A 115,343-nucleotide genomic window follows, 5' to 3' on the forward strand; every position below is an offset into this window, starting at 1 on the left:
ATTCTTACAAACCTTCAAATCTTATATTGAGAATCCTATCGTGATGTACGTCTAGGAGTAAACTATAAAGAAAATTCAAAACGCCGATCTACAGATCGGCGTTTTTGATACTTGATGTTTCATTCCATCAATTTCGAACTGGCTATTGAATTCGCTATTTTTACCTTTATAAAACTTCCCAATGAAAAAATTACTTTTACTTTCAATTACCGCTGTTTTCATTTCTTGTGGTACCGCAAAGCGTATTGACGCGCTGGGCACTTCGACTAGCACCACTCAGAAAAAAAGGGTGGCACTTCCTTCCAGCAACCCAACACAAATAGCTATTGACGTTCAATACCTAGCCAGCGACGAGCTTAAGGGTAGAGAAACAGGTTCAGAAGGGATTGAACTTGCTGCGACTTACCTAGCAGAGCGCTTTGAACAAATGGGAATTCAACCTTACGGGCAAAATTACAGACAACCTTTTACTGTAAATGACTTATCAGGAAATAATATAGTTGCCATAATTCCGGGTAGCGACAAAGACCTTATGAAAGAAGTTGTTGTTATAGGGGCACATTATGATCATATAGGTATGATACAAGCAGTGGCTGGCGATAGTATCGCTAACGGTGCAAATGATAATGCGACAGGAACTGCAAGTGTGATGGCAGTTGCAGACCTCTTCAAACGTCTAGACTTTAACCGTAGGACCATCGTGTTCGCTTTATTTTCTGCTGAAGAGAAAGGCTTAGTTGGTTCAAGGCAATTAGCCGCTCAAATGAAGGCAGCTGGAGAAAATGTAGTAGCAATGATCAATTTCGAAATGACAGGAACGCCTATGGTAAATCGCGAGTACCTCGCTTACCTTACGGGTTACGATACTTCTAACATGGGAGAAATCCTTAACAGAGAAAATGAAAATCGCATCGTCACTGGAAAGTTGGAAGCAGCAGCTCAAATGAACCTATTCATGAGGTCTGATAATTATGCATTTTATCAGGAATTCAAAGTGCCATCACAAACGATCAGCACTTTTGATTTTACCAACTTTGAGCATTACCATCAAGTAGGTGACGAAATTTCTGGAGTGGACGCGCAGCACATGGCTAAAGTCGTGGATGCTACGTTACCTGGAATTCTCTTCATAGTTAATGAAAATGGACTAAAGATGAACGCCTTGCCTAATGAGTAAAAATATTGTTATAACAGGTACCAGTCGCGGGATAGGCTTTGAACTAGCACAGCTTTTTGCTAGCAATGGTGATGAGGTAATGGCGCTTTCGCGAAAGCGAGCTCCCATCCAAGATCTCAACAATTCAAAGATCACTGCAGTTTCATGTGATTTAGCTAGCGAGGCCAGTATTGCAGAAGCAATAGAGGAAATCCATGCGAAATTTGATCGCGTAGATTTGTTGATTCACAATGCGGGCTGGCTCGTCAACAAACCTTTTGAAGAGTTGACTAAAGCCGATTTTGTCAATTGCTATGAAGTGAATGTTTTTGGGGTGGCCTTGCTTACTCAATCATTACTACCGCTGATGAATAAAGATTCTCACGTGGTGGCGATTAGCTCCATGGGAGGTATTCAAGGAAGTGCAAAATTTCCAGGACTAGCGGCCTATAGCAGCGCCAAAGGTGCTGTAATCACTCTTTTCGAGTTATTGGCAGAGGAATACAAGGAAAGCGGACCATCTTTCAACACGTTAGCCTTAGGAGCAGTACAAACAGAGATGCTGGCAGAGGCTTTTCCAGGCTACGAAGCACCCTTGCAGCCTAAAGAAATGGCGCAATACATTATGGAGTTCGCCCTGACTGGAAATAAATTTTATAATGGGAAGACGCTGGAGGTGAGTTCGAGTACGCCTTAAAAAGCTAATCGAACTATACTTAAAATGGATACGTATAGGCCTTCCATTTTTTTTAATTAAAGCTCAATCTCCTCAAATATTGTCATCCATAATATTCAAGGCTTGAATTGGAACTTTGTCATGCTGAACTCGTTTCAGCATCTCCTGTAACTAAGCTAATTTTTTGATTGTAACTCAACTAACAAAAAGTCGTGAATTATATTTTAGACGAAAGATTTGAACGGCCATGCAAATTCAAAATACCAGAACTGTTCTCGACTGCGCTCGAAATGACATTTTCTACTAACTACTAACTACTAACTACTTTTATTTTTGCTTTCACCTCTTCAGCAAGCTTTCTAGCAGTTTCAATCTCCTTAGCAACAACTGTCACATGTCCCATTTTTCGAAACGGCCTGGTTTGTTTCTTTCCGTAAATATGGGGTGTCACACCATCCATCGCTAGAATGTCTTCAATACCATCATATATTACGTTACCTATATAACCTTCTGCACCTACTAGGTTGACCATAACGGCAGGAAGAACGGTGTCAGTAGACCCTAGTGGTAAGTTTAGTACGCAGCGCACGTGTTGCTCAAACTGATCAGTCACAGCACCTTCGATAGAATAATGTCCGCTGTTGTGAGGTCTTGGCGCTACTTCATTTACGAGTATTTCACCATTTTTTGTCAGGAATAGTTCTACAGCAAGCAATCCTACATGTTCAAATGCTTCAGAAACTTTTAAAGCTAGGTCACGAGCTTTTCTAGAAACTGCATCTGTAACTCGGGCAGGACAAATCACATATTCCACTTGGTTGGCTTCTGGGTGAAACTCCATCTCGACTACCGGATAGGTTTTTATATCGCCGTCTGCATTGCGCGCCACGATCACGGCAAGTTCCATTTCAAAATCCACCATGTCTTCATAGATGCATTCTTGAGCAGGAAGATCATTTAAATCAGCAGTTGACCGAATCACCTTTACTCCTTTACCATCATAACCACCTTCCGCACTTTTCCATATGAACGGATAACTGCGGTTATGATTTATTTCAGGTTGTGGGAATAATTGAAAGTCTGCTGTTGGAATGCCTTGTTCTTTATAGAAAGTCTTTTGCCTTGCTTTGTTGCGTATGCGGTTAAGGACACTAGCACTAGGCGATACCGCAATGCCTTCTGCTTCTAGATCTTCTAGTGCTTGCACATTGACATTTTCAATCTCGATAGTCAGCACATCTACCTGACGGCCAAATTCCATCACGGCCTCATAATCCATAATATCGCCTTCAAAAAAGACGGTGCAACCTTCAAATGCAGGTGCGGTATCGTCCTCATCCATGACATAGGTTTGCACATCCCATTTACGGGTCGTGTACAACATCATTTTTCCTAGCTGTCCACCACCTAGAATACCTAATCTAAAATCTGAAGAAAAAAGAGTCTGTTTCATGCCTCAAAAATACAAGTTCTAATTTGGATTTAAATGATGTTAATGTTGCGTTAGTGATTGAAGTGGAAATCCTTTTTTAGAACGAATGCATGAGATGCATTGTGCTAAAAAAGATTGCAACGTAAAGCGCGGCCGCAGGCGCCGCGCAGAGCGGAGTCGAAGTGCAACGCCCTAATAAATCATACTATTTAGGTGGCATAACTCATAAAATGAGTGGGATTAAATAGTCCTATCATTGAAACATCTCCTTTTTGCAAATCACTATCTTTGCACAAAAATTTTCAAAGTGCAAAAAATTCACGATCTCTACTTCAAACCTTACCTGAGTGCCAAGGAGATTGAAAGCGCTGTTGACAATCTGGCTTACCAGCTCAACCGTGATTTGAAGGGTAAATGTCCTATATTTTTAGGCATATTAAATGGAAGCTACATCGTACTTGCTGACCTAACTCGTAAATTCCAAGGCGATTGTGAAATCGCTTTTTTGCGTACCAGCAGTTATGAGGGTACAGAGTCGACGGGTAAAATACAACTGGATATGGAGTTGGACATTGACCTCACTGATCGAGTGGTGGTCATTGTAGAAGATATAGTAGACACTGGACTGACGGTAGACGCGCTTTCGCGAAAGCTAAAAAACCACCAGCCTGCGGCACTCCATATTGCCACCTTATTTTTAAAACCAGACGTTTACAATCGAGAGTTGAAAATCGATTATGTAGGCCAAAATATACCTAACAAATTTGTCGTGGGTTACGGCATGGATTATAATAACTTAGGGCGCAATTTGCCAGAACTTTACGTACAGACCAATTCTATGAAAAATATCGTGCTATTCGGCCCTCCAGGAGCGGGAAAAGGAACACAAGCAGAACGTTTAAAAGAAAAATATGGATTGATTCATATTTCCACTGGAGACGTTTTTAGAAAAAATATAAAGAATTCAACTGACTTAGGAAAACTGGCTAAATCCTATATGGATAAAGGAAACCTAGTCCCTGATGAAATAACCATCAAAATGTTGAAAGCGGAGGTAGAGAAAACTCCAGACGCTGCCGGATTCATTTTTGACGGCTTCCCAAGAACAGATGCTCAAGCTAAAGCTTTAGATGAACTGCTGGAAAGTATGAATACAGAAGTCAGCGGAATGGTGGCACTTGAAGTGGATGATGAGGTTCTCGTACAACGTCTGTTGGAACGTGGGAAAAGCAGTGGACGTCCCGATGATGCTAATGAAGAAGTTATCCGTGATCGCATCAAAGTGTATTACGAGCAAACAGCGCCGCTGAAAAACTATTACCAGGCTCAAGATAAATACCATGGCGTAGATGGTGAAGGGTCGATTGACGAGATCACAGAACGCTTGAGTGCAGAGTTCGATAAGCTTTAGAAGGATCTAAGAGGCTTAATTAAATTAATAGAGAACTAATAAGTAAAACCATGACTGAAGGAAATTTTGTAGACTATACTAAGGTTCATATTGAATCCGGTCGTGGCGGTAAGGGGAGTACACACCTACACCGCGAAAAATATATTGACAAAGGTGGTCCTGATGGGGGTGACGGTGGTCGTGGTGGTCATATCATCATAAAGGGGAATAAAAACCTCTGGACCTTGTATCACTTCAAATACCAGCGCCACTTTAAAGCTGCACAAGGTGGTAACGGCGCAAAACAGCGCCGTACCGGTGAAGATGGTGATGATATATATCTAGAACTGCCCTTAGGAACGGTCATCAGAAATACGGAGACGGGTCAAATCATTCACGAAGTTTTAGAAGATGGTGATGAGTTCATCATTGCAGAAGGAGGAATGGGCGGTAAAGGAAACTGGCATTTCAAAAGTTCGACTAGGCAAACGCCTAGATACGCACAACCTGGAACCGAAGGCGAGGCGCTAGAAGTTACTTTTGAGCTTAAAATACTAGCAGACGTAGGTCTGGTTGGTTTTCCTAATGCGGGAAAATCCACATTATTGTCAGTGTTGACTGCTGCGAAACCTAAGATCGCTAACTACGAATTCACAACCCTAAAACCTAACCTAGGAATCGTAGAGTACCGCGATTTCCAAACTTTTGTTATAGCAGATATTCCTGGAATCATTGAAGGAGCTGCTGAAGGAAAGGGGATTGGTCACCGATTCCTACGTCACATAGAGCGTAATTCAACACTGCTTTTCATGATACCAGCAGATGCTGACGATATCAATGAGCAGTATCAAATATTACTTCACGAGTTGCGTAAATACAATCCTGAAATGTTAGATAAAGAGCGCTTTGTAGCGATATCTAAATCAGACATGCTGGATGAGGAACTCATGGGTGAGATCAAGGAACATTTGGACAATGAAGGAGCTTTCGATGGCGCTCCTTATATGTTTATCAGTGCGATCACGCAACACAACATGCAACAGCTGAAAGATCGACTGTGGCAGATGTTGAATGAGTAATACTCTTTGCTACGTATCAAACCCCAAACTGCCTAAAATGGTGGTCCAAGTGTTTCCACTGTAAGATTCCCCATTGGTCTTTGGTAAAGTGACCAAAAACTGGATGTGGACGACGCTTCTCATTGTCCCGGTCGTACCACAATTCTTGCATCCATTGGTCTAACTTTTCTTTTTCACTAGAGAAATCATAATCATCTACCATTCTAAACGCCTTTGCAGTAGGGGCATTTTTTTGAAATGGCTTCGGGCTGTACATCATCTTTTTAAAAAAAACTTTGATTAGCCAATTGGGCTTAATGCTAAACTTTTCTTTTTCTAAAGCAACTTGAAGTGGGTATTGACAATGCTTAAACATTTGTGCGGCATTCATCTTGCCCCATAGTGGTTCGTTCTCTGGCTGGATAGTTCGCAACCGACCTCTTAATTCATTATAGGTAGTTTCGTTAAAAAAGGATTCCATAACACCGCTATTAATTATTCATATAATAGATAAGCCTGTCTCATCTGGTCATAGGCTTTCAAGTCTGATTCCCAAGTCGCAGCAATTGCTTCAGCACTCATTGCTTTTTCGATTTGAGCTTGCAGCTTTTCTGTTCCTGCCAGGTTAGTAAAAAAGGAGTTGAAGAAGCTTTCTTTGTAGGGCGCTTTCGCGAAAGCGTCTACAACAAATTCCAACTGCAACTTATTTAATCGTGGGTATTCCCTCAAGTCCACACCAAAACATTTCTTGCCGTTAAAAGGCGGTCGTTTAGCTCCTGCGTTTGGAGTAGGTGTAAAGGAGAAGTTTCTGTACTTAGCTAGGGAAGGAGAGCCATACACTTGAAATTGCATGTCAGTACCTCGACCTACACTCACGTCAGTTCCTTCAAAAAAGCAAAGGCTGGGATATAAATTGATGGACTGTGCATTGGGTAGATTAGGTGATGGGGGAATAGGCAAATGATAAGGAGTCGCATGGGTGTAATGTTGATTTTTGAATACCTTGATACTCGCTTGTTTGCCATAAGGTAACCACTTCTCGCCATTGATCATTTGAGCATATTCACCTATGGTCATCCCGTGTACCACCGGTACAGGATGCATGCCTACAAAACTTTTGTGTTGTGAATCCAGGATAGGCCCGTCGATATAGTGTCCATTAGGATTTGGGCGATCTAGGATGTAAACTGTTTTATTGCTATCAGCCGCGGCTTCCATCACATAATGAAGCGTCGATATGTAGGTGTAAAATCGGGCGCCTACATCTTGAATATCAAATAAGATGATGTCTACATCAGCTAATTGAGCTTTGGTTGGTTTTTTATTGCTGCCGTATAAAGAGATGATAGGCAAACCGCTACGTTTGTCTATGCCATCTTCTACCACTGCACCAGCATCTGCCTCGCCTCTAAATCCATGCTCAGGAGCAAATACTTTTTTGACATCAACCCCTAGGGAGATCAAGGTGTCTACTAGGTGTACGTATTTAATTTTTTCTGCTTGATCCCAGGTGCGTCGCTCTGCTTTAGTCAGCGTGTTCACAACACTGGTTTGATTGCCTACAACTGCCACTCGCTTTCCTTTTAACTGGCCTACCCAACTACCTATCTGATCTGCAGCGGTGACGGGCTCATTGTCTAAGGGCAGTATGTTTCTCGTACTGTCCAGATCTACCGCGCTAGGAAGTTCTACACCATTTTTGGTAGTAGTTTTGCTCTTTTGACCGATGCTCCCATTGCAGGAAGTCATTACTAAAGCCATAAGGATTATGGTATATTTGAACATAGAAGAATAAGGATTGAATCTAGAGTATTTCATAGCGCAGCGCGTACAAAATAGTACGGCCTATAAAAATAGCGTAAGCGCACCGATTATAAAAATTGCTACTGCTGCAATTGCAATAGGCATGATCGTCATGATCATTGCGGTTGCAACAGGTGTTGGCCTTCAAAAAAAGATTAGAGAAAAGGTCAGTGCTTTCAATGGTGATGTGACTATTTCGCTGTTTGATCGCAATAACTCCATCACGACTGTGCGACCTATTTCCAAACAACAAGAGTTCTATCCTGATTTCAAATCAGTTCCAGAAGTGACTCATGTGCAAGCCGTAGCGACAAAAGGCGCCATGATACGTACCGAAACTGATTTTGAAGGGGTTATTCTTAAAGGTGTAGGAACCGATTACCGCTGGGAAAGTTTTGAGGACTTTTTGATCGATGGCAAGTTGCCTGATGTTTCACAAGAGACTACTTCTAAAGACATCTTAATCTCAGACGATATTTCTCGCAGGTTGGGATTGAAAGTAGGTGATAAGGCGCCTACTTATTTCATGAAAGAAAATGAAGAGCCCTTAGGACGCTCTTTTACAGTAGTCGGCATTTATGACAGCGGTCTAGAAGAATATGATACTAAATTCATCCTAGGTGACATACGCAACATTCAAAAAATCAATAAGTGGGAAGATGACGAGGTTGGTAAGTTTGAAGTTTTTATTACTGACTTTAATCAAATTGATGAAATAGGAAAAGATATATTTCTGAATGTTCCACAGACGCTGGATGCGCAAAGTATCAAGGATCAATATCCCACGATATTTCAATGGTTGGCATTGCTGGACGGGAATATCTATGGAATTATTGGCGTCATTTTGATCGTTGGGATCATCAACATGATAACGGCATTGCTGGTTTTGATTTTAGATAGAACAAATATGATAGGCGTACTCAAATCTTTAGGCGCTACAGACTGGACGGTTCGCAAAGTATTTCTATACAATGCGATGAGTCTGATTTTGAAAGGTTTGATTTGGGGTAATTTGATAGGTCTAGGATTGGTCGCGCTTCAATACTTCTTTGCTCCGCTCACCTTGGATCCTGCTACCTATTATGTGAGCATGGCACCAGTATATATATCATGGTGGCACATACTTGCACTTAATCTAGGAACATTCACCATCTGTTTATTTGTGTTGATCATTCCCACATACATTGTTAGCCGTATTTCTCCAGTGAAGGCGATGCGTTTTGAATAATTTGTAGCAAGTACGCTGAAGTTTACATTGAGCCTGTCGAAATGCGAAAGCGTAATCACCCACAATTCCTATTAAAGAAAATAGCTATAGCAATACCTTAAAAAGCTCTCTGCAAAATCCTAAATTTGCAGCGCAAAATAAGATCATGGATTACGCAGAAAATATATTAGGGACCATTGGAAATACACCAATGGTGAAGATGAACAAGCTGGTAGAAGATTTACCTTGCTTGGTACTGGCTAAATACGAGACGTTCAATCCAGGCAATAGCGTTAAAGACCGCATGGGACTGATGATGATCGAGGATGCAGAGGCAGATGGTCGATTAAAACCTGGTGGAACCATTATAGAAGGAACCAGTGGAAACACGGGAATGGGACTTGCTCTAGCTGCGATTATTAAAGGCTATAAATTGATCTGTGTTTTAAGTGACAAACAGTCTAAGGAAAAAATGGACATTCTACGTGCTGTAGGTGCTGAAGTTCACGTATGCCCAACAGATGTAGCTCCAGACGATCCACAATCCTATTATTCAACCAGTAAACGATTGAGCGAGGAAATACCTAACTCTTGGTATGTCAATCAATATGATAATCCTTCCAATTGTAAAGCGCATTACATGAGTACTGGTCCAGAAATCTGGGAACAGACAGACGGTAAAGTGACTCATTTTGTGGTAGGTGTTGGCACTGGTGGTACCATATCTGGTGTTGGGACCTATCTAAAAGGTAAAAACCCTAATATCAAAATTTGGGGAATTGATACGTATGGATCTGTCTTCAAAAAATATCACGAGACTGGCGAGTTTGATGAGAAAGAGATATATGCATACGTGACTGAAGGAATCGGTGAAGATATTCTACCTCTTAATGTACGTTTTGAAGTGATCGACGGCTTTACTAAAGTAACCGATAAAGATGCTGCAATTTACACTCGCAGGTTAGCTAAAGAAGAGGGGATGTTCCTAGGTAATAGTGCTGGAGCAGCTATTAAAGGTCTGTTGCAAATCCATGAGGAAGTTGGGTTTACTAAAGATGACGTTGTAGTAATACTCTACCACGATCACGGCAGTCGTTACGTTGGGAAATTTTTCAACGATGAATGGATGGCTCAAAAAGGTTGGTTGGAAGAGTAGATTTTTTACGATTTAGGGTAGAAATTACAATCAATGGACCTTTATATCTATTGAGCGTTTAGTTAATGCCTTTAAGTAATTATGCTGGGCTTTATTTGCCAGAAGTGGTTCATTTTATAAAGCGGCACAGATTTAAAAGCTAAGTTGGGCTTCTTAAGTTTTCGTCTAGTGAACCTTTTGAACAGGCGTTAAGCTAGTGTTTTATATCTTAATAATTTTGTGATTTTTTCCAATTGTAGCTCCTTAATTTGAAATACTTTTCTTCCATGAATTGCGGATCACTTCACTCGCAAAACACTCACTAATGACGGAAGATTTTCTCCATTACCTCTGGAAATTTAAAAAACTGAGTGGGCAAGAGTTGCGCTCTACAAATGGAGAGTCGATTATCATAAAGTCTCTAGGTCAACACAACTACCATTCAGGACCAGATTTTTTTAATTGTCGTCTGGAAATTGCCGGTCAATTGTGGGCAGGAAATGTTGAAATGCATTTGCGAGCCAGTGATTGGTACCGTCATGGTCATGATGATGATCCAGCTTATGACAATGTGATTTTACATGTGGTGTGGAAACACGATGCAGAAATCACGAGACGTAGTGAGGTCGACATCCCAGTATTAGAAGTTGCGGGATACGTTCCAGACAGCTTGGTTCTTGCTTACACGCGTTTGTTTGCCTATAAAAACAACCAATTTATTAATTGCGAAAAAATGATAGATCAAGTAGATTCTTTCATCGTAAATAGTTGGTTGGAAAAAATGTACTTGCAGCGTCTGGAACAGCGATATGAAAGAATCCAGCTAAGTTTGGGAAAAAATAATAACGACTGGGAAGCTACTTTTTTTCAAATGCTGGCCCGTAGTTTTGGGACTAAGATAAATGCCGATGCGTTTGAACAGTTGGCGACAAGTATAGATCAGTCCGTTGTTCGCAAACTAGCAAGTGATGCATTTCAGTTGGAGGCCGTGTTATTTGGTCAGTCAGGCCTGTTGGACAAGGAATTTGAAGACCGTTATTTTCATTTGCTTGTTAATGAGTTCGCTTTCGCGAAAGCGAAGTACCAATTAACACCTATTCACACCAGTTTGAAATTGTTCAGGTTGCGACCGGCCAATTATCCCACCGTACGATTATCACAACTAGCTATGCTTTACCACCAAAATCCATTGCTTTTTGCTGAAATTTTGCTTGCCCAAACTAAAACGGAAATAAAAACATTGTTTCAGGTAAAGGCAGCCACCTACTGGAATGATCACCACCTGTTTGATAAAGCGACAGAGAGCAAGGAGAAAGTAATCACAAACGATTTTATAGATTTAGTGATAATTAATTGTGTTGTCCCTATGAAATTTGCGTACGCAAAATACCATGGAAAGGAAAATCTGGAAGAACTACTATCCTTAATGAGAGAACTCAAAGCAGAAAAAAACACCATTACTGCAGGTTTCAACAAATTGATTGCTATTGAAAACGCCTTAGAGACTCAGGCAGTTCTACAACTGAAACCTAATTACTGCGATCAAAATGTTTGCTTAAATTGTGATATAGGCATCCAGTTGATGCGCGCAGATTCTTAACCGTCCATCGCCTAAACTTGCTTAAATTTGAAACATGGGTTTAGTAACTGAACTGAGACACTACTTAGAGAAATACGGTTTTTATGTATCAACACGTATGGCAGACCGTCTGGGAATGCGAGCCCGTAACGTGCGTATTACGTTTATCTATTTTACGTTTGCCACTTTAGGTGCTGGATTTGCCATATATCTGATAATGGCGTTTTGGTTGCGCATCAAGGATCTTGTCTATGTCAAACGAAGTTCTGTTTTTGATTTATAACTAATACGTATGCGTAACAAGATACCCATTGCTGTCGGAATGCTGACATCAGTTCTAATTATAGGTTGTATAGGCTATAAATACCTATTAGACGTGTCTTGGATTGATGCGCTGTATATGACAGTAATTACTATTACCACAGTTGGATATCGAGAGATGGGAGATCCTAGTCCAGAGGCAAAGATGTTTACTATATTCATCATTTTGACCAGCGTTGTGATTGTGGGGTATTCGGTATCGGTCATCTCTGAATTCTTATTAGCTAGAAACTCTAGAATGGCGCGTCGAGAGCGTGAAAAGAAAAAATACTTGAAATCTATGGAAAATCACATTATCGTCTGCGGCTATGGTCGTAATGGAAAGCAAGCCGTTGCAAAACTGCAAGATTACAAGCGCGACTTTGTAATAGTAGAAAAAAACCAACAAGTCATTGACGATTGCCATATTGAAAACAAGCATTTTATAAGAGGGAATGCAAATGAAGATGAGGTGCTTCATATGGCTGAAATTGAAAAAGCGAGTGTGCTTATTGCTGCCTTGCCAGATGATGCTGATAATTTGTTTATCGTGCTCAGCGCAAGACAGCTTAACAAAAACCTGAAGATAATTTCACGAGCAAGTGAAGAAACCAGTTATAAAAAATTGAAGCTTGCGGGAGCGAATAATGTCATTTTACCAGATCAGATAGGAGGGCAGCACATGGCCTCCTTGATCGTTAGTCCAGATCTTATTGAGTTTTGGGATAATTTAAGTTATGGCGGTGATGATGGGGTAAATCTAGAGCAAGTTTCTTTTGAGCAAATGTTTGATCATAACAATACCTGTACGATCCTGGACTTGAACTTAAGGCAGAAAACAGGTTGTAACATCATAGGTTACAAATCTCCTGATGGAGAATATATAGTTAACCCAAGTCCTGACACGGCTATCAGTCCAGGCTCTAAGATTATTGTGGTAGGGAACGCAAAGCAGATTGCACAACTACAAAAATCTTACAGAATCCTAGAATAGTCGCTTTACAATTTCTTAACAAAACTTTTAAAAGGCAAGATTTTTGTGCATCTTGCTGGCTTAATCAAAAATCACTTTTTAATTGATGAAAAATCTTAACAGAATTGTCCTGTCCCTGATGGCTTTAATGCTTACAACGACAGTTTTTGCACAAGAGCAAAAAGAAGAGAAAGGAATTGACGAAAAGATAGACGATGCTTTCGGTTGGGCTACGGGAGATTACGTAGCAGGTGTTTTTTACCAAATCCCTTTTGGATCAGTTGAAGATGAAATGACAATTGAACTGGATGTTCTAGATGAACTGTCTCCAGATCCTTTGAATCCTAGAGCTCCACGAGAATATAATGCCCCTGACGGTGTAAGATATTCCTTAGTTCAAGATACGTTACAGGTAAATAGGATCTCCCTTTCTGGTGATCAAACTGCTGAAGAACTAGTTTTAAAAACTGATAATCCTAACATCATAATTGATGGTGGGACTTTAAAAATTGCTGCGGCAGATATAGCTCCAGGTGACAGCGTTGACCTTGTAGCTTCTGCACCATTCACGAAGGTCTATTGGGTTCTTTTCCCGCTGATATTAGGAGCGCTATTTTTTACTATCTATTTCAAGTTCATCAATTTCTCCGGAATTTGGAGAGCGATTCAAGTAGTACGAGGTAAATATGAAGATATTGAGAAGCATGGAGCGGAAATGCTTTATGGTGAAGATGGTATTGCTAATGGAGTTGATATTAATAAAGTCGACAGCTTAGAGGATCATATTGATGAAGTAAGCAATGAAATTAAAATTGATGGAGATATCAAGGATACGATACGTGATGAAAGTACAGATGGTGAAGTGAGCCACTTTCAAGCGTTAACGGCTGCTCTTTCTGCGACTGTAGGTTTAGGGAATATAGCAGGTGTTGCAATTGCAGTATCTGTAGGTGGTGCAGGTGCTACCTTCTGGATGATCGTTGCAGGATTCTTAGGAATGGCTTCCAAATTCGTTGAATGTACGCTGGGTGTAAAGTATCGCGACGTGGGTCCTGATGGTACCATTTATGGTGGCCCGATGTATTATTTAACTAAGGGATTAAGGTCTATGGGACTTGCTGGATTAGGAAAAGTCTTAGCTGTACTTTTTGCGATCATGTGTATTGGTGGGTCTTTTGGTGGTGGAAATATGTTTCAAGCCAATCAAGCCGCTCAGATGGTAGAAAACATTACCGGTGGGGCAGATTCATTTATGTTTGGTTACCGTTGGGTATTCGGATTGTTAATGGCGATTTTTGTAGGTATCGTTATTATTGGAGGTATCAAATCTATTGCCAAGGTGACTGACAAGATTGTACCGTTTATGGTAGTAATTTATGTAGGAGCATCCATCTGGGTAATCTTTGCTAATTACGATTTAATTGGATTTGCATTTAATGAGATCATTGATGGCGCTTTTAGTCCAGAAGGTGTTGCTGGTGGTGCGATAGGAGTATTAGTGCAAGGGTTTAGACGAGCAGCATTCTCAAATGAAGCTGGTGTAGGGTCTGCATCCATAGCACACTCTGCAGTACGTACTAAATATCCAGCAAGTGAAGGTCTGGTAGCATTACTAGAACCTTTCATCGACACGGTGGTGGTTTGTACTATGACAGCGATAGTTTTGATAATTACTGGAAATGTCGATCCAGCAAATGCAGGTCTTGCAGATGCTGATGCAATCCTATTAACTTCTGATGCGTTTGGATCAGTGATTAGTTGGTTCCCTTATGTATTGACGCTAGCAGTGGTAATGTTTGCTTTCTCAACTATGATTTCATGGTCTTATTATGGGTACCAAGCCTGGGCTTATCTTTTTGGAAGAACAAATAGAACGGAGTACACTTACAAGATCTTGTTCTGTATTTTTGTGGTAGTAGGTTCTGCAGCAAGTCTAGGGAACGTTATAGGTTTCTCTGATGCGATGATTTTCTCCATGATGGTTCCTAATATGATCGGTATCGTATTATTAGCACCTAAGGTGAAGAAAGAAATGACACGTTACATGAAGGCGATCCGATTGAAGCGCGAGGCCGTTAGTTAAGCAGCTTTATGAAAAATATTAAATCCCTCTTTTTGTTTGATAAACGTCAGCAAAGGGGGATTTTGCTTTTGATTATCTTAATAATGATCCTTTTAGGAGTTCGTTTTTATTTAACGACGCTTCCAACGGCTTCTTTGGAGCTGGCTGATGTTTCAGAGTATGAAAAGAAGGTCGATTCCCTCAAGAGAATAGCGGCTCGCAAAAAAGATACGATCTATCCGTTTAACCCTAATTACATCAACGATTTCCGTGCTTATCAGATAGGATTAGATGAAGCACAGTTGTTGAGGTTATCTCGCTTTCGCGAAAGCGGAAAATTCATCAATTCCCCTGCACAATTCCAGCAAGTGACTGAAGTGAGTGACCAGTGGCTGGATAGTATTGCTCCGTATTTCAAATTTCCAGATTGGGTGAATAATCCTAGACCCAGCTATTCCAAAAATTTAAGTTTTGCGGATAAGAAAATTACAGCAAGTAATTTGAACACAGCGTCTCAAGAGCAGCTCAAGGCAGTTTTCGGGATAGGCCCAGCGCTCTCTACCCGAATCATCGAACAACGACAAAAACTGAATGGTTTTGTCGATATGCAACAAGTACGGGAAATCTATGGACTTTCAGATTCAACAATGATCCAGCTGCGCAAGCATTTCTTTATAACGCCACCTGCAGGCTTCAAGAAAATAGTCTTAAACAAAGCGACCCGGGACGAACTGTCAAGCATTCCCTATTTCAACGACTACCTTGTGGACAAGCTGATAGAGCAGCGTACTTTGAGAGATGGATTCAAGAGTTGGGACAACGTGATGCTCACTTCAAGGTTTCCACAAGAAAAATTGCCTTTAATTCAGCTATATTTGACACTGGACTAAAAACAGACCTAAAAACACTTATGTATTCAAAATATTTTACCGAAGAACACAATGTATTTCGCGAGAGTTTTAGAGACTTTCTTAAAAAAGAAGTGGTGCCCCACGTCGATAAATGGGAAGAAACCGGTCATATAGATCGGGAGATTTTCAAGAAAATGGGCGATATGGGATATTTCGGATTGTATTACCCAGAGGAGTATGGAGGTTTAGACCTTGATTTCTTTTACACCGTAATCTTCCTGGAGGAAATGCAACGCATCAACTCTGGTGGATTTGCTGCAGCCATGTGGGTTCAAGCTTTTCTAGGTGCACAGCATTTGTTAAAGGAAGGTTATGAGAGGATCAAGCAAGACTATCTAGTACCAACTTTATCTGGTGATAAAATAGGGTGTTTGTGTATTACAGAGCCTTTCGGAGGTAGCGATGTTGCTGGAATGCGCACGACTGCGGTTAAAGAAGGAGATCATTACATCATCAACGGTTCTAAAACCTTTATTACAAACGGTGTTTATTCTGATTATTTAGTCGTTGCGGCTAAAACAGATCCAGAAGCTAAAGGCCGCGGGATCTCGATCTTCCTTATGGATAGAGAGACTCCAGGAATAAGTGCTACAAAATTGAACAAGTTAGGATGGAGAGCGAGTGATACAGGAGAGATAGGGTTTGACAACGTAAAGATCCCTGCAGAAAACCTGATGGGAGAAGAGGGAAAAGGATTCCCTTACATTATGCAACATTTTGCATTAGAGCGATTGATCATGGCGATCAATGCACATGCAAGAGCAGAATATGCTCTAGAGTACACCATTGGTTACATGAAAGACCGTACCGCATTTGGTAAGTCTCTAGACAAATTCCAAGCGTTACGTCACAAGCTGGCAGATATGATGAGTGAAACAGAAATGGCAAAGAATTTCAATTACTCCATCGCTGAGGAGCTTGACAAAGGATTGTACCCTGTGAAGGAAGCGAGTATGGCGAAATTGCTATCCACCAAAATATCTGATGAAGTCATCTATGGCTGTTTGCAGTTTCTAGGTGGTTATGGGTATATAGAGGAATACCCGCTAGCTAGAATGTCACGTGACAGTAGACTAGGCCCTATAGGTGGTGGAACTAGTGAAATCATGCGCGAGATCATTGCAAAAATGATGTTGGACGGTAAGGATTATAAGCCGGCAGCTAAATAAATAGGTGATTTCGCTTTCGCGAAAGCGAAATATCAAAAATTAGTAGGTGGTTACAAATAATAATGTAATTTTGCCATCCCAAAGAAAGGAGGTGATGACACTATGTTAATTATACCAGTTAAAGACGGAGAAAATATCGACAGAGCCCTGAAGCGCTTCAAACGCAAGTTTGACCGTACAGGAAAGATGCGTGAGCTACGTAGAAGACAACAGTTCACAAAGCCATCTGTTGCTAAACGCGCACAAAGGATCAAAGCGGAATACATCCAGCATTTGAGAGATGAAGAGAACCTATAGTTCTTAACAGTAATCTAAATATGACGATCCGATAAATGATTAAATTTATCGGATCGTTTTTTTTATGCATTTATCTGATTTCAAAAAATACCTGAGCCTAGAAAAGCATTATAGTGCTCACACTAGTGATTCTTATCTGCGAGATCTGGAACAGTTTCAAGAACTTTTGAAAACACATGAAGTGTCCCTAGATGAGGCCAATTATTCCATGGTGCGGCAATGGATGTCAGAACTTATGGATTCTGGGATTTCAAGTAGGTCGATCAATCGTAAAATGTCCTCGCTAAAAGCTTATTATAAATTTCTCAGAGCACAAGGTCACACAGAGAAAAATATAATGACCCTTCATAAAAGCTTGAAAACCTCGACCAAGGTTCAAGTACCGTTTTCTCAAAAAGAAGTAGGAGAGTTGTTGAACCAGCCGTACGATAAGACTTCATTCGTCGCTGTAAGAGATCGAGCGATTATAGAGTTGTTATATGTGACAGGCATGCGCCGTGCAGAATTAATAAGTCTAGACATCAATGCAGTAGAGGTAAGTCAAGGAAGAATTAAAGTGTTAGGAAAAAGAAATAAAGAGCGCATCATTCCATTGTTGGAACATACCCAGACTATTCTTTTAGATTACTTAAGTTTAAGAGATGAGCTATCTGGAGAGAGCAATCGTTTCTTTATCACTGAATCGGGTAATTCTATTTACCCTTCACTAGTATACCGGACTGTTACCAGTTACTTAAAACAAGTCAGCTTAAAAGTAAAAGTAAGCCCGCATGTTTTGCGCCACACCTTCGCCACCCATCTATTAGATAAGGGGGCAGATTTAAATGCAGTTAAAGAGTTGCTAGGCCACTCCAGTCTTGCCAGTACTCAAGTATATACTCATACCAGTATGCAGGCATTGAAAAACATTCATAGCAAGGCTCATCCACGCAATAAATAAGTGTTAACAACGGCTCTGGATTGTTCCTTACGTCTAGGTGGAAAAAATTGTTGACTGACATGAATTATTTTCCTAAAATATTTTTTGCTAATTAAAAAATAGCCTTACATTTGCAGTCCGTTAGAAATAACGAGAGCGTGATGCGCTTAAAATCTATCATAAGCCGATGTAGCTCAGCTGGCTAGAGCAGCTGATTTGTAATCAGCAGGTCGTGGGTTCGAGTCCCTCCATCGGCTCTTAGTTTTTTGAAAAATTGAAGTAATTAAATAGGGGAGATACTCAAGCGGCCAACGAGGACGGACTGTAACTCCGTTGGGAAACCTTCGCAGGTTCGAATCCTGCTCTCCCCACTATTTGATTACACCCATCATTTTGATGGTAATTGCGAGAGTAGCTCAGTTGGTAGAGCGTCAGCCTTCCAAGCTGAATGTCGCCGGTTCGAACCCGGTCTCTCGCTCAAAATTTTCCGCTAGGGCGGGAATCTCACTTGAAAGCCGTAAGGTGATTGTGTGAAAAAAGCCCTTGGCTATTTCGCTTTCGCGAAAGCGTTAACAACATAAGCCGGTGTAGCTCAGGGGTAGAGCGTTTCCTTGGTAAGGAAGAGGTCATGAGTTCAAATCTCATCATTGGCTCTGGAATAAAGAAAATAAGGTCTCTCCGTGAGACCCTAAATAGTATAAGCTGATTTGGTTTTGTATCCGTGTCAGTTTTTAAATTGAAACACTAATATAAACTAAGATTATAATTATGGCTAAAGAAACGTACGATCGTTCGAAACCGCACCTTAACGTAGGAACTATTGGTCACGTTGACCACGGTAAGACTACTCTTACTGCTGCAATCACTAAAGTACTTGCAGATGCTGGTTACTCTAAGGCAACAAGTTTTGATCAAATTGACAATGCTCCTGAAGAAAAAGAACGTGGTATCACGATTAACTCTTCACACGTTGAGTATCAAACGCTTAACAGACACTACGCTCACGTAGACTGTCCTGGTCACGCGGATTATGTAAAGAACATGGTAACTGGTGCTGCCCAGATGGACGGTGCTATCCTTGTAGTTGCTGCAACTGATGGTCCAATGCCACAGACTCGCGAGCACATCCTATTAGGACGTCAGGTAGGTATTCCACGTATCGTTGTTTTCCTTAATAAGGTTGACATGGTAGATGATGAGGAGCTTCTTGAATTAGTAGACATGGAAGTTCGTGATCTATTGAATTTCTATGAATATGACGGTGACAATGGTCCTGTAATTTCTGGATCTGCTCTAGGTGCATTGAATGGTGAAGAAAAATGGGTAAATACAGTTCTTGAATTGATGGAAGCTGTTGATACTTGGATTGAAGAGCCTACACGTGAAGTAGACAAGCCTTTCTTGATGCCTATCGAGGATGTGTTCTCTATTACAGGTCGTGGTACTGTAGCAACTGGTCGTATTGAGACTGGTGTTGCAAACACTGGTGATCCAGTAGAAATCATCGGTATGGGTGCTCAAAAATTGACATCTACTATTACTGGTATTGAAATGTTCCGTCAGATCCTTGATAGAGGTGAGGCTGGAGATAATGCAGGTATCCTTTTGAGAGGTATTGAGAAGTCTCAAATCTCTCGTGGTATGGTAATCACTAAGCCAGGATCTGTAACTCCACACGCTAAATTCAAAGCTGAGGTTTATATCCTTAAGAAAGAAGAAGGTGGACGTCACACTCCATTCCATAACAACTACCGTCCGCAGTTTTACGTTCGTACAACTGACGTGACTGGAAACATCATGCTTCCAGAAGGTGTTGAAATGGTAATGCCAGGAGATAACTTGACAATTACTGTTGATCTTATCCAGCCTATCGCATTGAACTTGGGTCTTCGTTTTGCAATCCGTGAGGGTGGTAGAACTGTAGGTGCAGGTCAGGTAACTGAGATTTTAGATTAATAATTCTAAATAAATTAAGTATCCTATCTAATGAATATTAGGTAGGGTACTTTCCCTTTATTAGATGGTGTAGTTTTTGCTTTCGCGAAAGCGAACTATCCAGCAGTTTAAAACTGTTTAAAAGGTTTGCGGACTTAGTTCAGTTGGTAGAGCACTGGTTTCCAAAACCAGGGGTCGGGAGTTCGAGCCTCTCAGTCCGCGCAAAAGGATTGTTTGTTTTCAAATGATCTTGAAATAAGATGTTGAGAAATCCGTAATAGATTGCTCAGAAATAATTAAGTGAAGCGATTCACAAAAGATCGTTCAAATTATGGGATTAGTATCATATGTAAAGGAGTCGTATAACGAGTTGACTAACCACGTAACATGGCCTACATGGGCTGAGGCTCAAAAAATGACCGTTACTGTCGCTGTCTTTTCTGTAGTTTTTGCATTGATTATTTATGGAATAGATACTGTTTTCAGTACGGCTATTACTAATTACTTTGAATGGGTTAAACAAGCATAATACTACAACATGAGTGAGGAAAAAGATGTAATGAAGTGGTATGTAGTGCGATCTGTCAGCGGTCAAGAAAACAAGATCAAAGAGTATATTGAGTCTGAGATCAACCACCATAATCTAGGTGATTATTTACAGCAGATATTAGTGCCTACTGAAAAGGTGGTACAAATACGCAATGGTAAGAAGATCAATAAGGAAAAAGTTTATTTTCCTGGATATATCATGGTTCAAGCTCGTCTTGAAGGTGAGGTTCCTCACATTATCAAATCTGTCAATGGTGTCATCGGTTTCCTAGGGGAAACTAAAGGTGGTGATCCTGTACCCTTGAGAAGATCTGAGGTGAACAGAATGTTAGGTAAGGTGGATGAGCTTGCTGAGCAGACGGATAATATCGCCATTCCATTTAAGAGTGGTGAAACGATCAAAGTGGTTGATGGTCCATTTAATGGTTTCAACGGTGTGATCGAAAAAGTTAATGAAGAGAAGCGTAAGCTCGAGGTTATGGTTAAGATTTTTGGCCGTAAGACTCCATTGGAGTTGAGTTATATGCAAGTAGAAAAAGTATAAATGTTACAATTTATAGGCAGTGTATAAGGCTTCCACTTTATATCTGTCAAACATTGAAATAAATTAGAAATGGCTAAAGAAGTATCTAAGGTTGTAAAATTACAAGTTAGAGGTGGCGCAGCAAACCCATCTCCACCTGTAGGACCTGCATTAGGTGCAGCTGGTGTAAATATCATGGAGTTCTGTAAGCAGTTTAATGCTAGAACCCAGGATAAAGCTGGTAAAGTGTTACCAGTTGCAATTACAGTTTTTAAAGACAAGTCTTTTGACTTTGTGATTAAAACTCCTCCAGCAGCAGTACAAATCCTAGAAGCAGTGAAATTAAAAGGTGGTAGTGGTGAGCCTAACCGTAAGAAAGTTGGAACCATAAGCTGGGATCAAGTAAAATTGATCGCAGAAGACAAAATGCCTGACCTAAATGCTTTTACAGTAGAGAGCGCCATGAGAATGGTAGCTGGTACTGCAAGATCAATGGGTATTAATGTAAAGGGCGGTAACGCACCTGCTTAAAACTTGTAACAATGGCAAAATTGACAAAAAAACAGAAGGATACCAATGCAAAGATCGATAAGTCGAACACTTATACGGTTGCAGAGGCTTCTCAGTTAGTAAAAGAAGTATCGACGGTAAATTTCGATGCCTCAGTAGACCTAGCGGTTCGTCTTAACGTGGATCCACGTAAAGCAAACCAGATGGTTAGAGGTGTTGTGACACTTCCACACGGTACGGGTAAAGATGTGAAAGTTCTTGCATTAGTTACTCCAGACAAAGCAGCGGAAGCTGAAGCAGCTGGAGCTGATTATGTAGGACTTGATGAATATCTTGAAAAGATCAAGAATGGTTGGACTGACGTTGATGTAATCATCACGATGCCAAGTGTGATGGGTAAGTTAGGGCCTTTAGGACGCGTTTTGGGTCCTCGTGGTTTGATGCCTAACCCTAAGACTGGTACAGTGACTATGGATGTTGCTAAGGCAGTATCTGACGTGAAAGCCGGTAAAATCGACTTTAAAGTTGACAAGACTGGTATCATTCACGCATCAGTTGGAAAAGCATCTTTCGATGCAGAGAAGATTGCAGGAAATGCAAGAGAATTAATCAACACGTTAGTTAAGTTAAAACCTACAACGTCGAAAGGTGTATACATCAAGAGTATATATATGTCTAGTACTATGAGTCCTAGCATCCAGATCGATACGAAGCGTTTTGCATCAGACGACTAAAAAATCTAGATCATGACAAGAGAAGAAAAAGCAACTGTTATAAAGGATTTGACTGCTACGTTGGGTGATAACACAACTATCTATCTAGCAGATATCTCTGGACTTAACGCAACAGATACATCAAACTTACGTAGAGCTTGTTTCAAAGCAAACGTTAGTCTTTCAGTAGTAAAGAACACATTGCTTGCAAAGGCAATGGAAGCTTCTGACAAAGATTTTGGAGAACTTCCAGAATTGTTGAAAGGCAATACTTCAATTATGTTATCTGAGGTGGCAAATGCGCCAGCTAAGGTAATTCAGAACTTCCGTAAGAAATCGCAAAAGCCGGTTTTGAAAGGAGCTTATATTGAAGAAGCAATTTATGTAGGGGATGATAAGATCGACGCATTAAGCGACATCAAATCTAAAGAAGAAATGGTCGGTGAAATCATCGGTCTTCTTCAAAGCCCAGCTAAAAATGTTATTTCTGCACTTAAATCAAGTGGAGGCAAATTGGCTGGAATTCTTAAGACCCTTTCTGAAAAGTAGGGCAACAAACAAGTACGCAATTAATTATTTATAAATTTTATTAAAACGATAGAAATGGCAGATTTAAAAGATTTCGCAGAACAGTTAGTAAACCTTACTGTGAAAGAAGTAAACGAATTAGCGACTATACTTAAAGACGAGTATGGAATCGAACCAGCAGCAGCGGCAGTTGCTATGGCTGGACCAGCTGCAGGTGGCGGAGAAGCTGCTGAAGAGCAGTCTGAATTTGATGTAATCCTTAAGGCTCCAGGTGGTGCTAAACTAGCGGTAGTTAAGTTAGTTAAAGAACTTACTGGTGCAGGATTGAAAGAAGCTAAAGAACTTGTAGATAGCGCTCCATCCCCAATCAAGGAAGGTGTGTCTAAAGATGAGGCAGAAGCTCTTAAAGCTCAGCTAGAAGAAGCTGGTGCTGAGGTTGAGTTGAAGTAATTCTTCACAGCTAATACATTAAGGTTTAGACCTGTGGGCATCGCCCACAGGACTAGACCATTTTGCGTATAAAGATGAGACGTCGTCGATAACGCTTTTTTTAACTTAATACCGTGCATTGATGCTAGCAACAAACACAGAAAGAATTAATTTTTCAACGGTAACTTCTAAGGCAGAGTATCCTGATCTGCTGGATATACAAATCAAATCGTTTCAGGATTTCTTTCAATTAGAAACTAAATCAGATAGGAGAGAAGTAGAGGGTCTATACAACACCTTCATGGAAAACTTCCCTATTACCGATACACGCAACCAGTTTGTATTGGAGTTTCTTGACTATTTCGTAGACCCACCACGATACTCTATTCAAGAATGTATTGAACGTGGCCTTACCTATAGCGTGCCACTTAAGTCACGCCTTAAACTTTATTGTACTGACCCAGAACATGAGGACTTTGAGACTATCGTTCAAGATGTTTACTTAGGTACAATACCATACATGACCTCTTCAGGTACTTTTGTAATCAATGGTGCTGAACGAGTTGTAGTTTCACAACTACATAGATCTCCAGGTGTATTCTTCGGACAATCTTTTCATGCTAATGGAACCAAATTATACTCCGCAAGAGTAATTCCTTTTAAAGGATCTTGGATTGAATTTGCAACGGATATCAATAGCGTTATGTACGCTTACATTGACCGTAAGAAAAAATTACCTGTAACTACCCTTTTCCGTGCTATCGGTTTTGAAAGAGATAAGGATATCCTTGGAATTTTTGACCTTGCAGAAGAAGTGAAGGCAAGTAAGACAGGACTTAAAAAATACTTGGGACGTAAACTTGCTGCTCGTGTTTTGAAAACATGGCATGAGGATTTCGTTGATGAAGATACTGGCGAAGTTGTTTCTATCGAGCGTAACGAGATCGTATTGGATCGCGATACCATTTTAGAAAAACAACACATTGATGAGATTATGGAATCTCAGACTAAAACCATCCTTTTGCACAAGGAGGATAATCAGTCTGCAGATTACGCAATTATTCATAACACACTTCAAAAGGACCCTACTAACTCTGAAAAAGAAGCAGTAGAACATATTTATAGACAATTACGTAACGCTGAGCCGCCAGATGAAGAAACTGCGCGTGGTATCATCGATAAGTTGTTCTTCTCTGATCAGAGATACAACCTTGGTGAGGTAGGTCGTTACCGTATGAATAAAAAATTGAACCTTGATATTGCCATGGATAAGCAAGTGCTTACTAAGGAAGATATCATAACCATCATCAAGCACTTGATCATGTTGATCAACTCTAAAGCAGAGATTGATGATATTGATCACTTATCTAACCGTCGTGTACGTACAGTGGGTGAGCAATTAAGTTCTCAATTTGGTGTTGGTCTTGCTCGTATGGCAAGAACCATACGTGAGAGAATGAACGTGAGAGATAACGAGGTATTTACACCTATTGACTTGATTAATGCAAAGACATTGTCTTCTGTAATTAATTCATTCTTTGGTACCAACCAGTTGTCTCAGTTTATGGATCAAACAAATCCACTAGCAGAGATCACTCACAAGCGCCGTCTATCGGCACTTGGACCTGGAGGTCTTTCTCGTGAAAGAGCAGGTTTTGAGGTTCGTGACGTTCACTACACACACTACGGACGTTTATGTCCAATTGAAACTCCTGAAGGACCGAATATTGGTTTGATTTCTTCGCTAGCAGTTTTCGCGAAAGTGAACAGCATGGGATTCATTGAAACTCCTTACCGTAAGGTGAAAGACGGAGTTGTGAATTTGAAAGAAGAGCCGATTTACTTGAGTGCTGAGGAAGAAGAAGGAATGCACATTGCACAAGCTAACTTGCCATTAGAGAATGGTAAAATTATGTCTGACAATGTAATTGCACGTATGGAAGGTGACTTCCCAGTAGTAGACCCAAGTGAGGTTGTTTATGCTGACGTTGCACCTAACCAGATCGCATCCATCTCTGCATCTTTGATTCCATTCTTGGAGCATGATGATGCGAACAGAGCCCTGATGGGATCTAACATGATGCGCCAGGCAGTTCCATTGTTGCGTGTTGATGCTCCTATTGTAGGTACTGGTCTTGAAAGACAAGTAGCACAAGATTCAAGAGTATTGATCAATGCAGAAGGTGACGGTACTGTTGCTTATGTTGATGCACAGAAAGTGGTGATCGAGTACGATCGCACGGACCGTGAGAAACTGATCAGTTTTGAGCCGGATGAGACCAGTTACAACTTGATCAAATTCCGTAAGACGAATCAAGGTACTTCCATCACATTGAAGCCTATCGTGCAAAAAGGTGACCGCGTGAAGAAAGGACAAGTTCTTTGTCAAGGTTATGCAACTGAGGCTGGAGAACTAGCATTAGGTCGTAACATGAAAGTGGCATTTATGCCATGGAAAGGTTACAACTTTGAGGATGCGATCGTAATTTCTGAAAAAGTTGTTCGTGAGGACATCTTTACATCTATCCATGTTGATGAGTACTCTCTTGAAGTAAGAGATACCAAACTTGGTAATGAAGAATTGACGCCAGACATACCTAACGTATCAGAGGAAGCTACGGCTGATCTTGATGAGAATGGTATGATACGCATCGGTGCTGAAGTAGAGCCAGGAGATATCCTTATAGGTAAGATTACACCTAAAGGAGAGTCTGACCCAACTCCAGAAGAAAAACTTCTTAGAGCCATTTTCGGTGATAAAGCAGGTGATGTGAAAGATGCTTCTTTGAAAGCTTCTCCATCGTTACGTGGTGTAGTTATCGATAAGAAATTGTTCTCTCGTGCTGTTAAGGACAAGAAGAAAAGAGCACAAGACAAAGAAGATATCGCAAGATTGGAACAAGAATATCAAGCTAAGTTTGATGATCTTAAAACCAGACTTGTCGACAAGCTTTTTGAAATAGTGAGCGGTAAAACATCTCAAGGTGTATTCAATGACTTAGGAGAAGAAGTTCTTCCTAAAGGAAAGAAATACACATTGAAAATGTTGAACTCTGTTGACGACTTTACCCACTTAGTTTCTGGAACGTGGACTACCACTAAAGAAACTAATGATACGGTTGCTGACTTGCTTCACAATTATAAGATTAAGGAAAATGACCTTCAAGGTTCCTTGAGACGTGAGAAGTTTACCATCTCAGTAGGTGATGAGCTTCCAGCTGGAATTATCAAACTTGCTAAAGTTTATGTTGCTAAAAAACGTAAACTGAAAGTAGGAGATAAGATGGCGGGACGTCACGGTAACAAAGGTATCGTTGCGCGTATCGTACGTGCTGAAGATATGCCGTTCCTTGAGGATGGAACACCAGTAGATATCGTATTGAATCCACTGGGGGTACCTTCTCGTATGAACATCGGGCAGATTTATGAAACCGTTCTAGGATGGGCAGGTGAGAAACTAGGTAAGAACTTTGCAACGCCAATTTTTGATGGTGCAACTCTTGACCAGATCAACGCCTATACTGATGAAGCAGGAATCCCAAGATTCGGTCATACCTATTTGTATGATGGTGGAACAGGAGAGCGCTTTGACCAGCCAGCAACTGTAGGTATCATCTACATGTTGAAACTAGGTCACATGGTAGACGACAAGATGCACGCACGTTCAATCGGGCCATACTCATTGATTACCCAGCAGCCACTAGGTGGTAAAGCACAATTTGGTGGTCAGCGATTTGGTGAGATGGAGGTTTGGGCACTTGAGGCCTACGGTGCATCCAGCACACTTAGAGAGATCTTGACAGTTAAGTCTGATGACGTTGTAGGACGTGCTAAGACTTACGAGTCGATCGTGAAAGGTGAGCCAATGCCAGAGCCAGGATTACCTGAGTCATTCAATGTATTAATGCACGAATTGAAAGGTCTAGGATTAGACTTGAGACTCGAGGATTAATTTTTCCAGTGAGGACTGTGGAGAGTCCGCTTTCGCGAAAGCGTAACAACCTACAATCCTCACTACTTCTAACTTAAAATAGTACCATAAATATGGCTAGATATAACGACAACCCAGCACAGAAGAAGTTTTCAAAAATTTCCATCGGTTTGGCTTCTCCAGAATCTATTTTGGCAGAATCCAGAGGTGAGGTTTTGAAACCTGAAACAATCAATTACCGTACGCACAAGCCAGAGAGAGATGGTCTCTTTTGTGAGCGCATCTTTGGTCCGGTAAAAGATTATGAGTGTGCCTGTGGTAAATACAAACGCATCCGTTACAAAGGGATTGTTTGTGATCGATGTGGTGTAGAGGTAACTGAAAAGAAGGTAAGACGTGACCGTATAGGGCACATCAACCTTGTAGTTCCTGTTGCACACATCTGGTATTTCCGTAGCTTACCTAACAAGATTGGGTACCTACTAGGATTGCCATCAAAGAAACTGGACATGATCATTTACTACGAGAGATACGTAGTGATCCAACCAGGTATTGCTAAAAATGAAGATGGTGAGGAGTTAAATAGACTTGACTTCCTTACTGAAGAGGAGTACTTAAACATTCTTGATACTATTCCACAAGAGAATATGTATCTAGAAGATTCTGACCCTAATAAGTTTATCGCTAAGATGGGTGCAGAGTGTCTGATCGACCTTTTACAGCGTATAGATCTTGAAACTTTGTCTTATGACTTACGTCACAAAGCAAATAACGAGACTTCTAAGCAACGTAAAATGGAGGCGTTGAAACGACTTCAAGTAGTTCAAGCACTTAAGGAATCTAACGAGAATCGTGAGAACAACCCAGAGTGGATGATCATGAAAGTCGTACCAGTTATTCCACCAGAATTGCGTCCATTAGTACCACTTGATGGTGGTCGTTTTGCAACATCTGACTTAAATGACTTGTACCGTCGCGTTATCATACGTAACAACCGTTTGAAGCGATTGATGGAAATCAAAGCTCCAGAGGTAATCTTGCGTAATGAGAAGCGAATGCTTCAAGAGGCTGTGGATTCTTTACTTGACAACACGAGAAAATCAAGTGCTGTCAAAACAGATTCTAACAGACCGTTGAAATCACTTTCTGACTCCTTAAAAGGTAAGCAGGGACGTTTCCGTCAAAACTTACTTGGTAAGCGTGTAGATTATTCGGCTCGTTCGGTAATCGTCGTTGGACCAGAATTGAAATTGTACGAGTGTGGATTGCCTAAAGACATGGCTGCGGAATTGTATAAGCCTTTCGTTATTAGAAAGCTTATCGAGCGCGGTATTGTGAAGACGGTTAAATCTGCAAAGAAAATTATAGATAAGAAGGAACCTGTAGTATGGGACATTCTGGAGAACGTTCTTAAAGGACACCCAGTAATGTTGAACCGCGCTCCTACGTTGCACAGACTAGGTATTCAGGCGTTCCAACCTAAATTGATTGAAGGTAAAGCAATCCAGTTGCACCCATTAGTATGTACTGCATTTAATGCGGATTTTGATGGGGATCAAATGGCAGTTCACCTTCCATTAGGACCAGAAGCAATTCTAGAATGTCAGCTGTTGATGTTGGCTTCTCACAATATTTTGAATCCTGCAAACGGTAGCCCAATCGCTGTACCATCACAGGATATGGTATTGGGTCTGTACTACATGACCAAATTGAGAAGATCAGAAGGTGACCACATCGTTAAAGGTGAAGATTTAACTTTCTACGGTCCTGAAGAGTTGGTAATCGCGTTTAATGAAAAGCGTGTTGATATTAATGCTCCAGTAAAATGTAGAATCAACCTTCTTCAAGAAGATGGGTCTTACAAAACAGAGATCATTGAGACTACCGCTGGACGTGTCATCTTTAATGAGAAGGTGCCGGATGAAGCAGGTTATATCAATGAAGTATTGACTAAGAAAGCACTTCGTGATATTATCGGTGATATTCTTAAGGTAACTGATGTTCCTAGAACAGCGGCTTTCCTTGATGAGATTAAAGATCTAGGTTATGGATTTGCATTCCGTGGTGGATTATCATTCTCTCTTGGAGATATTATGATTCCACAAGAGAAGCAATCAATGATTGACGCTGCTAACAAGAAAGTAGATACCATCCGTGGTAACTATGGTATGGGTCTTATTACTCAGAATGAGCGATACAATCAGGTAATTGATGTATGGACTGCTACGAATGCACAGCTTACGGAGCTTTCCATGAAAAACATTAGAGAGGATCAGCAAGGATTCAACTCGGTGTACATGATGCTTGACTCTGGAGCTCGTGGATCTAAAGAACAGATTCGTCAGCTTACAGGAATGCGTGGATTGATGGCTAAGCCTAAAAAATCCAACTCCGGTGGTGGTGAGATTATTGAAAACCCGATTCTTTCCAACTTTAAGGAAGGTCTATCGATTTTGGAATACTTTATCTCTACTCACGGTGCACGTAAAGGACTTGCAGATACGGCCTTGAAAACGGCAGATGCTGGTTACCTGACAAGACGTCTTCATGATGTTGCACAAGATGTTATCGTTAACACGGTAGATTGTGAAACTCTAAGAGGTATCGATGTAAGTGCATTGAAGAAGAATGAAGAAGTAATGGAAAAATTAGGTGCACGTGTCGTAGGACGTACGGCACTTAATGATGTGATTGACCCTGCATCACAAGATGTTCTTGTTGCAGCAGGTGATCTTATCACAAACAAAATTGCTGATGCTATTGATGAGTCTGGATTAGAATCAGTAGAAGTTCGATCTCCATTAACTTGTGAGGCAGAGAAAGGTGTGTGTGCAAAATGTTACGGTCGTAACCTAGCTACCAATAGAATGGTAATGAGAGGTGAGGCTGTAGGTGTTATTGCTGCACAATCTATTGGTGAACCAGGAACACAGTTGACGCTTCGTACATTCCACGTGGGTGGTGTTGCAGGTAACGTTTCTGAAGAAAATACGATTATAGCTAAAAATGATGGTATCCTGGAAATTGAGGACATCAAAACGGTTAAAGGAGAATCCAGTGATGGTAATGCTGTAGAGGTAGTCATATCTCGAACTGCAGAATCTAAATTGATGCATCATAAAACTGGAATTCTACTAAACTCTAACAATATTCCTTACGGTGCTGAGCTTTACGCTAAAGTAGGTTCTGCAGTGAAGAAAGGTGATTTGATTGCGAAGTGGGATGCATTTAACGGTGTTATTATCTCTGAATTTGCTGGTAAGATCAAGTTTGAAAACATCATTCAAGGAACAACTTTCCAAGTAGAAACAGATGAGCAAACTGGATACGAAGAGAAAGTAATTTCTGATTCAAGAGATAAGAAATTGATCCCTACGCTACACATTGTAGATAGTAAAGGAGAAACTCAAATCAGTTACAACTTACCAGTAGGTGCACACCTTATGGTGAATGATGACGAGAAGATCAAGGTAGGTAAGGTACTAGTTAAGATCCCACGTAAATCTGCTAAGGCAGGTGATATCACAGGAGGTCTTCCACGTGTTACTGAACTGTTTGAAGCTCGTAATCCTTCCAACCCAGCGGTTGTTAGTGAGATTGATGGTGTTGTATCCTTCGGTAAAATCAAACGTGGTAATCGTGAGATCGTAGTGACTTCTAAAACTGATGAAGTGAAGAAGTACCTAGTGAAATTGTCCAATCAAATATTGGTACAAGAGAACGATTACGTTCGTGCAGGTATGCCGTTGTCTGATGGTTCTATTACTCCTAAAGATATTCTTGCAATCAAAGGACCAAGTGCTGTACAGCAGTATCTTGTGAATGAGGTGCAAGAAGTATACAGACTTCAAGGGGTGAAGATCAATGATAAGCACTTTGAAGTAGTTGTTCGTCAGATGTTGCGTAAAGTGAAAATTGTAGATCCAGGTGATGGTATCTTCCTAGAGAACCAATTGGTTCATAAAGAAGACTTCATCCTTGAAAACGATAAGCTTTACGGAATGAAGGTCGTGGAGACTGCAGGAGATTCTGCAACCTTGAAAGAAGGACAAATCATATCTCCACGCCAGTTGAGAGATGAGAACTCCTTATTGAAACGTGAGGATAAAGTTTTAGTTGAAGCTAGAGATGTAGAGCCTGCAACAGCAGAGCCTGTACTTCAAGGTATCACTAGAGCTTCCCTACAGACTAAATCATTTATTAGTGCTGCTTCCTTCCAGGAAACTACTAAAGTATTGAACGAGGCTGCGGTAAGCGGTAAGGTAGATACTCTAGAAGGATTGAAAGAGAATGTAATTGTTGGACATAGAATTCCAGCAGGTACAGGAATGCGAAACTATGATGACATCATCGTAGGATCTAAGGAGGAGTTTGAAAAACTACTTCAACGCAAGGAAGAGCCACAAGTGAACTATAACTAATGTCAAATAATCAAGATCACAAAATCAACATAGAAGTTGATCCAGAAGTTGCAGAAGGTCAGTACAGTAATCTGGCAATCATCAACCATTCGGTTTCAGAATTTGTTGTTGATTTTGTGAATATTATGCCGGGAAACCCTAAGTCAAAGGTAAAGTCACGGATTATTTTAACTCCTCAACATGCCAAAAGATTGGCACAAGCACTTGCAGATAATGTGAGAAAGTTTGAAGCCTCTCATGGTGAGATTAAGGATTATGATAAACCTCCTATACCCTTAAATTTTGGTCCTACTGGACAAGCCTAAGTAAAAGCCCGATAGAAATATCGGGCTTTTTTATGTTAATTATTTTAGGTTTTTAGCTGAGAACTGAATCGATAGGTTCAATTTCTGTAGATAAATCGGCCTTTAACGTCATTGGTCGATAATTATTATTCTAATTGTCTATTTTTTCTTAAAATAGTTCGAGTAAACTCTACCTTAGCCTACTGATCCAATGCATCATTGGCTAAATCTAGGTTTTATGAATAAAATTACTCTGCCTAACGCTGCTATTAATTTACTAAGCAGTAAAGCAATAGTGCCCTTATCTATTTTTCTGTTTTGTTTCGCTTTCGCGAAAGCGAACAGATTTGAAGGACCCCACTCAACTATCAACTATAATGCTTTCAGTGTTGTTTTCATGGATCGCGATGGTGACGGTGTTCTTGATGTAGACGATATTGATGATGATAATGATGGAATCATAGATACCGTAGAAGGGACTTCTGATTTGGACAACGATGGAATCATTGATTCTCTAGATCAAGATGCGGATGATGATGGCGTTCCAGACAATGTAGAAGGACAATCCACCGCCGGGTACATTTCACCATCAGGAACGGATAGTGATGGAAACGGATTAGATGATGCATATGAGTCTACTCCTGGAGCAGGGGAGGGCATCATACCTGTAGACACTGATGGAGATCTTACACCAGATTATAAAGATTTAGACAGCGATGGCGATGGAGTAGTAGACGCTACGGAAGCATTTGACTTTGATGCTGATGGTCTTCCAGAGGTTATACCGTCTGGAGGTGACATGGATCAAGATGGAATAGATGACTCTTATGATGGTTCCAACGGCGGCTATGCAGATCCCAATGGGGCTCAAGTGGTATTCGGTCCTTTGTTTGATCTTGTTAATACAGATCGAGCAGATGATCTAGACTTTAGAGATACGGACGATGATAACGATGGATTATTATCTAGCGATGAATTTAACGACCCGAACGGCGACGGTCTAGCAAACGATGCTAATGATGCTGATGGAGATCGCATACCAGATTATTTAGATTTAGATAATGCTGATAACGATGGAGACACGGTTCCAAACAATTTAGATATTGACGACGATAATGATGGTATCCTAGATACTCTCGAAGGAATCGCAGATTTTGATGGTGATGGGGTCAGGAATTCCTACGACCAGGATACAGACAATGACGGTATACCAGATAACGTGGAGGGCCAATCCACAACGGGCTACATACCGCCATCAGGTGTAGATTCAGATCGTAATGGACTGGATGACGCTTATGAAAGCAGCCCTGGAGCAGGGGAAGGGATTACGCCTCAAAATACGGATGGCGATGGTAATCCAGATTATGTGGACATAGATTCAGATAATGATAATGTGGACGACTTTATTGAAGGATTTGATTTTGATAATGATGGTTTCCCTGATATCGTTTTATCAAACTCAGATGCTGACAATGATGGTTTGGATGATGCATTCGATTCCAATACATCAGGATATGGTGATCCTAATGGTTCTGTAGTTACGGTAAGGCCATCTGCCGATCTTAATAATACAGACGGCCTTGATGATCTAGATTATAGAGACACTGATGATGATAATGATGGGATACTTACCGTAAATGAAAATCCAGATGTTGATGGTGATCCACTAACCATTGACCCTAGAGACCAAGACAACAACAACGTGCCAGATTATCTGCAGTTTGACGACAATGACGAGGATGGTGTAGGTGACGGTACAGATATTGACGACGATAACGACGGGATCCTAGATACCGTTGAAGGCAATGGAGATTTTGATGGAGATGGAATCATCGATCAATACGACCAAGATACCGATAATGACGGCATTCCAGATAATGTAGAAGCCCAAAGCACAACAGGCTACATTGCACCTACAGGAGTGGATAGTGATGGCAACGGGTTAGATGATGCTTACGAATCTGCGCCGGGTAATGGAGAAGGGATAACCCCTAATAATGAAGATGGCGAAGGCGACCCTGATTACATAGACATCGACTCAGACAATGATGGTGTTTTTGATGCCACTGAAGGCTTTGATTTTGATAATGACGGGATAGCTGATATCGCTTTCGCGAATGTTGACTCAGACCAAGACGGTTTGGACGATTCATTTGACGGTGATACGACCGGTTATGGGGACCCTAATGGCTTGCAAGTAACTAGCAATCCGATTAACGATCTAAATGACACCGATGGTGACGCTGCTACAGGTGGAACCTTAAACAATTTAGATTTTAGAGACATCGATGATGACAATGATGGCTTATTAACCATTGATGAAGACACAGATAATGATGGAAATTATATCAATGATGATGCTGATGGGGATGGGATACCTAATTACCTAGACCTTCCAGATAATGATAGGGATGGAGTTCCAGACGTTGATGATGTTGATGACGATAATGATGGAATACTTGACACAGTAGAAGGAACTGTAGATTCAGATGCTGATGGACTTATCGATGCATTCGATCTAGATAGCGATGCTGATGGTATTCCAGATAATGTAGAGGCACAGGAAACGGATAATTATATAGCGCCATCGGGAATTGATAGTGACGGTAATGGATTAGATGATGCTTATGAAGTAACTCCGGGAAGTGGAGAAGGTTTAACACCACAAAATTCAGATGCACTAGATACTCCTGATTATATAGATACGGACTCAGATAATGATGGTGTATCTGACAATACAGAGGCTTTTGATGCAGTAACCTCAGTAGGAGACTCTAATACTAATGGAATCGATGATTTCTACGAGACTCCAATTGCAAATGACCCTTATGGAGATCCTAATGGCAATTTAGACAACGGTGCACTAGATACCAATAACAATGAATTCCCTGCTACCGTAGAGGTAGATTTTAGAGAAGCAATAGGAACTCTTGCCGGCTTTGTATATGAAGATGTTGATGGAAATCAAGTCTATGACATGGCCATCGATAATTTATTTCCAGTTGGAATTGAAGTTGATTTGACAGACAGCGACGGAGTAACAACTGTAGCTCTTGTAGATGCTGATGGCAACTGGACTGCAGATGTGCCAGTAGGAAACTATACAGTCAATGTGGATGAAACAACGCTTCCTAATGCAGGTGTTGGATATGTATTGAGCACTGTTGGTTCAGACCCTGAAACAGCAACATCCGTTTTCGGTGTCATCACAAATACTCAAGCTGATGGATATCAGGCTATAGGAACAGTTACTGGCTTTTTATTCGAAGACCTTGACGGTGATGGGAACTATGACCCAGCAATCGATTCGCTTTTCCCAGCAGGGACTATTGTTGAATTAACTGATGATTTTGGTAACCTGACTACGGCTACTGTAGATGCCACAGGAAATTGGACTGTAGATGTTCCGGCAGGAAACTATATTGTAGATGTTGATGAGGACACATTGCCAAACGGCGGGAATGGTTACCTACTTACAACTGGAGTTTCTGACCCAGAGTCAGTAACTGTAGTGGTCGCAGAAACAGTTGATACTGCGCCAGATGGTTACAGGGCAACTGGAACTATCGAGGGGTTTGTATTTGAAGATATAGATGGAGATGGGATCTACAATGCTACAAACGATAACTTATTTCCAGCAGGCACTCTGGTAAACATTACAAATAGCAACGGTGCTACTGTACAAGCTACATTGGATGCTACAGGAAACTGGGTTGCTATTGTACCAACTGGAACTTATGTGGTGGATGTTGATGAGAATTCGTTACCTAATAATGGTACAGGTTACCTGCTGACCACAATAGGCTCAGATCCTGAAAACATTACGGTAACAGTAGGAACGACTTCAACGACTATTGCAGATGGATATCAACCAACGGGAACGATCACAGGCTTTGTTTTCCAAGATATTGATGGGGATGGAGCTTATGATGCAACCGTGGATAATTTATTTGTAGCAGGTATCCTAGTTGAATTAACAAACTCCACTGGGGTAATTACTACTGCGACCGTTGGTGCAGATGGAAATTGGTTAGCAACTGTAGCAGCAGGAACTTACACGGTAGATGTGGATGAGACTACATTACCTAATTCAGGAGTTGGCTATAACTTGACTACTCTAGGTTCAGACCCTGAGACTGCAGTGGTTACTCTAGCTACACAAACAGAAACTACAACAGATGGATACCAGGCTATAGGTACAATTACAGGATTCGTATTTGAAGATTTAGATGGCAATGGAGTTTATGATCCAGCGTTAGACAATTTGTTCCCAGCAGGAACATTAGTAGACATGACAAATGATTTGGGAGCTGTGTTCACGGCTACTACAGATGCAACTGGAAACTGGACGATAGATGTTCCAGCTGGAGATTACACAGTAGACGTTGATGAAACTAGTTTACCTAATGGAGGAGTTGGTTACTTATTGACTACGGCTGTTTCTGACCCAGAAAATGTTACGGTGGGGGCTAATGAAGTTGTTGCAACGGCGGCGGACGGATACCAAGCAACCGGCACCATAGAAGGTTTTGTTTTCGAGGATATTAATGGAGACGGCGTATACGATGCTGCGATTGATAATTTATTCCCTGCAGGTACAGTTGTTGAAATAACCGACAATGGTGGATTTACCATTCAAGCAAATGTAAACGCTTCAGGAAACTGGACTGCAATAGTAGCGGTAGGTGATTATACAGTAGATGTGGACGAGAATACTCTTCCTAATAATGGTGTAGGATATACATTGACAACAGCAGGTTCTGATCCAGAATCAGTTACGGTTAGTTTAGGGACTACTACCACAAGTACACCTGATGGTTATCAAGCAAACGGAACAATAACAGGCTTTGTTTATGAAGACGTCAATAATGATGGAAACTACAACGCTGCAATTGACGCTTTATTTCCAGTAGGTGTTATCGTAAACCTGACTGATGAATTTGGAACTACTACTCCAGTCAATGTTGGAGCAGATGGGAATTGGAGTGCAACAGTGCCGGTGAGCGACTATACGGTGGATGTAGATGAGACTACCTTACCCAATAATGGTGCTAATTACATATTAAGCACTACTGGTTCTGATCCAGAAACCATAACTGTTGTTGTTGATTCTACAGTGGGCACCACAGCAGATGGTTATGCCGCAACTGGAAGTATCTCAGGTTTCATTTTTGAAGATGTGGATGAGAACCAATTGTATGATGCAGCAGTAGACCGATTGTTTGCAGCGGGCACCATTGTAAACCTTATAGATAGCAATAATGTTGTGACGCCTGTGACCGTAGACGCTACTGGGAACTGGGTGGCAACGGTCGCTACTGGTTCTTACTTAGTTGATGTGGACGAGACCAGTTTGCCATTTAACGGTGCAGGAATTGTTTTAACAACTACAGGTTCTGATCCAGAATCAGGTGTTGTAGTCAGTCAAGGAAACAATACGACGACTTTGGCAGATGGTTATCTGCTGCCAGAGGACAGCGATGGTGACGGTGTTCCAGACCTTGTAGATATAGACGATGATAACGATGGGATCATAGACGCACTGGAAGGTGCTGTAGATACAGATGCGGATGGAATCATCGATGCGCTGGACTTGGACAGTGATAATGATGGGATACCAGATAATGTAGAAGGTCAATCTACCACTGGTTATATAGCACCTTCTGGAGTGGATTCAGACAGCAATGGACTGGATGATGCTTATGAAAATACACCTGGCGACGGCAGAGGTATCGATCCGCTGGATTTTGATAATGATGGGTTACCAGATTATTTAGATCTAGATACTGACGATGATGGAGTGCCAGATGCGATTGAAGGCTTTGACTACGACAACAATGGGATTGCGGATATTACCCCATCTGGGAATGATGTGGATAATGATGGGTTAGACGATGCGTTTGATGCAGATCTTAGTGGTTACGTTGACCCTAGTGGTCGAATAGTTACGAACAGCCCAGCAGACGAACTGAATAATACGGATGGTGATGATGAGCCAGATTATCGAGATGAAGATGATGACAATGATGGCATCAGTACAAGTGTTGAAGATGCTAATGGGAATGGTGTTTTCACAGATGATGATGACGATCTAGATGGTGTTCCAGACTACTTAGACGCTGATGAGCGCGTTATTGAGATTTTTAATGTGGTGACGCCTAATGACGATGGTGATAACGACTTCTTATTTATAAGAGGAATCGAGAATTTCGAAAATTCGGTTAAAATATTTAATCGTTGGGGCGTAGAGGTATTCAATATGGACAACTATGACAATCAAAACAACGTCTTCCGCGGCGTGTCTGATGGTCGAGTTACCATGGCATCCGGTGAGGAGCTGCCTGTCGGAACCTATTATTACGCCATTAGCTACATCAATGACGCTGGCAGAGCTATTCAATTGGCCGGATACTTTTACATCAATAGATAAAAAAATTGAGCTCGCTTTCGACCGGGCTTGATTCCTAATAATATACAGAATATGAAGAAATTAGTAATAGCTCTGATAGTGTTCGCTTTCGCGAAAGCGGCAACAGCACAGCAAGATCCACAATACAGCCAGTACATGTACAATCCAGTGGTGATCAATCCCGCCTATGCAGGAAATCGTGGAGTGGCAAGTATTGTAGGTTTACATCGAAGCCAATGGGTAGGCCTAGAAGGTGCCCCACGTACACAAACTTTGTCCTTCCATACACCTATATTGAATAGCAGAGTAGGACTAGGAGTAAGTATTGTCAACGACGCATTAGGACCTACTGATGAGACCTATGCAACGGCAGATTTTAGTTACACATTACCCATGAGCTACAACAGCAATCTTAGTTTTGGAATCAAGGGTGGTGTTAGAACTTTAAATATTGATTTTGATCAATTAAATGCAAGAGATCAAAATGATGACTTATTGAGAAATCTTGATAATGACATAGCTCCTCAAGTAGGAGTAGGAGCTTATTATCATACTGATAAATTCTATGTAGGTTTAAGCACACCTAATTTGCTTCAAACAGATCATTATGATCCTGAGAACCGGAATGGTACTACAACCTTTATAGCTAGAGAGCGTATTCATTATTTTGCCGCTGCTGGGTACGTTTTTGATCTAAATGATAATGTAAAATTCAAACCTTCTACTTTAATAAAGGCTGTTGCAGGAACACCATTGCAGGTAGATGTAACAGCAAATTTTTTGTTCTCTGAGAGACTGACTTTAGGTGCAGCTTATAGAGTTAGTGCAGCGGTCACAGGCTTAGTAGGGTTTCAAGTAAATGATCAAATGCTTATAGGATTTGCCTACGATCGAGAAACAACTGAATTAGGTAATTCAGTTTATAACGATGGGAGTTATGAACTTTTCTTAAGGTTCGAGCTGTTTAAAAGTTACGATAAGGTGGTTACTCCACGATTCTTCTAATCTTACTATTCTATCCAGTCATGATAAAAAAAATACTATTAATAGGTTGCATCATTATCTCTTCTATCGCTCATGCGCAGCAAGGGAAGATAGATAGGGCTAGTAAAGATTTCAAGAACCTGGCGTTCATAGATGCACAGGAATTATATCTGAAAATCGCTAGCAATGGATTTACAAATCAGGAGCTTCTAGCAAAATTGGGAGACACTTATTATTTCAATGATGATTTACAAGAGTCTTACAATTGGTATAAGAAAATGTTTGACCAGTATACTGGTACTATACAACCAGAGTATTACTTCAGATATGCTCAAGCGCTTAAATCTGTAGGGAAATATGAAGAGTCAGATGAGTATCTGGAAAAATTTAACTCTATAAAAGGATACGCTAGTATTACGGAAGATTCTACAGATGAGCCTACCTATTTACAGCTTATCGAATTTCAATCCGGTCGTTTTACAGTTGAGAACGCAAGAGAAATCAATTCGAACGCTGCAGACTTTGGACCAGCATTTTTAGATACTAAAAATCAGATTGTATTTACCACATCACGAGATACTGGTTTTATCACTAAGCGATTACATCAATGGAATGAACAAGCATTTTTAGACTTGTATACCTCAGACGTTGAAATGGATGGCAGACTCAGCGACGCCAGAAGATTTAGTAACGTGCTGAATACGCGATGGCATGAGAGCACGCCTAATTTTACTCCTGATGGGAAAACGGTGTATTTTACAAGAAATAATTCTACAGAAGGAAAACTTGTTGAAGATGCCAATGGGTTGACAAAGCTAAAGATTTATAAGTCTGAATTAGTTGGCAACGAGTGGTCTGAACCTGTAGAGTTAAGTATTAATAGTATAGGCTTCAACACGGCACACCCGGCACTGACACCAGATGGTAAGAGTATGTTTTTTGTAAGTGACAGACCAGGAAGTGAAGGTTTTGATGCTCAAGAAGCTTTTGCTACTTCAGATATTTGGGTAGTATCTATTAATGCAGATGGTTCCTTAGGAGAGCCTAGTAATGTCAAAGGCATCAACACCATAGGTCGTGAAACATTTCCTTTCGTGAGTCAGGATTACATACTTTATTTTGCTAGTAATGGACATTCAGGCCTGGGTGGTTTAGATGTGTTTGCGAGTACAATTTACAATGATGGAACTATGGGTGCTGTTGTTAATGTGGGCAAGCCTATCAATACGCCCTTTGATGATTTTGGATTTATTGTCAATGACGAGACTAGAGTCGGCTACTTCAGTTCTAATAGACCTGGTGGAAGAGGTGATGTCGATATCTATCAATTCGTTCAACTAGAAGATTTAAGAGATGATTGCGAAATCCTAGTTTCAGGAACAGTAACAGATACTGAAGCTAAAACAACAATTGAAAATGCCGCCGTTGTAATCACTGATGCTGAAAATAATGTAATCGATCAGACACTTAGTGATAGTGATGGGAAATATGCTTTCAAAGTAAAGTGTAAGTCAAGATACTTTATTAAGGCCTCTAAGGAACATTATACAGCTGACGAGCAGTTATTCTCGACCCCTAGAATCAGTGAGTTTATTAATATTCCTTTAAAACTCACAAATACTAAAATTGAAGTAGCTGAGTGTGATGATCTCGCTGAAATCCTTGACATAGGTGAGATTTATTTTGACTTCAATAAAGCTTCTATCAGGCCTGACGCAGCAAGCGAACTGTCCAAGATATTGGCGTTCTTAGAATTATATCCAGAGACTAAAATCGACGTTAGGTCTCATTCGGATAGTCGTGGTGATGATACCTACAATAAAATGCTTTCTGAAGAGCGTGCGCAAAGCACTAGGCAATGGTTTATTGATCAAGGAATAGATTCAAGTCGAGTAACAGCTAAAGGATACGGAGAAAGCCAGCTCGTAAATAACTGTTCTAATGGGGTTGCCTGTTCAGAGGAAGAGCACCAAATGAATCGTAGATCTGAATTTATTGTCTCAGGATTGGATCAATATTCAAACTGCGATTGATAAATAGAGATGAAATAACTTAAAAGGCTTCCCTCGGGAAGCCTTTTTTTTATGATGTAGAATTAATTTTTAATTTTCATTGATTCTGTCAAACTCAGATACAAAATGAAATTTGATACTAGGATATTTTTGCTGAGTCATCTGTAACGAGAAGGCGGAATCGGCAAAAAACACCAATTGCCCTCTTTTGTCGTGCGCTAAAAACTTTGCTTTTACTCTCTTGAAATCTAAAAACTCTGCTGAGTTTTCATCTGCGGTGTCCACCCAGCATGCTTTGTGGACGTTGAGGTTTTCATAAGCGCAAGTTGCACCATATTCATGCTCTAAACGGTACTGAATAACCTCAAACTGTAAAGCTCCTACGGTTCCTATAACCTTACGGCCGTTTAATTCTAATGTAAATAGCTGTGCTACCCCTTCGTCCATCAGTTGATCGACACCTTTTGCCAATTGCTTGGATTTCATAGGGTCGGCATTATTGATGTATCTAAAGTGCTCTGGAGAAAACGATGGGATTCCTTTATAATGCAATTCTTCTCCAGAGGTCAATGTATCACCAATTTTGAAGTTTCCTGTATCATGCAGGCCTACAATGTCACCAGGGAAAGACTCATCAACAATTTCTTTCTTCTCGGCAAAAAATGCATTAGGACTAGAAAACTTTAAATTTTTGTCTAGTCGTACGTGTTTGTAGGCTGTATTGCGCTCAAATACACCACTAACTACTTTGACAAAAGCAAGTCGATCACGGTGTCTAGGATCCATATTTGCATGGATTTTAAATACAAATCCGCTGAAATCTTTTTCATCAGGTTGCACCAGGCGTTCTTCCGCTTTTTTAGATCGAGGGGCTGGAGCAATTTCTATAAAGCCATCTAACAATTCTTTCACTCCAAAATTATGCAAGGCGCTCCCAAAAAATACCGGCTGCAATTCGCCATCCAGATATTCTTGCCTGTTGAAATCTGGATAAATTCCTTCAACCAGTTCTATTTCCTCTCTTAAAGTATCTGCTGCTTTAGTACCAACTAATTCATCTAGCTTAGGGTCAGACAGATCATTGATAGAAGTAACATTTTTATGTTGCTTTACAGAATCGCCAGTAAATATATTGACGTTTTTACGTTGAAGATTATAGATTCCCTTTAAGTCATATCCCATACCTATGGGAAAACTCAGTGGCACCACTCTTAAGCTGAGCTTTTGCTCAATTTCATCCATCAAATCAAAAGCATCTTTTCCCTCACGGTCCATCTTATTAATAAATACGATGATGGGGATTTTACGCATGCGACAAACCTCTACTAGCTTTTCAGTCTGTTCTTCCACACCTTTAGCAACGTCGATAACCACAATAACGCTATCCACAGCTGTTAGAGTCCTAAATGTATCTTCAGCAAAATCCTTGTGTCCCGGTGTATCTAGAATATTGATTTTCTTATTATCATATTCAAATGCCAGAACAGAGGTAGCAACTGAAATCCCACGTTGACGTTCAATTTCCATAAAGTCACTGGCAGCTCCTTTTTTGATTTTATTTGATTTTACAGCGCCTGCTTCTTGAATAGCTCCTCCGTAGAGTAGTAGTTTTTCAGTGAGCGTTGTTTTACCAGCATCCGGGTGAGAAATGATGCCAAACGTGCGTCTGCGAGCGATTTGATCCTTAAACTTCATAGGTACATTTAATGGAGTGCAAAAATACGTTTTAGCCTTGGTTTAGCTCCGTAACTTCTCATATTTTGAATTGCTCAGTTCCATGCGTTCTGGTTTTTTCCTAAGACTTCCTGTCGTACTTTTGAATTTGATAGATAATTAAGTGGAAGAGAAAGTAATTTTAGTAAACGAGAAAGACGAGCAAATAGGACTCATGGAAAAAATAGAAGCCCATAGAAAGGCTTTATTGCACCGGGCATTTTCTGTATTTGTAGTCAACGATAAAAATCAAATCATGCTCCAACAGCGCGCTCTTGAGAAATACCATTCTCCAGGTTTGTGGACGAATACCTGTTGCAGTCACCAGCGGGAAGGAGAAACTAATATTCAAGCAGGCAAGCGACGATTGATGGAAGAAATGGGATTCACCACTGATTTGAATGAACTATTCAACTTTATTTACATCGCACCATTTGATAATGGTTTGACGGAGCATGAGTTCGATCACGTGATGGTTGGATCTTACAATGGGGAGCCTAATTTGAATCCTCATGAGGTAGCAGACTGGAAGTGGATGACCGCACAAGAAATTAAAACTGATATGGAAGCACAACCTGAAATTTATACAGAGTGGTTCAAGATCATTTTTGATAAGTACTATACACACATTTCATGAGAATAACAGCCTACAGGAAAGCACATTTCAACGCTGCACACCGTTTGTACAGGAAAGATTGGAGTGATTATAAAAATGCTCAGATATTCGGCAAATGCAGTAACCCGCATTATCATGGCCATAACTATGAGCTAGAGGTAGGCGTTACTGGTGAGGTAGATCCAGAAACAGGTTTTTTAATCGATTTGAAAATTCTCAAAGACATCATTAAAGAACATGTGGAAGATGTGTTAGACCACAAAAACCTTAATGAGGAGGTAGAAGAATTCAAAGATTTGAATCCTACAGCAGAGCATATTGCTTTTGTGATTTATCAAAAAATAAAAAAACATCTAGATCCTAAATACGACCTAGAAATCAAACTTTACGAGACTCCGCGTAATTTTGTTGTATATACTGGAAGCTAATGAACTGGTACCCGCTCACATTTCAACCTTTCTACAAGGAAAAAATATGGGGAGGTACGCAACTCAATAGCTTGAAACAAATTCATCCACCTTTGTCGAACATCGGCGAGAGTTGGGAGATCAGCGATGTGGGTGATGATATTTCCAAGGTCCTGCAAGGACCTCTAGAAAACAAATCTTTACGCTGGATTCTTGAGAATTATGGTGAAGAAGTTATGGGAACCCGAGTATCACAGCGCTTCGGTACTCAGTTCCCTATTTTGATAAAATATATTAACACCGCTCAGGATTTATCCATTCAGTTGCATCCAGATGATAAAATGGCCATGGCAAAGCACAACAGCTTCGGTAAGACGGAGATGTGGTATGTCATGAATAGTAATCCAGAAGCAGGATTGACCTTAGGTTTTAAAGAGGCTACGGATGAGTTCGCTTTCGCGAAAGCGATACAAAATAACAGCCTTCCTGCATTATTGAACTTTCAAGAAGCGCAGAGAGGTGATAGTTTTTTAATAAAGCCTGGATTTGTACATGCCATAGGAGCAGGTATCACCCTGGCTGAAATTCAGCAAAGCAGTGACTTGACTTATAGAGTTCATGATTACAATCGGTTAGACGATGCTGGAAACCCTAGAGAATTGCATGTGGAAGAAGCAATTGCAGCAGCTGACTATTCACAAGCGACAGATCATCAAATCCATTACGACCGTGAATTGTCAGGTCGTCAAAATCTTGCAGAAACCGACTATTTTGAAACTGATATTCTTCAATTTTCTGGAACTACTGATGTTAAATTAGTTCCAGAAGAAAGTTTCACCATTTTAATGAATGTGGGGGATTCCTGTAAGATAAAGCATGAGGGAACAAGTTATTCCTTTAAGCATGCGCAAACGTATTTGATTCCTGCAGCAATAAAAGAACTTGATGTTACCTGCGATGGTAGCGGGAAATTATTGTTGGTGCATTTGTAGCAGTAATATTCACTATTTTTGCAACCTAAAATTAAATCATGGCAAGTATTAGAGATCTTAAGCAAGACATTAATTATGTTCTTGGAGATATCATAGAAGCAGCGTTGATCTCGCAAGCAGCTCAACCTGAAAAGGAAGCGGAAGCAGAAAAGATTATTGACGATAGTATCGCAACTTTTGACGACTTGATCGCAAGAGTAAACGACAAAAAAGTAGAAAATCGCTCTGCACACTTAAAGCAAGTACGTGCAGATTTAGAGACAAAAGGTGCTGCTCTTATTGAGCGTGTCAACAACCTCTAGATTTCTTTCAAATCTTTTATCAATTCAGACAACTCTTTTCCATAAAGACTTGTCTGAATTTTTTTTGGCATTTGTTGATAGACACTGTCTAGAAATACCGGGTTTGCATCAAAGCCTTCTTCCAGCAAGATAAACGGCGCTACTTCATACTCCTTGTGAACGGTAGCATAGCTCAATGCATACTTCACTTTTTTATTCAAGTAGGTTTCATAATCAGCGTTCAATGCATCAATCGCTGCTTGAGAAGCATTTTCTTGACGGTCCAATGCCATACTGCGCTTCACAAGCTCTGTATAGGTTTTATTGAGAGAGGCCATGTTTCTTCTAAATTCAGTCAACAATTCATTGTTCTTAGATCCTGTGATTACGGCATCTTTTTCAAAATCTTGCAAACTACTTTTTACCGTCATGATGGTATCCTGGGCGAAGAAAGACAATCGATCATCGTACGCCGTTCCATCCTTGACATCTAAATACAAATAGAGTAATTGGGGCTCTTCTATACTAGTGGAAAGAGTAAATTTACTAGTTCCATCAAGTGCTATGCTGTCTAGAGTCACTAAGGTTGTATCCTGAATTTTTTGAAGTTTGACAGTACCTACACGCAACCCATCTATGTCTCCGTTTATAATGAGATTATTTGGATTTTCTTCTGTACAAGAAATCAGGCACGCAAAGATTAAGAAAGTAAAAAATGTAGACTTCATAGTTATTTTTAATGGGCTGCAAATATGCATGGAATCTTTTTAATTTTTAAGAGGTGGCGACAATTTGCATCAAAATCGTACACCCTATCGCTCCTATCGTTCCAACAACATACCCGAAAACAGCAAGCAGCACGCCTACAGTCGTCAAAGAAGGGTGAAATTCAGCTGCCACAACAGGTGCGCTTGCGGCACCGCCTACATTAGCCTGACTGCCTACCGCCATAAAGAAATAAGGGGCTTTAATTAGTTTTGCCATAAGGATCAGCAACCCGGCGTGAATTGACATCCAGACCAATCCTACCAAGATCAATAAAGGATTTTCAACTACTTGTCTCAAATCCATTTTGACACCTATGGTTGCCACTAGAATGTAAATGAAAATACTCCCGATTCTTGATGCGCCTGCACCTTCATATTTCTTAATAGGCGTGTAAGAAAGTGAAATACCAATTAAAGTTGCGATCGATATCAACCAGAAAAACTGGCTGCTCAAGAAGCTGAGATAAATGTTTTTTGCAATGTCAGGATCAGCACTGATCCAGTCTGATATGTAGTTAGCTGCAAAATGAGCAATGCCCACGGTCCCAAACCCTATACCTAGCATCACCATAATATCAGTGAGTGTAGCTTCCCGCTTTACGCTCAAGGAATAGTCTGTAATTTTCTTTTTCAATCGTTCAATAGAGCCTACATCAGCACCCGTCCATTTGTCAAATTTTGCCGCATAACCTATTCCCAAAAGTAAAACCGCCATCCATAAATTAGCGACTACAATATCGACGAGAACCATGCCGCCATACAATTCCTGATTAAAACCGTACACCTCAAGCATGGCTGTTTGATTCGCGCCGCCACCTATCCAGCTTCCAGCAATAGTACTCAAACCTCTCCATACGGCATCAGCTCCTGTAGCGTCAAAGGATTCAGGGCTTATGCTCATAAAGATGAGCAGTGCGATAGGTCCACCTATTATAATACCCACACTACCGGTAAGAAACATGATTAAAGCTTTAGGTCCTAGATTGAAGACCGCTTTTAAATCAATACTTAAAGTCATAAGTACCAATGCAGCTGGCAACAGATATCTGGAGGCCATAAAATAGAGCGAAGAAGATTTCTCAACTAGGGCTCCATTTTCCAATTCTTTCCATTCAGAGCCTATGATTCCAGTAGAGCTCAAAATGGATGGTATGAGGTAGCACATCAAAAGCGCCGGGACGAATTTGTAGAATTTGGCCCAAAACCCTTCTTTCTTTGAGGAGGTATAAAAGACAAAGCCTAAGGCCATCATCAATAATCCAAAAGTGATGGTGTCTTGAGTAATTAGGGGTTTAGTCTCTAATAATAAGTCTTGTAAAATCATAAAAGTCGTATTCTGCAACGGCAAAATACGACTTTAAGTGATTTGATGAGGTTGGAATGATTTCGCTTTCGCGAAAGCGAAATCACAAACTCCTTTACTGCTTCACAAATGCAATGATAGAAGTTACAAGTTCTGGGTGCAATGGGAAATTAGGGTTCGTATAGCTTTTTGCGGCCTCGATGTCATCAGTACCTACTTTTTTAAACAAGTGATCCATACCCTCAATAATGACCAGTTTAGACGTAGGTAAAGCGGCGTGAAGTTTTTCTGCTTGATCGGTTCCCACTTGGCGATCGCGAGTTCCATTTAAGATCAATACGGGAATTTTGACATCTTTGATGAGTTCTTTTGGGTTGTAGACCATCCATGATTCCATGAAAGGTTGGATTTCAGGACCTACAATGGATACTAGAAAAGGATTGACTTTAGTGACTAATGAATCTTGCGCACGCATTTGCTTGAAAACTTTGGTAGCCTCCTTGTCCAACCCTGGAGCTTGAGCGGCAATTTGCTGAATCACAATGGAGTCAATTTCATCTGCAGCACCAGCGATAGAAATGAATCCATCTACGTTTTCATCAAGTGCTAACAAGGCTACTAATGAACCTTGACTGTGACCGGCAAGGTAAATGCTGGAAAATCGCCTGTCCTGCGAGAAATGTGCTACTATCGCCTTGGCATCAATTACAAAATCGTCAAACATCACATCATCTTTCATGCGCTGTTCCTTGAGCATGGTAAAGGTGCGTTTGTCAAATCTATAGGTAGCAATGCCAGCGGAATCTAAAGCAACTGCTAATTGTTTGTGGCTATCGTTTCTAGTCATCATGCTGTTCCCATTGCGATCATTTGGGCCGCTACCGGTAAATAAAATTACCAATGGAATAGGAGCATCGGTTTCAGGAAGCAGGAGCGTTCCATTAATGTTTTTGTTGATGTTAAGTTCTATAGTTCCCGCAGCTTGAGCCGCAGGTTTATTCATTTTGAAAGCATTTTGAGAAAATGCCAAAGCAGGCAATAATAAAAGGAGAACGAACTTATTCATTAGGATAATTTCTATATGTAAAATTGAACTGTAAAAGTGCTGAAATCTAGTTCAATTGCCGTGCCATGAACTTAAAATTTGAACAAGAAAAACAACCCGCTCATCGATGAAAGGCAGATCCTTATAGTTTTAGAAAACTTCTTAATTACCTTTTTGAAATCTTATTGTGAGTAATGGCGCGCTGGCGGTTGCATTTAAAGCGGTCCATTTCAGGATCACGCAATGCACTATGCTTTGTAGGTCTGTCTTGAACTCTTGCTCGCCACATTCTAAAGCTGCTCGCTTTCATCTGATCGCGCATGATTTTAATGACTTCACTTTCACTAACACCGAATTGGAATTCTATAGCACTAAAAGGGGTGCGGTCTTCCCATGCCATCTCGATAATACGGTCGATGGAGCGTTCGTCTAAATCTGCGATAAGTTCTTTTGCTTTTGCCATAATTTTATAGTCGGTATAGTTGCGCGTCAATTACAACATCAAAGTTAGGAACTGGGGCTCACAACCTTTCTAAAGGTCAGGTTAATGCGTGGCAGGATTTTACGTTTGGTCTTTGCAATTTGATGTTTGTAGGTATGCTGTGTCTCACCAGCCATTAACAGCAGGCTACCATTTTCTAGTGGAAATTTGTAGCGCCATTCTTTATGCTCATTATGTCGCAAATGGAAAAATCGCTCTTGCCCTAAACTTATGGAGGCAATTACAGGATTTATCCCTAATTCTTTCTCGTTATCAGCATGCCAGCCGTTAGAATCATTGCCATCACGATAATAGTTGGCCAGGCATATATTAAATTTATATCCTGTCGCTTTCTCGACATCTTCCTTGATGGACTGCATCACCGGCGACCATTCTAGTGCGTTAAACGTGATACCACTATAACTGTATTTCATCCCGTTATCACCGTACAATTGCGTAAGCCGCGGCTCATCATAGGTCTTTCCAAAAACGGTAATCTCGTTTTGTCGCCATGGAATCGTTTGAAGCAGTGTTTTATAGAGTTGTTCCGCTTTCGCGAAAGCGTAAAAATCACTAGCATACTGCACCCTAGCGTCAGGTATTTCAATAGAGGGAAGTTGGGGTAACTTATTATGCATGCATACTAAAACTGTAAGGTTCTCTAGTGTTGGTGGTAGCCTAGGGCGTATCTTGCCACACATTCAAAAATAAGATATGTATACTTCTCGGATAGCTGGAATGGGAAAATATGTTCCAGAAAATATAGTGACTAATGATGATCTTGCAGAGATCATGGATACGAATGACGCTTGGATTCAAGAGCGTACGGGTATTCAGGAACGCCGTCATATTAAAAAAGATGATGACAATACCACCGCGACTATGGGGGTCAAGGCAGCTAAAATAGCTTTGGAACGCGCTCAGGTTGATAAAGATGATATCGACCTTATTGTTTTTGCTACTTTATCACCTGACTACTATTTTCCTGGTTGTGGTGTTCAAGTTCAGGAGATGTTAGACATTAAAACGTGTCCTGCCTTAGACGTGAGAAATCAATGTAGTGGTTTTATTTACGGTTTATCTGTAGCAGATCAATTTATCAAAACAGGAATGTATAAAAACATTCTGGTGATAGGATCTGAAAACCATAGTGGAGGACTGGATTTTAGTACGCGAGGACGTAGTGTGAGTGTCATTTTTGGTGATGGAGCAGGAGCGGCAGTTTTAACCAGGTCAGATAAAGATGGACATGGAATTCTTTCCACGCACCTGCATAGTGAAGGGCAACATGCATTAGAGCTTTCGCTGCGCGGCCCGTCTACAGATTATTGGGTTCCTGAAATTATCGAGGAAAACCCTCAAGGTGATGATATTCCTTATTATCCTTACATGAATGGACAGTTCGTATTTAAAAATGCGGTAGTGCGTTTTAGTGAGGTGATCATGGAAGGATTACAGGCCAACAATCTTCAAGTATCAGACATAGATATGTTGATCCCGCATCAAGCAAACTTGCGAATCTCTCAGTTCATTCAGAAGAAGTTCCAACTGTCTGACGATAAGGTGTACAATAACATTCAAAAATATGGAAACACGACCGCAGCGTCTATACCTATCGCATTGACGGAAGCCTGGGAAGAAGGTAAGATTAAGGAAGGTGATACGGTGGTGTTAGCAGCCTTCGGTAGTGGATTCACCTGGGGAAGTGCAGTGATCAATTGGTAGTATTTAAATCTCAAATTCTAAATTCCAAACAAGGATCGAGCATTTAGAAAAAGTCTGAATTTGAAATTTAGTAAAAGGTATCGTCTTCCCTTCAGGGAAGATAAGAGATGGGTGTTAATTTGTGTTTCCGATTTCAAAAAACAAAATCCCGAGCCTGCAAGCTCGGGATTTCTAGTAACCAAATAATAACACTAACCATTAATTATGAGTTATTTGGCTATTGAGTTGCGGTTTTAAAAACCGGCTTTTTATCAAATAAATCAATGAAGGTTCATCACTTCCTTCATTGAATAGACGAGCTAATTGTCGTATTGTTACAGTAAGAATGTCAAATTATGTCTAAAAAAACTTTAGTTCTAGGCGCTTCTTTAAAGGAGCAACGCTATTCCAACATTGCGATTTACCGTTTGAGGAAGTTCAATATAGAAACAGTCGCTATAGGCCTGCGCGCTGGAATGGTGGATGATGTAAAGATACATACTGACCTTGTGCCTTTTACCGATATTGATACGGTGACTCTGTATTTGAATCCGCAACGGCAAGTGGAATACTACGATTACATTTTGAGTTTAAAACCTAACCGAGTCATATTCAATCCTGGAACAGAAAACCCAGAATTTTATAAAATGTTACGAGATCAGAGCGTGGAGGTTGAGGTTGCCTGTACGTTGGTAATGCTGGGGACGAATCAGTATTAGAAGTTGGCAATTCATAATTATTGATTTTCTAAGAAAATCTCCATTGCCTATTTACTTTTTTAAATTTGCCTCATGCCTCATGCCTCATGCCTCATGCCTCATGCCTCATGCCTCATGCCTCAAAATATGAGCTTGCTCTTGATTAGAAAATAAACTCCCAACAAACATTCCCAAAAAGGTGATTGCGCCATTCAATAACAGTACAAAAAATCCAAATTCGAATCCGCTGTAGGTGAAAGATAGGTAACTGATCAAATAAGTTAGGAATGGTGAAGCTATCGCAATAAAAGGCACGAATTTATGATTGACATGAAGCTTAGTCAAAATTCCGAAGGCAAACATTCCCAGTAAAGGCCCGTAGGTATATCCCGCAAAAACGAATAACTTATTGATGACACTGGCATCTTTGATCACGTATTCAAAACTCACGATCACCAGGATCAAGACTAGAGAAAATCCTATGTGAAACAGCTTTCGCAGCTGTTGCTGTTTTTTCTCAACAAATCGGTTTTCAATTTTGACAATGTCCACAGAGAAGGATGTGGTCAAGGAAGTCAGCGCACTATCGGCACTGGAATAAGCTGCGGCGACCAGTCCTAAGATAAATACCAATCCAATCCCCATTCCTAAACCACCGTCCATCGCAACTGTGGGGAACAAGGCGTCCTTAGAAGCTTGTAGGTTTTCCGCTTTCGCGAAAGCGGTAAGCAACACCCCCAATACCAAAAACACAAAATTCACAGCGGTCAGCACAATCGTAAACCAAAAAATATTCTTTTGAGCGTCACCAAGATTGCGACATGTCAAGTTCTTTTGCATCATGTCCTGATCCAGTCCAGTCATTACGATAGCGATAAAAGCACCGGCTAGAAACTGTTTCACAAAAAACTGATCACTTTTCCAATCGTCCAAGAAAAAGATTTGTGATAAATCACTGTCAGTTATAAAAGAGGTAATCTCGCTAATGCCATTGAGGTCAAGACTGTTTGATATGTAATATATGGCAACGCCTACCGCAATGAGCATAAACAAAGTTTGCAAGGTATCCGTCCATACAATTGTTTTGATACCAGATTTAAAGGTGTATAACCATATAAGTAGTACTGTAAAGGTCACGGTTTGCCAAAACGAGATGCCCATAGCATCAAACACAAACGTTTGCAATACTCCCGCGACCAAGTATAATCTAAAGCTAGCCCCTACAATCCTGGATAATAAGAAAAAGCTACTACCCGTATATTGCGCCGCACTACCAAATCGATCGCCCAGATAACTGTAAATGGAGGTCAAATTCATTCGATAATACAAAGGCATCAATACCAACCCTATTACTGCATACCCAGCGATATAGCCTAGAACTACTTGAAAATAATTCATAGCACCAGCCTCTACCGCTCCAGGAACTGAAATAAAAGTCACACCGCTCAACGACGCTCCTATCATCCCAAAAGCCACGATGTACCATGGCGAACTGCGATTGCCTCTAAAGAAAGTAGCGCTATCTCCTTTTCTACCTACAATGAATGAAATGGCGACCAAAACGGTAAAATAAATGGCAATCGTCAATAAGATGTCAAAAGAATCCAAGAGCTTTAAATTTGTGCTAAAATACCAATTCTAGATCAGCTTTTGAAAACAACAATAGGTACTAGAAACCGCTTACTGTCCTTATATTTGTGACTCATGAATTTTTCCTCAAAAATCTTAGAAGAAGCCGTCAGTCAAGTTTCTCAGTTGCCAGGCATTGGTAAGCGAACTGCCTTGCGTTTGGTCTTACACCTCATGCGCCAGCCAGAACAAAACACAGATCTACTGACAGATGCGCTTTTAAAAATGAGACACGACTTGCAGTTTTGTAAGCAGTGTCATAATGTAAGCGATACGGACTTATGTGAGATTTGCGCGAGTCACAATAGAGATGAAACGATCGTTTGTGTGGTAGAAGACATACGCGATGTGATGGCTATTGAAAACACTAGTCAGTACCGTGGATTGTATCACGTACTAGGTGGAAAAATTAGCCCTATGGATGGAGTAGGTCCACAGGATCTGAAAGTTGCTTCTTTAGTAACTAGAGTAAAAGAACAAGGCGTCAAAGAAATTATTTTTGCGTTAAGTCCTACAATTGAAGGTGATACGACTAACTTTTACATATTCAAACAGCTGGGCGATCTAGAAGTAAATACTTCCACCATTGCGAGAGGTATTGCCGTGGGCGACGAGCTCGAGTTTGCAGATGAGGTGACTTTAGGGCGCAGCATCTTGCACCGTGTTCCTTATGAGAATTCTGTAAAGAACTAGCATGAAGTTGAGCGTCATTATTCTGAATTATAACGCTTCAGTCTTTTTAGAACTGTGTGTGGAAAGTGTGACGCGGGCGTTATCGTCAATAAATTCAGAAATCATCGTCATTGATAATGACTCTACAGATGATAGTATGGATCGATTAATGTCTCGATATAAAAACATCAAAACGATTCGGTTAGATGATAATTATGGCTTTTCAAAAGCTAACAATATTGCTGTAGAACAGTCGAAGGGTGAATTCATATGCCTAGTCAATCCAGATGTGATTGTGGGTGAAGAGGTTTTTGAAAAAAGCATCGCTTTTTATGAAAACAATGAATTGAACACAGATATCGGATTTTGTGGGATACAATTAGTTGATGGTTCTGGTACTTTTCTTCCTGAGAGCAAGCGACGTATTCCTAAACCTTTGAGCGCTCTAGGAAAACTATTAGGATATTCTGGTGCTTATTACGATAACCGAATCCTTAAGGATCAAGATGCTCCCACTGAAGTTTTGGTAGGTGCCTTTATGCTTGCCAAAAAATCAGTCTATCAAGAATGTGGTGGTCTGGATGAACGTTATTTCATGTATGGCGAGGATATCGATTTAAGCTACACAGCCTTGAAAGCCGGCTATCAAAATTATTATTTGGGATCACTCTCCGCTATACATTTTAAGGGTGAAAGCACTGTCAAGGACAAGGCTTCGCAACAGTTATTTTACAGCGCAATGATCTTGTTTTTCAAAAAGCATTATCCTCGAGCTAAATTCTTATCTCAGTTTTTAAGTTATATGCTGCCTAGAATTACGCTTTCGCGAAAGCGAACTTACCTTGAAGACTCTGCTACAAATCCTTCATTGATCTGTGTTACGGAAGATTCGAGCTTCGAACCCAGTTGGGCCGAAGAAAAAGTGCCTCTAGGTGTCCTGAAGACTAACGAGAAGGCAAAAGCTAGATTTATCGTGGATTGTGCCTCCCTATCCTTCAAGGAGGTCATACAGACCATAAAGGAATCAGCGGGTGCCTTTAAAACTTACCGATTCTTAACTCAAGATCGATCTGCTTATGCAGGTAGTGATACCAGTGAAAACAAAGGTGAAGTCAAGAAATTTTAAAGAAAACAGTGCTCAAAATTGATATTTTCAAGCATATGCTAAATAATTCCTATTCTAATACTATATCCGTAATCAGCAAACGGATAATTATTACTTTTGCAACTCTTAAGAAAACGATATAGTTACATACAATTATGGCTCGATTTGAATTGAAATTACCTAAGATGGGAGAATCTGTAGCAGAAGCTACTATAACCTCATGGCTTAAAAATGTAGGCGATACAATCGAGATGGATGAGCCGGTACTTGAAATCGCTACTGATAAAGTAGATAGTGAAGTGCCTAGTGAGGTTGATGGAAAGTTGGTTGAGGTGCTATTTGAAGTAGATGATGTTGTTCAAGTAGGTCAAACCATAGCTATTATTGAAACAGATGGTGGAAGCTCTGAAGAAACAGCATCTAATGACGTTGATACTATAGAAGTTGCAGATGAAGCTCCAAGTGGCTATGCTGAGGCTGCCACTAAAACTGCTGAAGAGCAGATGGAGAAAGGAAAGGAAACTGCGGGTAAAAATGATTATTCAGCCAGCGATTCTTTTTATTCTCCTTTAGTTAAGAATATTGCCAAGCAAGAAAACATTTCTTTGTCAGAACTTGAATCCATTAAGGGTACGGGTATGGATGGCAGAGTAACTAAAAATGATATTTTACAATTTGTAGAAGATAAAAAAATTGGGAAGGTGGTTACAAGCTCTACCCAACCTTCTTCACCAGCAGCACCTCCAAGTCATAGTGCCGCACCTAAACAAGCACCAAAAGCAACACCAGTATCTGTTAACGGTGAAGATGAGATTATTGAAATGTCCCGCATGGGTAAATTGATCTCTCACCACATGGTAGCATCTGTTCAAACTAGTGCTCACGTTCAAAGTTTTATTGAATGTGATGTGACGAACATCTGGAATTGGAGAAAGAAAAATAAAGAAGCATTCCAAAAAAGAGAAGGAGAAAACCTCACATTTACACCTATTTTCATGGAGGCAGTGGCACAAGCCATTAAGGATTTCCCGATGATTAATATTGCTGTAGATGGTGATAAAATTATCAAACGTAAAAACATCAATTTAGGAATGGCAGCTGCCTTACCAGACGGTAACCTTATTGTTCCCGTAATCAAGAATGCTGATCAACTGAATTTAGTAGGAATGGCAAAAGCTGTAAATGATCTTGCTGGACGTGCTCGAGATGGGAAACTAAAACCAGACGATACACAAGGAGGAACTTACACCGTTACTAATGTAGGAACCTTTGGATCTATCATGGGAACACCTATCATTAATCAGCCTCAAGTAGGTATTCTAGCGTTAGGAGCTATTAGAAAAGTTCCAGCGGTAGTAGATACACCTCAAGGCGATTTTATAGGAATCCGCATGAAGATGTTCCTTTCTCACAGTTATGACCATAGAGTGGTTAATGGAGCGTTAGGTGGACAGTTTGTTCAGCGAGTGGCGCAGTTGTTAGAAGGGTTTGATCCCAATCGATCGATTTAATACACATCACATGAAGCAAAGCCAGTCCAACCGACTGGCTTTCTTTTAAACTACCTATTTTTGCATCATGGCAGATCAAATACATCTAGAAGATTTCAATTATTTTAAAGGCGCACGAGTATTGCATTACTTTGAATTTAATGACCCCCAAAGTGTTCAAGATGATTACTTCAATTCTCATGAGGTACATGCAGTGACAGTTTGTGATTATGAAGGGGAAGAAACCATGCTGTTCTATTTTGATGAAGATCTAGAGATCGTTCTAGAATACGAATTCATGATTCCTAAACAAGCTAAAGAAAAAGCAGCCGAAGACTTTCAGGGGATTGATATCCAGTGGAAGAATAAATAGCGAACAGCTAATACATATCAAAATTCCGCGATTTTATTAGTGAAGATGTATGTCCGACTTGCTGGAGACTCATAAACAAACCTATAAGCCATAATTAGGCTTAAGATTAAATTTAATATTCAGGTAATCTGGGCAACGCATCTCATTTCGTTTGTATTTCAATTATTGAATCCGATTTTATAAACCGTTTTGTTGCTTCATCGTATTTACTAAGCGGGAATTTCAACTGAATAATTTTTTTTGTAGATGTAACCGAGACATTTGTAAAATCAATTTCTTGTTCTAGGTTTATTTCTGTTTTTTTCTCTTCCAAAAACCAATACTTCTTTTCAGTCACTTCATAACAACAACAGGCGCCCATAAAACCCTGATATTTTGAATAAATCACATTTTTTTCGTTTTCAGCCTTTATTTCATTCGGATAAATTGGGTAAAGAGTTATCGATGTCAAAAGACCAAAAAACACTCCGCCGAACAACCAAAAACATAGAGTCAATACCGGTGTGATAATATAATAACTATAATATATGATCACTTTATTCATTGGTTTGATACTCCAGAAAAAGAGAAATGTGCCGCTTATATAAACTAACAATACTATGAAATATGTCAACTCATAGTTCAAGCCCACACCAATCATAGTTTTAGCTATGAAATTCAATAGAACAAACACTAAAAGTAATAAATGAACCTTAGAGGATAATTCTCTAATTTTTGTTTGCTTCATAATCTGAATAATTAGCTTTTAAAAAGCACTTCATATTTGCCTGCTATCTTCCTTGAATCGTGAAGGTTGATGACATGAGCTCGAGCCTTTTTGCCTATCTCAAGTATGGATTGAGGTTCTTCAATAAATCTCGATAGCTCATCTACTAAATATGAAATGTCAGGCTTAGCATCGACAGCAGGCACTTCTGACAACCCATGCGCATTTAGATAGGCGTCTCCAGCTCCTGCAAAAACAACCTTGCCACGCAGCATCGCTTCTAGTGCATTATAACCTTGATCATAACTCAATACTTGATCCAGTAAAATGTGAGCATCCTGAAATTGCTTCATATACTCTTTATAGGGTAAATTTTCAGCTACCGTGATTTTTACTTTAGCACCATATTTTGCCTTGATAAATTCGAGTGCTTCTTCAAAGTAATTAATACCCTTTTTCCAGTAATTGGGTCGATTGATTCCTAGAAAGATCTGGATGACTGATAGGTTTTCGTTTTGCTCCAGGTCGTATTTTGAAGTGTCAATGGCGGCAGGAATAATTTCTGTTGCCTTCGGTTGCTGGGTCAAGGACATGGCGTAGTCTGTATTGCTAGGAATAATGGCCTCACATCGATCTAATAACCACTGATAGTTAGCTTGATATCCATCACCTAAATATTTGTAGGTATGCCCTAAAAAAGGTTGGAGTGCAGGGTCGCTCTTTACAGCATCTAAAATGCTGTACCCATCATGCCGGGTCGTCAAGTAATCTGCATAATGGTAATCATCGCCGCAAGCTGCAAGAAAACAGAGACCATTATTTTGTACTAAATATTTCAGCATTTTCCGCTCCACGGGAGGTTCGCAGCCAAATGGATTTGAATTGATAAATTGTACGATGTCAAAATCTTTGAGAAGGTGTTCGCTTTCGCGAAAGCGTGCTAACCTCAAATTATCTTCAAGATTGCGGCCAGTTACTTTCCACCAGCCTACTTTGAATTTTTCGCGAAACCAATTGCGCCTGTAGTAATTACTGGCGACCAAAACGTCCACCGGGAGATCTTTGAATCCATCACCATCGCCCACGAGAGTCACCTCGTGACCTAATAGTTGCAGACCATGTTTGAGCGAATTGTGGAAATTACTGTATTCGCCTACCAGCAGAATGCGCATAAAAAGTACCTTTGGGATAAAGATAAGCCCTTGCGCAATTACACCACAGACGATCTTGAAATTCTCATCGCGACCATGGATCGGGAGGATTTATTGTTTTTGGAGGCTATTTTTTTGAAGCCTTTGCATGAGATTCCCGCGCACATTGTGGTTGTCAATCAAGGTAAAACAAAGCGATTAGCGTCTGATATCTCGACTATCAGAGTTATTAACGATCCTAATTATGGTTTGAGCCGCAGTAGAAACCTAGGGCTACAACACTCTCAAAAAGACCTGCTCTGGATACTGGACGACGATTGCGTGATCATGCCAGGCTCGCTTCAGAAAATTGCCGAAGCACATTCCTTATCAGATGCCGCTATACTTACATTTCAAACGGTTGATCCTAATGGGGAATTAGTTCGTAATTATGAGAAGGTGGAAAGTTCGCTTTCGCGAAAGCGAATTGAAAAAGTCCTCTCTCCTGAAATTACTCTAAAACGGTCCTCTATTTTAGAAAATGGATTAAGTTACAATCCCAGATTTGGATTAGGAGCGCAATTTCAAGACAGCGAGAATCATATTTTTTTAATGGACGCGCTTGATAAAAATGTTCAAATTCAATTTATTCCAAATACTATAGTGTCGCACGAGCGCTCGACCAGTAGCGACGATGCTGATAGCAATAGGGTTATTTATGCCAGAGGGGCACTTGCTGGCAGGCGCAACTATTACACCGCTGGTTGGTTTCAATTGAAATATGCACTGTTCCTGTGGCGTAAGGGTTATGTAAGGAATTTGAAAGAATTAATTGGGAAGACTCGTGTTTTTGGTCACGGCGTTGAGGATTACCTATGGGGTTTTGAGAGCCATCGCAATCACCATCTGGATCTATAGTATATTTGAGAAATGAAGCATCAGTTAATTGACATTCCTAAAATTACAGATCCACGAGGTAATCTTGCTGTGATAGAAGGCGGCACGATACCTTTTAAGGCATGCCGAGTCTATTATTTATATGATGTGCCTAGTGATAGTCATAGAGGTGGTCATGCGCACAAGCAATGCGAATCTTTATTGATCGCCTTGAGCGGTAGTTTTACCGTCAGGCTATATGATGGGAAATCATGGCAAAATATTTTGCTCAATAAACCCGACAAAGGATTATTAATTCCTACGATGCTTTGGCGAGAATTAGAGGATTTTTCTAGCGGCGCGGTTTGTTTATCAATTGCCTCACACGATTTTGATGAGGAAGATTACATTAGAGAATTGAGCGAATTTGAATTACTCGCCAGCTCTTAAATGAAAACCTAAATTTCCTAAAACGCGTTGTGTTTTTTTGAGCGATTTAAGCTGTAATCGACTCATATTGATCAATTTTGTTTGCTTTCCGTTCAAATGTTCCATTTCGATCGCTTGCTTGTATTGAGTGGCATTTTTAATGTCGTTCTCCATGCGGTAGGCAAGGGCAATGGCATACCTGTTTAAACTCAAGTATTTGCCCAACCCTTCATGATTCTCAACGTTCCCATCGTAGGTCTTAAAGTCAGGAAAACGTCGCAACTTCATATCCACACGATCAGATCTATTCATAGCGGTCTCGTCAATAGATACCGTGACTTTTTTAGTAAAGGCTACCGGGACATTCATACCAATGCGAATGAACCAGTCGATATCTTCAAAATGAGTGTAAGACTTGTTGAATAAACCTATGGTTTCTAACGCCTTAGTTTCTACCATCACGGTAGAGCAACGCAGTACAGGATTCAAAAAGTTATTAGTGAAAAAGAATTCTAGCTGTTGCTGCTCATTTTCTAGCAGATTAGAGAATTTAGTTTTGTAGGTTTTGCGTGGGCGTTTTAAAATATAGTTCGTAGCAAAAGCTCGAGCATTAGGGAAACTTTGAGTCAGCTTGATCAACGTATCCAAATGTGTGGGCTGCCAGTAGTCGTCTGCATCCAGTAGCGCTACATAGGTGTAATTGTTTTCTTGGGCGTAGTTTAATCCTATATTTCTAGCAGCACTCACTCCTTGATTGGTTTTTTGAACGAGTACTTCAACAGCATCAGACTTCAGGTCTTGCGCAATGCTCGCACTGGCATCAGTAGATCCATCATCGACAATCAAAATTTTATAATCAGTATAGGTTTGCTGTAAAACAGAGTTTACTGCTCGAGAAAGGGTGGCGGCTTTATTATAAACCGGAAGGATTACTAAAATATTCATGTCCCTAAATTAAGCGTTTTCATTAACTTTAAAATAGAGCATTCATCAGTAAAATCTTTTAAGCTATTAGCTCTATGGTCTTGGTCTTCTTTATCAAATATTTTCACAGATAAACTTTGGATGGCTTCTTGCCATTCTCTCGGTGAACTAGCAATACTTACCAATGGCTCTAATTGCTTTTCAGTCATCATTTTATGATTAGCGATCACATGCCTTCCGTTGAATAGCGAAGTAAGCAATTTCAATTTAAGCCCGCTGGCTTGCGTGGCCATCATCAAATGAATTTGTGCGTGGGAAATTAATTGTTGTAGTTGCGCAACGTCAGGATTAGCTATCAATGTCGTGTTCGAATTCATTTCAGCTGCTTTAATCAATTTTTGGGTTGGATTTTTTCCTGCAATGATCAAAGGGTAATCGAACTTTAGAAAAACCTCGTTTATCAAAAACAGCGCTGCTTTTTCGTTCTCAATTACATCTAGACTCCCATGAAAAAGGCTGTAGGATCCTAACGCAGGTTTTAATTCTTGAAGTTTATTCCCGTGAAAGGCAGTGATTTTAGTAACTAATGGTGTTTTAAACTGATCCTGAAAGTGCTTATGGTCGTGGCTACTTATAGAAAGCAAATGTTGTGCGTGTTTCAACACAGGCTCAAAACGTTTCAATCGTTTCGCTTCTTCTTTGAAAAAAAGTTTGCTAGGTAAAGAAGCCTGACTAGAAAGCATTTTATAATACTCATGCTCAATATTCATACATCGAACTACTTTGGTTTTATCCTTTAGCGATGGATGATTTAAATAATAACAACAATGAATACCTTCAAAAATAATTGGGCCATCTGCCCGGGTTAATCTATCTAGTAATAAGGAGTCACGCCTGGAGTAAACGATATAGGGCAATGAAGTGGATATTCCAGCAACTCCTATTTTCCTTTTGTAGTAATAGACTTTGGAGCACAATTCTTCTAGATGAGGCTGGCGCTTTTTACCCGCATATTGAAAACAATGCAGCGTAATTTGAACACCTTTTTCTGAAAGACATTTAATCTGATGGTACACATCGATAATTCCTCCGTAATTAGCTGGATAAGGAATATCAAAACTAACGATGTGTAACTGTGACATTACACAGTCTTTTGAACTACTTCAAAGACTTCGCCGTCATCACATTTAAGGGTTTTAGAAGGGTATTTTAAAATGAGCGCGTAGTCATGAGTGGCCATCAAAATAGTATTTCCATTTTTATTGATGGTTTGTAAAACTTCCATAATCTCAACACTGGTTTGTGGGTCTAGGTTACCGGTAGGCTCATCTGCAATAATTAATTCGGGATCATTGAGTAATGCCCTAGCGATGGCAACCCGTTGTTGTTCCCCACCGGAAAGTTCGTGTGGGTATTTAAAGCCTTTAGTTTTCATTCCGACTTTGTCTAAAACGGTATCGATGCGATCTTGCATTTCGGTTTTATTCTTCCAACCAGTAGCTTTTAAAACGAACTTTAAATTATCTTGAATGGTACGATCTGTAAGCAACTTGAAATCTTGAAAGACGACTCCTAGTTTGCGACGCAGGTAGGGTATTTCGCTTTCGCGTAAGCGGGCTAAATCAAAATCTACAATGCTACCTTTACCTTTTTTCAAGGGAATGTCGCCGTAAAGCGTTTTCATCAAGGAACTCTTTCCACTTCCTGTTTTACCAATTAGGTACACAAACTCGCCTTTATCAATGTTAAGGTTCACATCTTTAAGGATTAGGTTGTCCATTTGAAAGATATCAACATCAGATAGCGATAGCACATGGTTTGACATAAAGTAGATTTTAAGGTAAAAATACATAAAGCTGTGGATAACCTAGCGTATAATTAATTGGTAAATCTGCCGTTAGTGAGATGTTGGAATTTAAATTTACCTACTGACAAACTAAAGTTCACATGAGGAAATTGGCATTTACCGCGGCACTTCTTTTAAGCGCCGTTTCTACAGGTCTGGCTCAACAGTCTAAGATATTTACAGATCATCTGCGCAACTACAACACTGCAGTGGATTTATACCAGGAAGATCAATACATCGCTGCGCAACGTCTATTTGAAAAAGTAGTGGAGCAAGCAGAGGATGAGACCATCAAAGGAAATGCTGCTTACTATGCGGCAAACTGTGCCGTGCGTCTGAGCCAGCGCAATGCAGATCAAATGGTAGAAGATTTTGTAGAGCAATACCCTACCTCTACAAAACGCAACAGCGCTTTTATTGATGTGGCCGATTATTATTTTGAGAGCGGGAATTACCGCAAGGCATCCCAATGGTATGAAAAGGTGGATGAGAAAAACCTATCTAGAGAACAAAAGACTCGGTACTATTTCAATACAGGATATACCCTAGTGCAAAGTAACAAGTTTGACGAGGCAAAGCCTTTTTTGAATCGAGTGAGCGATGATCCAGAATACGGATCTAAAGCAAAATATTACTTAGGATACATCGCCTATGAGGGTGACGATCTGGAAACGGCAGATGAACTTTTTAGCGAGGTAGAAGAAGCCCCAGAAACAGATGCTAAGCTCTCCTATTATCAAGCAGATTTGAATTACAAACTTGGTAGGTTTGAGGAAGCCATAGCACTTGCTGAAAAGCAAATGCCTACCTCTAATCGCCAAGAACAATCAGAACTCAATCGTATTATTGGTCAATCGCTCTTCAATCAAGGCAAGTATCAAGAAGCATTACCATACCTGCAAAAATATCAAGGAACTCGTGGTAAGTGGAATAATAACGACTACTATCAGTTGGGTTATACTTATTACAAGTTGGGAGATTTTGAAAATGCGGTAGAGACTTTTAATAAAATTATCGACGGCGAGAATACTACAGCTCAAAATGCCTATTATCATTTAGGTCAAAGCTACATCAAGCTCAATCGTGGGGAGGATGCACTCAATGCTTTCAAAAAAGCGAGTGAAATTGCATTGGATGAGCAAATTACTCAAGATGCGATGTACAATTATGCAAAGCTGAGTTATGAAAATGGGAATCCTTATGAAAGTGTCCCTGCAGTAATCCTTAATTACATAGAGACCTATCCAAAAGCAGATAATAAGGATGAGATGAACAAATTGCTCATCGATTCTTATTTCACTTCTAAAAATTACGGAGAAGCCATAGCCTTGTTAGAGGATGGTAGGATACGTGGCAACGAAAACGTGTATGGTAAAGTCACTCTTTACCATGGTTTAAATTTATTTACTAGTGGTGATTATCAAGGAGCCAAAGAAAATTTAGACAAAGCCATCAAAAATCTAGAAGAAAAAAACCTGGAGAAGAAAGCGAGGTTTTGGAAAGCAGAAACTTTATACCAGCTCAATGATTTCAATGGTGCGTTAGCAGAGTTTGAACGTGTCAAAAATATTTCGGCGTCAATTGAAGAGGATGATTTACTGGATTATGATATGGGGTACACCTACTTCAAACTTAAAAATTACACTTCCAGTATCAATGCTATGGAACGTTTTGTAGCTCAGAAATCCAGCGACAGAGTTCGTACTAATGATGCCTATATGAGAATAGGTGATGCCAACTTTGTCTCAAAAAAATACTGGCCAGCGATTGAATCCTATAACCAGTCTATCAAAATGGGTGGCGCCAGTGCAGATTATGCTACGTTCCAGAAGGCGATGTCTTATGGATTTATAGATCGAGTGGATAGCAAGATTCAGGAATTAAACACTTTTCTAGACAATTTCAAATCATCCCAATATCGGGACGATGTGTTGTATGAATTAGGAAATACCTACATCAATACTAATAAGGTATCTAGCGGTATCCAGACTTATGACCGCTTGATTAGGGAGTTTCCAGACAGCCGTTATACTGCTCCGGCAATGATGCGTAAAGGTTTACAGTTTTACAATGACAATCGACTTGATGAAGCTTTGACTGTTTTCAAACAGGTAGCTTCTAAATATGCGGGAACGCCCCAAGCCGTGGAAGCGGTGAGCAGTGCTCGATTGGTATATATTGATCAAGGAAAAACAGCTGATTATGCCCAGTGGGTGCGAGGTTTAGATTTTGTTGATGTAACAGATTCTGAGCTGGATGATACGGCCTATGAAAGTGCAGAACGTCCTTTTCTACAAGGGAACATGAGCAGCGCGACTCGAGAACTGGAGAAGTATTTAAAGCAATTTCCTAACGGGAAGTATGCGTTGCAGGCACATTTCAATCTGGCACAAGCCTATTTTTCTGAAGGCAATAAGAGTGCGAGCATCCCGCATTATCAATATGTGGCAGACCGCGAGCGCAGTGAGTATTCAGAGCAGGCTTTGGCAAGACTGGGCGAGATATTACTCAATGATGCGGTGAGCGATGGTGGGGATAGAAAGTCCGCTTTCGCGAAAGCGATACCCATACTAATCAAACTGGAAGCAACGGCAGATTTTCCACAAAACAGAGCTTATGCACAATCCAACTTGATGAAAGCTTACTATGAAACCGAACAGTTTGACAAGGCGGTCAATTATGCCAATAAGGTGTTAGGGGATAGCAATACAGATGATACGGTTCGTGCTGATGCTCAAGTGATCATTGCACGCAGCTCTTTTAAGCGCAATGACATGGCAGCTGCAAAAAAAGCCTATGCAGACGTGTTGAAAAACTCTAGCGGTGCCATAGCTGCGGAAGCTACTTTTTACAAAGCCTATTTTGAAAACCAAGAAGGCAAGCACGATCAGGCTATCGCAACAGTTCAAAACTTGTCAAAAAACTATGGAAGTTACAAACTATGGAGCGCGAGAGGGCTTGTGGTCATGGCAAAAAGTTATGATGCCACTAAGCAGACCTTGAATGCCGTAACTCTATTGCAGGGTGTAATTGACAATTTCTCGCAATACCCTGAAATTGTTGAACAAGCTAAAACAGAACTGGCACGCATTAAAAGCGTACAAGCTAAAACCAACTCATCCATAGTACCATCAAACAATTAAGAATGTATATGAACTCTAGATATATAACGACAGCAGTTGCCTTGCTATTTACTGGCGCGGTACTTTTTGCTCAAACTAAGGAAGAGGAAGATCGATTGAATGGCGGTACCATCACGGTAGTGAAAGCTTACGACCCTTCAGTGGCAGACGCGTTTAAAGTAAAGAGCCTGCCTCAATTAAACGATACCACAAAGATTCAGAAGAAAGCGGTCACTTACAGCATCTTTTCAGTACCTGTGGCGTCAACATTTACTCCAGCAAAAGGGAAGCTTTCTCGATTGAAGCCTAGACAACGCCCACAGTACTATGACAATTATGCTCGATTAGGATTTGGTAATTATGGAAACATAGTTGCTGAATTTGCTGGTAATATTGAAGTAGATCGTGATAGCGATTTTGGGATCTTCTTAAATCACAACTCTTCATTAGGCGGTATTGATGAGGTTATGTTAGACGATTCTTACCTGGATACAGCACTCGATCTTTCTTATGGACATCGTTCTAAAAATGCAAGTTTTGGAATCACAGGTGGCGCACGCTATCAAAAAGCGAATTGGTACGGTATTTATGAGCCCTTGAATGCGCAATTAGTAATGACTAATCCGCAAGATACAGACGTTGATATCAGCTATTTATCTTACGGTTTAGGAGGGAATGTGGATTTCTTTGATTCTGTTTTTAAAGAATTAGAATTAAAGTTGACTGGAACTTCAACTAGTGAAGACGCAAGCGAATACAGAGCCAGATTACTCCCTAAATTAGGATTTGACATAGAAGGAACGGAAGTTAGTCTAGGTCTTGAGGTCGATTATCTGGCTGGGACTTTTGATACTCAAGGCTTGCGTCCAGCACAGACAGATTATTCATATGTTAGCACAGGACTAAACCCTAAAATCAATTTATACGACGACAATTATAAATTAGAATTAGGTGTCCATGTAAATTATCTAACTGATCTCGAATCCAATGAGGGAGATTTTAAGTTTTATCCAGATATCAACGCGAGTTACAGGTTGTTAGAAGATCAGGTAATTGCATACACTCAAATCTTAGGAGGAAGAGATATGAACAGCTTACAACAGTTTGCAGATGAAAATGTGTTCTTAGCTCCTGCAATCGATATCCAGCCTACCAATAGAACTATTGACGCCCAGTTAGGATTGAAAGGTAAAATTTCTAATAATTTCGGATATAAAGTATTCGGTGGGTACAAAAAGGAGAACGATCGTTACTTCTATACAAAAGATGTGGGTAGAGTTTTGATTGTAAATGAAGGCGCCACTTTAGGGAATGTCTTTTATACGCAATATGGTGATTTAGAAACCACCTTCTTTGGTGGGTCTTTAAGTGTGGATGTCAGTTCTAAGTTCAATTTAACAGTCACTGGAAGAAGCATGACTTACGAGGTGACTAATGGGCCTAATTTTGAGAACACGGCCTCGCAACTTCCTGAATTTACAGCAGATATCGTCGGGACTTATCAAATCAACGATAAAATTGATGTAGGAACCACAGTTTACTTGGTGGGGGAGCGCGATGTGTATCGCAACGGTTTCGGTGTAGAGTCTCTCGATTCCTTTATTGATTTAAATCTAGATGTGAATTATAAAATCAATTCAAAGCTTACTGCTTTTTTACGAGGTAATAATTTGACTGGCGGTAATTATCAGTACTACTTGGATTATCCAGTTCAGGATCTACAAGTTATGGCTGGTGCTGTTTATAAATTTGATTTTTAATAGCATTTCGCTTTCGCGAAAGCGAACCTAACACGATTTCTCACATTAAAAAGACCACGAATTGTGGTCTTTTTTAGTTTGTAAGAAGTTGAAACGTTCCTTGTACGCCAAACCCAATTGAGATAAGGAGAGGCACTCATTATAAGCTAAACAAGTGGAGTCTCGATAGCCATTTGAAAAGTGATTTTAGAAAGCGAACAGCATGAGACTTTTACACCTCAAACTTAAAATCTATAGCCAAAATTAACTCCAAATCTAGGCTCTACAGCACCTAGATCGCCGTATTTGTCTTCTGGAACATTCCCCAAAGCTCTGAAAATTTCACCATTTAGACTTAAAGAGAATTTATCTGCAAAAAGCCATTTGTGACCTAATCCAAAACCGGCTGAAAAACCTCCAATATCGTACTTATATGTATTATCTCTAGAGATCAAATCTCCATTATTATCATAAGAATAAAATCCATCATCAACAGTCACATCTCCTGTTCGTGCTTTTAACGCTGGGTAGAAATAGAAACCATAATGATCCTTTACTTTAGAAAAGTAAATTAGATATGCAGCGCGCAAACTTATAGCACTGCTTTCCTCTAGGTAGCCTGCATCATAATAACCATAGGTGTCAAAGGCGGTAACACCTACAAGTATGGATTGATTACTGGGCAATAGCCGCTCATAGTTGACATTAAATGACCCAGCAATGACAAGATCAAGAAGGTTAGTGGTAATCTCATTTGTTCTTTTGAGATCTTCATTTTCTGTAACCGTATCCTGAGCGACAGTAATTGCGGTGAACAGCAATAGAGAGAGAATTAATATTTTTTTCATTTTTTAATTAAAAAGTTAGCTGACCGAAAAGTAATACAAAACCAAATGCAATCGTATTTACTGAAATATTAAATTTCCCTTCCCCATCTTCAATGTAAATTGGACAAATTCAATTGAAAATATCTTTAGGTTCTACCGCTTAGGAATATGCAACATCAAATCAATTTATCATCGTAAGTTTTGATAGCGATTTTGCAACATCTAAATTATATAAAGATGCTCGCTTAAAATAGTTGACAGCTGCACTGGCCATGGCAAGAAATCATTTGGCTTATCTACTCAAAAAGCATCAATTTGCTATAGAAGACTTTATGTAGTTATTTGAATTTTTGATAATATCGATTGTCTTAAAACTTCATAACTTTCGCCAAAACTGCATTTACCTTATTTTTACCACATGAAAAAAATATCCTTCTTTGCCCTTTTAGTTTGCCTCATCAGTTGCCAAAATAAAGACGCCGACAATTATGTAGATGCTATTTATCAAAATGGAACGATCTATACTGTAGACAATGAGTTTTCTACAGCTACCGCAATGGCAGTTCGTGACGGGAAAATAATCGCTGTTGGTTCTCAGGACGATATTGATGCTCTTAATCTTAAAGCAGATACAATTATTGACCTTGCTGGTCAATTCGTATACCCTGGACTTATTGATGCACATTGCCATTTTTACAGATTTGGGCAACAATTACAGCAAGTAGATTTAGTGGGGACCACCAGTTATCAGGAAGTATTAGATAAGGTAGAAGCTTTTCAAGAAAAAAATAATACGGCGTACATCATAGGTCGCGGTTGGGACCAGAACGATTGGGATATTAAAGAATATCCTACTAAAGCTGAATTAAGCGAACTGTTCCCAGACACCCCAGTTGCATTAACACGCATTGATGGTCATGCTATGATTGTAAATGATGCTGCTCTTAAGCTGGCAGGGATCGATAGAAACACTCCGTTTTCTGGTGGTGATATTGAGCAAAAGGATGGTGAGCTAACGGGAATCTTAGTTGATAACCCAATGGAGTTGATTGAAAAAACCTTTCCAGTAGATAGTCGCAAAGCAGATGTGGAGGCACTGATGGATGCGCAGGAAATTAATTTTAGTTATGGATTGACGACCGTGGACGATGCAGGTCTAAACCGCAACACCATCGAACTGATTGATAGCTTACAGCAGGCAGGAGCTCTCAAAATGAAGGTTTACGCTATGGTGAGTAATACACCAGAAAATCTGGATTATTATCTAGATAAAGGCATCATTAAGACGGATCGATTGAATGTTAGATCTATCAAGTTTTATGCTGACGGCGCTTTAGGATCTCGCGGTGCAGCAATGAAAGAAGAGTATTCTGATAGAGAAAATCACTTTGGGGCATTATTGAGTAGTGTAGAAGACTTCAAAAAAACAGCAGAACGTATCGCTGCTACTGATTATCAAATGAACACACATGCCATAGGCGATAGCGCAAACGTTGTTGTATTGAAAACGTATCGCGAACTATTAAATGACATGCCAGATAGAAGATGGCGCGTAGAGCATGCTCAAATTATCAGCCCAGCTGATTTTGAATATTTTGACCGCGATAGAATTTTACCTTCTGTACAACCTACCCACGCTACAAGTGATATGTACTGGGCAGAAGATCGAGTGGGAGCGGAGCGTATAAAGGGGGCTTATGCTTATCAAAAGCTGTTGGATCAATCTGGAATGGTTGCTTTAGGTACAGATTATCCAGTGGAGCAGGTGAATCCATTTTTAACTTTCTATGCAGCAGTTGCCAGACAAGACACGAGTGTGTATCCTGAAAATGGATTCAATATGCAAGATGCCTTGTCCAGAGAAGATGCTTTGCGTGGTATGACCATCTGGGCAGCCTACTCTAATTTTGAAGAGAAAGAGAAGGGGAGTTTAGAAAAAGGAAAATCGGCTGATTTTATGATTCTTAAAGAAGATCTCATGAAAATGCCGATTCAAAATGTTCCTACATTGAAAGTACAAGCTACATACATCAATGGAGAGAAGGTTTATTGAGCCTCCCTCAATTTTTTAGCTTCCTCAGGAGTTGTGCCTTCTGTTTCTAGTTTCCAGTCTAGATAACGGTGCAAGTCAGAATCGATCCAGCCTACTACAATGGTTAATACCGTGATATCATCGATATACCCTAAACCAGGGATAAAATCAGGAATCATATCAAACGGGCTTAATACATAAAGTAATGCGCCTCCTATCGCAGCAATGGTAAACCATGGAACAGCTTTATAATTACCCTTACGGTAATCTTTAATCATCATCATCATTACATCTACGAGCTTGTAGTATTTCTTTAACACCTTCACGGTAGACATGAGAAAGGACAATTTGCCTTCGCGTTTTATTACCTCATCCACTTCTTCAGTAGTGGTTTCGTTCGTTTGTTCTAGTACATACTCATCGTCTGGAGTGAAATAGTTTTTTAGTTTCATGTAGCAAATATTTGATTAAAGTCTTTGAATGATTTGAATTCTAAGGCATTTCCACTAGGATCTTTGAAAAACATAGTCGCCTGTTCGCCAGGCAAACCTTCGAATCGTATGTACGGCTCGATGATAAACTCGATGTTTTTGTTTTGTAACGCTTTCGCGAAAGCGTGAAACTTATCCCATTCCAGCACAACACCAAAATGCGGGACTGGCACTGCTTTCCCGTCCACCGCATTCACAGCCTCTGGAGCAATATTCTCACTTATATGAATCACCAATTGATGCCCGAAGAAATCAAAATCGACCCAATGATCACTACTACGGCCTTCTTTCATGCCTAGTGTGTCCCGATAAAATGCGCGAGTGGTGGTAATTTCCTTTACTGGAATTGCGAGATGGAAAGGTGTTAGATTCATTATCTAAAAATAAAAAAAAGCCATCCCATTGTGGGATGGCTCAGGTTAATGTATTCTCAAAGTTTACAGGACTCCGTCAGCAATACCGTAGGTTACAGCTTCTTCAGCGCCCATCCAGAAATCCCGATTAAAGTCTTTCATCACTTTTTCAAAGCTTTGGCCACAATTATCTGCTAAGATTTGTGCGCTTAACTCTTTAGTTTTCAATATTTCTTTAGCAGTTATTTCAAGATCTGCTCCAGTACCTCTGGCGCCACCACTTGGCTGGTGTATCATTACGCGCCCATGCTTTTGCATAAAGCGACGTCCTTTCTCACCACCAGACAATAGGATACTTCCCATACTTGCAGCAAGCCCACTACAAACCGTACTTACTGGGCTTTTGATTTGCTTCATAGTATCATAGATGGAAAAACCTGCGGTTACATAGCCACCTGGACTATTGATTACAAAAGTTATCTCGTCATTACTTAAAGAATCTAAGTACAATAAGCGATCTACACAGTGTCTTGCGGTCTTGTCGTCTACCATTCCCCATATAAACAGCTTGCGTTGTTCAATGAAATTTTCGTCAATTTTATCTTGGAGTTTTGTCAACTTACTCATTCAATTTTGTTTGGGTTAAAAATAATAAAATCTAGCCAAGCAATCTGTTGCAATGGTCTTAAATAGTCTCTTGCCCTTCACCATACTCCCGCTTATAGATCTTAATCAATAAAAGGAATAAACTAATAAGCAAGGGGCCGAAAATTAGACCTATAAATCCAAACAAAGGCACTCCCACAACGACTCCAATTAGAGTAATTAATGGGTGTATATCTGCCAATCGTTTTTGAACAATCAAACGGAAAAGATTATCTGTAGATCCTACTACCACAGCTCCGTATATCAGAATTCCTAATGCTGCTTGTGTATTTCCCTGAGCTAGTAAAAGCAGGCAAACTGGTGCTATTCCTAATGCGGTACCCACAAACGGTATCATACTACCTATAACAGTAATTCCGAACCAAAAAAATGGGTTTTCGACTCCAAAGATAAAATAGCCTACTAATGCAACAGCCCCTTGCATTAATGCTACCAATGGAATCCCTAAAGCATTTGATTTTACAAGATCGATACTTTCTTTGCCTATATCTTTTATGTTTTTCTTTTTAAGCGGTAAATAAGCAATACTTGCCTCTTGCCAAATTTTTCTATTCACTAACATGTAGTATAATAGGAAGAACATGACACCTACCGCAATGAATATGGTGATGCTGGAACTGGCAATATTGCTGATCAAATAGGACAATCCATTTTTGATTTGGTCGCTATCAACTGTAGGTACGATATCGTAACCTATAAAGGATTCGATCTCCTTAATTTGTCCTTTAATTTTAGAGGTAATCTCCTCACTATTAGAAATAGCATCTTTAACTTGTGTTGAAAATAGCAACGCTAAACCAGCTATGGGCAGTAATATACCTAGCGCAGCACCTATCATTAATACAGTTGCAGCAAGCCATGGTTTCCAGTTGTGTTTTTCTAATGAGCGCTGCAACGGGACAAGGATTACATAAAGAGTGATCGCAGCGAGGACACCTCCTAAATAAGGAACCATTTCAACGGCAATCAAAACGGCGATAGCAGTTAGAATTAACAGGACAAAGACCTGCCTTATGATGCTCGCTGGAATTTTTTGATTCATCTAGTGATTACGTAAAGCGTTGATCAATTCTTTTTTATTCATAGAAGACCTGCCTTCAATACCTATTTTTTTGGCTTGCTCATACAATTCTTCTTTAGTACGCTCTTCGTAGGGGTCAGCTTTACCACCTTTTTTACCACTATCCTCAGTGTTTGCTATACGAGCTGCTTTTTCTTTGGAATAGCCTTCTTCTCGTAGAGCTTCATATTGATCTTCATTTTTTATACTAGGTCGTTCCATAGTTTTTTGTTTAAAGATAAACTTTTGTGGGACCTATTTATTTAGAGAAAACTTAAGATTTGCTCTACCACCTCCTCCGTATGCAAGCTATGACCGCCGGTTTTTGAAAAATAAACTGTTGAATTGCTAGAATTAGCAGCTATTTGCTCCATACTTGTATGTGGTACAATCCTGTCTTCTTTACTGTGAACTAAAAGAATGGGACACTTGATCTTTGAGATAAAATCTTCAGTATTAAATTCATGTATGTAAAACCCATAAATACTGTGTAATAATTTATCGAGACTCAGGTAAACGCTATTAGTAAATCTTACGAGGTTTTGGTAATCACGCATGATCACTTCTAGTTTGTTAGGGCTGCCTAGCAACACCATTTTCTCAACAAACACATGAGGTGTTTCGGATTCTTGAAAACTGCTTGCCATAGCACCTACACTATGACCTATAATAATTTCAGGTTGATATAACTCTACCACCGTGCGGATGACTCGTGAATATTTGACTGCCGTGAAATTTGTACCGTCAGATTTACCATGAGCAGGTGCGTCTAATGCGATTATGGAATACCCTAATTCACGAAGAGGATCGATCAAATACTTCCACCGCCAAGCGTTAGATTCCCATCCATGCGCCATAAACACGGTCTTCCCAGTTCCTTCCCAATAATACAGCTGAATCATTCCTTCTTCAGTGACCAATTTTTGTTGATGCGCAGTTTCCAAAAATTCTTTTTGAAATTCAAGCACTTTACCTTTTCTGGGAAAACTGAAGACTTGAAGTGCTTTTTCCGCACCTCGCTTTTTAGAAAATATGGAAATGGTGTTAAAGTAAAAGCCGTACAACTTAGGTACGGCTTTGTTTATCATTTTCTTGATCATGTCTTACCAGCTTATAAAAACAAATTCAGGTGTGGCTGTGTCTGGTATCATCGTCTTTTCAATAGGTGCTGTGATATCAAATTTGGTTTCAGCAGGAAGTACGTCTTTACTGATGGTAAAATAAAAGTTTTCCTCATTTACCCAGATGACAGCGCTATTAATCATGTTGTCTATATCACCAACTTTGTAGGCTTCATTAATGGTTTTAAAATCACTTTTGATGGTAACGCCTTTTGCCGTAGCAAAACGTTCATCCCGTACTCTTACGTTTTCAATGGTAGAGGTGCTATCAGAATCATAAGGTGTTAAGGTTAATAAATGTGTGCCTCCTTTTTCAAATATCTCGATGGCGTTAGGTCCATTCATGAACTCATCACCATTGGTGCTAGTAACAATGCTATCATTAGCAAATAAACTATCAATTTGGTAAACTTTAGAATCTTTGGTCAACATGCCTATACGATCCTTATTCCATTCAAAAGGATCTTGCTCTTTTTCACAGCTAGCAAAAACAACAACTACAAGTACTAATAAAAATAATCTCTTCATGGGTTTGTTTAAAAATGTAAAATTACAATGGCTACTATGACTAGCCAATTAATAAAAGGTTTCTTTCCAATTCCTAAAATAGGAACAACTCACTAGTTCCTCTTAAATTTCTTAGAAATCAGAAATATGTTACTAAGAGCAGCATATAATAATATACTTCTTACTTCATAGCCTTAGCTAGAATCCCCATGACTCCTCTAATAAAGGTAGCACTGGTTAACACTTTAATGATAGGATTCTGCTTAGAGCTGGATCTGCGAGAGGTGGTTGTGGTTGTCTTTGCTCGCTCTTTTTGTGCTTTTTCTTTTATTTCATCTTCATGTGCCTTTTCAATTTTTTCTTGAAGGAGCTCTTCCGCACTTTCTCTATTAATGGACTCGTTGTACTTGTCTGTTAATTCTGAATCTGCTATCAAATCGTCCAGTTCCCTATCTGTCAATACATCCATCCTGCTTTCAGGGGCACGCAATAATGTGGCGGCTAATGGACTAGGTCTTCCTTTCTCATCTAGTGCAGATATTAAAGCTTCACCTATCCCTAGGGAAGTTAACACCTCAGCCGTATCATAATATTCACTGATAGGATAGTTTTGTGCCGTCAATTTGATGGCTTTTCTATCCTTGGCGGTAAAGGCGCGCAATGCATGTTGTATTTTCAGTCCTAGCTGACTCAAAACACCTTCTGGAATATCGGCCGGGTTTTGAGTTACAAAATAGACACCTATACCCTTGGAACGTATCAGTTTAACGATACTTTCTATCTGGTTTAACAAGGCTTTGCTAGCTTCATCAAAAATGAGGTGCGCCTCGTCAATAAAGAGTACTAATTCAGGCTTGTCGGCATCTCCTTTTTCTGGAAAGGTACTGTAGATTTCCGCTAACAGACTAAGCATAAAGGTAGAGAACAACTTTGGTCGATCTTGAATATCAGTCAATCGTATGACGTTGACATAGCCATGTCCATTTTTATCTTTTCGAACCAGATCTTTCACTTCAAAACTGCGCTCACCGAAAAACAATTCGGCTCCCTGTTGTTCCAATTCTATGAGTTTACGTAACATAGCTCCAGTGGATGAAATGGATACCCGCCCATAGCTCTCTTGAAATTCTTCTTTTCCAGCTCCTGTAGCATATTGCAATACCTTTTTTAGGTCATTGAGGTCCAGTAAAGGCAACTTATTATCATCGCAATATTTAAACACCACACTAATAATTCCAGCCTGTGTCTCGGTAACATCTAAAATTCTAGATAGGAGCACAGGGCCGAATTCACTTACTGTAGCCCTCATACGCACCCCAGCCTGATCAGAGATAGTCAAAATTTCTACAGGGCTGGAACGCTTTTTAAAATCTAGTCCTATTAATTCGTGACGCTGATCAATTTTTTCATGGCCTGGACTTTCTGCAGCAATACCAGATAAATCTCCTTTAATATCCATTAATAAAGTGGGCACTCCTTGTTGAGAAAGCTGTTCGGCTAGAATTTGTAGAGTTTTAGTTTTTCCAGTTCCTGTCGCTCCCGCAATCAATCCATGGCGGTTCATTGTTTTTAGTGGGACTTTCACATGTGCACCGTTAATAGCAACTCCATCAAGCATAGCAGCTCCCATTACGATGGATTCACCTTTAGGGCTGTAACCTTCTAAAATGAATTTTTCAAAATCGGCTTGTTGAGACATAGATCTGGATTTGAAACAAATGTAAAATAAAATAAAAGCCTTTTGGAATCTGAATATAAGATCACTTCTTTTTCAATTTGACAATTATTTGATTGTGAGTAGGATTCAAAAAGTGAACAAGTAAGGATCTGGTATGGGCAGTACTGCGGAATGAATTATTTTTGCATTCTCATGGAAAAGAAGATACAAGATCAGGTGAATGCCGGCACTTTACTGCCGCTTATGGAGGAATTCTATACCATACAAGGGGAAGGATTCCATACGGGCACTGCTGCTTATTTTATAAGAGTAGGAGGTTGTGATGTAGGCTGTCACTGGTGTGATGTAAAGGAAAGCTGGAATGCAGACACGCATCCACCTACCCACATCGACCAGATTATCGATCATGCTGCACAGTGGAGTAAAACCATAGTAATCACAGGTGGGGAACCGCTTACCTGGGATATGGAGCCGTTGACGCAAGGCTTGAAAGATCGTGGGATGACGGTACATATTGAGACCAGCGGCGCTTATCCGTTATCCGGTGCTTGGGATTGGATCTGTTTATCCCCTAAGAAAGTGAAAATGCCGGTTGCAGAAATCTACAAAGAAGCACATGAGCTTAAAATGATCATTTATAATAAAAGTGATTTCGCTTTCGCGAAAGCGGAAGCACAAAAAGTTTCTGCGACTTGCCAGCTTTTTTTACAGCCTGAATGGTCCGTAAGAGAAAAAATGATCCCGCAAATCACGGAATTTGTGATGCAAAACCCAGAATGGCGCGTGTCTTTGCAAACCCATAAGTATTTAAATATCCCTTAAGGCTGCACCACTTTAAAATTTAGGCTTGCGATACGATTATCCCAACCCATAAACATGGTGCCACCATCAAAATCATCGACAATTGTGATGGAAAATGACTCAATGGATTCTGGTGCCGGAGTAACATTCATGGGCGCTTTGAGTACGTTGTTTTCTTCATTGTAATTAGTTCCCCATTGTGTGGTGTCCGTATTTAAGATAAAGGTCCATTCGTCCTCATTAGGCACTGTATATATGCTGTAGGTTCCAGCGGCAACGGTCTCGTCTGCAATTATCACATCTTTGTAAAATGTAATTTCTGTAGCTTCATTAGCTCCTGTTCTCCATACTTGCTCGTAAGGTACCAGCTCGCCAAAAACCGTTCGATCACGCTTGGAAGGCCGGCTATAAATGACTCTTGCAATAGCAGATTGATCTGCATCACGATACATCACTACATCTAGCGGACTTTTGTCCAAATCAGAAAATTTTAAATCCTGGCTATGTAGGTCATTTGAGATAAAAAAAGAAGCTAAAAGTATGAGAATGTATTTCATAGCATTGGTTTTAATACAAACTAAAATTCTTGATTTTTAGTATGTGACGCTATTAATAATTTGTTAATAACTTAAAGTCGTTTAACTGCTCGAACAGCCAGTAAACACTAATGGTTTGCTATATTTGTTTATTACGCACAAAAGCAAATATTTACTAGGATTTTATGAGCGAGGATAACAAGAAAAATTACGGTGCTGATCAGATTCAGGCACTGGAAGGAATGGAGCATGTACGTATGCGTCCATCCATGTATATTGGTGATGTAGGTACTCGTGGTTTACACCATTTGGTCTACGAGGTAGTGGATAATTCCATTGATGAGGCATTAGCAGGTCACTGTGATAATATCGAGGTGATTATTAATGAAAACAACAGTGTTACTGTTACTGATGATGGTCGTGGAATTCCTGTTGATATCCACAAAAAAGAAGGGGTTTCTGCTCTTCAGGTCGTTATGACTAAGATTGGAGCAGGTGGAAAGTTTGATAAAGATTCTTATAAGGTATCTGGTGGATTGCACGGTGTAGGTGTGAGTTGTGTGAACGCACTTTCAGATCACCTCAAAGCGACGGTTTACCGCGATGGTAAAATTTATGAACAGGAATACGAACGCGGTAAAGCAATGTATCCAGTTCGCGAGGTTGGAACTACGGATAAACGAGGTACAGTAATTACATTCTTACCTGACCGCTCTATATTCCAACAAACAGTTGAATACAACTATGTAACACTAGCAAATCGATTGCGTGAGCTTTCTTTTTTAAATAAAGGAATCCGTATCGTTTTGATAGATAGACGAGTAAAGGATGAAGATGGGAATGTGATTGAAGAAGTATTTCAGTCAGAAGAAGGGTTGAAGGAGTTTATCCGTTTCTTAGATGATACTCGCTCACCTATTATTGCTGACGTGATTTCCATGGAAGGTGAAAAGAACGACATTCCTGTGGAAGTAGCGATGATTTATAACGATAGCTATTCTGAGAATTTGCACTCTTATGTAAATAACATTAATACGCACGAGGGTGGAACGCACTTGAGTGGTTTCCGTCGTGGGTTGACTACTACTTTAAAGAAATATGCTGACGCTTCGGGTCTTTTAGACAAGTTGAAGTTTGACATTTCTGGAGATGATTTTAGAGAAGGATTGACTGCTATTATCTCTGTAAAAGTTCAAGAGCCTCAGTTTGAGGGACAGACAAAAACTAAGCTAGGTAACCGTGAGGTGACCAGTGCAGTGTCTCAAGCGGTTTCTACCATGCTAGAAGATTATCTAGAGGAAAACCCAGCAGATGCTAAAACGATTGTGCAGAAAGTGATACTGGCAGCCACTGCTAGACACGCAGCTCGTAAGGCTCGTGAAATGGTACAGCGTAAAACAGTAATGAGTGGTGGCGGCCTTCCTGGGAAGCTTTCTGACTGTTCTGAAACTGACCCTACACAATGCGAGGTATTTCTAGTTGAGGGAGACTCCGCTGGTGGAACGGCTAAAATGGGACGTGACCGTAACTTTCAGGCCATTCTTCCTTTGAGAGGTAAGATTCTTAATGTGGAAAAAGCCATGCAACACAAGGTTTTTGAAAACGAAGAAATCCGTAATATCTACACCGCACTAGGGGTTACTATAGGAACTGAAGAGGATTCTAAAGCCTTGAATCTAGACAAATTAAGATATCACAAAGTAGTCATCATGTGTGATGCTGATATCGATGGTTCGCACATTGCTACATTAATTCTAACGTTCTTCTTTAGATACATGAGAGAGCTTGTAGAAATGGGGTATATCTATATTGCCACACCACCTTTATATCTATTGAAAAAGGGTGCTAAGAAGCGATATGCTTGGTCTAATAAGGAGCGAGATGAAATCAATGAAGAGTTTGGTGGGTCTGCTGCGATCCAGCGCTATAAGGGATTAGGAGAGATGAATGCAGACCAACTGTGGGATACAACAATGAATCCTGAATTTAGAACTCTACGTCAAGTAACTATTGATAGTTTACCTGAAGCTGATCGTATTTTCTCCATGCTGATGGGTGATGAAGTGCCACCACGTCGAGAGTTTATTGAGAAAAATGCGATTTACGCAAACATAGACGCATAAGTTTACGTAAATACAATATATCTTATCCCGTAGCGATTCCTATCGTTGCGGGATATTTTAGTTAAAGAATCGTTCTTATCGATTTGTAATGTTAAAACCCTAATTATGAAAAAAGCACTTATTGTAATCACCGCACTGTCGTTTACCACTATATCTAAAGCTCAAGACGGGCTCTCTGACATTCTTGCAGCAGGTTTAGATGTAGCAACCTCTTATACGAATTCCTATTCAAAACCAGCTGCAGAAGCGTTTTCGTATAACTTGTCCGCCGGATGGTACGACGATGCACGAGTTTTACGTCAAGGAAAATTCAATGTAATTCTTAGAGCCCAAGCGACCTTTGCCCAAGAGGAAGAAAAATCTTTTGTTCTGGATCCGCAAGAGTATCAACGATTGCTTCAAAATTCTTACGATCAAACCAATAATCCACCGGCAGATATTCGGGTAACCTTTGGTGATGGGAACAATTCCCCTCGTTTGGTAGCTACTGCTCTGGGGTCAAACGATCCCTCGCAGTCCTTATTAATAGTGTCGAGAGATCGAACCACAGGTATTGAGACCAGTCGTAATGAAATCACGTTAGCTCAAGGACTAGGAAATGCGGGAGTTGATTTTGTTCCTTCGGCATTTCTACAAGTAAGTTATGGGTTAGGTGCAGGATTAGAGTTGAAAGCCAGATTTGTCCCTAAGGTTCAAATTGATGAGGCAGAAATAGGCTTGTACGGTGGTGCCATACAATGGCAGTTGACAGATGTTTTTGATAAAAACAATGTACTTCCAGTAGATATTTCTTTGCTGGCTGGGTACAGCCAGCTTGACGCGAGCTATGATTTTGAAGATGGTGCGGTGGTTGAAGGTGTGGATCAACGATTGGAAACTACCTCAGGAAGTTTGACGCTATCGCTCATTGCGGGTACTGATTTTAAAGTGCTTAATTTTTATGGAGGTATCAATTACAATGCTGGTTCAACTGAATCTGACTTATTGGGAACGTATACGGTGCGCAGTTCTAGCAGTGTGTTCCCTTTTGCCCAAACCTATGAAGATCCTATATCAGTAAAAACAGATGTTAGCTCTGCTCTAGGAACTGTAGGGACGAAGCTTACATTAGGTTTTTTCCAGGTGAATGCTGGTTATACATTTGGAGCTTTTGATACAGTTAATGGCGCCATTGCATTTAAATTCTAACAGCTTATCCTTTAGAAACCAAATCAAGCTTTGAGATAGATTTAAACAAAAAGAGAGACCTTTTTAATATCTTTATAGCTCGAATAAAAAATGTTTTCCAAAACCGCATGATGCGGGTTTAAAGGAAAACTATTTAACCCATTATTAAAAACCATTTTATGAAAGTTACCGTAGTAGGAGCAGGCGCAGTAGGCGCAAGTTGTGCAGAATACATTGCGATCAAAAATTTTGCTAGCGAGGTTGTATTATTAGATATCAAAGAAGGATTTGCTGAAGGTAAAGCCATGGATTTGATGCAAACCGCATCACTTAACGGCTTTGATACTAAAATTACAGGTGTTACTAACGATTATTCTAAAACTGCGGGTAGTCATATTGCGGTAATAACATCGGGAATCCCACGTAAACCAGGAATGACTAGAGAAGAGTTGATAGGTATCAACGCTGGTATTGTAAAATCTGTGGCTGAGAGTATTGTCAAAGAATCTCCAGAAGTTATTCTTATAGTGGTTTCTAATCCTATGGACACGATGACCTATCTAGCACACAAAGCTACAGGATTACCTAAACACCGCATTATAGGGATGGGCGGCGCACTAGACAGCGCACGTTTCAAATACCGTCTTGCTGAAGCTCTAGGAGCACCTATATCTGATGTTGATGGAATGGTGATAGGTGGACACAGTGATACAGGAATGGTACCCTTGACTAGATTGGCAACACGCAATAGTGTTCCAGCAAGCGAATTTCTAAGTGAGGATCGTTTGAATCAAGTATTAGAAGATACTAAAGTTGGTGGAGCTACATTGACTAAATTATTAGGAACAAGTGCCTGGTATGCGCCTGGAGCTGCCGTTTCAGGATTGGTACAAGCCATTGCTTGTGATCAGAAAAAAATATTCCCTTGTAGTGTATTACTAGATGGAGAATACGGGCTTTCAGATTTATGTATAGGAGTTCCAGTCGTGCTGGGCTCTAAAGGAATCGAAAAGATTGTGGAAATCGATCTTACAGATGCAGAGAAAGAACACATGCAAAAAAGTGTTGAAGGTGTAAAGGCAACAAATGATTTGTTGTAACCCTTTCATTTAAAGTATTTAAACCGTTCGGGATTTCCTCGGACGGTTTTTTTATGCCCTAAAACCTGATTCCAGTACCTAATGGATTGGAAGCTGCTGAAACTGATGATATTCCGCTTTCGCGAAAGCGGAAAAACCACCTGACTCAATAAAAATATCTAAATATCTAAAAATCAGTAGACTTGCGAATTTAAATTTTATTGGCAATAGATGTTCGAAAGCCTATATTTGCTCGTTCAAATTTTAACAACAATTAAAGATTTAGAGAATGCAAAATAAAGGACTGATCAGATTCTTTGCGATCATTTTTGCAGCAGTATGTATCTACCAGCTTACCTATACGTTTATTACGTACAAGGTGGAGAAAGACGCAGAGGCGTATGCCGAAAGAGTGGTGGATAGAGATGCTCCCAATGCACCATCCTTGATTGAGGAAGCCAGAAAAAGATATCTGGATTCTGTATCTAATAAGGACGTCTGGGGTGGTTATACAACCTACGCTGGCGCTAAGGAAGATGAGCTTAAAAAAGGTCTTGACCTTAAGGGCGGTATCAATGTGATCCTTCAAATTTCCATCCGTGACCTTTTAATAGGTATGGCAGATGGATCTACTGATGGAGATTTCCGTACGGCGCTAGATCGTGCAGATGAGCGCGTGAAAGACGGTCAACAAGATTACTTCGATTATTTTATTGAGGAGTTTGAAGCTATCGAGGGTGCTCAATTAGCGTCACCAGATATTTTTGCAAACCAAGAAATGGAAGGGCGCATCAACTTTGATATGTCTAACAGTGAGGTGGAACCAGTATTGCGAGAAGAACTTCAATCGTATATGGTGAGTGCCTTTGACGTATTGAGAAAGCGTATTGATAAATTTGGTACTACCCAGCCTAACATTCAGCAATTAGGAAGCTCAGGAAGAATCCTGATCGAGATGCCTGGTGAGAAAGATGTAAAACGTGTAAAACAACTTCTAGTTGGTACAGCACTTTTGGAATTCTGGCATGTGTATAAGGCAAGTGAAGTTGCTCCTTATTTAGTAGCGGCAGATACATACTGGGCAGACAAGATCGCTAGTGAAAATACCGGGACTGTTACTGACTCCGCTGAAGTGGCGGTTGATTCTACAGCAGTAGCGCAAGAACAAGACAATTCATTAGAAAGTTTGTTGAACGATGAGGTTATTAAAGAGGATAACGCTGTAGTTGATCAGGCTCAATACGATCAAAACCCTATCCTTTCCAGAGTATTAGCTCCAGGAAACGGTTCAGGACCTATCATCGCTACTTTCAGAGCTAGTGACCAGGAATTGATTCAAGGATATTTAAATGATCCACAGGCTAGAGGTAAATTACCAGCTGACCAGCGTTTTATAAAATTTGCGTGGGGTCGACCAGAATTGAATGACGAATTAGGTTATGAGTTGATTGACTTATACGCCATCCGTGGAAATTCTCAAGGTGAAGCACCACTTTCAGGTGGAGTGATTACTAATGCAAAACAAGACTATGACATCAACGGTAAAGTTATCGTAAGCATGTCTATGAACTCTGAAGGTGCAAAAATCTGGGAACAGATGACTACAGAGGCTTTCCAGAATCAAACACAAGTTGCCGTTGTACTTGATAACACGGTGTACAGCGCGCCTGGAATTACTAACGGACCTATTAGCGGTGGTAATAGCCAGATCTCAGGAAACTTTACCGTACCAGATGCGGAAGACCTTGCAACTGTACTGAAAGCAGGTAAACTTCCTGCTAAAGCAGAAATTATTCAAAGCGAAGTGATCGGGCCATCCTTAGGACAGGAAGCGATCAACTCTGGACTTTGGTCTTTTGCAATTGCTTTGTTATTAGTATTGGTATGGATGTTCTTCTACTACGGTAGAGCAGGACTTTATGCTGACGTTGCTTTGTTAGTGAACATCCTGTTCATATTCGGAGCCTTGGCTTCCTTTGGAGCCGTATTGACCTTACCTGGAATTGCGGGTATTGTACTGACCATAGGTATATCAGTAGATGCTAACGTTCTTATTTTCGAACGTATTAAAGAGGAGTTGGCTAAAGGGAAATCTCAAGCCGATAGTATTAAGGACGGTTTCAACAATGCGTTGAGCTCTATTCTTGATGCAAACATTACAACCTTTTTGACGGCAGCGATCCTTTACATATTTGGTACAGGGCCTATTCAAGGTTTTGCAACAACTTTGATGATAGGTATTCTTACCTCATTGTTTACTGCAATCTTCATCACCAGGTTGTTCATAGATGGGTACGGCAAGAATGGTAAATCACTAGCATTTACATCAGCTATGACAAAATCATGGTTTGTCAACGTTCGTATTGACTTCTTGAAAATGAGAAAAACGGCTTATGCCATTTCTGGAGTGTTGATCCTGGCCAGTATCGTATCACTAGCTACCTTACAGTTGAACTTTGGTATCGACTTTACAGGTGGACGCAAGTATACCGTGCGCTTTGAGCAAGATATGAATGCTACTGAGGTAACGAGCATCTTAAGCAGTCCAGATGTATTTGGAAGTGCTGAGGCAAAGACTTATGGTGCAGACAATCAGTTAGCTATCAGTACCAAATACGGTATTGAAATGGATGACACAGAAGCAAGTGCTGATATAGAAAGTAAATTGTATACGAACTTAAAGCAATTCTTACCTGCAGATATGACGCAGGAGGAATTTGGTGATGTGAGTTTAGAAGGTAAAGAATATGGTATCATGTCCAACTTCCAGGTAGGACCTACCATTGCAGATGATATCTTGACCGGTTCCTTGTATGCAATTTTTGGATCATTGATCGTGGTATTTTTATACATCTTGATCCGTTTCCGTAGATGGCAATTCTCTCTAGGTGCAGTAGCTGCTGTATTCCATGATGTGATTATCGTGCTAGGAGTATTCTCTGCCACTTACAAGGTCATGCCTTTTAACATGGAGATTGACCAGGCGTTTATCGCTGCGATCTTGACGGTTATTGGTTATTCCTTGAATGACACGGTGGTTGTGTTTGATAGAATTAGGGAATACATCGCAGAGAAAACCAATTGGGATTTTGCCCGTACCGTGAACGGTGCGATCAGCAGTACCATTTCTCGTACGATCAATACGTCATTAACAACCTTGATTGTATTGTTAGCGATCTTCATCTTCGGTGGGGAGTCCATCCGTGGGTTTATGTTTGCCTTGATCATAGGGGTAATCGTGGGTACGTACTCATCGGTATTTATCGCAACGCCTATCATGTACGATACATTGAGAAAAACTAAGGCTAGACCACGCAAATCCATTCCTGAAAAGGACGCTCAGTAGTCTGACTTATATTAAGTATATCAAAACGCCTGAGGATTTCCCTCGGGCGTTTTTTGTTGCAGCAGATTGATTTCTGGTTCGCTTTCGCGAAAGCGAACTTACATCAACATCATTAACAAGACAATAGGCATAAAATGATCTGATGTTCTTGGATCCTAGTAACAACTTTGGAAGTTAGCTAAAGCTACTGGTGTGTATTTGATTGTAAGTACGAAAACCTCAAGCTTGAATCGTAAGCCACAAAAAGCTAGGTTCAATGTAATAGGTAGCGAACAACTAAAAACTCCCCAAAGCAACTACAGTTGCTTTGGGGAGTTTTAAATGACTGTAAATATGGATAATTATTCTTCTCGCTTCAACCAACCTTCTGGTCTAAACATCAATACCAATCCTAGAATAATAAAAGGAATACTCAACATCTGTCCTGTATTGAGCCCGAAAATAAAGTTTTCACCACCTTCCACTTGTTTGATCTTGACAAACTCGACGAAGAATCTAATGACAAATAATAAAACGAAGAACAGTCCAAGGATGTATCCTACTTTTTTCTTCTTATCTGTTTTCCAGTAGACAAACATTAAAATAACAAATAGACAAGCATAACCCAGCGCTTCATAAATCTGTGATGGGTGACGCCATGGAATAGCCTCTAATAAGCTGGCATATTGCGGATCGTTGACCACTGCTTCAATGGCTTTGTCTGTATCCTTGATGCCTGTAGCGTACAAGGCATCTCGCACCGCAGGATCTGAAGTGTCACGAACGAATTTAAATGCCCAATCCACATTCGTCACTTTACCTACGATCTCACTATTCATCAAGTTTCCTAAACGTACAAACGCTCCGCCGATGGCAGTAGGTATCACGATACGGTCTAGAATCCAAAACATATGCTTTTGCAAGTGTTTACGGCTGTAGAAAAACATAGCAATCATGATCCCAATTGCAGCGCCATGGCTTGCCATTCCCGCAAAACCAGTCCATTCAAATGGGCTTAATTTAAAAGGAAGCAACACATGTAACGGGTCTGTAAATAAAACTTCCGTTTCATAAAATAAGTAATGTCCTATGCGAGCTCCCGCGAGGCAGCCTATGACGGTGTACATGAATAAAGGGTCCAGTTTGTCTAGGCTTATTCCATCCTTTTTAAAAATAGGTTTGATGATATACCACCCTAGAACGAAGGCGATCACGTAAGAAAGACTATAAAAATGTATCGTAAAGAATCCTAGGTCTATTCCCTCTAACGGATTCCAAATGACTTTAAGTGGTAGCATGTAGTGTGTTTATTCGAGTCGCTAAAATAACATTTTAAAAAACGATAGCCGACTCATTATGAGAAGGGATGAATTCAGAAAAGTTACGGTACAGGATCATAACCTTTACCGCCCCAGGGGTGACAACTTGCAATGCGCTTCAAGCCTAGCCATCCGCCTTTAAAAAAGCCATATTTTTTTAAGGCTTCCAGTGTGTAATGAGAACATGTAGGTTGATAGCGGCAGGTCGCAGGAAGGAAAGGGGAGATTCCTGTTTGATAAAATCGCACCAGCCAGATCAATGGATATGCCGCCCATGAGGTCTTCATATTATTTTGTCGTGTAGGTGGTTCCTTCCGCACCATCTTTCAATTGAATTCCAGCACCTTGCAGCTCATCACGTATTTTATCACTGGTTTCCCAGTCTTTGCGGGCACGTGCGGTTGCTCGCAAGTCGATGATCAGTTTCATTGCTGCATCCATGTGCTGAGTTCCTTTGGCATCTTCCGTTTGATCGGTCGCTTTGATACCTAGTACATCATATAAAAATGCCTTGATAGTTGTTTCAAAGACCTCTAAATCTTCAGCGGTAATGCTTTCATTTTCCTCGTTGATAGAATGAATGATTTTTGCACCTTCAAATAATTCCGCAATCAAGATGGGCGTATTAAAATCATCATTCATGGCCGCATAACATTTGTCAGACCAGGCTTTGATGTTTACGGTTGAAGTCTTGCTTACTTTCAAATGATCCAACAAGCTTATGGCCTCGCGCAAACGACTCAATCCTTTTTCAGCCGCCATGATCGCATCATTACTAAAATCCAATACTGATCTGTATTGTGCCTGCATCATGAAGAAACGCACAATACTGGGCGAAAATGCCTTTTCCATAAAGTCATTATCACCACTAAAAAGTTCTTGAGGTAAGATGGAATTTCCAGTCGACTTGGACATCTTCTTACCTTCTAGCGTCAGCATATTAGCATGCATCCAGTAATTTACTGGGCTATGACCATGGGCTGCCTCGCCTTGAGCAATCTCACATTCATGGTGTGGGAATTTCAAGTCCATACCACCACCGTGAATATCAAAGGTCTCTCCCAGATATTTTGAACTCATGACAGTACATTCCAAGTGCCACCCTGGGAAGCCATCGCCCCATGGGCTAGGCCAGCGCATGATGTGCGCCGGTGAGGCTTTTTTCCATAAGGCAAAATCCTGCGGATTGTCTTTCTCACTTTGCGCTTCCAGCTCGCGAGTGCTGGTAATCATGTCTTCTAAGTTGCGACCACTCAATTTCCCGTACTGATGGTCTTTATTAAACTTCAAGACGTCAAAATAAATAGAGCCGTTACGCTCATAGGCGTAGCCTTTATCTAAAATCGTTTTGATAATTTCAATTTGTTCTACAATATGACCTGTGGCTGTAGGCTCAATACTAGGTGGAAAGTTGTTGAAGCGCTGCATCACATTATGGAAATCCAGCGTGTATTGCTGTACGACTTCCATAGGTTCTAGCTTTTCTAAGCGCGCTTTTTTAGAAATTTTGTCTTCACCTTCATCAGCATCATCTGTCAAGTGACCCGCATCCGTAATATTTCGCACGTAACGCACTTTGTAGCCTAGGTGTGTCAAATACCTGTAAATCATGTCAAAACTGATGAACGTACGACAATTCCCTAAATGGACGTTGCTATAAACGGTAGGTCCACATACATACATACCTATACGTCCTTCATGAATAGGTTTGAAAACCTGCTTTTCACCAGCAATGGAGTTGTAGAGTTTCAGTTGTTGATCTTGGTATAAAGCCATGTGCTCTTTTTGTAATGCGAATTGAAGTTTTCAGGAATTTAAATATAGTTCGCTTTCGCGAAAGCGAACTTCTTACAGCGCCACCTGCAAGTCAGCCAAAATTAGAACTTGGTTTCTAGCTTTATGTAGTCTAAAAATTCGCTCTTTGTCTGAGGATCTTTGAATTTACCACCAAATTCTCCAGTTACCGTACTGCTGTCAATATCACGTATTCCACGACTGTTGACGCACAAATGTTTTGCATCAATAACACAAGCAACATCGTCTGTGTTCAATACCTTTTGCAACTCACGCACAATTTGTATGTTCAATCGTTCTTGAACTTGAGGGCGTTTTGCATAATAATCCACAATGCGGTTCATTTTTGAAAGACCAACGACGTTACCATTAGAAATGTAAGCAACATGCGCTCGTCCCACGATAGGAAGCAAGTGATGCTCACAAGTAGAGTAGAGAACGATGTTCTTCTCTACCAGCATTTCATTATACTTATATTTATTCTCAAAGGTGGATGCACTAGGTTTTCTTTCTGGCTTTAAACCTCCAAAAATCTCATTGACAAACATTTTTGCTACCCTATTAGGAGTTCCTTTAAGGCTATCGTCACTCATATCCATTCCTAGAGTATGTAATATCTCGTACACATTTTTTTTAATGGACTCAATCTTTTCTCCATCAGTCATCTCAAAGGCATTGTCTCTCAGGGGAGTTTGCTCATTTGCTGATAAATGATCTTGGTCTTCTATGTTTTCTAAAAAATCTTCTACGTTCATAAAATAGCGCCTTTTTAGGCATTAATTAAACAGGTTGCAAATTTACAACTTAGGAGCGTATTTGCATGGGATAACTGCAATAGACTAAAAGTCCATGAACTACGTTTTTAGGATGTAGCGATCTCATTGCCGATATTTACATTTCTATGATCACGATCACACCCACATGAAGTATTTTTTACTTGCGTTATTTTTTATGGGCGTCTGTCACGTGCACGCACAAACGGTGATTGAAATGCCTACAAACTCTGCTGCTGGGCCTACCAAATCTGTGGGTTGTGGCGATGCGATATTTACAGATAGCGGTACTACAACTGCCAATTATAGCAATGCTACAAACGGGATCATAGTATTCTGTCCCTCTATTGAAACGGACCGGATGATTTTAGATTTTTCTGTGATGTCTATTTTGGCTGGGGATGTGATGACTATTTATGATGGCGATAGTACTGCCGCTCCTGTTCTTAACACTTTTTCCAATACAAATACTGCTCCTGGCGTCATTCAAGCAACAGCTTCCAACTCCACAGGGTGCTTGACGGTACGATTTGTTAGCAATGCAACAGGAACCGCTGCGGGATGGGAGGCAAGGCGGCGCTGTTTTGATCCTTGTCAGACCATTACCCCAACTATAATAACGACTCCAGCTATTGATCCTGATGGGATTCTACGTATTTGTCAGGGAGACTCTGTACAGTTTGACGGTGGTGCTTCATTTAGCGATTCTGGAGCTGGAGCCACGTACCGTTGGGATTTTAACACGGGTAATGGTTTTGTTTCCGGAGTCTCTCAAATAGAGACATTCACTGAATCGGGTTCTTACCAAGTAAGATTTGAGGTCACTGATGCTAACGGCTGTAGCGACCGAGATTTAATTGATTTAATCGTTCAAGTATCTAATGATCCTGATTTTTCAGGAACTGTGGCTGCAGATACATCCATATGTATAGGGGAGACCACTACTATTACAGGCAATGTTAGCACGGTGCCTTTTGTGGCAACTCCAGCGCCTCCAGTCACAGGACAAACATTTTTGCCAGATGGGACAGGGGTGAGCTATCAAACTTGTATAGATGTGAATATCTTCAGCCCAGGTGCAACACTAACAGATGCGTCTGACTTGGTTTCCATGTTCATGAACTTAGAGCATAGTTGGGCAGACGATTTAGATATTGTGCTTACGGCTCCTAATGGTTCATCCATCACCATCTTGCAAACGGGACAATCAAATGGGGAGAAATACCTTGGCAATCCTATTGATGACGAGACTTCCAATGCTCCAGGAACTGGTTTTGAATATGTCATCACTGAGGCTCCTGGCGCAACCACTACATTTCAAAATGCGCTAGCGGGATCGCCACAGCGAGTTTCCTTACCAGCGGGAGATTATTTGCCAACCACTTCTTTTTCAAATTTCTTAGGAACTAATCTTAATGGGTTATGGTGCTTAACGGTTACTGATAATCTTGAATTTGACAATGGATATATTTTTGAATGGGGATTGAATTTTGATCCTGCGTTGATTCCTTCTGAATTATCGTTTACTCCAGGAGAAGTGCGAGAAGAATGGCAACCCGATCCTACGATTATTGCCACAAACGGGAATGTAATCACTGTTCAACCTACCGCGGTAGGCACTAAATGCTATACGTATGAGTATGAAGATAGTTTTGGGTGTGTTTACACTCGCGATGTTTGCATAGAGGTAAATCCATTACCAGCTCCCAATCCACCTAATGATTTACTGGTTTGTGACACCGTGGGGAATATGACAACTGTGGACTTAACACAAAATACGGCAGTCATGCTTGCTGGCCAGCCCGCATCTTCATTTCAAGTCATTTATTATAATCAATCAATGGATGCGGCAAGCGGCACAAATCCCATTACGAATCCCAATACATACCCGGCTGCAACTACTTCAGCAATTATATATGCAACTGTCACAGACATTTCAACCGGTTGCGTTGTAGTCCTAGACTTTCAAGTGGCTATCAATAAAGCAATTTTCAATGCGGCTTCTGATCTTGTGGTTTGTGACGACCCTTCCAATGATGGAATTGAGTTGTTTGACTTAACTCAGCAAATCAATCAAATCATCGGTACCCAATCTTCATCAGAAGTCTCGGTGCAATTTTTTAGATCCCAGGCAGAAGCCAATACGGCCTCCAATCCAATTACTAATTCTGCATCTTATACCAATGAGAACTCGCCGCAACAAACCATTTTTGTTCGAGTATCAAACAGCGCAGACCCAGATTGTTTTTCCACAGGAAGTTTTGAGTTAACAGTAGGAGGTAATCCAGACGCCAATCCTGTGAGTGATTTTCAAGTATGTGACGATGCTACTAACGATGGTTTTGCCAATTTCAATCTTGTCAGTAAGGATTTAGAAATATTAGCGGGTCAAAGTGCAGCTGATTTTGAAGTCAGTTATTATACAAATCAATCAGATGCCAATGCAAGGCAAAATGCACTGGATAAAACAGCTTATCAAAACACGTCAAACTTTCAAACTATAGTGGGCCGTATTGAAAGTCGTTTAAATACGGAATGCTTTGACACAACAGAATTTGAACTGATCGTGAATACTAATCCTATTCTTGGAACTCCTTTGCCTATTGTAGTTTGCGATGACCCTAGTGGTGATGGACAGGAACTATTTGATCTAACCCAGAACGATGCAGACCTACTAAACGGTCTCTCAGCTGCAGATTTTCAAATTAGTTATTACCTAACACAGAATGACGCAGTTACTGCAACTGGATCTATTACTTCTTCTTACACAAGCAATCAGTCGACGGACGATATTTTTGTTAGAGTGGAAAACATCAATACCGGTTGTTTTACCACCACACAATTTCAAATAATTATCAATTCAGTGCCGCAAACTGCCGTAGTTCCTGTTTTAGAAGCTTGTGATGATAACAGTGATGGATTAAGTATTTTTCGTTTAAATGATAGGTTAGACGCCATACGCAATGGACAATCTGGAGTTACAGTATCTTACTTCAGTTCTCAAAATGATGCTCTTACTGCAACGAATCCTTTAAATGCCGAAACTTATCAAAGTACTGCGGCCTCAGAGACTATTTTTTATAGATCTAGCTTTGATGCTACGAGCTGCTATACTACCGGAAGTTTTGAACTACGAACTGTGGCGCCGCCTATAGCAGCAACTCCTGCGGCTGTAGAGCTATGCGACAGCGGTGATGGTACCATCACCTATGATTTATCAAATAGTAGTAGCGCCATTCAAGATGGTCAATCGAACACTCAAGTCACCTATTACAATTCGCAAGTGGATGCAAATTCTGGGAATGCAACCATTAATAACACGCAAACATTTACTGTAGATACGACTGTTTTTGCAAGATTAGAGAACACAAATACAGGCTGTTTTGATATTACAGTTGTACAAGTCCAGTTTGGAGGCTTGCCAAACCCACAATTGCCAGAGGAAGTTGTATTGTGTAGGGATCCACAAGGAATGCTGGTGGATGGTCCAGCGGTATTAGATACCGGACTTGACCCTATCGATTTTAGTTTTGAATGGACCTTTGACGGCGCCTTGCTGCCTAGTGAGATGGATGCCCGTTTAATCACGGAACAACAAGGGATTTATGCGGTTACGGTAACTAATAGAAACTCGGGTTGTCAAATAACGGATCAGTCCCTCGTGCGACTGGCTGGAGCTCCAGACACATTTAACATAGACATTACCACACAACCCTTTGAGGACTTTCAGCGTATTGAAATAAGTGCGACTGGTCCTGATGAATATTGGTTCCAATTGGATGACGGCTTATATCAGGACAGCAATGTGTTTGAAAATGTAACTCCAGGAGTTCACGACATCACTATAGCAGAGCGCAACGGTTGTGGTAGTGTGACGACACAGGTTTTTGTTTATGGATATCCTAAGTTTTTCACCCCCAATAATGACGGTTACAATGATACTTGGAATGTTTTTGCAGGCAATCGATTGCCTATATTACAAATACTCATTTTTGACCGGTATGGAAAATTACTCAAACAGCTGAATCCTACTGGAGCAGGCTGGGATGGCACCTTTGCGGGAGAACCCCTGCCTAGCACTGATTACTGGTTTAGATTACAATATGAGTTTGAAGGAGAGGTGCGGGAAAGCTCGGGTCACTTTTCAATGAAACGCTAACACTAAAAAGCGCCCTAATTAAGGCGCTTTTTAGTTGATTTGAATCTGTTGTTATTTCGCTTTCGCGAAAGCGAAATAATCTAAAAACTCATTTTAAAAATTGAAGCCTAAAGTCACCGCAACATTCGTTTTTTCATTCTGAACTTGACCTCTGGTGGTTAGACCCGTAGGGAATAACTGCTGACTGTAGTTTCTGTCTGCATAATCGTAGGATACATCTAAATTAGTGCTTCCCCAGGTATACCCTAAACCTAAGCTATAGCCCGTATAGTCATCTTGAATCTCTTTGTTCTTATACGGTGATTCGACCGTGCGAAAACCTCCTCTAAGCGTGAAGTTATCAATGCGGTATTCGCCACCCACTCGTAAGGTAGCAGCGCGGTCTAGCTGCTGCATGATTTGAGCATTATTGTCAGCAAATGCAGGTTCGTTTTTCGGGCTAAATTCTAAATTTGAATAATCTTTAGTAGAATAATCTAAACTTAATAGTCCAGCAGTGCCGAAAATATAGGCGATACTTCCAGTCAAGCTACCAGGCGTTCTCAAGTCGTAAGGGGCGTAAACATTGATAATGTTTGGAATTACATCTACTGGAGCACCATTCCTACGATTTGCAGAAATTTCTTGTACTAAGGTTTCTTCAATGGTGTACCAGGTAGGTGATTCATAAGTGGCGCCTAGGCGTAAAGACTCTGTGATTTTGCCGATTGTTCCCACTTGTACTGAGATCCCATTACCTGTTGTATTTAATTCATTTCTAAATTCAATACCTGTTGTCGTGGCATCTGTATTAGAGTTGACTTCACGAAAACCAGTGAAACGGGAGTAGTTTAATGAATGAGCATTCAAGTTCACACCAAAACTCCACTTGTCATACAATTGACCAGCGAGGTTGAATGAAATTTTATTTTGACTTCCAGAACTAATGACTTCATATCCTTGATTGAAAGATCCAGTTCCAGTGGCTGATACGTATTGAGTATTGTTTGGGTCTCCTGGATTCACAGGATCAATAATGAAGGATTGAAATCCTAAAAAGCCTTGTTGTGCATCAAACCCTATATTCTCTCCTAAGAACTGATAAAGGCTGGATAGAGTCTCACCTGGCTGAGTCTCAAAATTATCCAGACTGAACCCATTCGCATTATTCAAAAAATATTGAGAAATAGACGTGGTAGAGTTGCCTGCTAGAAATACATTATTGTCATAAGATCGTGTAGCATCATAATTAAATCCAACAGCAAACTTAGATAAAGGACTACCATCTACCGCTTTAAATACGAGAACACCTCCCGCTTGATTGATATCAAGATCAGAACTCTCTGCTGTAGCTAGACCATCAAAGTAAATGGAGTTATTGGTGTTGTTTGAATTTGCTAATGAAAAGCTTGCAAAATGATTTGCAAAAATCACAGATCCAGCAGGATTTTGCCCCATTGCGGTTAAGTCACCTCCCAAAGCGCCGAATGCACCACTAAGTGCACGGTATCTGGCGGTTCCATATAGATCATCTTGTTGACCATAAAGCAACCCATCATTTACAGTTTGTGCGGTACAAAAAAGCGCACTTGCTATAAGCGCGCTTGTTATAAATAGTTTATTCATGATATACATTTAATTTTATTATCCTCTGCGTCCTGAAGATCTTCCTGATGATGAGGATCTTCCACTGGATGTTCCAGAACTACTAGATCTACCTGTACTTGAGCGGACGCTACCAGATGATGATCTTGTACCTGAGCTTCTTCCTGTGGAACTTCTGGTTCCACTGCGGCTAGGTTCAATCGATGGTCTTGTTCTACTAGCTCCTGGCGTTATAGTGGAAGATGAACGGCCTGTAGAAATTCTGCGGCTAGGACTAGAAGATCTACCAACACCACTTCCAGTTCTTCCAGACCTTAAATAATCAGCTCTTCTACCTGTTGCTGTTGGTGAATTCTCAGCAGTTCTCGTTCTGCCTGTAGACGTTCCTCTAGCATTGAAATAATCTATTTCAGATGCGTATCCATTTCTTGGGTTATAAGCTCCGTACCCGTATCTGGATAAATTACCTCCAATATTAGGGTAGAAATTACCATTCCTGCGACCGGTGCCATATCCATATGCATATCCATAAGGTCTAAACGCACCGAAAGGCTGGTAGAAAGCAACTGCACCATAATGATTGTAAAATGGAGAGTAAAAGTTGTTATAACCATTGAAAAAGCCCCAACCACCATAATTGAAAAAAGGATTGAACCCAAATCCATAATTCCAGTACCCGGCACCAAATCCATATCCAAACCCTTGATTATAAGTAATAATTACTTCAGACGGGTTACTCCCCCATGCAGGCTGACTGCTGTAGCTATTGTTATAGGTTAAAGAGGATTCATCATAGCTATCTGAAGAATAACCCTCAACATCGGTAAATACCGCACTGTCGTTTTGAGTGTATCCTGTGCGTTCTAGCTCGTTAGCAAATAGCTGTTCGTAATATACAGAACTGTTTTCCTTGTAAGTTGCAGGAACTGCTTCCACTTCATAGTCTGAGTTTCGCTCTTGATCACCATATATACCATCATTATAAGAAGCATCGGTGTAAGATCCGCAAGAAACGAATATGCTTGACACTATTAAGAGAAAGGAAAGCCTTCCAATCGTCTTTTTATTAAGTATTAATTTTTTCATGGTGTATATATTTGAGCGTATGTGATAAAAATAAGTAGTTTTGCCAGCAGCATAAAGCTTTTACAGAACACTTAACAAGGCACAAGATTTGTGCCAAATCCTATATATGAGCAAAAACCTAACAAGTCGATCTGAGGATTATTCGAAATGGTATAATGAATTGGTAGTCAAAGCAGACCTGGCGCAAAACAGTGCGGTCCGTGGTTGTATGGTGATTAAGCCCTATGGATACGCTATTTGGGAGAAAATGCAAGCCGAGTTAGATCGCATGTTCAAAGAAACAGGCCATCAAAATGCATATTTCCCTTTATTTGTTCCAAAAAGTCTTTTTGAAGCTGAAGAAAAGAATGCAGAAGGTTTCGCTAAAGAATGTGCAGTAGTCACTCATTACCGTTTACAGAATGATCCAGACAATCCAGGTAAGTTAAGAGTTGATCCAGAAGCAAAACTAGAAGAAGAGCTGGTGGTGCGACCTACCAGTGAGGCGATCATATGGAGTACCTATAAAGGGTGGATTCAATCCTATAGAGATCTACCGCTTTTAATCAACCAATGGGCTAATGTAGTTCGTTGGGAGATGAGAACACGTCTCTTTCTAAGAACAGCAGAGTTTTTATGGCAGGAAGGGCATACCGCTCATGCCACTAAAGCGGAAGCCATTACTGAAGCTGAGTTGATGAACAATGTATACGCAGACTTTGCGGAGAACTTCATGGCTATACCAGTTATTAAAGGTACTAAGACAGAGAGCGAACGATTTGCAGGAGCTGATGAAACCTATTGTATTGAAGCATTAATGCAGGATGGTAAAGCATTGCAAGCTGGAACCAGTCACTTTCTAGGTCAAAATTTTGCCAAAGCTTTTGATGTAAAGTTTGCGAGTAGTGAAGGAACTCAAGAATATGTATGGGCTACTTCATGGGGAGTCTCTACCCGTTTGATGGGAGCATTGATTATGACGCATAGTGATGATCAAGGACTTGTACTACCTCCTAACCTCGCTCCTAACCAAGTGGTGATTGTTCCTATCTATAAGGGTGCGGAACAATTAGAAGAGTTGTCTGCTACCGTTCAGGGAATTATGAAAAACTTGAGAGCGTTAGGAGTGACTGTGAAGTACGATGATAGAGATACTTATAGGCCAGGAGCTAAATTTGCTCAGCATGAGTTGCAAGGTGTTCCTTTGCGCATTGCGATAGGAGCGCGAGATCTTGCTAATGGCACCGTGGAACTTGCGAGAAGAGATACCTTGACCAAGGAGTCAATTGCGCTAGAAGGACTAGAACAACATATCAAAGCTCTGTTAGAAGAAATTCAGCAATCCTTATTTGATAAATCGAAGTCATATAGAGATGACCACATAACTGCAGTAGATACTTTTGACGAATTCAAAAAAGTTTTGAAAAATAAAGGAGGTTTTATTTCTGCACATTGGGACGGCACTTCTGAGACAGAAGAGAAGATAAAAGAGCTGACAAAGGCCACGATTCGCTGTATTCCAATGGATTATAAAGAGGAGGAGGGGAAATGTGTGCTTACAGGCAATTCTTCAAGTCGCCGGGTTCTTTTTGCAAAAGCATATTAATTCAAATATTTTTTTGCTAGGTGTTTGCAAGATTAAAAAAAGTGTTTATTTTTGCATCCGCTTAACGAGCAAACCAAATGGCCCGTTCGTCTATCGGCTAGGACGCATGGTTTTCATCCATGTAAGAGGGGTTCGATTCCCCTACGGGCTACAATAACACAAATCGGTTTCATTTGAGACCACGTTTAAAAAGATATGGCAAATCACAAAAGTGCTTTAAAAAGAATACGTAGAAATGAAGCTGCACGTGTACGTAACAAGTACCAGCACAAAACTACGCGTAACGCTATCAAGAAATTGAAAGAAACTGAAGACAAGTCTGCGGCTGAGAAGTTGTATATTGAAGTTACTTCTATGATTGACAAGCTAGCTAAGAAAAATGTAATCCACTGGAACAAAGCAAGCAACTTAAAATCTAAGTTAGCTAAGCATGTAGCTTCCATCTAGGACTTTCAAAATTTTACTTAAAAAGCCTCTCCATTTGGAGAGGCTTTTTTTATGGATAATTAGTTTAGTCGAGAGTAAGAATAGACTTGCTCTCGACTATTAGTTTTTAGTTTGCTGTGCGTAGTCTAGAGAGTTTATTTCTTTCATCTTGCAATTGTCTGCCCAGGCGTTGCTTTTCTTCAATGGACTTGCGACGCAACTCCTCCAGTTCAGCTTCTGCAATAGCGAGTTCTGATTTAGCGTGGTCTGTAGTCACATGACTCTTTTTGTATTGCAGGTAAACGATAATTAAGGCTACGGCAAGTACCGCAACAATGGACCAGACAATCATTGTGTACACGGTTTTGTCAATCAGTAACCCTAGAAAGGAAATCGAGTTTTTCTCTTTATTAAGTTGTTCCACACTGGAATTTGCCGCTGCAAGCTCTGCCTTTAGAGGTAATTGAGCTTGCTCCTCTACAGCTACACTTTTCTCAAGTTCACTGATTTTTTGATCCAGTTGCGTGATGTACGTCTCTGTATTTGATTTAAGCTGCCTCAGATCTGTCTCTTTGACAACTTTGTATTCTTTAAAATTGTTAGAGCTTTCGATTAGGTTTTCAAAAGCAGTATCAATAGGATTGGTATCTGTGTTTTCTTGTGCGAATGCTGTTGCTGAGAAAAGCAATAGTGCGCTGATGACCATTTTTTTCATGATAATTCGTTTTAGGGTTGTATTTTTTTAGGGATGATAGTCCCTGGTACAACGAACAAAATGGGGCTAGATTATATGTAGTAGCAAAAAACTTTTAGGAAGTTCGCTTTCGCGAAAGCGGTATAAAAAAAGCCTCACAACTGGTGTGAGGCTTTGATGTTTAAAACAACATAATGCTAGTCATTCATTGTAGCGAGGAATTCCTCGTTGTTTCTGGTTTGCTTGATCCGTTGAGACATGAATTCCATAGCTTCTACCGGATTCATATCAGCCAGGTACTTTCTCATAATCCACATGCGTTGTACCGTTTCCTTATCTAATAGTAAGTCATCACGACGAGTAGAAGATGAGGTAAGGTCGATGGCAGGGAAGATGCGACGGTTGGAAATGTTACGATCCAATTGCAGTTCCATGTTACCCGTTCCTTTAAATTCTTCAAAGATGACCTCGTCCATTTTAGAGCCTGTCTCAGTCAAAGCTGTTGCGATAATGGTCAGGGAACCTCCACCTTCAATATTACGAGCCGCTCCAAAGAAACGTTTCGGTTTGTGCAATGCATTTGCATCCACACCACCAGAAAGTACTTTACCACTAGCTGGTTGTACGGTGTTGTAGGCTCTTGCTAAACGTGTAATAGAATCTAATAGGATCACCACATCGTGACCACATTCTACCATACGTTTTGCTTTTTCAAGTACAATGTTTGCTACACGTACGTGATCGTGAGCTTCTTTGTCAAATGTTGAAGCAATCACTTCACCATCAACGTGACGTTGCATATCTGTAACTTCCTCAGGACGCTCATCAATCAATAAAATTAACTGGTAAACTTCAGGATGGTTAGCGGCAATAGCGTTTGCAATGTCTTTCAATAACATCGTCTTACCTGTTTTAGGCTGGGCAACGATCATTCCACGTTGTCCTTTACCTATAGGAGCAAAAAGATCCATTACACGGGTAGAAACACTGGAGCGTCTGTCTGCAAGATTGAATTTCTCGTCTGGGAATAATGGAGTTAAGTGTTCAAAAGATACACGGTCGCGAACGACGCTAGGGTCTAACCCATTGATTTGTGAAATTTTGATCAGCGGGAAATACTTTTCACCTTCTTTAGGTGGGCGTACCATTCCTAAAACGGTATCACCAGTCTTCAAGCCGAACAAACGGACTTGTGATTGAGACACATAAATATCATCAGGAGAGGCTAAGTAGTTGTAGTCACTACTGCGTAGGAAGCCATATCCATCAGGCATCATGTCAAGAACTCCTTCACTTTCTATGATTCCATCAAATTCAAACTCTGGATCGCGGTAACGGTTGCGTGTGTCTTTGTTCCCTTTAGGAACGTTGTTTTGATTGCTTTGGCGTTGATTTTTTTGACGTGGATTACGGTTGTCATTCCCATCCGTATCGTTCTTATCGTTGCGACGATTGTCATTACGATTGTCGTTGCCGTCTTTTTCATTTTTAGTGTCGCGACGGTTGTCATTGCGATTGTCATTGCCGTTCTTATCATTTTTACCGTCGGAATCGTTTTTGTCCCTTTGGTTCTTATGACGTGGATTCGGTTTGTCGTTAGTGTCTTTGCGGTCATCCTTGGATTTTGGGTTTCTAGGATTTGGCTTTTTAGAACCTTGCTTGTTATCAGCAGGAGATTCTTTTTGATCTGTAGAAGAATCTTTAGAGTCCTTTTGATTTTTAGGGTTTGATTTACGCTCTCTAGGTTGTTGCTTTTTTGCAGCAGGTCTAGGCTGTCGCTCTTTTTGAGTGTCTTTAGAGTCTGCCGCAGCTGGAGCTGTGGTGTCTGCATCTAGTTTTTTAACTACGTCCGGGTTTGCAGCTTGTAGGTCTAGGATCTTGTAGACAAGATCAAGTTTGCGCATGGTACGGAATTTTGGGACGTTCAAGCCCTGAGCAATTTCCTGAAGTTCAGGAAGTTTCTTTGATTTTAAATCAGCTATTTGAAACATGTAATTATGGAAAAGTGTATGTAAATTTTCTTGGGAAATTTTGAGGCTGAAATTTATCAGAAAAACTTTCAGTCCCTAGTTAACCTATAAAGAGGTGGTTAACTATATTGTCGTACAATGATACGCTAAAAAAAGTTTACGAGCCCTTGTTTTTTGTATGTAAACTGTATTTTTGTCCAGCTTTAAAGAAAATTTAAGCTTTCTAGATATGATCCAACGTATACAAACCATCTGGTTGATCCTTGCGGCTGCTTGCAGCGGTGGACTCATTTTTTTAGTGAGTTTGTGGATCGATGGTGAGGGCAATGAAGTTGTGGCGATGGAAGAGAATGCGTACTTTGGAGCTTTTGTAGCAAGTGCCATATTATCACTTTTTGCTATATTTTTATTTAAAAATAGACGGACGCAAACGGTCATCAACCGTTTGAATATCATGTTAAATCTTATTCTACTAGGAGTTTTCGTATATCGAGCCCTAACGATGTCTGGAGCGGCGGCGGTTGCTGAGAAAGGCATTGGGATGTTCATTCCTATCCTATCTATCGTTTTACTCGTCCTGGCCAACAGGGCAATAAGAAAGGATGAACAACTCGTAAAATCTGTGGATCGACTACGGTAACAGAATAATCTTAGTACTATTAGTGTGAAAACCTGCAGGGCGCCACCCTGCGGGTTTTTTGTTTAAATATTGTGGGTAGAGTTCGCTTTCGCGAAAGCGAAACTTTCAACGATCCTTCTCTACAATTTCCAAGTTTGAAATTTTCCCATCATTTATCTCAAAACGCAGCATCGTGCGCTTTTTATGAAAACCATGAACTCCAATCGCGCCCGGATTCATATGCAAACAATCATTTTTTTTGTCATTCATCACCTTTAGAATATGGCTATGCCCACAGATAAAAATATCTGGCGGGTTGGCATAAATTTCTCTTCGAATATTAGGATTATAGCGTCCAGGATAGCCACCTATATGAGTGATCCAGATGTCCATCCCCTCGCAATCAAATCGATTGTGTAAGGGGAATTGCAATCTGGCTTTATCGTCATCAATATTGCCAAAAACTGCTCGTAGAGGTTTGAGAGCAGCAATCTTATCGGTCACTTGTAGATTCCCTATGTCACCAGCATGCCATACCTCATCTGCTTGCAGGATGTATTTTTCCATGAATGCATCGTAATGGCTGTGGGTATCTGACAAGAGAAGAATTTTCATTTGCCAAAGATAAGATCGCTTTATTCCTTATTACCAATTATTGATTTGCTTTCGCAAATCTTGATTGCTGATTCCCTGACGACCGACTGATCGACGATCGACGACTGACAAAAGACAACTTAAGTTGTCTACGGTAATTCTCGTGAATTCAAACATGAAAAAAATTCTGTGGTAGAAATAGATATCGCAGTCAAGGAAAATCCTTTGATTTAAAATTGCTGGTCTGTTGCTAACAATAGACATGTCGAACGTCGTTCGTCAGCAAGGTTTGAACGAAGTGAAAACTGAGCCAGTCGTTCGTCAGCAAGATTGGAGCAAAGCGACAATCGAGCCGGTCGTTCGTCAGATTTCCACCTATAGCAGCTACATTTGCACAGATGCAAAGAAAACAGCGTTATTTTATTGAACTCGCCTATGACGGTAGCGCCTATCACGGCTGGCAACGACAGCCGCAATGCGTTACGGTGCAAGAAGTGGTGGAGGAAGGATTGTCTAAAATGTTGCGTTCCAAAGTGTATGTTACTGGAGCTGGTAGAACAGATACGGGTGTTCATGCGACCCAAATGTTTGCCCATTTTGACTGGGAGGGAGAACTAGACCATGAACAGCTGACCTATAGAATGAACCGCTGGATTGCAAAAGACATCAGCATTTTTGAAATACGTCCAGTATCTGAAAAAGCCCACGCACGATTTCATGCTACCCATAGATCTTATGAGTATCGATTTAATTTGCGTCCAGATGCGTTTAAAAATAAATCTACTTATATTCTTTATCGAATTCCTGATATCGAACGCATGCAGCAAGCTGCAAATGTGATGCTGGAGTATACCGATTTCGAATGTTTCTCGAGAACGAACACAGACGTAAAGACTTATCTTTGTGAGCTTAGCGAGGCGCGCTTTGAATTGAAGGGGTATGAACTGATCTTTCACATCACCGCTAATCGATTTCTACGCAATATGGTTCGTGCTATCGTGGGAACTTTACTAGAAATAGGATATGGAAAATTAGAAGTGAAGGACATGCACCGAATCATCACTTCTAAGGATAGAGGTAAGGCAGGTGCTAGCGCACCAGCGCAAGGGCTGTATCTGACTCGAGTGAAATACCCAGAAGAAATTTGGAATAATGAATAACATACTATTTCAAGAAGAACAGAAATTCAATCAGTGGTGGTTATATCTTATAGTCATAGGCACTATTGCGATTATAATAGCATGCGCGATCGCAGCAGTACAATCTATGGAGAGTCAAATAGAGGTAATTGCAGTAGTAGCAAGCTGTATTCTGGGAATTATTTTCATGTCCTCCATTTGGATTATGAAATTGAAAACATCGATTACTGAAGAGAAAATCCACATACACTATTATCCTTTTGTGAAAAGAGAATGGTTCTGGTCCGATCTAAAAACGGCTGAAGTTTTAGACTATGGTTTTGTAGGTGGTTGGGGAATTAGAATCTGGACTGGAATGGGAACTGTTTATAATGTTCGTGGGTCAAAAGGCTTGCATTTTAAGACAGGTGATAAAGAGTATGTCATCGGCACACAAAAAGAAGAAGAATTGCGGTCCAGTATCGCTCATTTGCTCAAATAAATTATGGCATCATCCACGGGTAACGCATTTAATATGTCGCTGTTTAAGCGACTGCTTTCTTATACAAAGCCTTATAAACTTACCTATTATTATGTCGCTTTAAGTGCCATTTTGCTAGCAATAGTTGCGCTAGGAATGCCTTATTTGATAAAGGTAGCGATTGATAATCACATTATACCTCAAGATTTTGAGGGTGTCAATACCATTTTAGGAATGGAGTATGGCGGTTTTACTGGCGTCATAATTTTGATGATGGTAGTGCTTGTCGCAGAAGTCCTTCTACAACTCAGCTTTATCTACTATGCCAACTGGCTAGGTCAACAAGTGATCCGAGACTTGAGAACCAGGTTGTTTGATCATATGCTGGGCTTCAAAATGAAGTATTTTGATCAAAGCGCTGTGGGAAAATTAGTGACGCGGGCGGTTAGTGACATTGAAACTATAGCGAGTATCTTTTCTGAGGGGCTTTTCATGATCATTTCTGACTTGCTCAAAATGATTGTTGTTCTTGGTTTTATGACCTATCAGAGCTGGCAATTAACTCTGATTGCATTGATTGTAATGCCGTTCATTTTATACGCAACTAGAGTATTTCAAAAGGCAATGAAGGTGGCGTTTGAGGAAGTTAGAAGTCAGGTAAGCAATCTCAATTCTTTTGTCCAAGAACGAGTGACTGGAATGAAAATCGTTCAAATTTTCAATCGGGAGAAAGTAGAATACGAGCAATTCAAGGAAATTAATAAAAAACACAGAACCGCCTGGGTAAAAACAGTGTGGTACAACAGTATCTTTTTCCCAATTGCCGAGATGGCTTCCAGCATCACCATAGGTCTTATCGTTTACATAGGTGTGGTAATGAACCTGGGTGTCGAGACAACAGCAGTTGATATAGGAGTCATCGTCATGTTTATTGATTTGTCTCAAAAACTTTTCCGTCCACTGCGTCAGATTGCTGATAAATTCAATACGCTTCAAATGGGAATGGTCGCTGCCAATCGTGTTTTTAAGATATTAGATACAGATGCCATTATCGAGGACAAAGGCACTAAAATCGCTTCTGACCTTAAGGGCGCTATAGAGTTCAAAAACGTGGATTTCGGTTATGTAGAAGATGAATTGGTATTAAAAAATCTAAGCTTTAAAGTGGAGCCAGGCCAGACCGTTGCTATAGTTGGTGCTACAGGTGCAGGTAAATCAACCATCATTAATTTGCTTTCCAGATTTTACGAGATCAATGCAGGAGAGATTATGGTGGATTCCGCTTCCGCGAAAGCGTACCAGCTAGAATCACTTCGCTCACAAATTGCTGTCGTGCTTCAAGACGTATTTCTGTTTGCAGATACCATTTTAAATAACATCACCCTTCAAAATCCAGACATAACCGAAGAGGATGTGATTGCTGCTGCTAAAAAAATTGGGGTTCATGAGTTTATCAATTCATTACCCAATGGCTACCAGTACAACGTAAAAGAGCGAGGTGTGATGTTGAGCTCTGGTCAACGTCAGTTGATTGCTTTTCTTAGAGCATACGTTTCTAATCCAAGTATACTAGTTCTAGACGAAGCTACCAGCTCTGTAGATGCCTACAGCGAGCAATTGATTCAAGATGCGACAGATATCATAACTAAAGACCGTACGTCCATTGTGATCGCTCACCGTCTTGCCACCATCAAAAAAGCCGATAAAATTATCGTCATGGATGCTGGTGAAATAGTCGAAATGGGAACCCATCAAGAATTACTGCAACAAGAAGGTGGGTATTATAAAAACCTATACGAGGTACAGTTCCAGCAGCAAGAAGTGGCTTAGGTTCCAAAATGATTTGCAAAAAAGCCTTTTACATCAAACCCCAATTTATCGGCAATTATCGCGGTTAAGAATGCAAGGAGAACTACAACCAAAAAGAGTAGAATGACCGATGCAATCAAAACAATTATGGAAATCAAACTTCTTAGAATAGTGGTTTGCCAATCCAAACGAAAGCACTGTTTATAGCTGTAAGCATTGTATACAAACATGATAGGAAAACTTGCTAAGCTCCAATAGGTAAATGCCTCTGGAGAAATTAGTAAGAGCAAAATACTAATTGGAATGGTAGCCAGAGTGATGTGGGCATAAGTGTATAGATAGAAAACAATATGCTCTGTATAATTGAAGTAACGCTTTCCCCAAAAAGTAATGCGACCGACAAGTGCTAAAAGAGGTATAGTTAACAAGGTCAATACACTAGTATAGTCCATCATGAAATCGGACATTCTTTTTTGACTTTCAAGGACCTTGGGATCGGCAGAGTTATCACCAGATGCGGATAATTGCTTTCCAAATTCTGCCATATATTCATCAAGAGATCCTGAACTGCGAACAATGAATATGTATATACCAGATGCAAAAATGACCAGCAATAGATAACGTATGGCATCCATGTAATAACCACGCCTTCCATTTATATACCCATTAATAACCTGCCCTGGTTTCGTGAATAGGTCCTTAAAAGTATGGGCAAACTTAGTATCCAATCCCAGATACATATCGCTGAAATCCATGCCTACTTGACGCATGGTGATTCTATTTTGAATCCATTTGGCACCACAACTCGCACAATGCGTGTGACCCGTGTATAACATGTGATCACAGTTTTTACAATGACGCTCCATTAAGCAAGGTGGGATTTGATTTTGTCAGACAAATCATCCATATCATCAAAACTTTCAAACTCACCATTGATGACTAGAGAGACTTGGCCAGTTTCTTCACTGACGATGATGGCAAGTGCATTACTGCGTTCCGTAAGTCCTAGTGCTGCTCTATGGCGCAAGCCAAAACGTTGTGGTATCTTCCTGTTATCAGACACCGGTAAAATAACTCGGGTAGCAGTGATTTTATTTCCTTCAATGATCATGGCTCCATCGTGCAAAGTGCTGTTTTTGTAAAAGATGCTTTGGATGATTGGGGCATTGACGAGAATATCCATAGTGTCACCACTATTCTTTAAGAAATCGAGAGATCCGTCGCGTTTTATGGCGATCAAGGCACCGGTTTTAGTAGCGCTCATGCGCTTGCATGCGGTTACAATCTCGTCTACAATATTGTTGTGATTATCTACATCTGCTTTAAAGATGCGCAGTTGTCGTAAAAACCGCCGTTTAGAGGTGAAGTTGGTAGAGCCTAACATCAATAAAAACCGCCGTATTTCTTGTTGAAATACCACGATCAGAGCAAAAACTCCAGCGCCAGTGAAAGCTCCCAGTGCTCGAGATAGCATTTCCATTTCTAGAAATACGGTAACCTGATAGATCAAATAAATGATCACGATACCTATAAAAATGTTGATCGCCGCCGTTCCTTTGACCAGTCTGTATAGATAAAAGATCAGCGATGCAAAAAGCACGATGTCAATCAGGTCAATAACTCTAAACTCAGGTAGCTCCATCACTCGTAAAAATAGGATTAATTTTCTTGAATCGCTTGGAACAACTGGATCACTTCCACAGCTTCTTTCACATCATGAACTCTCAGGATAGATGCGCCATTTTGTAAGCAAAGCATATGCAAGGCGCTCGTGCCATTGAGGGCTTTAGATGCATTAGTTCCTAGAGTTTTATAGATCATTGATTTACGGGAAACGCCAGCGAGAATAGGTACATCTTGAGATTTCAGCAATTCCATTTGTTTTAATAATTGAAAATTCTGAGCGGTAGTTTTAGCAAACCCAAATCCTGGGTCAATAATGATATCCTTAATGCCCGCAGCTCTAGCCGTGGCAATACGCTCTGCAAAATAAGAGTTCATCTGTATCAGTAAATTATCATAATTGGTTAGAGACTTCATGGTTTGCGGCGTCCCTCGCATGTGCATCATGATGTAAGGCACACTAGCTTTTCCTACAGTTTCTAATATTTTGGAGTCCAGTTTACCGGCGCTGATGTCATTCACGATGTCAATCCCGTGTTGTAATGCTGAGGCTATGACGCTTTCGCGAAAGCTATCACAACTCAACACCACCCCTTCAAAGGATTTTTTGATAAGGTCGATGACTGGAATAACACGCTGGAGTTCTTCTTCTACCGAAATATGCGTACCATCCGGCCGGCTGCTGTAACCACCCACATCAATAAAGGCAGCGCCATCCCTCAACATTTGATCTACCTGCTTTAAAATCGCAGCGTCTGATTTCAGTTTACCACCATCATAAAAAGAATCTGGAGTAGCATTCACAATTCCCATCACGCGAGGTGTAGAGAGATCGATGAGGTTTCCAGAGCAATTAATCGTGGACATAAGTGGTAGATATCGTAATTTGTGACCGAAATTTACGCCAAAATATACAGTTCTCATGTCCACCACCAGCCAGCAATATGACGAAGTGATCGCTACCTGCCGCAACTTGTTCATCAATAAAATGACCGATTATGGTAGTGCCTGGCGCATCTTGAGACTGCCATCGCTTACAGATCAGATCTTTATAAAAGCACAGCGCATACGTGGCCTACAAACTCTAGCCGAATCAAAAGTCGATGAAGGTCAAGAAAGCGAATTCATAGGCATTATCAATTATTCCATCATGGCATTGATCCAATTGGAAAAAGGAATCGTAGAGCAGCCCGACTTGAATGTAGAACAAGCCACAAAATTATACGACCAGCAAGTGGCCATCACAAAACAATTGATGATGGACAAAAATCACGATTATGGTGAAGCCTGGAGAGACATGCGCGTAAGTTCGTTAACTGATTTGATCTTACAAAAATTATTGCGCGTCAAGCAAATTGAGGACAACGCTGGTAAAACTATTGTCTCAGAAGGACTGGATGCGAACTATAAGGATATGATCAATTATGCGGTTTTTGCGATGATTCATCTTTCTTAGATTTCAATTCTAATGTCTATTATTTTGTCATCCTTAATTCGGTTCAGGATCTGCTGGATACGGAAGTGAGAAATTTGTTTGTCTGATATCAATCGGGTGATAAATTTTGCTAATCAAAACCTTCAAAACTCGAATCCTATAGATGCTGAAATGAATTCAGCATGACAAATACTAAATAATGCTAAGCAGTTTTCCACTTAATCCCACAACCCACACTAGGTTTCTGGTTTTTTGAAACTTCCTTATTTCCTTCTAAAGCATCAATCGCCTCGCGTATGGACCTTCCTGTTAGTGGAATACCGTTTTTAGGTCTGGAATCGTCCAGCTGGCCGCGGTAGATCAATTTATCTTCGCTGTCAAATAAGTAAAAGTCTGGAGTGCAGGCGGCATCATAAGCTTTAGCGACTTCTTGAGTGGGATCGTACAGGTAAGGAAATGGATACGCATTTTTAAAAGCTACTTGCTGCATTTGTTGTGGGCCGTCTTGTGGGTAATTTTCCACATCATTGCTAGAAATCGCAACAAAGCCAAAGCCTGTTGCCCGGTAATCGTTCGCCAGTCGTACCAATTCTGGATTGACATGGATCACAAATGGGCAGTGGTTGCAAATAAATATCACTAAAGTTCCTTTCTTTCCTCTTACGTCATCAAAAGTTTTTAATTCTTCAGACACGGTGTCTAGCAAATTGAAGTTGGGAGCTTTAGTTCCTAAAGGCAACATGGTGGATGGGGTAAGGGCCATAATTATTTTAATATTCAAAAATACAAATGCATGAACGCATCACCTCATTCGTCTCGTTTTCTTACTAATAGTAACGCGAGTATGTATTAAAGTTTTGAAAAGCATGCCCTAAACGCTGCTTTCCTTTCTTAATTTTAAATAAAACGACCAATTATGACCGATTTTAAAAACGGATACGATACGTTATCTCAAGCTATAGAAGATTTACAATCCATGGGATATACCATCGATTACGACCTCGTAGAAGATGGATTGGAATCCAAAAATTTGAAAAAGAAATGGAAAGCAGAAGAACTCGAAGTGGTAAAATTCTACCGCTTTGAAGGTGTTTCTGACCCAGCAGACAACACCATACTGTATGTTATTGAAAGCAACGATGGCAATAAAGGCTTACTCGTGGATGCGTATGGTGCAGACGTGTATATCTCACCAAAAATGATTGAAAAACTAAGAATGAATGACCAATAATCTTTCTTGGGAGGAATTTACCAAAGTAGATATGCGCGTCGGCACTATTGTCGACGCGCAGTCATTTCCAGAGGCCAGGCGACCCGCTTATAAATTGACAATCGATTTCGGTAATGAGCTGGGCATCCGTAAAACAAGCGCTCAAATCACAGATCATTACAACCTCGAAGATTTAATAGGCAAGCAAATCATCGCTGTAGTTAACTTTCCTAAAAAACAGATTGCCAATTTCATGAGTGAGTGCCTGGTGCTGGGCTCCGTGGATAGCGAGAAGAGAGTGATCTTATTGCAACCAGATCAACAAGCTGTTAATGGTGATCGAGTAGGTTGATGTTTTCGCTTTCGCGAAAGCGAAAAAATAATAAAGCCGCTTTCAAAACTTTAGAAAGCGGCTTTACTATATCAAAATAGTGCTGTAGGTCGTTTACATCGCCTTCCCGAAGAAGATCGCATTCATCAATAACTTATTAGTTCCATACCAAAAAGCACGGAAGTTGGTGTTGTCAGTAAATCCTATTACTTCACCACGTCCATAGCTGTTGTGCTGAAAAGGCACTGTATTCTTGATCGCTTCCAGATTGATTTTAGAACTGTAACCTGCCATCAATGGCTCGTCAGTATATCGGATTGGATTTTTGTAGGAAGTACTATCTGCCTCAATAAACAAGGTGGAGTTTCTGAACATGGCCAATTGATCATCCTTGTAACCAAAGGCAATGGGGTGGGAACGATCTAACTTGGTTTCAAATATAGATCCGCCAATGACTTGGGCGCCATTGAAATCGCCACGCTGTTCAAAAGTGACATTAGTAGCAGGATTCTTAGTGGATTTGAACGTCATAGGTAACAGTTTCTCGCTAGACATCCAGCGCAAGGCATTCCCATAACCTATTAAAGTACCTCCAGCACGCGTCCAGGTTTTCAAACTTTCCACCACATTTTTATCTGGACTACCGTAAGTGCTAGGTACAATGATAGTATTGTAATTGGATAAATCTGCTCGCGCCATGCGATCTAATTCGATTTTAGTAATCGTAATATCGTACCGCTGATCCATCAAATGCCATATTTCGCCAGCATCATAAGGGTCAATGCCATCGCCTATCACAAGAGCAATTTTAGGATTGTCTAGTGGCACAAAAGAATTAGAACCCAAATCGATTCCTACGGTAGAACCCGTATCGACAGGATCAATTACTACATTAGTTTCTTGTAAGTGTTGGTTCAATCGGTCTCTTAATGCAGTACTAGAAATAGGTTGTCTGGATACCGGTATCATGATGGTTCCATAATCGTAAGACTTACCATTCAACTCGAAAGGTTGCATGGCAACCTTAGCAATGATGTCATCTTTTAAAAGGTCGTTTAGAACCTTAGGAGACATGTATTCATTCCATTCCATCAAGTAAGCGTAATCTGATTGAGCCAAATTACGAGTGTCTGTCCCAGATTTCTGAATTTTCAATTGTTCGCCATCCATTGTGTAGGTAACAGGAGTGCCGCTCACGCTTGAACCTGCATTCATGGAGTAATCTAAATCAAAAGCTAAAGGGAAAGTCCAGGCGCTGATGTCATAGAAAAGACTGTCTGTAAAAGTGGTGGTCTTTTGAAATAAGGCATTGATCAATCGGCTTTTTTTCTGTGCGGTTGGGATCAAATAGGCGTTACCTTTTTTATATTCCTTACCATCTACTTTTACATCTTTGTTGAGTTCCTTAAGCTCAATCTCGTGTCTCAATAATACTTCAGCAAAGGCGTCTGTCTTGCCAGCATCTTTTGAATCACCAAAGATGATTGTAGCATTCTTTGCTTCTTTGGCGGCATTAGCATAAAACTTGGTTTGGTAATCAAGGATTGTCTCTCTCATCCCATTTGCTGCTGCGAGAGTGCTGAGTGCTGCTGTAAACTGGTTGCGGATAGTAAACGGAAAAGTCAATACTCCATTTACGGATTCCTGAGCATGACCTCGAGAGCTTGCTTGTTCAAAAAGTATCCCGATACCTCCATTCACATCAGGAAACGTAGAGCCTTTCCCATAATAGAAATCGTCAAAACTTTCTTCCGTATAATAAAACGAACCGATTTTATCAAAGGCTGCCGCATGGTATTTCCCGATTTCCTTGGTCAAATCCTGATTCATTTGTGGTGTTAAAGGGTTGGTTCTGGAAGGAATTCCAGGTTGGAAAAAGAAGCTGGAATTGGTTCCCATCTCGTGGTGATCTGTCAAAATATTAGGCATCCACTTGTTGAAACTAGCTATACGGGCTCTAGATTCCGGAAGTTGTACCGGTAACCAGTCGCGATTCATGTCAAACCAATAGTGGTTTGTACGACCACCAGGCCATACTTCATCATACTCACGATCATTTCCATCAATCGTCACGTTCTCACTTTTATGCTGGTTTACCCAACCTGCAAAACGTTGCAAACCGTCAGGGTTGAAACTAGGATCTAACAAGATCACTGTGTTTTTTAATTGTTCTTCCACTTGTGGGCCTTGTGCAGCGGCTAAATAGTAGGCGTACAACAAGGCAGCGTTGGAGCCACTTGGCTCATTCCCGTGAATGGAAAATCCTTGATAGATTACGATGGGAGCATCAGCACTAGAACCAATACCATCGATGCGATCTTGATGTGCTTTGCGTATGCTTTCTAGATTGTTTTGATTGCTAGAAGATGTTATGGTAAGCAACAACAAGGGGCGATCCTCATAGGTTTTTCCACGATTTTCTATGGTGATGCGATCGCTAGCACCTGCTAGAGCCATCATGTATTGGGCAAGTTTGTCGTGGGTGACGTGCCATTTTCCCGGTACGTATCCTATGATTTCTTCAGGGGTTGGGATATCTGGATTGTAAGTTACATCACTGGGCAAGTAGTAATCCATTTGTGGATCTATGGTTACTTGTGCGGTCATCGCTTTCGCGAAAGCGAAAAAAACAAATAGTAATAGGTAGCAATTCTTCATGTGAGGAGGTTTGGGTATTGAAAAGCAAAAAGCCTTTCACTGGGAAAGGCTTTTTGTAATTATAGTATGTTTCTAAATATCGTCGAAATCCACGTTAGTAAAACTTGCTGGATGATTAGGCTCTGTAGCATTATCTGCTGCGTCTACAGCTGGCTCGTCTTTCTTAAAGTCGGACTGGTGACGCTCTGAAATAACTTCATCTCCTTTTTTATCGATGATGTAATCGGTTACTTCTTTAAGGGTCTCGCCAAATTCTGCAAAGTCTTCTTTGTATAAGTAGATTTTGTGTTTTTTGAAGTGGAAGCTACCGTCATCATTAGTAAACTTTTTACTTTCTGTAATTGTAAGGTAGTAGTCGTCTGCCTTTGTGGAACGTACGTCAAAAAAATAAGTGCGTCTTCCTGCTCGAACTACTTTGGAATAAATCTCTTCCTGCTCTTGATAATCTCTATCGCTCATGATTTGTTATTGGGTTAGTAAGCACTCAAAAATAGGAAAAAACTATAAAAGCACCCCTTATATTCTTTCTTACTGTTCTAGCATTTGGTTTGCATACAGATCTGCATAGTAACCACCTGCTTCTAACAAGGAGTGGTGATTTCCACTTTCAATGATTTTACCATCGTCTAGAACAATGATTTGATCTGCATTTTTAGCTGAACTAACTCTATGACTAACAATTATTGTGGTAGTGTCCTGAGTTACTTTTTTAAGGTTGTTCAATATTTGCTCCTCTGTTTCTGTATCCACAGCGCTCAAGCAATCGTCGAATAGCAAAATGTTAGGCGTTTTGATAATAGCCCTTGCTATGGACATTCGTTGCTTTTGCCCACCGCTCAATGTGATCCCACGTTCTCCTAACACTGTCTGATAGCCTAGTGTAAAATTCTTGATGTTCTTGTGAACTACTGCATTTTTAGCTGCTGCTTCAATTTCCTCTTCACTTGCATCTTTTTTTCCAAAAGCAATATTGTTCCCTATCGTATCAGAGAATAAAAAGGCATCTTGAGGAACATAACCTATAGCTTTACGCAAATCATCCAAATTTAAATCCCGTATAGGAGTCCCATCTATTTCAATCACACCGTTAGTTACATCGTAAAGCCTACCAATCAACTCTAGAATAGTAGATTTACCACTACCTGTTTTTCCAAGGATAGCTAGCGTTTGTCCAGCTTTTATTTTAAAAGATAAATCTTTAAGAGCGTGAATGTCTGTGTCATCATAAACTAGGTTGACATTTTTAAACTCGATACTCCCAGCAACCGGAGTCGTTTCTTCTACAAGATTTTGAATTTGAGGCTCAATGTCTAAGAATTGATTGATTCTCTTTTGGGAAGCCTCTGCTTGCTGGATCATGTTAGTTACCCATCCTACAATAGCAACGGGCCAGGTCAACATATTTACATAAATCAAAAACTCTGGGATTGTTCCTACTTCAATTTCTCCAGCGATCACCTGACGACCACCTATGTAAATCACTAAAATGTTACTCAAGCCTATTAACAATACCATCAATGGAAAAAACAATGCTTGCACTCGCGCTAGATCAATGTTTTTGTTTTTACTATCGTTAGCCACCTGCTCAAATTGGGCATTCATTTGTGGCGCTAGATTGTATGCCTTAATAACGGAAATGCCGCTGAAAGCTTCTTGTGAAATGGTGTTGAGGTTGGATAGATATTGTTGCACCAGTGTAGAACGCTTGTGTATTTCTCTACTCACCACATAAATCGCAACAGATAAAAAAGGAAGAGGTACCAGCGTGTAAAAGGCTAGGGTTGGAGCAGTATTGATCATCGCCGGTACAATAACGGCAAATAAAGTAATCATGTTAATGCCGTACATGATGGCTGGCCCCATGTACATACGAACCTTGGACACATCTTCACTTATGCGATTCATAAGATCCCCAGTCCTATTTTGTTTATAGAAACTAAGCGAGAGACGTTGGTATTGTTGATAAATGATGTTTTTGAGATCGTATTCCAAATGACGAGATACAACAATAATCAATTGCCTCATGATAAAGGTCAATCCGGCTGCCAGCAAAGTAGATCCAATTATTATCGCTATGTATAAAAGCAAATCAGACTCTACCGCATCAAGGTCAGTTCGCTCGCCCTGGCCATAAGCGTTTAGCAGATTAATGATTTTACCCACATACTTAGGGAGTAAAAGAGAAAGTATGCGAGAAGCAATAGTGACGATGACACCTCCTATAATTTGCCATTTATACCTGGCAAACAGCTTATTGAGCTTTTTTAATTCTTTCATAGATATTGAGGGAACACTGATATTAAAGTTGTCTATAGGTTTTCTATTGAGTCATTGTCATTAACCTAAATCATGCTACTTTTGCACGTTTTTTAAGCCTAAAAAAGGCTGTAATTATTTTCACATGTCTAAAGATTATACGACTCTAGAACAAATCATCAATCAGGATCCGGTTTTCGGACAACTGTCATTCAACGACCATGAACAGGTCGTTTTTTGCAACGACAAAGATACAGGATTGAAGGCCATTATCGGTATCCATAATACGGTATTGGGACCTGCATTGGGTGGAACCCGTATGTGGAATTATGGCAACGAGTGGTCAGCACTAAACGATGCCTTGCGTTTATCAAGAGGAATGACCTACAAAAGTGCTATCACTGGATTGAACCTAGGTGGAGGAAAAGCGGTAATAATAGGCGATGCCAAGACCCAAAAAACTCCGGAAATGATGCGCAAATTCGGTGAATTTGTGCACAGCTTAAGTGGTAAATACATCACTGCAGAGGATGTAGGAATGACTACTGAAGATATGGATACTGTGCGCGAGATAACTCCTTATGTCACTGGAATATCTGAGAGTAAAGGTGGTGCAGGAAATCCATCCCCTATTACAGCTTACGGTGTTTTTAATGGCATGAAGGCCGCTGCTAAATATAAGTTTGGTAGCGATGTGCTGGAGGATAAAG

101 protein-coding genes and 6 tRNA genes (2 of these 107 only partly in view) are annotated in these 115,343 nt (G+C 40.4%); 66 read left to right on the forward strand and 41 right to left on the reverse strand.

The window, feature by feature from the left end; all coding sequences use genetic code 11:
- The 3 genes from NMS_RS07005 to NMS_RS07015 form a co-directional block, all read left to right on the forward strand.
- Window positions 1–55, forward strand: the final stretch of a protein-coding gene (locus NMS_RS07005; RefSeq protein ID WP_041496063.1) for a pyruvate dehydrogenase complex dihydrolipoamide acetyltransferase. 1,640 nt of this gene lie to the left of the window's left edge; only the last 55 of its 1,695 coding nucleotides appear in the window; its start codon lies off the left edge, out of view; the stop codon is at window positions 53–55.
- Between the two features lie 126 nt (window positions 56–181).
- Window positions 182–1,177 (forward strand): M28 family peptidase, encoded by a 996-nt coding sequence (locus NMS_RS07010; protein ID WP_041496064.1) that lies wholly within the window; start codon window positions 182–184, stop codon window positions 1,175–1,177.
- Complete coding sequence (locus NMS_RS07015) at window positions 1,170–1,853, forward strand: SDR family NAD(P)-dependent oxidoreductase (RefSeq protein ID WP_041496065.1); 684 nt, start codon at window positions 1,170–1,172, stop codon at window positions 1,851–1,853. The genes NMS_RS07010 and NMS_RS07015 overlap by 8 nt, the downstream gene beginning before the upstream one ends.
- A gap of 289 nt (window positions 1,854–2,142) precedes the next feature.
- Here NMS_RS07015 and NMS_RS07020 read toward each other — a convergent pair whose 3' ends face one another.
- A complete protein-coding gene (locus tag NMS_RS07020; RefSeq protein WP_041496066.1) occupies window positions 2,143–3,285 on the reverse strand; it encodes a 5-(carboxyamino)imidazole ribonucleotide synthase in 1,143 nt (380 codons plus the stop codon).
- Between the two features lie 286 nt (window positions 3,286–3,571).
- Here NMS_RS07020 and NMS_RS13700 point away from each other — a divergent pair, with 286 nt between their 5' ends.
- Window positions 3,572–4,675, forward strand: coding sequence for an adenylate kinase (locus NMS_RS13700; RefSeq protein ID WP_084217636.1), 1,104 nt, complete (start codon window positions 3,572–3,574; stop codon window positions 4,673–4,675).
- A 50-nt stretch (window positions 4,676–4,725) separates the two neighbouring features.
- Window positions 4,726–5,733, forward strand: coding sequence for a GTPase ObgE (obgE, locus tag NMS_RS07030; protein WP_041496067.1), 1,008 nt, complete (start codon window positions 4,726–4,728; stop codon window positions 5,731–5,733).
- Between the two features lie 16 nt (window positions 5,734–5,749).
- Here the strand turns inward: obgE and NMS_RS07035 are convergent, their stop codons facing one another.
- Complete coding sequence (locus tag NMS_RS07035; protein WP_041496068.1) at window positions 5,750–6,193, reverse strand: DUF1569 domain-containing protein; 444 nt, start codon at window positions 6,191–6,193, stop codon at window positions 5,750–5,752.
- A 14-nt stretch (window positions 6,194–6,207) separates the two neighbouring features.
- On the reverse strand, window positions 6,208–7,530 hold the full coding sequence (locus NMS_RS07040) for an exo-beta-N-acetylmuramidase NamZ family protein (protein ID WP_231862370.1): 1,323 nt from the start codon (window positions 7,528–7,530) through the stop codon (window positions 6,208–6,210).
- On the opposite strand from NMS_RS07040, the gene NMS_RS07045 reads away from it, so the two are divergent.
- From NMS_RS07045 to NMS_RS07180, 28 genes are all read left to right on the forward strand, one after another.
- Window positions 7,511–8,743, forward strand: a complete 1,233-nt coding sequence (locus NMS_RS07045) for an ABC transporter permease (protein ID WP_041496069.1) — start codon at window positions 7,511–7,513, stop codon at window positions 8,741–8,743. The two genes, NMS_RS07040 and NMS_RS07045, sit on opposite strands and share 20 nt — an antisense overlap.
- A 145-nt stretch (window positions 8,744–8,888) precedes the next feature.
- On the forward strand, window positions 8,889–9,878 hold the full coding sequence (locus NMS_RS07050) for a PLP-dependent cysteine synthase family protein (RefSeq protein WP_041496070.1): 990 nt from the start codon (window positions 8,889–8,891) through the stop codon (window positions 9,876–9,878).
- A 304-nt stretch (window positions 9,879–10,182) separates the two neighbouring features.
- On the forward strand, window positions 10,183–11,457 hold the full coding sequence (locus tag NMS_RS07055) for a DUF2851 family protein (RefSeq protein WP_041496071.1): 1,275 nt from the start codon (window positions 10,183–10,185) through the stop codon (window positions 11,455–11,457).
- 34 nt (window positions 11,458–11,491) lie between these two features.
- On the forward strand, window positions 11,492–11,719 hold the full coding sequence (locus NMS_RS07060) for a PspC family transcriptional regulator (protein ID WP_041496072.1): 228 nt from the start codon (window positions 11,492–11,494) through the stop codon (window positions 11,717–11,719).
- A gap of 9 nt (window positions 11,720–11,728) precedes the next feature.
- Window positions 11,729–12,730, forward strand: coding sequence for a potassium channel family protein (locus tag NMS_RS07065; RefSeq protein WP_041496073.1), 1,002 nt, complete (start codon window positions 11,729–11,731; stop codon window positions 12,728–12,730).
- A gap of 85 nt (window positions 12,731–12,815) precedes the next feature.
- Window positions 12,816–14,792, forward strand: a complete 1,977-nt coding sequence (locus tag NMS_RS07070; protein WP_041496074.1) for an alanine/glycine:cation symporter family protein — start codon at window positions 12,816–12,818, stop codon at window positions 14,790–14,792.
- Window positions 14,793–14,875: 83 nt separating this feature from the next.
- Window positions 14,876–15,661, forward strand: coding sequence for a helix-hairpin-helix domain-containing protein (locus tag NMS_RS07075; RefSeq protein ID WP_197539481.1), 786 nt, complete (start codon window positions 14,876–14,878; stop codon window positions 15,659–15,661).
- Window positions 15,662–15,681: 20 nt separating this feature from the next.
- The gene (locus NMS_RS07080; protein WP_041496076.1) at window positions 15,682–16,851 is read left to right on the forward strand and encodes an acyl-CoA dehydrogenase family protein; all 1,170 of its coding nucleotides are present in this window, start codon (window positions 15,682–15,684) and stop codon (window positions 16,849–16,851) included.
- Window positions 16,852–16,953: 102 nt separating this feature from the next.
- A complete protein-coding gene (rpsU, locus tag NMS_RS07085; protein ID WP_041496077.1) occupies window positions 16,954–17,148 on the forward strand; it encodes a 30S ribosomal protein S21 in 195 nt (64 codons plus the stop codon).
- 64 nt (window positions 17,149–17,212) lie between these two features.
- A complete protein-coding gene (locus NMS_RS07090; RefSeq protein WP_041496078.1) occupies window positions 17,213–18,088 on the forward strand; it encodes a tyrosine-type recombinase/integrase in 876 nt (291 codons plus the stop codon).
- 162 nt (window positions 18,089–18,250) lie between these two features.
- A tRNA-Thr gene (locus tag NMS_RS07095) sits at window positions 18,251–18,324 on the forward strand.
- Between the two features lie 33 nt (window positions 18,325–18,357).
- A tRNA-Tyr gene (locus NMS_RS07100) sits at window positions 18,358–18,438 on the forward strand.
- A gap of 34 nt (window positions 18,439–18,472) precedes the next feature.
- A tRNA-Gly gene (locus NMS_RS07105) sits at window positions 18,473–18,545 on the forward strand.
- A 103-nt stretch (window positions 18,546–18,648) separates the two neighbouring features.
- Window positions 18,649–18,720: transfer RNA gene (locus NMS_RS07110), tRNA-Thr, on the forward strand.
- Window positions 18,721–18,835: 115 nt separating this feature from the next.
- Window positions 18,836–20,023, forward strand: coding sequence for an elongation factor Tu (gene tuf / locus NMS_RS07115; protein WP_041496079.1), 1,188 nt, complete (start codon window positions 18,836–18,838; stop codon window positions 20,021–20,023).
- A 128-nt stretch (window positions 20,024–20,151) separates the two neighbouring features.
- Window positions 20,152–20,224 (forward strand) — tRNA-Trp (locus NMS_RS07120).
- Between the two features lie 109 nt (window positions 20,225–20,333).
- Entirely contained in the window at window positions 20,334–20,531 is a 198-nt protein-coding gene (gene secE, locus NMS_RS07125) for a preprotein translocase subunit SecE (RefSeq protein ID WP_084217638.1), read from the forward strand.
- Window positions 20,532–20,540: 9 nt separating this feature from the next.
- Window positions 20,541–21,095, forward strand: a complete 555-nt coding sequence (gene nusG / locus NMS_RS07130) for a transcription termination/antitermination protein NusG (RefSeq protein ID WP_041496081.1) — start codon at window positions 20,541–20,543, stop codon at window positions 21,093–21,095.
- A gap of 69 nt (window positions 21,096–21,164) precedes the next feature.
- Window positions 21,165–21,605: a 50S ribosomal protein L11 gene (rplK, locus tag NMS_RS07135; protein ID WP_041496082.1), complete on the forward strand. Its 441-nt coding sequence runs from the start codon at window positions 21,165–21,167 to the stop codon at window positions 21,603–21,605.
- A gap of 11 nt (window positions 21,606–21,616) precedes the next feature.
- Window positions 21,617–22,318 carry a 50S ribosomal protein L1 gene (gene rplA, locus NMS_RS07140; RefSeq protein WP_041496083.1) on the forward strand — a complete coding sequence of 234 codons (702 nt, stop codon included), beginning with the start codon at window positions 21,617–21,619 and terminating at the stop codon, window positions 22,316–22,318.
- A 12-nt stretch (window positions 22,319–22,330) separates the two neighbouring features.
- Window positions 22,331–22,846 carry a 50S ribosomal protein L10 gene (gene rplJ / locus NMS_RS07145; RefSeq protein ID WP_041496084.1) on the forward strand — a complete coding sequence of 172 codons (516 nt, stop codon included), beginning with the start codon at window positions 22,331–22,333 and terminating at the stop codon, window positions 22,844–22,846.
- Between the two features lie 54 nt (window positions 22,847–22,900).
- Window positions 22,901–23,275, forward strand: coding sequence for a 50S ribosomal protein L7/L12 (rplL, locus tag NMS_RS07150; protein WP_041496085.1), 375 nt, complete (start codon window positions 22,901–22,903; stop codon window positions 23,273–23,275).
- Window positions 23,276–23,396: 121 nt separating this feature from the next.
- Entirely contained in the window at window positions 23,397–27,206 is a 3,810-nt protein-coding gene (gene rpoB, locus NMS_RS07155; protein WP_041496086.1) for a DNA-directed RNA polymerase subunit beta, read from the forward strand.
- A 92-nt stretch (window positions 27,207–27,298) separates the two neighbouring features.
- Window positions 27,299–31,606, forward strand: a complete 4,308-nt coding sequence (gene rpoC / locus NMS_RS07160; protein ID WP_041496087.1) for a DNA-directed RNA polymerase subunit beta' — start codon at window positions 27,299–27,301, stop codon at window positions 31,604–31,606.
- A complete protein-coding gene (locus NMS_RS07165) occupies window positions 31,606–31,911 on the forward strand; it encodes a DUF3467 domain-containing protein (RefSeq protein WP_041496088.1) in 306 nt (101 codons plus the stop codon). Before rpoC ends, NMS_RS07165 begins: the two co-directional genes overlap by 1 nt.
- A gap of 217 nt (window positions 31,912–32,128) precedes the next feature.
- Complete coding sequence (locus tag NMS_RS07170) at window positions 32,129–38,320, forward strand: T9SS type B sorting domain-containing protein (protein WP_041496089.1); 6,192 nt, start codon at window positions 32,129–32,131, stop codon at window positions 38,318–38,320.
- Between the two features lie 51 nt (window positions 38,321–38,371).
- Window positions 38,372–39,304 carry a PorP/SprF family type IX secretion system membrane protein gene (locus NMS_RS07175; protein ID WP_041496090.1) on the forward strand — a complete coding sequence of 311 codons (933 nt, stop codon included), beginning with the start codon at window positions 38,372–38,374 and terminating at the stop codon, window positions 39,302–39,304.
- Between the two features lie 20 nt (window positions 39,305–39,324).
- Window positions 39,325–41,316, forward strand: coding sequence for an OmpA family protein (locus tag NMS_RS07180; protein WP_041496091.1), 1,992 nt, complete (start codon window positions 39,325–39,327; stop codon window positions 41,314–41,316).
- 69 nt (window positions 41,317–41,385) lie between these two features.
- On the opposite strand, the gene NMS_RS07185 is transcribed toward NMS_RS07180, so the two are convergent.
- A complete protein-coding gene (locus tag NMS_RS07185; protein ID WP_041496092.1) occupies window positions 41,386–42,990 on the reverse strand; it encodes a peptide chain release factor 3 in 1,605 nt (534 codons plus the stop codon).
- 142 nt (window positions 42,991–43,132) lie between these two features.
- Here NMS_RS07185 and idi point away from each other — a divergent pair, with 142 nt between their 5' ends.
- The 4 genes from idi to NMS_RS07205 are packed head-to-tail and all read left to right on the forward strand — an operon-like array spanning window position 43,133 to window position 45,325.
- Window positions 43,133–43,645, forward strand: coding sequence for an isopentenyl-diphosphate Delta-isomerase (gene idi, locus NMS_RS07190; RefSeq protein WP_041496093.1), 513 nt, complete (start codon window positions 43,133–43,135; stop codon window positions 43,643–43,645).
- Complete coding sequence (locus NMS_RS07195; RefSeq protein WP_041496094.1) at window positions 43,642–44,052, forward strand: 6-pyruvoyl trahydropterin synthase family protein; 411 nt, start codon at window positions 43,642–43,644, stop codon at window positions 44,050–44,052. Before idi ends, NMS_RS07195 begins: the two co-directional genes overlap by 4 nt.
- Window positions 44,052–45,023: a type I phosphomannose isomerase catalytic subunit gene (locus NMS_RS07200; RefSeq protein ID WP_041496095.1), complete on the forward strand. Its 972-nt coding sequence runs from the start codon at window positions 44,052–44,054 to the stop codon at window positions 45,021–45,023. The genes NMS_RS07195 and NMS_RS07200 overlap by 1 nt, the downstream gene beginning before the upstream one ends.
- Before the next feature lie 38 nt (window positions 45,024–45,061).
- Entirely contained in the window at window positions 45,062–45,325 is a 264-nt protein-coding gene (locus tag NMS_RS07205) for a hypothetical protein (RefSeq protein WP_041496096.1), read from the forward strand.
- On the opposite strand, the gene NMS_RS07210 is transcribed toward NMS_RS07205, so the two are convergent.
- The 5 genes from NMS_RS07210 to NMS_RS07230 form a co-directional block, all read right to left on the reverse strand.
- On the reverse strand, window positions 45,322–46,032 hold the full coding sequence (locus tag NMS_RS07210; RefSeq protein WP_041496097.1) for a DUF4369 domain-containing protein: 711 nt from the start codon (window positions 46,030–46,032) through the stop codon (window positions 45,322–45,324). The two genes, NMS_RS07205 and NMS_RS07210, sit on opposite strands and share 4 nt — an antisense overlap.
- Before the next feature lie 46 nt (window positions 46,033–46,078).
- Entirely contained in the window at window positions 46,079–47,395 is a 1,317-nt protein-coding gene (locus NMS_RS07215) for a DUF819 family protein (protein ID WP_041496098.1), read from the reverse strand.
- A 94-nt stretch (window positions 47,396–47,489) separates the two neighbouring features.
- Window positions 47,490–48,440 (reverse strand): alpha/beta hydrolase family protein, encoded by a 951-nt coding sequence (locus NMS_RS07220; protein ID WP_041496099.1) that lies wholly within the window; start codon window positions 48,438–48,440, stop codon window positions 47,490–47,492.
- A 145-nt stretch (window positions 48,441–48,585) separates the two neighbouring features.
- The gene (locus NMS_RS07225) at window positions 48,586–48,882 is read right to left on the reverse strand and encodes a TIGR03643 family protein (protein ID WP_052477063.1); all 297 of its coding nucleotides are present in this window, start codon (window positions 48,880–48,882) and stop codon (window positions 48,586–48,588) included.
- Between the two features lie 44 nt (window positions 48,883–48,926).
- Window positions 48,927–49,538, reverse strand: coding sequence for an alpha-ketoglutarate-dependent dioxygenase AlkB family protein (locus tag NMS_RS07230; protein WP_041496100.1), 612 nt, complete (start codon window positions 49,536–49,538; stop codon window positions 48,927–48,929).
- 76 nt (window positions 49,539–49,614) lie between these two features.
- On the opposite strand from NMS_RS07230, the gene NMS_RS07235 reads away from it, so the two are divergent.
- Together NMS_RS07235 and NMS_RS07240 are read left to right on the forward strand one after the other, a co-directional pair.
- A complete protein-coding gene (locus NMS_RS07235) occupies window positions 49,615–50,625 on the forward strand; it encodes a 3-oxoacyl-ACP synthase III family protein (RefSeq protein WP_041496101.1) in 1,011 nt (336 codons plus the stop codon).
- Window positions 50,626–50,960: 335 nt separating this feature from the next.
- Window positions 50,961–51,323, forward strand: coding sequence for a CoA-binding protein (locus tag NMS_RS07240; RefSeq protein ID WP_041496102.1), 363 nt, complete (start codon window positions 50,961–50,963; stop codon window positions 51,321–51,323).
- 105 nt (window positions 51,324–51,428) lie between these two features.
- Here NMS_RS07240 and NMS_RS07245 read toward each other — a convergent pair whose 3' ends face one another.
- The gene (locus NMS_RS07245) at window positions 51,429–52,910 is read right to left on the reverse strand and encodes a sodium:solute symporter (protein ID WP_041496103.1); all 1,482 of its coding nucleotides are present in this window, start codon (window positions 52,908–52,910) and stop codon (window positions 51,429–51,431) included.
- 96 nt (window positions 52,911–53,006) lie between these two features.
- Here NMS_RS07245 and recR point away from each other — a divergent pair, with 96 nt between their 5' ends.
- The 4 genes from recR (at window position 53,007) to NMS_RS07265 (ending at window position 56,571) form a co-directional block, all read left to right on the forward strand.
- Window positions 53,007–53,624, forward strand: a complete 618-nt coding sequence (gene recR / locus NMS_RS07250; protein WP_041496104.1) for a recombination mediator RecR — start codon at window positions 53,007–53,009, stop codon at window positions 53,622–53,624.
- A 1-nt stretch (window position 53,625) separates the two neighbouring features.
- Window positions 53,626–54,729, forward strand: a complete 1,104-nt coding sequence (locus tag NMS_RS07255) for a glycosyltransferase family 2 protein (RefSeq protein WP_041496105.1) — start codon at window positions 53,626–53,628, stop codon at window positions 54,727–54,729.
- A gap of 134 nt (window positions 54,730–54,863) precedes the next feature.
- Window positions 54,864–56,219: a dihydrolipoamide acetyltransferase family protein gene (locus NMS_RS07260; RefSeq protein ID WP_041496106.1), complete on the forward strand. Its 1,356-nt coding sequence runs from the start codon at window positions 54,864–54,866 to the stop codon at window positions 56,217–56,219.
- 67 nt (window positions 56,220–56,286) lie between these two features.
- A complete protein-coding gene (locus NMS_RS07265) occupies window positions 56,287–56,571 on the forward strand; it encodes a hypothetical protein (protein WP_041496107.1) in 285 nt (94 codons plus the stop codon).
- A gap of 142 nt (window positions 56,572–56,713) precedes the next feature.
- Here NMS_RS07265 and NMS_RS07270 read toward each other — a convergent pair whose 3' ends face one another.
- Both NMS_RS07270 and NMS_RS07275 read right to left on the reverse strand, forming a co-directional pair.
- The gene (locus NMS_RS07270; protein ID WP_041496108.1) at window positions 56,714–57,298 is read right to left on the reverse strand and encodes a hypothetical protein; all 585 of its coding nucleotides are present in this window, start codon (window positions 57,296–57,298) and stop codon (window positions 56,714–56,716) included.
- Window positions 57,299–57,309: 11 nt separating this feature from the next.
- Entirely contained in the window at window positions 57,310–58,449 is a 1,140-nt protein-coding gene (locus tag NMS_RS07275) for a glycosyltransferase family protein (protein WP_041496109.1), read from the reverse strand.
- Window positions 58,450–58,479: 30 nt separating this feature from the next.
- On the opposite strand from NMS_RS07275, the gene NMS_RS07280 reads away from it, so the two are divergent.
- Window positions 58,480–59,325 carry a glycosyltransferase family 2 protein gene (locus tag NMS_RS07280; RefSeq protein WP_158448968.1) on the forward strand — a complete coding sequence of 282 codons (846 nt, stop codon included), beginning with the start codon at window positions 58,480–58,482 and terminating at the stop codon, window positions 59,323–59,325.
- Window positions 59,326–59,337: 12 nt separating this feature from the next.
- A complete protein-coding gene (locus NMS_RS07285; RefSeq protein WP_041496111.1) occupies window positions 59,338–59,733 on the forward strand; it encodes a sugar 3,4-ketoisomerase in 396 nt (131 codons plus the stop codon).
- On the opposite strand, the gene NMS_RS07290 is transcribed toward NMS_RS07285, so the two are convergent.
- The 3 genes from NMS_RS07290 to NMS_RS07300 are packed head-to-tail and all read right to left on the reverse strand — an operon-like array spanning window position 59,716 to window position 62,461.
- The gene (locus NMS_RS07290) at window positions 59,716–60,657 is read right to left on the reverse strand and encodes a glycosyltransferase family 2 protein (protein WP_041496112.1); all 942 of its coding nucleotides are present in this window, start codon (window positions 60,655–60,657) and stop codon (window positions 59,716–59,718) included. The two genes, NMS_RS07285 and NMS_RS07290, sit on opposite strands and share 18 nt — an antisense overlap.
- The gene (locus NMS_RS07295; protein ID WP_041496113.1) at window positions 60,654–61,778 is read right to left on the reverse strand and encodes a glycosyltransferase family protein; all 1,125 of its coding nucleotides are present in this window, start codon (window positions 61,776–61,778) and stop codon (window positions 60,654–60,656) included. The genes NMS_RS07290 and NMS_RS07295 overlap by 4 nt, the downstream gene beginning before the upstream one ends.
- Complete coding sequence (locus NMS_RS07300; RefSeq protein ID WP_041497563.1) at window positions 61,778–62,461, reverse strand: cell division ATP-binding protein FtsE; 684 nt, start codon at window positions 62,459–62,461, stop codon at window positions 61,778–61,780. Before NMS_RS07300 ends, NMS_RS07295 begins: the two co-directional genes overlap by 1 nt.
- 122 nt (window positions 62,462–62,583) lie before the next feature.
- On the opposite strand from NMS_RS07300, the gene NMS_RS07305 reads away from it, so the two are divergent.
- Together NMS_RS07305 and NMS_RS07310 are read left to right on the forward strand one after the other, a co-directional pair.
- Window positions 62,584–65,625, forward strand: a complete 3,042-nt coding sequence (locus tag NMS_RS07305) for a tetratricopeptide repeat protein (RefSeq protein WP_041496114.1) — start codon at window positions 62,584–62,586, stop codon at window positions 65,623–65,625.
- Between the two features lie 8 nt (window positions 65,626–65,633).
- Window positions 65,634–67,364 (forward strand): TonB-dependent receptor, encoded by a 1,731-nt coding sequence (locus NMS_RS07310; RefSeq protein ID WP_197539482.1) that lies wholly within the window; start codon window positions 65,634–65,636, stop codon window positions 67,362–67,364.
- Window positions 67,365–67,588: 224 nt separating this feature from the next.
- Here the strand turns inward: NMS_RS07310 and NMS_RS07315 are convergent, their stop codons facing one another.
- Window positions 67,589–68,191 carry a hypothetical protein gene (locus NMS_RS07315; RefSeq protein ID WP_041496116.1) on the reverse strand — a complete coding sequence of 201 codons (603 nt, stop codon included), beginning with the start codon at window positions 68,189–68,191 and terminating at the stop codon, window positions 67,589–67,591.
- A gap of 397 nt (window positions 68,192–68,588) precedes the next feature.
- Here NMS_RS07315 and NMS_RS07320 point away from each other — a divergent pair, with 397 nt between their 5' ends.
- Window positions 68,589–70,223: an amidohydrolase gene (locus NMS_RS07320; RefSeq protein WP_041496117.1), complete on the forward strand. Its 1,635-nt coding sequence runs from the start codon at window positions 68,589–68,591 to the stop codon at window positions 70,221–70,223.
- On the opposite strand, the gene NMS_RS07325 is transcribed toward NMS_RS07320, so the two are convergent.
- The 8 genes from NMS_RS07325 to NMS_RS07360 form a co-directional block, all read right to left on the reverse strand.
- Window positions 70,217–70,654 (reverse strand): YkvA family protein, encoded by a 438-nt coding sequence (locus tag NMS_RS07325; RefSeq protein WP_052476818.1) that lies wholly within the window; start codon window positions 70,652–70,654, stop codon window positions 70,217–70,219. The two genes, NMS_RS07320 and NMS_RS07325, sit on opposite strands and share 7 nt — an antisense overlap.
- Window positions 70,651–71,067 (reverse strand): VOC family protein, encoded by a 417-nt coding sequence (locus tag NMS_RS07330; protein WP_173405821.1) that lies wholly within the window; start codon window positions 71,065–71,067, stop codon window positions 70,651–70,653. The genes NMS_RS07325 and NMS_RS07330 overlap by 4 nt, the downstream gene beginning before the upstream one ends.
- Window positions 71,068–71,130: 63 nt before the next feature.
- On the reverse strand, window positions 71,131–71,673 hold the full coding sequence (locus tag NMS_RS07335) for a ClpP family protease (RefSeq protein WP_041496119.1): 543 nt from the start codon (window positions 71,671–71,673) through the stop codon (window positions 71,131–71,133).
- A gap of 58 nt (window positions 71,674–71,731) precedes the next feature.
- Window positions 71,732–72,754 (reverse strand): AI-2E family transporter, encoded by a 1,023-nt coding sequence (locus tag NMS_RS07340; protein WP_041496120.1) that lies wholly within the window; start codon window positions 72,752–72,754, stop codon window positions 71,732–71,734.
- Window positions 72,755–72,994, reverse strand: coding sequence for a DUF7218 family protein (locus NMS_RS07345; protein WP_041496121.1), 240 nt, complete (start codon window positions 72,992–72,994; stop codon window positions 72,755–72,757).
- A 41-nt stretch (window positions 72,995–73,035) separates the two neighbouring features.
- The gene (locus tag NMS_RS07350; RefSeq protein WP_231862371.1) at window positions 73,036–73,872 is read right to left on the reverse strand and encodes an alpha/beta hydrolase; all 837 of its coding nucleotides are present in this window, start codon (window positions 73,870–73,872) and stop codon (window positions 73,036–73,038) included.
- Between the two features lie 3 nt (window positions 73,873–73,875).
- The gene (locus tag NMS_RS07355; RefSeq protein ID WP_041496122.1) at window positions 73,876–74,421 is read right to left on the reverse strand and encodes a hypothetical protein; all 546 of its coding nucleotides are present in this window, start codon (window positions 74,419–74,421) and stop codon (window positions 73,876–73,878) included.
- Window positions 74,422–74,581: 160 nt separating this feature from the next.
- Entirely contained in the window at window positions 74,582–76,099 is a 1,518-nt protein-coding gene (locus tag NMS_RS07360) for a helicase HerA-like domain-containing protein (protein ID WP_041496123.1), read from the reverse strand.
- Between the two features lie 171 nt (window positions 76,100–76,270).
- On the opposite strand from NMS_RS07360, the gene NMS_RS07365 reads away from it, so the two are divergent.
- The gene (locus NMS_RS07365) at window positions 76,271–76,900 is read left to right on the forward strand and encodes a 7-carboxy-7-deazaguanine synthase QueE (RefSeq protein ID WP_041496124.1); all 630 of its coding nucleotides are present in this window, start codon (window positions 76,271–76,273) and stop codon (window positions 76,898–76,900) included.
- Here the strand turns inward: NMS_RS07365 and NMS_RS07370 are convergent.
- Window positions 76,897–77,436 carry a DUF2911 domain-containing protein gene (locus NMS_RS07370; RefSeq protein ID WP_041496125.1) on the reverse strand — a complete coding sequence of 180 codons (540 nt, stop codon included), beginning with the start codon at window positions 77,434–77,436 and terminating at the stop codon, window positions 76,897–76,899. The two genes, NMS_RS07365 and NMS_RS07370, sit on opposite strands and share 4 nt — an antisense overlap.
- A 164-nt stretch (window positions 77,437–77,600) precedes the next feature.
- On the opposite strand from NMS_RS07370, the gene gyrB reads away from it, so the two are divergent.
- The 4 genes from gyrB to secDF all read left to right on the forward strand — a co-directional run bounded on the left by gyrB (window position 77,601) and on the right by secDF (window position 85,130).
- Window positions 77,601–79,538 (forward strand): DNA topoisomerase (ATP-hydrolyzing) subunit B, encoded by a 1,938-nt coding sequence (gyrB, locus tag NMS_RS07375; protein WP_041496126.1) that lies wholly within the window; start codon window positions 77,601–77,603, stop codon window positions 79,536–79,538.
- A gap of 105 nt (window positions 79,539–79,643) precedes the next feature.
- Complete coding sequence (locus tag NMS_RS07380; RefSeq protein ID WP_041496127.1) at window positions 79,644–80,726, forward strand: DUF6588 family protein; 1,083 nt, start codon at window positions 79,644–79,646, stop codon at window positions 80,724–80,726.
- A 158-nt stretch (window positions 80,727–80,884) separates the two neighbouring features.
- Window positions 80,885–81,805 carry a malate dehydrogenase gene (gene mdh / locus NMS_RS07385; protein ID WP_041496128.1) on the forward strand — a complete coding sequence of 307 codons (921 nt, stop codon included), beginning with the start codon at window positions 80,885–80,887 and terminating at the stop codon, window positions 81,803–81,805.
- Between the two features lie 268 nt (window positions 81,806–82,073).
- The gene (secDF, locus tag NMS_RS07390) at window positions 82,074–85,130 is read left to right on the forward strand and encodes a protein translocase subunit SecDF (RefSeq protein ID WP_041496129.1); all 3,057 of its coding nucleotides are present in this window, start codon (window positions 82,074–82,076) and stop codon (window positions 85,128–85,130) included.
- A gap of 341 nt (window positions 85,131–85,471) precedes the next feature.
- Here secDF and lgt read toward each other — a convergent pair whose 3' ends face one another.
- The 4 genes from lgt to folE form a co-directional block, all read right to left on the reverse strand.
- Window positions 85,472–86,407 (reverse strand): prolipoprotein diacylglyceryl transferase, encoded by a 936-nt coding sequence (lgt, locus tag NMS_RS07395; RefSeq protein WP_041496130.1) that lies wholly within the window; start codon window positions 86,405–86,407, stop codon window positions 85,472–85,474.
- 83 nt (window positions 86,408–86,490) lie between these two features.
- Window positions 86,491–86,715, reverse strand: coding sequence for a membrane protein insertion efficiency factor YidD (yidD, locus tag NMS_RS13705; protein WP_084217744.1), 225 nt, complete (start codon window positions 86,713–86,715; stop codon window positions 86,491–86,493).
- Between the two features lies 1 nt (window position 86,716).
- Window positions 86,717–88,204: a cysteine--tRNA ligase gene (gene cysS, locus NMS_RS07400; RefSeq protein WP_041496131.1), complete on the reverse strand. Its 1,488-nt coding sequence runs from the start codon at window positions 88,202–88,204 to the stop codon at window positions 86,717–86,719.
- 101 nt (window positions 88,205–88,305) lie between these two features.
- Entirely contained in the window at window positions 88,306–88,977 is a 672-nt protein-coding gene (folE, locus tag NMS_RS07405; RefSeq protein WP_041496132.1) for a GTP cyclohydrolase I FolE, read from the reverse strand.
- A gap of 166 nt (window positions 88,978–89,143) precedes the next feature.
- Between folE and NMS_RS07410 the strand changes: the two genes are divergently transcribed.
- Window positions 89,144–93,154: a T9SS type B sorting domain-containing protein gene (locus NMS_RS07410; RefSeq protein ID WP_041496133.1), complete on the forward strand. Its 4,011-nt coding sequence runs from the start codon at window positions 89,144–89,146 to the stop codon at window positions 93,152–93,154.
- Window positions 93,155–93,247: 93 nt separating this feature from the next.
- Here NMS_RS07410 and NMS_RS07415 read toward each other — a convergent pair whose 3' ends face one another.
- Window positions 93,248–94,759, reverse strand: coding sequence for an OmpP1/FadL family transporter (locus tag NMS_RS07415; RefSeq protein WP_041497566.1), 1,512 nt, complete (start codon window positions 94,757–94,759; stop codon window positions 93,248–93,250).
- Between the two features lie 18 nt (window positions 94,760–94,777).
- Window positions 94,778–95,824 (reverse strand): hypothetical protein, encoded by a 1,047-nt coding sequence (locus NMS_RS07420; protein ID WP_041496134.1) that lies wholly within the window; start codon window positions 95,822–95,824, stop codon window positions 94,778–94,780.
- A gap of 106 nt (window positions 95,825–95,930) precedes the next feature.
- Between NMS_RS07420 and proS the strand changes: the two genes are divergently transcribed.
- The 3 genes from proS to rpsT all read left to right on the forward strand — a co-directional run bounded on the left by proS (window position 95,931) and on the right by rpsT (window position 97,856).
- A complete protein-coding gene (gene proS / locus NMS_RS07425; protein ID WP_041496135.1) occupies window positions 95,931–97,409 on the forward strand; it encodes a proline--tRNA ligase in 1,479 nt (492 codons plus the stop codon).
- Window positions 97,410–97,488: 79 nt separating this feature from the next.
- Window positions 97,489–97,560 (forward strand) — tRNA-Glu (locus NMS_RS07430).
- 44 nt (window positions 97,561–97,604) lie between these two features.
- Window positions 97,605–97,856 carry a 30S ribosomal protein S20 gene (gene rpsT, locus NMS_RS07435; RefSeq protein ID WP_041496136.1) on the forward strand — a complete coding sequence of 84 codons (252 nt, stop codon included), beginning with the start codon at window positions 97,605–97,607 and terminating at the stop codon, window positions 97,854–97,856.
- A 106-nt stretch (window positions 97,857–97,962) separates the two neighbouring features.
- Here rpsT and NMS_RS07440 read toward each other — a convergent pair whose 3' ends face one another.
- Complete coding sequence (locus tag NMS_RS07440; protein WP_041496137.1) at window positions 97,963–98,550, reverse strand: hypothetical protein; 588 nt, start codon at window positions 98,548–98,550, stop codon at window positions 97,963–97,965.
- A 176-nt stretch (window positions 98,551–98,726) separates the two neighbouring features.
- Window positions 98,727–100,520 (reverse strand): transcription termination factor Rho, encoded by a 1,794-nt coding sequence (rho, locus tag NMS_RS07445; RefSeq protein WP_041496138.1) that lies wholly within the window; start codon window positions 100,518–100,520, stop codon window positions 98,727–98,729.
- A gap of 208 nt (window positions 100,521–100,728) precedes the next feature.
- Between rho and NMS_RS07450 the strand changes: the two genes are divergently transcribed.
- A complete protein-coding gene (locus NMS_RS07450; RefSeq protein WP_041496139.1) occupies window positions 100,729–101,139 on the forward strand; it encodes a DUF4293 domain-containing protein in 411 nt (136 codons plus the stop codon).
- Window positions 101,140–101,244: 105 nt separating this feature from the next.
- Here the strand turns inward: NMS_RS07450 and NMS_RS07455 are convergent, their stop codons facing one another.
- Window positions 101,245–101,733, reverse strand: a complete 489-nt coding sequence (locus tag NMS_RS07455) for a metallophosphoesterase family protein (RefSeq protein ID WP_041496140.1) — start codon at window positions 101,731–101,733, stop codon at window positions 101,245–101,247.
- Window positions 101,734–101,974: 241 nt separating this feature from the next.
- On the opposite strand from NMS_RS07455, the gene NMS_RS13900 reads away from it, so the two are divergent.
- From NMS_RS13900 to NMS_RS07470, 4 genes are read left to right on the forward strand one after another with little or no spacing between them, the layout of a single operon-like run.
- The gene (locus NMS_RS13900) at window positions 101,975–102,139 is read left to right on the forward strand and encodes a hypothetical protein (RefSeq protein WP_158448970.1); all 165 of its coding nucleotides are present in this window, start codon (window positions 101,975–101,977) and stop codon (window positions 102,137–102,139) included.
- On the forward strand, window positions 102,111–102,872 hold the full coding sequence (gene truA, locus NMS_RS07460) for a tRNA pseudouridine(38-40) synthase TruA (protein WP_041496141.1): 762 nt from the start codon (window positions 102,111–102,113) through the stop codon (window positions 102,870–102,872). Before NMS_RS13900 ends, truA begins: the two co-directional genes overlap by 29 nt.
- Complete coding sequence (locus tag NMS_RS07465) at window positions 102,865–103,332, forward strand: hypothetical protein (protein ID WP_041496142.1); 468 nt, start codon at window positions 102,865–102,867, stop codon at window positions 103,330–103,332. Before truA ends, NMS_RS07465 begins: the two co-directional genes overlap by 8 nt.
- Before the next feature lie 3 nt (window positions 103,333–103,335).
- Window positions 103,336–105,141, forward strand: a complete 1,806-nt coding sequence (locus NMS_RS07470; protein WP_041496143.1) for an ABC transporter ATP-binding protein — start codon at window positions 103,336–103,338, stop codon at window positions 105,139–105,141.
- Here the strand turns inward: NMS_RS07470 and NMS_RS07475 are convergent.
- The 3 genes from NMS_RS07475 to folP are packed head-to-tail and all read right to left on the reverse strand — an operon-like array spanning window position 105,138 to window position 107,610.
- A complete protein-coding gene (locus tag NMS_RS07475; protein ID WP_231862372.1) occupies window positions 105,138–105,956 on the reverse strand; it encodes a DUF3667 domain-containing protein in 819 nt (272 codons plus the stop codon). The genes NMS_RS07470 and NMS_RS07475 overlap by 4 nt on opposite strands.
- Window positions 105,957–105,985: 29 nt before the next feature.
- Window positions 105,986–106,762, reverse strand: a complete 777-nt coding sequence (gene cdaA, locus NMS_RS07480) for a diadenylate cyclase CdaA (RefSeq protein ID WP_041496145.1) — start codon at window positions 106,760–106,762, stop codon at window positions 105,986–105,988.
- Between the two features lie 17 nt (window positions 106,763–106,779).
- Entirely contained in the window at window positions 106,780–107,610 is an 831-nt protein-coding gene (gene folP, locus NMS_RS07485) for a dihydropteroate synthase (RefSeq protein ID WP_041497568.1), read from the reverse strand.
- A 55-nt stretch (window positions 107,611–107,665) separates the two neighbouring features.
- Between folP and NMS_RS07490 the strand changes: the two genes are divergently transcribed.
- Complete coding sequence (locus tag NMS_RS07490; RefSeq protein WP_041496146.1) at window positions 107,666–108,199, forward strand: DUF1599 domain-containing protein; 534 nt, start codon at window positions 107,666–107,668, stop codon at window positions 108,197–108,199.
- A 181-nt stretch (window positions 108,200–108,380) separates the two neighbouring features.
- Here NMS_RS07490 and NMS_RS07495 read toward each other — a convergent pair whose 3' ends face one another.
- Window positions 108,381–108,941, reverse strand: coding sequence for a thioredoxin family protein (locus NMS_RS07495; RefSeq protein WP_041496147.1), 561 nt, complete (start codon window positions 108,939–108,941; stop codon window positions 108,381–108,383).
- Between the two features lie 153 nt (window positions 108,942–109,094).
- Here NMS_RS07495 and NMS_RS07500 point away from each other — a divergent pair, with 153 nt between their 5' ends.
- Both NMS_RS07500 and NMS_RS07505 read left to right on the forward strand, forming a co-directional pair.
- Window positions 109,095–109,409 carry a hypothetical protein gene (locus NMS_RS07500; RefSeq protein ID WP_041496148.1) on the forward strand — a complete coding sequence of 105 codons (315 nt, stop codon included), beginning with the start codon at window positions 109,095–109,097 and terminating at the stop codon, window positions 109,407–109,409.
- A complete protein-coding gene (locus tag NMS_RS07505) occupies window positions 109,399–109,740 on the forward strand; it encodes a tRNA-binding protein (protein ID WP_041496149.1) in 342 nt (113 codons plus the stop codon). The genes NMS_RS07500 and NMS_RS07505 overlap by 11 nt, the downstream gene beginning before the upstream one ends.
- A gap of 93 nt (window positions 109,741–109,833) precedes the next feature.
- On the opposite strand, the gene NMS_RS07510 is transcribed toward NMS_RS07505, so the two are convergent.
- From NMS_RS07510 to NMS_RS07520, 3 genes are all read right to left on the reverse strand, one after another.
- Window positions 109,834–112,377 (reverse strand): M14 family metallopeptidase, encoded by a 2,544-nt coding sequence (locus NMS_RS07510; RefSeq protein ID WP_041496150.1) that lies wholly within the window; start codon window positions 112,375–112,377, stop codon window positions 109,834–109,836.
- A 72-nt stretch (window positions 112,378–112,449) separates the two neighbouring features.
- A complete protein-coding gene (locus NMS_RS07515) occupies window positions 112,450–112,836 on the reverse strand; it encodes a PUR family DNA/RNA-binding protein (RefSeq protein WP_041496151.1) in 387 nt (128 codons plus the stop codon).
- Between the two features lie 69 nt (window positions 112,837–112,905).
- Window positions 112,906–114,654 carry an ABC transporter ATP-binding protein gene (locus tag NMS_RS07520; protein WP_041496152.1) on the reverse strand — a complete coding sequence of 583 codons (1,749 nt, stop codon included), beginning with the start codon at window positions 114,652–114,654 and terminating at the stop codon, window positions 112,906–112,908.
- Between the two features lie 124 nt (window positions 114,655–114,778).
- Between NMS_RS07520 and NMS_RS07525 the strand changes: the two genes are divergently transcribed.
- Window positions 114,779–115,343, forward strand: the 5' portion of a protein-coding gene (locus NMS_RS07525) for a Glu/Leu/Phe/Val family dehydrogenase (RefSeq protein ID WP_041496153.1). The gene runs 539 nt beyond the window's last position; only the first 565 of its 1,104 coding nucleotides appear in the window; the start codon lies at window positions 114,779–114,781; its stop codon lies off the right edge, out of view.

This window comes from Nonlabens marinus S1-08, from assembly GCF_000831385.1.
GTDB lineage: Bacteria > Bacteroidota > Bacteroidia > Flavobacteriales > Flavobacteriaceae > Nonlabens > Nonlabens marinus.

Bases quoted from the DNA above. Each gene is read 5' to 3' on its own strand.
- NMS_RS07010 (WP_041496064.1), top strand. From the start codon at position 182: ATGAAAAAATTACTTTTACTTTCAATTACCGCTGTTTTCATTTCTTGT.
- NMS_RS07015 (WP_041496065.1), top strand. From the start codon at position 1,170: ATGAGTAAAAATATTGTTATAACAGGTACCAGTCGCGGGATAGGCTTT.
- NMS_RS07020 (WP_041496066.1), bottom strand. From the start codon at position 3,285: ATGAAACAGACTCTTTTTTCTTCAGATTTTAGATTAGGTATTCTAGGT.
- obgE (WP_041496067.1), top strand. From the start codon at position 4,726: ATGACTGAAGGAAATTTTGTAGACTATACTAAGGTTCATATTGAATCC.
- NMS_RS07035 (WP_041496068.1), bottom strand. From the start codon at position 6,193: ATGGAATCCTTTTTTAACGAAACTACCTATAATGAATTAAGAGGTCGG.
- NMS_RS07040 (WP_231862370.1), bottom strand. From the start codon at position 7,530: ATGAAATACTCTAGATTCAATCCTTATTCTTCTATGTTCAAATATACC.
- NMS_RS07050 (WP_041496070.1), top strand. From the start codon at position 8,889: ATGGATTACGCAGAAAATATATTAGGGACCATTGGAAATACACCAATG.
- NMS_RS07055 (WP_041496071.1), top strand. From the start codon at position 10,183: ATGACGGAAGATTTTCTCCATTACCTCTGGAAATTTAAAAAACTGAGT.
- NMS_RS07060 (WP_041496072.1), top strand. From the start codon at position 11,492: ATGGGTTTAGTAACTGAACTGAGACACTACTTAGAGAAATACGGTTTT.
- NMS_RS07065 (WP_041496073.1), top strand. From the start codon at position 11,729: ATGCGTAACAAGATACCCATTGCTGTCGGAATGCTGACATCAGTTCTA.
- NMS_RS07070 (WP_041496074.1), top strand. From the start codon at position 12,816: ATGAAAAATCTTAACAGAATTGTCCTGTCCCTGATGGCTTTAATGCTT.
- NMS_RS07075 (WP_197539481.1), top strand. From the start codon at position 14,876: ATGATCCTTTTAGGAGTTCGTTTTTATTTAACGACGCTTCCAACGGCT.
- NMS_RS07080 (WP_041496076.1), top strand. From the start codon at position 15,682: ATGTATTCAAAATATTTTACCGAAGAACACAATGTATTTCGCGAGAGT.
- rpsU (WP_041496077.1), top strand. From the start codon at position 16,954: ATGTTAATTATACCAGTTAAAGACGGAGAAAATATCGACAGAGCCCTG.
- NMS_RS07090 (WP_041496078.1), top strand. From the start codon at position 17,213: ATGCATTTATCTGATTTCAAAAAATACCTGAGCCTAGAAAAGCATTAT.
- tuf (WP_041496079.1), top strand. From the start codon at position 18,836: ATGGCTAAAGAAACGTACGATCGTTCGAAACCGCACCTTAACGTAGGA.
- secE (WP_084217638.1), top strand. From the start codon at position 20,334: ATGGGATTAGTATCATATGTAAAGGAGTCGTATAACGAGTTGACTAAC.
- nusG (WP_041496081.1), top strand. From the start codon at position 20,541: ATGAGTGAGGAAAAAGATGTAATGAAGTGGTATGTAGTGCGATCTGTC.
- rplK (WP_041496082.1), top strand. From the start codon at position 21,165: ATGGCTAAAGAAGTATCTAAGGTTGTAAAATTACAAGTTAGAGGTGGC.
- rplA (WP_041496083.1), top strand. From the start codon at position 21,617: ATGGCAAAATTGACAAAAAAACAGAAGGATACCAATGCAAAGATCGAT.
- rplJ (WP_041496084.1), top strand. From the start codon at position 22,331: ATGACAAGAGAAGAAAAAGCAACTGTTATAAAGGATTTGACTGCTACG.
- rplL (WP_041496085.1), top strand. From the start codon at position 22,901: ATGGCAGATTTAAAAGATTTCGCAGAACAGTTAGTAAACCTTACTGTG.
- rpoB (WP_041496086.1), top strand. From the start codon at position 23,397: ATGCTAGCAACAAACACAGAAAGAATTAATTTTTCAACGGTAACTTCT.
- rpoC (WP_041496087.1), top strand. From the start codon at position 27,299: ATGGCTAGATATAACGACAACCCAGCACAGAAGAAGTTTTCAAAAATT.
- NMS_RS07165 (WP_041496088.1), top strand. From the start codon at position 31,606: ATGTCAAATAATCAAGATCACAAAATCAACATAGAAGTTGATCCAGAA.
- NMS_RS07170 (WP_041496089.1), top strand. From the start codon at position 32,129: ATGAATAAAATTACTCTGCCTAACGCTGCTATTAATTTACTAAGCAGT.
- NMS_RS07175 (WP_041496090.1), top strand. From the start codon at position 38,372: ATGAAGAAATTAGTAATAGCTCTGATAGTGTTCGCTTTCGCGAAAGCG.
- NMS_RS07180 (WP_041496091.1), top strand. From the start codon at position 39,325: ATGATAAAAAAAATACTATTAATAGGTTGCATCATTATCTCTTCTATC.
- NMS_RS07185 (WP_041496092.1), bottom strand. From the start codon at position 42,990: ATGAAGTTTAAGGATCAAATCGCTCGCAGACGCACGTTTGGCATCATT.
- NMS_RS07195 (WP_041496094.1), top strand. From the start codon at position 43,642: ATGAGAATAACAGCCTACAGGAAAGCACATTTCAACGCTGCACACCGT.
- NMS_RS07200 (WP_041496095.1), top strand. From the start codon at position 44,052: ATGAACTGGTACCCGCTCACATTTCAACCTTTCTACAAGGAAAAAATA.
- NMS_RS07205 (WP_041496096.1), top strand. From the start codon at position 45,062: ATGGCAAGTATTAGAGATCTTAAGCAAGACATTAATTATGTTCTTGGA.
- NMS_RS07210 (WP_041496097.1), bottom strand. From the start codon at position 46,032: ATGAAGTCTACATTTTTTACTTTCTTAATCTTTGCGTGCCTGATTTCT.
- NMS_RS07215 (WP_041496098.1), bottom strand. From the start codon at position 47,395: ATGATTTTACAAGACTTATTATTAGAGACTAAACCCCTAATTACTCAA.
- NMS_RS07220 (WP_041496099.1), bottom strand. From the start codon at position 48,440: ATGAATAAGTTCGTTCTCCTTTTATTATTGCCTGCTTTGGCATTTTCT.
- NMS_RS07225 (WP_052477063.1), bottom strand. From the start codon at position 48,882: ATGGCAAAAGCAAAAGAACTTATCGCAGATTTAGACGAACGCTCCATC.
- NMS_RS07230 (WP_041496100.1), bottom strand. From the start codon at position 49,538: ATGCATAATAAGTTACCCCAACTTCCCTCTATTGAAATACCTGACGCT.
- NMS_RS07235 (WP_041496101.1), top strand. From the start codon at position 49,615: ATGTATACTTCTCGGATAGCTGGAATGGGAAAATATGTTCCAGAAAAT.
- NMS_RS07240 (WP_041496102.1), top strand. From the start codon at position 50,961: ATGTCTAAAAAAACTTTAGTTCTAGGCGCTTCTTTAAAGGAGCAACGC.
- recR (WP_041496104.1), top strand. From the start codon at position 53,007: ATGAATTTTTCCTCAAAAATCTTAGAAGAAGCCGTCAGTCAAGTTTCT.
- NMS_RS07255 (WP_041496105.1), top strand. From the start codon at position 53,626: ATGAAGTTGAGCGTCATTATTCTGAATTATAACGCTTCAGTCTTTTTA.
- NMS_RS07260 (WP_041496106.1), top strand. From the start codon at position 54,864: ATGGCTCGATTTGAATTGAAATTACCTAAGATGGGAGAATCTGTAGCA.
- NMS_RS07265 (WP_041496107.1), top strand. From the start codon at position 56,287: ATGGCAGATCAAATACATCTAGAAGATTTCAATTATTTTAAAGGCGCA.
- NMS_RS07270 (WP_041496108.1), bottom strand. From the start codon at position 57,298: ATGAAGCAAACAAAAATTAGAGAATTATCCTCTAAGGTTCATTTATTA.
- NMS_RS07275 (WP_041496109.1), bottom strand. From the start codon at position 58,449: ATGCGCATTCTGCTGGTAGGCGAATACAGTAATTTCCACAATTCGCTC.
- NMS_RS07285 (WP_041496111.1), top strand. From the start codon at position 59,338: ATGAAGCATCAGTTAATTGACATTCCTAAAATTACAGATCCACGAGGT.
- NMS_RS07290 (WP_041496112.1), bottom strand. From the start codon at position 60,657: ATGAATATTTTAGTAATCCTTCCGGTTTATAATAAAGCCGCCACCCTT.
- NMS_RS07295 (WP_041496113.1), bottom strand. From the start codon at position 61,778: ATGTCACAGTTACACATCGTTAGTTTTGATATTCCTTATCCAGCTAAT.
- NMS_RS07300 (WP_041497563.1), bottom strand. From the start codon at position 62,461: ATGTCAAACCATGTGCTATCGCTATCTGATGTTGATATCTTTCAAATG.
- NMS_RS07305 (WP_041496114.1), top strand. From the start codon at position 62,584: ATGAGGAAATTGGCATTTACCGCGGCACTTCTTTTAAGCGCCGTTTCT.
- NMS_RS07310 (WP_197539482.1), top strand. From the start codon at position 65,634: ATGAACTCTAGATATATAACGACAGCAGTTGCCTTGCTATTTACTGGC.
- NMS_RS07315 (WP_041496116.1), bottom strand. From the start codon at position 68,191: ATGAAAAAAATATTAATTCTCTCTCTATTGCTGTTCACCGCAATTACT.
- NMS_RS07320 (WP_041496117.1), top strand. From the start codon at position 68,589: ATGAAAAAAATATCCTTCTTTGCCCTTTTAGTTTGCCTCATCAGTTGC.
- NMS_RS07325 (WP_052476818.1), bottom strand. From the start codon at position 70,654: ATGAAACTAAAAAACTATTTCACTCCAGACGATGAGTATGTACTAGAA.
- NMS_RS07330 (WP_173405821.1), bottom strand. From the start codon at position 71,067: ATGAATCTAACACCTTTCCATCTCGCAATTCCAGTAAAGGAAATTACC.
- NMS_RS07335 (WP_041496119.1), bottom strand. From the start codon at position 71,673: ATGAGTAAGTTGACAAAACTCCAAGATAAAATTGACGAAAATTTCATT.
- NMS_RS07340 (WP_041496120.1), bottom strand. From the start codon at position 72,754: ATGAATCAAAAAATTCCAGCGAGCATCATAAGGCAGGTCTTTGTCCTG.
- NMS_RS07345 (WP_041496121.1), bottom strand. From the start codon at position 72,994: ATGGAACGACCTAGTATAAAAAATGAAGATCAATATGAAGCTCTACGA.
- NMS_RS07350 (WP_231862371.1), bottom strand. From the start codon at position 73,872: ATGATCAAGAAAATGATAAACAAAGCCGTACCTAAGTTGTACGGCTTT.
- NMS_RS07355 (WP_041496122.1), bottom strand. From the start codon at position 74,421: ATGAAGAGATTATTTTTATTAGTACTTGTAGTTGTTGTTTTTGCTAGC.
- NMS_RS07360 (WP_041496123.1), bottom strand. From the start codon at position 76,099: ATGTCTCAACAAGCCGATTTTGAAAAATTCATTTTAGAAGGTTACAGC.
- NMS_RS07365 (WP_041496124.1), top strand. From the start codon at position 76,271: ATGGAAAAGAAGATACAAGATCAGGTGAATGCCGGCACTTTACTGCCG.
- NMS_RS07370 (WP_041496125.1), bottom strand. From the start codon at position 77,436: ATGAAATACATTCTCATACTTTTAGCTTCTTTTTTTATCTCAAATGAC.
- gyrB (WP_041496126.1), top strand. From the start codon at position 77,601: ATGAGCGAGGATAACAAGAAAAATTACGGTGCTGATCAGATTCAGGCA.
- NMS_RS07380 (WP_041496127.1), top strand. From the start codon at position 79,644: ATGAAAAAAGCACTTATTGTAATCACCGCACTGTCGTTTACCACTATA.
- mdh (WP_041496128.1), top strand. From the start codon at position 80,885: ATGAAAGTTACCGTAGTAGGAGCAGGCGCAGTAGGCGCAAGTTGTGCA.
- secDF (WP_041496129.1), top strand. From the start codon at position 82,074: ATGCAAAATAAAGGACTGATCAGATTCTTTGCGATCATTTTTGCAGCA.
- lgt (WP_041496130.1), bottom strand. From the start codon at position 86,407: ATGCTACCACTTAAAGTCATTTGGAATCCGTTAGAGGGAATAGACCTA.
- yidD (WP_084217744.1), bottom strand. From the start codon at position 86,715: ATGAAGACCTCATGGGCGGCATATCCATTGATCTGGCTGGTGCGATTT.
- cysS (WP_041496131.1), bottom strand. From the start codon at position 88,204: ATGGCTTTATACCAAGATCAACAACTGAAACTCTACAACTCCATTGCT.
- folE (WP_041496132.1), bottom strand. From the start codon at position 88,977: ATGAACGTAGAAGATTTTTTAGAAAACATAGAAGACCAAGATCATTTA.
- NMS_RS07410 (WP_041496133.1), top strand. From the start codon at position 89,144: ATGAAGTATTTTTTACTTGCGTTATTTTTTATGGGCGTCTGTCACGTG.
- NMS_RS07415 (WP_041497566.1), bottom strand. From the start codon at position 94,759: ATGAATAAACTATTTATAACAAGCGCGCTTATAGCAAGTGCGCTTTTT.
- NMS_RS07420 (WP_041496134.1), bottom strand. From the start codon at position 95,824: ATGAAAAAATTAATACTTAATAAAAAGACGATTGGAAGGCTTTCCTTT.
- proS (WP_041496135.1), top strand. From the start codon at position 95,931: ATGAGCAAAAACCTAACAAGTCGATCTGAGGATTATTCGAAATGGTAT.
- rpsT (WP_041496136.1), top strand. From the start codon at position 97,605: ATGGCAAATCACAAAAGTGCTTTAAAAAGAATACGTAGAAATGAAGCT.
- NMS_RS07440 (WP_041496137.1), bottom strand. From the start codon at position 98,550: ATGAAAAAAATGGTCATCAGCGCACTATTGCTTTTCTCAGCAACAGCA.
- rho (WP_041496138.1), bottom strand. From the start codon at position 100,520: ATGTTTCAAATAGCTGATTTAAAATCAAAGAAACTTCCTGAACTTCAG.
- NMS_RS07450 (WP_041496139.1), top strand. From the start codon at position 100,729: ATGATCCAACGTATACAAACCATCTGGTTGATCCTTGCGGCTGCTTGC.
- NMS_RS07455 (WP_041496140.1), bottom strand. From the start codon at position 101,733: ATGAAAATTCTTCTCTTGTCAGATACCCACAGCCATTACGATGCATTC.
- NMS_RS13900 (WP_158448970.1), top strand. From the start codon at position 101,975: ATGTCGAACGTCGTTCGTCAGCAAGGTTTGAACGAAGTGAAAACTGAG.
- truA (WP_041496141.1), top strand. From the start codon at position 102,111: ATGCAAAGAAAACAGCGTTATTTTATTGAACTCGCCTATGACGGTAGC.
- NMS_RS07465 (WP_041496142.1), top strand. From the start codon at position 102,865: ATGAATAACATACTATTTCAAGAAGAACAGAAATTCAATCAGTGGTGG.
- NMS_RS07470 (WP_041496143.1), top strand. From the start codon at position 103,336: ATGGCATCATCCACGGGTAACGCATTTAATATGTCGCTGTTTAAGCGA.
- NMS_RS07475 (WP_231862372.1), bottom strand. From the start codon at position 105,956: ATGTTATACACGGGTCACACGCATTGTGCGAGTTGTGGTGCCAAATGG.
- cdaA (WP_041496145.1), bottom strand. From the start codon at position 106,762: ATGGAGCTACCTGAGTTTAGAGTTATTGACCTGATTGACATCGTGCTT.
- folP (WP_041497568.1), bottom strand. From the start codon at position 107,610: ATGTCCACGATTAATTGCTCTGGAAACCTCATCGATCTCTCTACACCT.
- NMS_RS07490 (WP_041496146.1), top strand. From the start codon at position 107,666: ATGTCCACCACCAGCCAGCAATATGACGAAGTGATCGCTACCTGCCGC.
- NMS_RS07495 (WP_041496147.1), bottom strand. From the start codon at position 108,941: ATGGCCCTTACCCCATCCACCATGTTGCCTTTAGGAACTAAAGCTCCC.
- NMS_RS07500 (WP_041496148.1), top strand. From the start codon at position 109,095: ATGACCGATTTTAAAAACGGATACGATACGTTATCTCAAGCTATAGAA.
- NMS_RS07505 (WP_041496149.1), top strand. From the start codon at position 109,399: ATGACCAATAATCTTTCTTGGGAGGAATTTACCAAAGTAGATATGCGC.
- NMS_RS07510 (WP_041496150.1), bottom strand. From the start codon at position 112,377: ATGAAGAATTGCTACCTATTACTATTTGTTTTTTTCGCTTTCGCGAAA.
- NMS_RS07515 (WP_041496151.1), bottom strand. From the start codon at position 112,836: ATGAGCGATAGAGATTATCAAGAGCAGGAAGAGATTTATTCCAAAGTA.
- NMS_RS07520 (WP_041496152.1), bottom strand. From the start codon at position 114,654: ATGAAAGAATTAAAAAAGCTCAATAAGCTGTTTGCCAGGTATAAATGG.